The sequence below is a fragment of the Brevundimonas sp. genome (assembly GCF_052436175.1).
Lineage (GTDB): Bacteria > Pseudomonadota > Alphaproteobacteria > Caulobacterales > Caulobacteraceae > Brevundimonas.
Window position 1 is genome coordinate 1 of sequence record NZ_JBQVNM010000002.1, and the last position, 112,529, is coordinate 112,529.

Consider the following 112,529-nt stretch of genomic DNA (forward strand, 5'->3'; position numbering starts at 1 on the left):
GCCCTGCTGGTCGCCAACCAGAAGCGCCAGATCCTTGGTCATGAAGCCGGCCTCGACGGTGTCGACCACGACCTTCTCCAGCGTCTCGGCGAAGCGGGCCAGCTCGGCGTTGTCGTCCAGCTTGGCGCGGTGCTTGAAGCCCTGGGTCCAGGCGAAGATCGAGGCGATCGAGTTGGTCGAGGTGGCCTCGCCCTTCTGGTGCTGGCGATAGTGGCGGGTCACGGTGCCGTGGGCGGCTTCCGTTTCCAGCACCTTGCCGTCCGGGGTCATCAGGACCGAGGTCATCAGGCCCAGCGAGCCGAAGCCCTGGGCGACGACGTCGGATTGCACGTCGCCGTCGTAGTTCTTGCACGCCCAGACGAAGCCGCCCGACCACTTGATGGCCGCGGCCACCATGTCGTCGATCAGGCGGTGCTCATAGGTCAGGCCGGCGGCCTTGAACTTGTCGGCGTATTCGGCGTCGAACACCTCCTGGAAGATGTCCTTGAAGCGGCCGTCATAGTATTTCATGATCGTGTTCTTGGTCGACAGATAGACCGGGTAGTTGCGCTTCAGGCCATAGCCGAACGAGGAGTGGGCGAAGTCGCGGATCGAGTCGTCGAGGTTGTACATGCCCATGGCGACGCCGGCGCCGGGCGACTTGAAGACCTCATGCTCGATGACCTCGCCGTCGTCGCCGACGAACTTGATCGACAGGGTGCCCTTGCCGGGCATGAGGAAGTCGGTGGCCTTGTACTGGTCGCCGAAAGCGTGACGACCGACGACGATCGGCTGGGTCCAGCCGGGCACCCGGCGCGGCACGTTCTGGCAGATGATCGGCTCGCGGAAGACCACGCCGCCCAGGATGTTGCGGATGGTGCCGTTCGGCGACTTCCACATCTTCTTCAGGCCGAACTCGGCGACGCGCGCCTCGTCAGGGGTGATGGTGGCGCATTTGACGCCGACGCCGTGCTTCTGGATGGCGTGGGCGGCGTCGATCGTCACCTGGTCGTCGGTGGCGTCGCGGTGCTCCATGCCCAGGTCGTAGTAGTCCAGCTCGACGTCGACGAACGGGAAGACCAGCTTGTCCTTGATCCACTGCCAGATGATGCGGGTCATTTCGTCGCCGTCGATATCGACGATGGGGTTGGCGACCTTGATCTTGGCCATGGGTTCGGTCCGCTTGTGATTGTCGGGAAGGATGATGGGCCGGGGTATAGCGGCGCCTTGCCCCGACGCAAACCCTGAGGGCGACAAAGCCGCGGCCGGGTCCGGAACTCCTGGCCCCGACGACCGCTGATCGGCTGTGGCCGAACGGAGCAGACGGATGACCGACAAGACCTTCAAGCCCGGAGACAAGGTGAGATGGGCTCACAGTCGGGGCAAGAGCACCGGAAAGGTGGTGCGCAAGGTGACCCATCCCACCGACATCAAGGGCCATCACGTGGCCGCCTCGCCCGACGATCCCGAATACCTGGTCGAAAGCGACAAGACCGGCGCCCGGGCCATCCATCGTCCCGAGGCGCTTCAAAAGGCGGGCCGTTAAGCCTGCCTCGAAAAAGTCATCCTGCGGCGAGCGAACATCCGCACCCTCCGGGGCGTTGATCGGGTCCAGTGTGCGTAACGAGTGCCGACCCAATGAACGATGACGTCGAGGCTGCCCTGATCCAGAGATGGATCATCGCCTTCTGCGAGGTTCCGGCCCTGATCGACGTCGAACTCATGGAGCGCGTCCTGTCCGAGCACGAGACGACGACCAATACGCCCTGACCCCCGGCGCTTGCGAGGCTCCGGCCCCGGGCACAGTATCCACGCCTGACTCACTTATGGATCGCCGGAGGCTCCACAGAATGCCCATCGCCGTACGCCGGACCCTGCGATACGCCCTCATGAGTGGCGTCATGGTGCTGGGCGCCTGTAGCCCTGACGCCGGGAAAGGGAAGCGCGAGGCTGAGCCCGCAAACCGCGCCGGGTCCGCAACCGCCTCAGGCCAGGCCGCCGCCCGACCCGCCGCAATGCCGTCGGAGACGAAGACTTTCCGCGACTGGTTCGCCGTCTGCGACAACGGCAACGACTGCATGGCCTTCGGACCGGCGGCCCAAGAGGGCGCCACGGGTTGGGTGCGTGTGCACATGCCGCCCGGCCCGGAGGCCCGGCCTGACGTCATGACCGGCTTCTGGCCCGGTAGCGGAGAGTTCGGCCAGGCGGCGGTCAAGGTGTCGATCGACGGTCAAACCTTGCCGGTAGAGCGCTGGCGGCCGGGCGACCAGGATGTCGCGCTGTCCGACCCGGCCGCGGCCGTCGCCGCTCTCGTCGTCGGGCGGTCCATGACGCTGGGCGCGGCGGGCGAGACACAGGCGATGAACCTCAACGGCGCCGCCGCAGCCCTGTTGTGGATCGACGAACGTCAGGGTCGGCTCGACACGGTGACTGCCCTCGTTCGCAAGGGCGCGCGCCCCGCCACAGCCGTGCCCCCCGCCCCGCCCCTGCCCCGGGTTTCGGCCGGAGCCGCCGTCACCCAGGCGAATCTTGAGATAGCCCCGTCCATGTCCGCAGGTCTCGCTGCCCGGGCGGATGTCGCCGCCTGTCGGGAGGCTTGGAACCCAGTCTCGTTCGAGGAAGGATTGTCCCGCGCGCGACTGGATGAGCGCACAGAACTCTGGGGGGTGGCGTGCGGCTCGGGAGCCTACAATTTCACCACCCGGTATTTCCTGACAGGCCCGAACGGTTCCGCCCCCCGACCGTTGGTTTTGCGCGGCGCAGCGGGCGAGGCCGATGAGGAACTGGTCAACAGCGAATACGATCCGACGACCCGCACCCTCGGTCAGTTCGCCAGAGGACGAGGCGTCGGCGACTGCGGCGTCGCCTCGACCTGGACCTGGACCGGCCGCGCCTTCGTCCTCAGCGAGGAGAGCGTGATGGGCGAATGCTGGGGCGCCAACGCCGACCGCTGGCCGACCACCTGGCGCACCCGCCGTGAATAGTCGGGTCGATCCCGAAGTCCTGATCGTCGGCGCCGGGCCCGCGGGCCTGACGGCCGCGACCTATCTCGGCCGCTACCTGCGCCACGTCTTGGTCGCCGACGGGGGCGAGACCCGCGCCGACTGGATCCCGCTCAGTCACAATATGCCGGGCTTCCCCGCCGGCATCAGCGGCCCCCATATCGTCAGCCGCCTGCGCGAACAGTCCGAGGAATACGGCGCCGTGATCGAGGCCGGGTGCGTCGAGACCCTGCGCGCCGTGGAAGGCGGCTTCGTCGCCTCGCTGAACGGCCGGGATCTGCAGGTCAGGGCCGTGCTGCTCGCGAGCGGCGTCGTGGACCATCATCCGGACCTGCCCGGGGTCGAGCGCGCCGTCCAGCGCGCCCTCGTCCGCATCTGCCCGATCTGCGACGGCTATGAGGCGCAAGACAAGGCCGTAGCCGTCATCGGCAAGGACGACATGGGCGTGCGCGAGGCCGCCTTCCTGCGCACCTACTCCGACCGCGTCACCCTGATCCACGTCGGACCGCCGGGCGACCTGACCGAGCGCGACGCCCTGACCCGGCTCGGCATCGCCCTGGTCGAGACCCCTATCGACAACGTCGAGCTGGAAGGCGACCGGGTCACGGCCCTCTGCTGGGGTGGAGAAAAGGCGGCGTTCGATCTGGTCTATTCGGCTCTGGGCACGTCGCCGAACGCGTCTCTTGCCGAGCGGCTGAGCGCCCGTACCGGCGAGGACGGGCGACTGATCGTCGATTCCCACCAGCTGACCAGCGTCCCCGGCCTTTACGCCGCCGGGGATGTGGTGCGGGGCCTGAACCAGATCGCCGTCGCCAACGCCGAGGCCGCCGTCGCCGCCACGGCCATCCACAACGCCTTGCGCAGGACCGACGGCCAGACGGCCTGAGGCGGGCGCGGCCTCAGGCCGACCAGTCGTGCGGCGCGCGCAGGCTCCAGGGCGTCACCACCCGGTCGCGCGGCGGCAGGGAGGCGATGATGGCGGCGCGGGCCGCGCGGATGAGCGGCGGCAGAAGGCTCATCCAGCCCCATGCGACGTCCTTATGAATGCGGTGTGCTTCTTCCATGACAGCCTCCTGTGCTGGTCGGTTTCGATGACCGGAGAATGGGCTTGACGAAGACGGGCCGCAAACCAGATGATCGGATCGATACACAAGGCAGGCTTATGTCCGATCCACGAGCGAACGATCCCCTGGCCGGCGTCCCCCTGTCCTCGATCCGGGTATTCGAGGCGGCGGCGCGTCTGAAGAGCTTCACCCGGGCCGCCGCCGAACTGGGCATGACCCAGGCGGCGGTGAGCTGGCAGATCAAGGCGCTGGAGACCAAGCTCAGCCTCAGCCTGTTCCGCCGTCTGCCGCGCGAGGTGGCCCTGACCGAGCCCGGGGAACGGCTGGCGCGCGCCGCCACCGAGGCCATGCTGCTGCTGCGCCGCGCCTTCGCCGACCTGACCGAGGCCGATCAGGGCGTGCTGTCGATCACCACCCTGGCGACCCTGGCCAGTCAGTGGCTGGCGCCGCGGCTCGGCGCCTTTCAGGTGGCCAACGCCGGTCTGGCGGTGCGGGTGGACACCTCCAGCCAGCTGCTCGATCTGGAGCGGGACAATTTCGACGTCGGCATCCGGGCTGGAACCGGCGACTGGCCGGGGTTGGAGGCGGCGCGGCTGATGCCCGGGGTTTTCACCCCCCTGTGCACCCCGGCGCTGGCGGCGTCTCTGGACCTGACCGGGCCGTCGCGCCTGATCGCGGCGCCACGCATCGGCGACGAGAAGGAATGGGCCGTCTGGTTCGCCGCCGCCGGGGTCGCCGAAGTCGGCCATCCCTCGGTTCGCCTGCGCGCCGACTTCCAGGCCCTGGAGGTGGCGGCGGCCCTGGGCGGTCAGGGCGTCGCCCTCGCCTCCCCCATCCTCTATGCGCGCGAGATCGCCGCCGGGATGCTGGTTCAGCCCTTCCCCGACCTGGTCGAGCTCAGCCCCGGCTACTGGATCGCCTGGCCGGCCGACCGCAGGCGCTCACCCAAGATCGCCCGCTTCCGCGACTGGTTGGTAGCGTCCGCAGCAGGAGATCCCGCCATCCGCGCCGCCGAGGCCCGGCTGGCTGAGCAGAGGGCCGGTTAGGCCTTCATCCGCGCCTCGAGCACGGCCAGCGGCAGAGAGCCGCTCTCCAGAACCCTGTCGTGGAAGGCGCGGAGGTCGAAGCCGGGCTTGGCCTCGGCCTCCTTGCGCAAGCGGGCGATGACGGTGTGGCCGACCTTGTAGGAGCAGGCCTGACCCGGCCAGACGGTGTAGCGGTTGATCTCGCTGTTGGAGGCGTCCAGCGGCTTGGCGCCCGAGGCCGCCATGTATTCGACCGCCTGTTCGCGGCTCCAGCGTTCGGAGTGCAGGCCGGTATCGACGACCAGACGCACCGCGCGGAACAGATAGGACATCAGGAAGCCGACCCGCCCCAGAGGATCGCCCGCATAGGCGTCGAGATCATTGGCCGCCACCGCCTCGGCGTAGAGGGCCCAGCCCTCGTTGTAGGCCGAGAAACCGCCAGCCCGGCGCCATTGCGGCAGTTCGCCGGACTCGCGCTGCAGGGCGACCTGCAGGTGATGCCCGGGCGAGGCCTCGTGATAGGTCAGGGTGGGCAGGGCGAAGCGCGGCCAGTTCCCGCTGTCGCGCAGGTTGATGTAGTAGGCGCCGGGCCGCGACCCATCCAGCGGGGGCCCCTGATAGTAGCCGCCCGGCGCGCCCGACTGGATCGACACCGGGACCCGGCGGATCTCGACATGGGATTTCGGCAGGCGGCCGAAGACCTGCGGCAGTTTCGGCTCCAGCGCCGCGACCTGTTCGTTCAGCCAGGCCAGCAGCTCTTCCTTGCCCGCATCGGTATTGGGGAAGAGCTGGGCGGGGTCCTTGTTCAGGGCCTGAACCCGTTCGCCGACCGTGCCCTGGGTATAGCCCTGCCCCTTCAGGATCGTATCGATCTCGGCGCTGATCTCGGCCACCTGTTCACGGCCCAGGGCGTGGATTTCCTTCGCCGTGAGGGTGGTGGTCGTGTTGGATTTCAGCCCGTTGGCGTAGAAGGCCTCGCCCTCCGGCAGGCGCCAGGCGCCGGCGTCATGGACCGCCCGGGGCCGGATCGCCTCCAGGGCCTCGATCTGGCGGGCGAGGGCCGGCTTGACCTTGCCGTCCACGATGGCGGCGGCGCGGGCGTCGTAGCCGGTTAGGTTCAGGGCGGCGGCCTTGCGCGCCAGCGACTTCACCATGGCCAGGTCGGCGGCGTTGGTGTCGCGCAGGGTGCGGATCTGGGGCAGCATCCGGTCGATGATGAAGTCCGGCGGAATGACGCCGAGGCCCGCGTCCTCGCGCACCTTCTCCGTCTCTCCGTCCAGCACCCCCGCGAAGGCCTCCAGTCGGGACAGGAAGGCGTCAGCGCCCGCCGCGTCCTCGACCCGGTGCTGGTTGTCCAGGAAGTCCGGCGTCTCGAAATAGGCGCCCGACAGCTGGGTCACGACATAGGGCGACGGCCGCCCCGGACCTGAGCCATAGGCGAAGCGGGCCGTCTCAGCCGAGGTCTCGCGCCCGAAGGCGGCGACGGCGTAGTTCAGGGCGCCCGCCTCGCTGAGCCCGGTCTGGTCGAAGTCCCGAAGCTCGGCCCAGCGGCTTACCGCCTTGTCGCGGTCCTTGCGGATGGCCTCCGGGCCCGCCTCGCTGAGCTTCGACGACAGGCCCGCCCGGGCGCCGCGATCCAGGCCGAGATTGGTGGCGCGCTCGGGGCTCTCGTCGATATCCGCCTCGAACCAGCCGTCCAGCAGGGCGTTCAGCCGTGCATCGGCCTCGCTCGCCAGGGCGATGCCGGGTGCGAGAGACGGGGCGACCACCGCCGTGGCGGCGGCGGTCATCAACAGGCGGCGGCGGTCGATCATGGCGGTCTCCTCGCGGGCAACCGCCCGCCCCTCACATCAGCCCCGTTACAGTGTCCTGCCGTTGGGGCCGCGTCTTCGGTCGAAAGGTCGCACCCGGACGATCAGGCCTGGGCGCGCTCCCAGTCGGTCATCACGCCGCGCAGCACCTCCAGCGGCACGCCGCCGACGCCCAGAAGGGTGTCGTGGAAGCTTCTGATGTCGAACTTCGACCCCAGCCGCCGCTTCGCCCCATCGCGGATGTCGACGATGGTGGTGTGGCCGACCTTGTAGCTGGCGGCCTGGCCCGGCCAGACGCAGTAGCGTTCGATCTCGGTCGTGACCGAGCTCTCCTGATCGCCGATGGCGTCGACCATGAAGGTGATGGCCTGCTCGCGGCTCCATCGCTTGTGGTGCAGGCCGGAATCGACGACCAGACGGGTCGCACGGAACATCAGCGACTGCAGATAGCCGATCTGGCCCCAGGGATCGCCTTCATAGGCGCCCATCTCGTCCGCCAGTTGCTCGGCATACAGACCCCAGCCTTCGGAATAGGCCGAGAAGCCCATCACCTTCATCAGCATGGGGGTGTTGTCGTTCTCCTGCTGCAAGGCGATCTGGTGGTGATGCCCGGGCGTCGCCTCGTGATAGCTGAGGGTCGGCAGGGTCCATTTCGGCCACTCGGCCGTGTCGCGCAGGTTGATGTAGTAGGCGCCCGGACGCGACCCATCCAGGGCCGGGCTCTGGTAGTAGCCGCCGGGGGCGCCGGCCTCGATGGCCTTGGGCACGCGGCGGACCTCGACGGGCGATTTCGGAAGGCGTCCGAAGTATTCGGGCAGCCGGGCCTCCATGGCCACGATCTGGGCGTTCAGATCCTTGAGCAGACCCTCCTTGGCCTCGTCGGTGTTGGGGTAGATGAAGCGCTGGTCCTTGCCCATGGCGGCGATCCGGGCGCCCACAGTCCCCTGGGTCATGCCCTGGGCCTTGAGGATCGTGTCGGCGCGGGCCGACAGTTCGGCCAGCTGGGCCAGGCCCATCTCGTGGACCTCATCACCGGTCATGTTGGTGGTGGTGAAGTAGCGGATGCCGAAGTTGTAGTAGGCTTCGCCCTCGGGCAGGCGCCAGACGCCGCCGTCGTGAACGGCCGTGGGCTGGACCGCCTTCAGGGCGTCGGCCTGACGGTTCAGGGCGGGCAGGACGACGGTCTCGACGATGCCGGTGGCCTTCGCGCCCCAGTCGCCCTCCAGACCCTTCTCGCCCGTCCGGCGGACGATGGAGCTGACCAGGGTCAGCTGGTCGACGGGCGTGCCGGTGATGGCGCCCATCTGGGTCAGGGTCTTGGCGATGATGAAGTCGGGCGGCACGGCGCCGGCGGCGAAGTCGGCCTTCATCCGCTCGGTTTCCTGATCGAGCGCCGTGCCGAAGGCGGTCAGGCGCGACAGATAGGCGTCGGCGTCGTCCTTCGTCTCGATCGAATGCTGGCTGTCCAGGAAGTCGGGAATGCCCTGATAGGCGCCGCCCAGCTGGCTGACCGTATAGGGCGAGGGGAAGAAGCCGCCGCCGTAGGGGAAGTCGTAGCCGCTCACCACCGTATCGCCGAAGTATTTCAGCGTGTCGTAGTGGACGGCCGAGGCGCCCGTCAGGGCCTTGCGGTCGATGGCCGCCAGCTGGGCCATCGAGGCGCGGAAATCGGCCTTGTCGGCGTCGATCTTGGCCTGGGACCGGTCGTCAAGCTTCGCCTTCATCGCCGCACCCGGTCCCTTGTCCATGCCGAGGCTGGTCAGGGTCTCCGGCGAGGTCATGACCATCTTCTGGAAGATGGCGTCCATCAGGGTCGACAGCTGGCCGGCCGGCCCGGTCGGAGCGGCGGCCGTGGCGGCGCCAGCCTCAGCCGCTGTCTGGGCCAGGACCTGGCCCGAGGCCGACAGAGCCGCGCCGGCGGCGGCGGTGAACAGAAGGCGGCGACGGTCGATCATTTCAGGCTCCCCAAGCGTGCAGGGCGACACTGGATCGCTCGCCCCGCCGCTCCGCAAGTGAATTCGATGTCAGCTTTCGATCACGCGCGCCGGCTCGCCACCCAGTCCGCCACCACGATCTGCAGCGTCTCGATCGGAACACCGCCGACGCCGAGCGCGGCGTCGTGGAAGGCGCGGATGTCGAAACGGTCGCCCAGGGCGGCCTTGGCTCCCTCGCGCAGCCGCACCCATTCGGTGTGGCCGATCTTGTAGCTGCACGCCTGACCCGGCCAGACGCAGTAGCGTTCGACCTCAGAGGCGATGGAGGTCTCCTCGTCGCCGCCGGTCTCGACCATGTAGCGGATGGCCTGTTCGCGGCTCCAGCGCTTGTGATGCAGGCCGGTGTCCGCGACCAGCCGCGAGGCGCGAAACAGCAGGGACTGGAGATAGCCCAGTTCGCCGAACGGATCGGTCGCATAGACCCCCATCTCGTCCGCCAGTTGCTCGGCGTACAGGGCCCAGCCCTCGCCGTGGGCGCTGAAGAAGAGGGCCTTGGAGATCAGGGGCAGGCCGGTGTTCTCGACCGCCAGCGCGCCCTGGAAATGATGGCCCGGGATGGCCTCGTGCCAGGTCAGGGTCGGCAGGGACCATTTCGGCCACTCGGCCGTGTCGCGCAGGTTGATGTAGTAGGCGCCGGGCCGCGAGCCGTCGAGCGACGGGGACACGGCATAGCCGCCGGGGGCGCCCGCCTCGATGGCGACGGGGACGCGGCGAACCTCGACGCCTGATTTGGGCAGACGGCCGAAGTATTCGGGCAGTCGCGCCTGCATGGCGACGATCTGGGCGTTCAGGTCCGTCAGAATCCGCGCCTTGCCCGCCTCGGTGTTCGGATAGAGCTGGCGCGGGTCCTTGCCGAGCGCCGACATCCGGGCGCCGACCGAGCCCTCGGTCATGCCCTGGGCCTTCAGGATGGCGTCCATCCGGGCCAGGATGTCGCGCGACTGGTCCAGCCCCATCTGGTGGATCTCGTCCGGCCCCAACTCCGTCGTCGTCATCAGCCGTAGATCGGCGGCGTAGTAGGCCGCGCCGTCGGGCTTGGCCCAGACGCCCGCGTCGGAGGTTGCGCGGCCCTTCCAACCCTCGAACAGGGCGATCTGGCGGTCGAGCGCCGGATAGATCTCGCGGGAGACGATGGTCTCGGCGCGGGCGGCCCAGTCTCCGGCCAGACCCTTATCGGCGGCGCGGCGCGCGACGCTGGTGGTCAGGCCCGCCTCGGCCGCCGGGACGCCGCGCAGGGCGGCCATCTGGACCAGGGCCTTGGCGACGATGAAGTCGGGCGGGATCACGCCCTTGGCCCCATCGGCCCGGCCGGCCTCGACCTGCTGGTCGATGACCTCGGCGAGGGCCGACAGGCGCGACAGATAGGCCTCGGCGTCGTCGGCCGTTTCGATGGAATGCTGGGTGTCGAGGATGTCGGGAACCGACTGATAGGCGCCGGTCAGCTGGCTGATCGTATAGGGCTGGATCGGATAGGCGCTGGCGTCCACGAAGCCGAAATCGCCGTAGCCGAAGCCCTTGGCCGCATCGAGGGCCTCGGCCTGGAACCGCACCACATCGAAGCTGGCGGCGCTCTGGCCCGTCAGGGTGGAGGCGTCGATGGCTCGTATCTCGGCCAGCCAGCGGTCGTTGCGGGCGATGGCCTCGGCGCGGGCCGACAGGCCGGCGGGCGCCAGCTTCGCCTTCAGTCCGGCGCGGGCGCCGTTGTCGAGGCCGAGGTTGGTGGCCAGCAGGGGGTTGACGTCCACCGCCTCCTCCCCGATCCGCGCCACCAGGGCGTCGGCGGCCGCGCTCGATCCGGTCTGGGCGAAGGCGGGCGCCGCCGTCAGGGCGGCGGCCGTCGCGGCGGCGGTCTGGAGGAAGCGGCGACGATCGATCATGACGGAACCCGGACTGTTGAAGCCGGGGACTTGAGACCCGCCGCCCGCCCTTGGCAATACCCTGATCTAGGCGTCTTCGACCGCGTCGGCCTCGCGGTGCAGCTCCTGCTTGACCCGTTCGGCCAGGGTCTTGATGTCCAGGGGCTTGGGCAGGAAGGAGACCCCGACCTCGTCCTGCAACAGGTCGGAGAAGTCGCTCTCGGCATAGCCCGAGATGAACATGACCGGGGCGTCGCCCAGATACTGACGCGCCTTCTTCAGCAGGGAGGGGCCGTCGAGGCCCGGCATGATGACGTCGGAGATCAGCATGTCGATCTGGCCCGCCCACTCCTCGGCCAGTTCCAGCGCCTGTTCCCCGTCCTCGGCCTCGATGACCTCATAGCCGCGCTGGCGCAGCAGCTTGGCGGCGATGACGCGGACCGAGGCCTCGTCCTCGACGAACAGGATGCGGCCGGCGCCGGACAGGTCGCGCGGGGCAGCCTTGACCTTGGCCACGACGGGGGCGACCTCGACCAGCTCCGCAGCGGTGGCGGCGGGCAGGAAGATGCGGAAGGCGGCGCCAAGATTCCTGGAACCGGCGCCCGGCAGATTCGCGACCGAGATATGGCCCCCCGCCTGCTGGGCGATGCCGTAGACGGTGGCCAGACCCATGCCGGTGCCCTCGTTCACCGCCTTGGTAGTGAAGAAGGGTTCGAAGATCTTGTCGAGCAGTTCGGGCGGCACGCCCGGTCCGGTGTCCGAAACCTCGATCAGGGCGCTGTCGCCCTCGGGAGCCTGGCGCCAGCCCAGCGTGCGGGCCTCGTCGCGCGTCAGGCGGCGGGTCTTGATGGTGACCACCCCGGCCCCCGGTTCGACCACGCCGCGCATGGCGTCGCGGGCGTTGACGGCCAGGTTCATCACCGCCGTCTCCAGCTGGCTCTTGTCGGCCAGGACCACCGGAAGGTCGCGGCCGTAGTCTGTTTCCAGCCGCACATCCTCGCGCAGCAGCCGGCGCAGCAGGACGGTGAACTCGCTGACCAGTTCACCCAGATCCAGCCGCTCGCGCCGGACGGTCGACTTGCGTGAGAAGGCCAGCAGCTTGCGCACCAGGTCGGCGGCGCGGATGGCCGTCTGGCGGATCTCGTTCAGCCCTTCATAGGAGGGATCGCCGACCGGATGCCGTTCCAGCAGGCCCGACAGCTGCATCTGGATGGCGGTCAGCAGGTTGTTGAAGTCGTGGGCGACGCCCCCGGCCAGCTGGCCCACGGCCTGCATCTTCTGGGCCTGGGAGAGCTGGAGCTCCATCGACTTCTGGGTCGAGACGTCGAACAGCCAGACCCGCCGCCGCTCGCCCTCGGGCGCGACGTAGAGGTGCAGCATCCGGTCAGGAAAGGCCCGGGGAACGAGGTCGATCGGGCCGCTGGAGCCCGCCTCCAGCGCCTTTCTGGCCTCGGCCACGCTGGCCGGATCGAACAGATGACCGAAGCCCGCATCGCGCGCGGCGTTGGGCCCGGTCAGGACGGACAGGGCGGGATTGGCCTCTTCGGCATGGCCCGCGAACAGGTCCGCGCCGGCGATCACGGCCGAACCGAACGGGGCGCCGGCCGCCATGGCGCGCCCTTCGCCATTGTCGGCGACGACCCGGCTGGCCACCTGGACGGCCGGAGAGGTCAGGGCCGCCTCGGGCGCCTGACGCACCAGAAAGCGCCCCTCTCCGGCCTGGCCGATCAGCACCTCGACCTCGCGGTCTCCGAGCATGACGATGGCCCGCCCCTCCGCGCCCTTACGCGCCTGGGCGAAGGCCATGTAGAGGGCCTGGGCCGACCGGCCCTTGGGCAGGGTCGCCGTGGCCCCGTTGCGCTGGACCCAGGCGGCGTTGAAGGCCAGCACCTGCCCGCCCGCCCAGACCAGGGCCGCCGGCTCGGCCATGGCCTCCAGCATCTCGAGCGCCACGTCGCCGGCGGGTCGACGCGCATCGACACGGCCGAAGGCGAAGAGGCCGATCAGGGCCACGGCGGCCACGGTCACCAGCAGCATCAACCCCGGCGTGGTCATGGGCCCGGCCCGGAACGCCGGCCAGGCCAGGGCGGCGACGACCACGGCGAAGCCCAGGCACATCAGGATCAACAGGGGATCGAAGGCGCGGCGCAGCGAACTGTGATGGACGGCGGTCATGCGACCTCACGGCGAATCAAGAGGCCGATCATAGTCGCAAAACAGGAATTCGCGTCACAGGCGTCCAGCTTGCCATTTTTTGCCATCGGCCTAGACTGAGCCTCATGGCCACGATGAATATTTCCATTCCGGATGCTTTGAGGGCTTCGGTCGATGAGCAGGTCGAGGCTCGCGGCTATGGCTCGTCCAGCGAATATGTGCGCGACCTGATCCGCCGCGATCTGGACCGCGAGGCCTTGCGGGAGCTCTTGCTGGAGGGGCCGCGTTCCGGGCCGTCCCAGCCCGTGACGCCCGAGTTCCTTGATCGGTTGCGGCGTCGCGCGCGCGGGTTGCTGTCGGAGTGACATCCGGAAGGTTCGAGGTCCGACCGATCGCGGCGCTCGACATGGACGCCGCCGTGGATTTTTATCTGTTCGAGGCGGGCGTACACATCGCGACGAAGTTCGGTGACGCGCTTGCCGACACCCTCCTCGACATTCAGGCCTATCCGGGCTCGGGGTCGCCCCACTATGGCCACGCGCTGGGCCTGGGCGGCTTGCGCATGCGGCGGGTCGGCGGTTTCCCCTATCTCGTTTTCCACACCGACAACGAAGGGCAGATCGACGTCTGGCGCGTGCTGCGTGGCGCTCGCGACATCCCGGCCAGCCTGTCCGGCGATGACCCGGCCGACGGCCTCTAGCTGAACCCGCGCTTCTTCCGCTTCTGCATGACGAAGCCGATGACCTTGGCGGCGGCCTCGAAATGTTCGCGCGGGATGGTCTCGTCGATGTCGACGGCGGCGTAGAGGGCGCGGGCCAGGGGGACGTTCTCGACGATCGGCACGTCGTTCTCGCGCGCCACCTCGCGGATGCGCAGGGCGACCGCGTCCACCCCCTTGGCCAGGCAGATGGGGGCGGCGTCGCCCTGATCCGGCTCGTAGCGGAGGGCCACGGAATAGTGGGTCGGGTTGGTGACGATGACGGTGGCCTTGGGCACATTGGCCATCATCCGCTGGCGACTGCGCTGCATGCGGATCTGGCGCAGCTTGGCCTTGATGTGGGGGTCGCCTTCGGACTGTTTGAAGTCCTCCTTCATCTCCTCCTTGGTCATCCGCATCCGCTTGGCGAAGCGCAGCTTCTGCCAGATGAAGTCGCCGCCGGCGGTGAACCCCATGAAGACCAGGGTGGCGGCCAGCAGGGCCACGGCCAGGTCCCGCGTCAGGGGCAGGATGGCCATGGGGCTCATGGCCGCCAGGTTTTCCATCTCGCGCGCATGGGGCTTGAGCACGAACCAGCAGATCACGCCCACGGCGATGAGCTTGATGAGGGTCTGGGCGAAATGCATCAGGCCGTCGGGGCCGAAGATCCGCTTGAACCCGGCCATGGGGTTCAGCGTCTCCCACTTGGGCTTCAGCTTCTCGGCCGAGAAGACCAGGCCCCCGACCTGTCCGATATTGCCGCCGACCCCGCCGACGATGGTCGCGATCATCACCGCGCCGAGGAAGGGCGCCGCCGCCCACAGGGCTCGGACCCCGATCTCGACCCCGGCTCCGGCCTCCAGCCCGCCCATCATTTCGTGCGGCTGGGCGATGAAGGGCAGCAGCTCCTCGGCCATCCGGCCGCAGAACCAGCCGCCGCCGACCAGCAGCACGGCCGAGGCGCCCATCAGGCTCAGGGTCTGGCCGACGTCCTGGGACTTGGCGACATCGCCCTTGCGGCGGGCCTCCTCGAGTTTCCTCGGGGAGGCCTCTTCGGTTTTGGACTCGGGATCGGCGCCTTCAGCCACCGGCGCCTCCCGCGAACACCCGCGCCAGGGCGCGATAGCGGTCGATGAAGACCGTGCCCAGCACGCCGAGCGACAGGGCGAAGACCGACAGGCCCAGGATGACGCTGAGCGGGGCGGCGGCGAAGAAGACCTGGAAGGACGGCATGACGCGCGCCACCAGTCCCGAGGCCAGGTTGAAGATCAGGGCGAAGACGATCACAGGCGCCGCCAGCTGGACCCCCAAGGTGAAGCTGTCCGCCACAGTCCTGACCGCCATCTGGGCGAAGTCGCCGAGGATCAGGGGCTTCATCGGGGCGATGGCCTCATAGGATCCCACCAGACCGGCCAGGAACAGGTGGTGGGTATTGGTGGCGAAGATCATCACCGTGCCGAACAGCATCAGGAAGGAGGCGATGGTCGTGCCGGGCTGGGCCTGAAGCGGGTTGGCGGTCTGGGCGAAGCTGAGGGTGGTCTGCAGGGAGACGATCTCGCCCGCCGTCGCCAGGGACGCCATGAAGATGCGCAGCATGTAGCCGACCATCAGCCCGGTCACGGCCTCGCGGATCACCCAGCCCGCCATGCCTCCGATCGTCGCCGGCAGGGGCGGCAGGCCAGGCGCGACGACCGGCCACAGCACCAGGGAGATCAGCAGAGCGAGCGACAGGCGGATTCGCGGCGGCACATAGGCCTCGCCGATGCCCGGAAGCGTCAGCAGCATGGCCCCGATGCGGGCGAAGATCAGCCCGCCGGCCCAGACCTGATCGGCGGTGGCGTAGGGCTCCATCCCGGTTCGCTACATGCCCGCGATGCGGGCCGCGATGGTCCTCATGAACCCGCCCAGCAGCGCCCCCATCAGCGGCAGGAACAGCAGCAGGGAGACGAAGATGGCGATGATCTTGGGGGCATAGACCAGGGTCTGTTCCTGGATCTGGGTCAGGGCCTGGAACAGGCCGATGCCGACCCCGACGACCAGACCGACCAGCAGGACCGGCGCGCACAGCTGGACCGTTAACCAGATGGCGTCGCGACCCACATCCAGAACTTCCGCGCCGTTCATCGAAAACCCCACTGAAACACCGGGCAGAAAATGCCGGGAGCGTGGTTAACGGGGGGTTACGGTTTGGGCTGGCGGGCGATCAGAATGGGCGGATAGGTGACGTCGCTAGTGACAGCTACGGGTGGGAAGCGGTCATCCGCCCATCGCCGCAGGGCCGACCTCGCGAATGCGGTCACGAAGTGGGCGCGTTGGGCGTCCGTTAACCGTGGCAGACACTTTGAAAGCTCCGCTTTCGCCAACGAAGCCATCGAAGAGGCCACCTTACGCCTAAACGGCAGCTTGACGCCGCTTGAGATAAAGGGCGGCGCCGCCAGCCAGAACAAGCCCGAAAAGGACTAGAGCCAGGTCGCTCATCGTCGGCACCGTGGCAGGCGGCGTCGCTGGACTTCCGATGCGGACGCCTGAAAGCGGGGCCGTGTTGTTCAAGGTTGGATCGGCGGGATTTTCAAGTCGATCGGATAGAACGGCCCCGTTCAGGTCGATGGTCGAGGCCAGCACCGGGCCGTCCTGGTCCAGATCCGTCGGCCCGACAGTCAGGCGAAAGATGAGCGTGTCGGAGCCGCTTCCCGCAACGTAGGCGGCGTACGTGACGCCACTGTCGAGCGTCAGAACCAACCGGGGAGATCCGCCGGTCTGATCGACGGTGACCGCCTCATCAAACCTGACGGAGAACTCAAGCTGATCGCCCACGGCATAATCGCCGTTCGGCGGCGCGGTGACGGCGACCACCCTTGGCCCCTCGGTGTCGCCGATCACGATGGTCACCGTGGCGTCGGATGAGGACAGGAAACCGTCGGATGCACGATAGGTGAAACTGTCGCTCTCACTGGTTCCCCCATCGTGGGTGTAGGTGAATGTGCCGTCGGAGTTCAATGTCACCACGCCATTTGAAGGTCCCGAGACCAGAACTGCGGTCAGGGCGTCTCCCTCATTGTCAACGTCGTTGGCCAGAACGCTTGACGCCCCGCCGACCAGAGCGGTCTGCGCGCCGCCGGCCACAGCTACCGCCAAAAGATCTCCGGAGGCGACCGGAGCGGTATTCGCCAGCGGCCCGACGGTGAAGTTGTCGAATGAGAAGATCGGCGTGCTGACAGTGTTGAATCGGCCTGTGGCGAATACGCCTCCGAAACTGACGGGACCCGTCACGCCATCCGCCAACAAGGTGCCGTTTATAAAGGAGGCCGGCACGGGCAGCGGACCGAGTATGCCGCTCTCGCCCGACGTTGACGTGTAGACGCCTGAAACGGCGCGGCTCACCGGGTCGATGCGTAGCTCGAGTTTGATGACGGAAGACGACAAAGCCGTCACGTCGGCGAGTTGCAGATCCGAAGCCGTTGAGCTGACACCGCCAACTTCACGCCGGAGCTCAATCTGACCGAGGTCTGCTCCGTTGCGGTTGAGGACCGCCAGTCGGATGTAATCATCTTCTCCCAAGCCAAACCACAGGCCAGCCGCCTCGCCGTTTGCTGTGTCTCGAAGAACCGGTCGCACCACATCGACCCCAATGCTCAAGCTCTCCGAACCAACCCTGAACGGAAGAGCCAGTGCGTTCACTTGAGTGTTGTTGGCCGCGTTCTGGGCCGGGGTTTGAAAAAAGCTGCCTCGCGTAGAGGTCAAGGTCAGCAGTCCGCCCGAGACTGTGATGAGGCTCGGCTCGTAGCCTGGCACGGACGGCAGGCTCGGCGTGGCGGGGTATCTGTTCACGGAAGGCCGCTGAACGATTGTGAACCCGGTATCGGCCAAGCCGCCGGCGCCGCCGCTGAAAGTCAGGGTGCGGGTTGTGGAGACGGTCACCGGCAGCGCGCTACAGGCCCCGATCCCGATACCGCCGCAGACGGGGGTGATGACGATGCTGACGGTCTGGGGATCGGAATCCAGCAGGCCGTCATTGACACGATAGGTGAAGCTGTCGGTCGTGGCCAAGCCACCGTTGTTCACATAGCTAAAGGTGCCGTCAGCGTTGAGGGTCAGGACGCCGTGAGACGGCCCGGAGACCAGACTGGCGCTCAGACTGTCCCCGTCGCTGTCTGTGTCGTTGGCCAACAGGGTGGTTTGACCGCCGACCAATGCCGAGGACGCGCCGCCGCTGAGAACCGATATCTCGTCAGCGACTGCGACAGGCGCTGCGCCGGGTGGTTCGAGCGCAAAATCATCGAACTGAAAAGGCAGAGCGGGCGTGACCGTGTTGAACCGGCTGCTGGTCAGGATGCCGGCGAGACTGAGAGGGCCTGTTGAGCCGTCCGGCAACAGGCCGCCGCTGAAGAAGGAGGATGGAACGCTCAAGGGTCCGAGGACGCCTGCCTCGCCATTCGTGCTGACGTAGCGCCCCCACACTCGGGCGTTCGCGGGATCCAGCAGGAGTTCAAGAGTAACGATCGACCCGCTCAGTCCGGCAAGGTTCGCCGTCGCGACGTTGGTGGCGTTCGTGAAGCTCGCGCCAGCCACTTCGCGTCGAAGCTCGATCGTACCCAGACCCGCGCCGGTGCGGTTGATGACCGCCAGCCGGACATAGTTGTCCTCGTCCAGTCCGAACCAAAGCCCGGCGTGCTCTCCGTTCGCGGTGTCCGAAAATGCGGGGTTGAGCAACCGGACCCGAACGATGCGTGGACTGGTGGCGTCGAATCCCACCGCCAGCGCGTTGACCTGGCTATTGTTCGCGGCGTTCTCGTTCTGGGTCTGGAACAGCGACCCGCGTGTCGTGGTCAGGGTCAGGATACCCCCTGCGACGTTGATGAGTGCAGGTTCGTAACCCGGAACGTCGGGATCCGACGGCACGGCCGGATAGCGATTCTGGGAAGGAGCCAGTACCGCTGTGAAGCCGGTGCCGGAAAGTCCGCCGGCCGGGCCCGAGAAGTCGAGACGGTAGGGAGCGCTGGTGGCCACTTCTACAGACCCGCACGCTGCCGTACTGATCGGCGCACAGGTCTGGGCGCGCGCAGGCGCGGCTAGCACGCCGGACATCGACACCACCCCGAGCAACGATGCGGCGACCACGGCGTGCAGGCGTCCTAGTCTTGCAGAGATTGTGATCAAAGCTCGTTCCCCCGAACGAAAACGCCCATTACACGATCGCCATTTGTTGACAATCTCCGAGCTCGCTCCCGCGCCAGACCCAACGACTGGCCGATAGTTTGCGGCGCTAGGCAGCTCGTCCACTATGGAAGCTGGTCCCGGAACCAGTCGTTCGCGAGTTCGGCGATGGTCGTGAGCCGTCTTCGGCCGTCCGCCGCAAACCGCCCCCCTCCCCCTCACCGCTCGCCGCGTCTATATCCCTGCGCATGACCGACCCTTCGCATCCCGACGCCCCCCATGGAGTCTCCGCCGCCGAGGCCGAGGCCGCTGTTCGCACCCTGATCCAGTGGGCGGGGGACGATCCCGACCGGGAGGGGCTGCTGGACACCCCGGCCCGGGTGGCGCGCAGCTACAAGGAGCTGTTCGCCGGCTACGAGGTCGAACCCCGCCAATATCTGGCAAGGACCTTCGAGGAGGTCGGCGGCTATGACCAGATGGTGGTGCTGAAGGACATCCGTTTCGTCTCCTTCTGCGAGCATCACATGCTGCCGGTCGTGGGCGTGGCCCATGTCGCCTATCTGCCGACCGACCGGGTCGTGGGCATCTCCAAGCTGGCGCGCGTCGTGCGCGGTTTCGCCCGCCGCCTGCAGATCCAGGAGAAGATGACCGCCGAGATCGCCAACGCCATCCACGAGGTCCTGCGTCCCCACGGCGTGGGGGTGGTGATCGAGGCCGAGCATTCCTGCATGACCCTGCGCGGGGTCAATGCGCCGGGCACGACCCTGACCACCTCCAGCCTGCTGGGCCTGTTCAAGGACGACCCCCGGACGCGGGAGGAGTTCCTCAGCCTGACGCGGCGCAAGTGATCCGCGGGTGACGCCCGGCCCGGAGAGCGGCGCCGACCCCGGATGGGATCCGGTGGTGCTCGACCGTCTGGCCGAGGCCGGCGACGGCGAGGCGGCGCATCGCGCGGCGCTTCTGGCCGGGATCGGTCTGGGGCGTCCGCACGATTTCCCGGAAGCGATGCGGCGGCTGGGGCAGGCGGCTGATCTGGGCCACGATCTGGCGACGGATAGTCTGAGCCTTCTGAACGCCCAGCCCGGCGGTCTGGCGTCCTGGCTGGGGCCGCCTCTGCCGCGCCTGGTCAGCGAGCGGCCCCATGTTCTGCTCTGCGACGGCTTCGTCTCGCCCGCCGTCTGCGACTGGCTGATGGACCGAGCCCGGCCGCATCTGGCGCCGGCGCGCGTCTATGATCTCGACACCGGCGAGGGGCGGATCGAGGAGATCCGGTCCAACACCGCCCACGCCTTCGACCTGAGCCAGACCGACATGGTGCTGGTGTTGTTGCGCGAACGGATCGCGCGGCTGGCGGGCCTGCCGGTCGCCGGGTTCGAGGCCAGCCAGGTGCTGCGCTACACCCCCGGCCAGCAGTTCGACTGGCACGTCGACTTCCTCGACCCCGCCACCCCAGGCCACCGCGACGACCTGGCCCGGCGCGGCCAGAGGATCGCCACCTGTCTGGTCTGGCTGGACGACGACCACGACGGCGGCGAGACGGCGTTCTCGGCGCCGGACCTGAAGCTGCGCGGGCGAAAGGGGGATGCGATCCTTTGGGCCAACGTCACCCCCGACGGCCGCGCCGATCCCCTGAGCCGCCATGCGGGCCTGCCGCCGACGCGGGGCGAGAAGTGGGTCCTGTCGCAATGGATGCGGCCCTTCGCGCCGAGGCGAAGCGACCCCACCTGAGGTTCCGGCCCGCTCTTTGCGGCGCAGGGTTCCGAAGGAGCCTTGCGATGGCCTGGACCGCGATTTCGACCCGAAATGAGACACCGCCCATCTCCCGCGGCGGATGGCTGGACGCCCTGCGTTTCATCGTGGCCTCGCTGATCATCCTGCACCACTTCCAGGCCGCGGGCCCCGTGCCCCTGGCCGAGCTGATCAATCCGGTGTTCGAGCGCGGCGGTTTCCTGCTGACCAACTTCTTCCTGATCGACAGCGGCTATGTGCTGATGCGGGTCTATGGCCGCTCAGTCGGCGACGGGCGCCTGGGCGCCGGCGAATTCTTCGCCAAGCGGTTCCTGCGCGTCTATCCGGCTCATTTGATGATGGGGCTGGGTCTGGTGGCCTTCGTCCTCGGGGCCGGCGCCCTGGGCTTCGCGCCGCGCAATCCGGAGTGGTTCGCCTGGGACCAGCTGCCGGCGCAACTGACCCTGACCCAGGCCTTCGGCGTTCATGGCGGTCTGGGCTGGAACGCGCCCAGCTGGTCGGTGTCCGGCCTGGTGGGCTGCTATCTGGCCTTCCCGTGGATCCTGCGCGGGCTGAAGAAGATCGGTCCCTGGACGGCCCTGATCGCCGTCGTCGGCCTCTATTTCCTCGCCAACGCCCTGACCTGGGCACTGCTGGACTTCCCGGTCTATCAGATGCCGATGAAGTACGGCTTCATCCGCGCCCTGCCCCTGTTCCTCCTCGGCATGGGTCTGGCCGCCTTCACCGAGCGGGTCTGGATCCATCCGAAGCTGGCCGGATGGGTCGGCGTCGGCGCCGCCCTGGCCCTGGCCTTCGTCCAGTATTTCGACAAGCACGCCCTGGTCTCCCTGACCTTCATCAGCCTCATCATTCTAGCGGCGGGCGCGATCCCGGTCGTGAAGCCGTCCAAGTTGGTCGAGCGGCTGTCGGTCATGTCGTTCTCGATGTTCATCACCAATGAGCCGGTGCGCATCGTCTGGTTCGGGGTGGTCAATGTGCTGATCGCCCGCTTCGCCCTGCCGGTCGGGGTGCAATGGGGTCTGTGGGCGCTGGGCGTGATCGCGGCCTTCGCCTTCGCCTGGCTGTTCCACACGGTCATCGACCAGCCGATGCAGGAGCGGATCAAGGGCTGGCTCAAGTCGCGCCGTCGCCGCTCGGCTCCGGCCGAGCGTGGTGCAGTCGTATCGATAGAAGGCTAGTCCGCGCTGTTCAGGTGCAGGATGTTGCCGTCCGGATCCTTGAACCAGGCCATGCGGAAGTCGCCGGACCGGTGGATCCCGTCGGCGAAGTTTGTGTCGGGCAGATCGTAGTGTTCGAACACGACGCCCTTGCCGGTCAGGTCCGCGACGATGGCCTCCAGCTCGTCGCCGACGCCCCAGACCACGGCGTTGGCCCGGTTGGTCCCGGCCTCGTCGGACGGATAGACGACCAGGCTGGTGTCTCCGGTGCGGAACACCAGCACCCCCATGCCGTCGTCCTGAACCGTCAGGCCGAGGGTCTGTTCGTAGAAGGTCCGGGCGCGGTCCAGGTCGCTGACGGCGACGATGGCGGACGAGGCTTTGTCGGCGAGCATGGCGATCTCCCTGTTCGAGGCAGGAAACGCGCGCTCGGACCGACGGTTCGCCTCAGATCGGCATCCGCATGATTTCCTGATAGGCCGAGATCACCTGATCGCGCACGGCGATGACGGTTTCCAGCTGGGCCTCGGCGCTGGAGACGGCGGTGACCACGTCGATCAGACTGCCCTGACCGCGCACGTTCTGGGCCATCTGGGTCTCCGCCGCCTTGGTCGCCTGGGTCATGTCGCCCATGACGTTCTGGAGCAGTTCGCCGAAGCCGGGCGCCGCAGTCGGGGCAGATGCGCCGGTCGGCATGCCGCCGCCCTGGACCGCCGCATAGGCCTTGGCCGCCATCAAGGGGTTCATGACCTAGCTCCGGCTCAGCGCTTCAGGATGTCGAGGGTGCGCATTTCCATCGAACGCGCCGTCTCGATGACGTTCAGATTGGCTTCGTAGGCGCGCTGTGCCTCGCGCATGTCCATGGCCTCGACCAGGGTGTCGACATTGGGCCGCAGGACATAGCCGTTGGCGTCGGCCGCCGGATGCGACGGATCATAGTCGCGCTTGAAGTCGCTCTGGTCAGGCCGCACCTCGGCGAGCACCACCCCGGTCGCGCCGTCGACGTTGCGCGCCTCGAAGACCGGGATCTGGCGGCGATAGGGCGCCCCGCCGGGCGTCTCGGCCGTCGACTGGGCATTGGCGATGTTCTCGGCGATGATCCGCATGCGCGACTGCTGGGCCCTCAGGGCGCCGGCGGCCACGGACATGGCGGTGTTTCGGGGCGGAACGGGGTCGGTCATGGCTCAGCCTCCTTCAGACGCCGGGCTTCTTGGCGGCCATGCGCAGCATGGTCATCGACTTCTGATACAGGCTGATCGCGGCGTCATAGGCCATGCGGCTCTCGGCCATCTTGAGCATCTGCTCCTCGACCACCACCGAGTTGCCGTCGAGGGTGGTCTCGGAATCCGGCGCGTTCTGGCTCGAGAACCGAGCGACGTTCGCATTGGCCGGGGCGATGTGCATGGCGTTGGTGCGCGTCACCTGCAGCCCGCCCCCGGCCCGAAGGGCGGCGGCGAAATCGGTCGGGGTCTTCAGGTCGCGGGCCGCGTAGCCGGGCGTGTCGGCGTTGGCCACGTTCTGGGCCACCACGCGCTGGCGGTCGTCCAACCAGGCCAGGCGGCCCTTGATCTGGTTCAGCAGCGGCAGGTCCGTATAGCCCACGGCGCAACTCCGGCGGATGACCTGGCGGTCGATAGGCAGAAAATGCCGCCTGCATGGTTAATGAGGTCTTATCTCAACGCGGCGTTAACCACGTTCATCCGACTGTGCGGGCAGTTCACGGGGCGGCCGACGCATGAATTTCCTCGATCTCGCACGCGCGATCTTCGGCCTGGCCTTCGTTCTGGGCCTGATCGGTCTGGTCGCTTGGGCGGCGCGTCGCTACGCGCCCCAGCTCATGGCGCGGCTGAACGCCGAGCGCGGCGAACGTCGCCTTAAGGTGGTGGAGACCCTGGTGCTGGACCCCGCCCGCCGTCTGGTCCTGGTCCGGGTCGACGACGAGGAGCGGCTGATCCTGCTGGGCGAGGGGCGTGAACTGATCGAGCCGCGCCAGCCCGGAGCCGGCAAGTGAAACGTCTGATCTCTCTCCCTCCCCTTCATGGGGAGGGACGGCCGAAGCGTAGCGCAGGCCAGGGTGGGGAAGACAGGAAGCGGGGCAAGGCCTCGGACATCCCCACCCGGATCGCTTCGCGATCGTCCCTCCCCATGAAGGGGAGGGAGACATCGTGGTTCGGCATGCCGACGCGCGATGAGTTGAAGCGCGCGGCCCTCCTGTCGCTGATCACCACCCTGGTCTGTCTGGTCTGGCCCCTGTCGGCCCTGGCCCAGGAGGCGGTTCAGGCCGCCCAGGGGTCCGGCGCGGCCATCAATGTCGATCTCGGCACCGGCGCGGGCCTGACCCAGAGGGTGGTGCAGCTCGTCGGGCTGATGACGGTCCTGTCCCTGGCGCCGTCCATCGTCATCATGACCACCAGCTTCGTGCGGATCGTGGTGGTGCTGTCCCTTCTGCGGACCGCCCTGGGCATGCAGCAGTCGCCGCCGAACGCCGTCCTGATCGCCCTGTCGATGTTCCTGTCGGCCATCGTCATGGCCCCGACCTGGCAGGACGCCTATGATTCGGGCATCCGTCCGCTGATGGATCAGCAGATGGAACTGCCTCAGGCGTTCGATCAGGCGTCCGAACCTGTGAAAACTTTCATGCTGGCCCAGGTGGACTCAGGGGACCTGGCCCTGTTCACCCGACTGTCCAGAATCGAGGTCCCCGCGGACCGTCAGGACCTGCCTCTGCGCGTGGTCACCCCGGCCTTCATGATCAGCGAGTTGAAGACGGCCTTTACGATCGGATTTCTCCTTTTCGTTCCGTTTCTTGTGATCGATCTGGTGGTCGCCTCGGTGCTCATGTCCATGGGTATGATGATGCTGCCGCCGGTGGTGGTTTCCCTGCCGTTCAAGCTGATCTTCTTCGTGCTGGTGGACGGCTGGAGACTGGTCGCCGGAAGCCTGGTTCAGGGCTTCCAGACCCCGCCCGGAACGGGCTGAAACCCCGCCCTGTGGGGCTTTCCGGCGATCCAGCGCTTGCATTGCCCCCCGAAAAGCTGGTTGATCCTCCGGTCTTCGCCCGGAATCGGGCGAGTTTTTGGAAACGACCCATATGACCACTCAAGCTGAACTGATCGCCGCCGTCGCCAAGGACGCGGGCGTCTCGCAGGCCGACGCCGGCCGCGTTCTGGAAGCCATCGTCAAGAACATCCACGCGTCGCTGATCGGCGGCGGTGACGTTCGTATCTCGAACCTGGGCGTCTTCGACACCGCCGCCCGCGCCGAGCGCGAGGGCCGCAACCCGGCCACGGGCGCGACGATCAAGATCGCCGCCTCCAAGGCCGTGCGCTTCCGCGTGTCCAAGCCCCTCAAGGACGCGGTCAACAAGTAAGCGTTTCTCACGCCTCACCGGCGTGATGCGCGGGCGGAAACGGTTCAGCCGTTTCCGCCCGTTTGCGTTTCAGGAGAGGTTCAGCCCGCGCCCGTCTGTTTGCGGAAGTCGGCCTTCATGGTCTGGACCCAGCCGGCGAAGGTGTCCACGCGGGCGGTGAGGCTCGCCAGATCCTGGCCGCCGATCCCCTCGCCGCTTGCCGTGTCGAGCGCCACCCGCATCGCGGCGGCCGAGCGGGCCTTGTCGATGAAGGGCCGGTAGTTGCGCGAGAGACGGCCCAGGGCCGCCGCGTCCTGGCCGAGCGAATAGCCGACGCCCGCGCGGATGACGCGGTTCTCCTCGTCCGCCGACAGGGGGGTGGCGGTGTCCTTGTAGCGTTCACCCATCCGCTGTTCGTAGAGGCGGGCGGCGGCGGGCCAGTTCTGCTGCTTCCAGAAGATTTCGGCGCGCACGTCCTGGGCCTCGGGGCTGACGTCCTTGTCCAGCGTCTCCAGGGCGTGATCGTAGCGGCCCAGCTCCATCAGGGCCCGCGCCTCCAGAGCCCGACGCTCGCTGTTCATGGCGGTGGGCAAGAGGGTGGTGCGCGAGGACCAGAGGGCCTGGAGCGCCTTTTCGGGCTGGCGGTCCATCAGATAGACGGTGGCCAGATCGGTCGAGACCTGGGCCTTGGCCACGCCTTCGAGACGGCTCTCGGCCTGGTGCTTGAGCAGTTCAGCCGCCTGATCCAGCAGATCGACGTCGATCAGGCGCCGCGCCAGTCGCCGCACCATCTCGTCGCCGTCGGCGCCGACCGGGGTCATTTCGCGGAAGTCGAAGAACAGGGCCAGGGCCTGAACCGGCTGCAGGCCGTCGGCGGCGCCCTGCAGGAACAGGGCGCGGAAGGCGTCGGACAGGTCGGTCTGGATCTCGGCGGCGCCCGGCAGATTGCCCATCCGCTTGCCCGCGCGGCGCAGGGCCTCAAGCGCCTCGCGATAGCGGCCCTGGGACAGGTAGAGGTCGCCCAGGGTCCGGATGACGGCCAGTTCGGTCGCGTCGCCGCGCCAGCGCCATTTGAGCTGTTCCAGCTCGGCGGCGGCGGCGTCGGGCTTGAGCTGGCCCTTGGCGAGCTGGAGCTTGACCGCGCCGAGCTTGGCGGGCGTGGCGATGCCGTCAAGCGGCGCGCGGGCGACGGCCTGATAGACGGCCAGGGCGCGGTCGCTCTGGCCCTGAAGCTCGAACAGCTTGGCCTGGACCAGGCGGGCGGTCAGCTGGTCCTCGGCCGGGGCGTTCTGGCTGAAGCTGTAGGCCAGAAGGGCTTCGGCGGCGCTGAGGTCGCCCATCTCGACCGCCGCCAGGGCGTGGGCGGCGCCGAAGCGGGCGCGCCAGACCTGGGGGAACTGGTCGATGGCGGCGGCGCCGGCGGCGAAAGCCTTGCGCGCGGTCTCCCAGTCGCCGCGCTGGCTGGCCAGATAGCCCTGCCAGATCTTCATCGAGGGATCGCCGGCCAGGGCGCCGGCGGAGAAGTCGGCCTCGGCCTCTGCGTTACGGCCGATGGCGGCGCGGGCGGCGCCGCGCAGGCCGCGCAGCTCGGGCTCGCCCTGAAGGCTGGGCGTCTTCATGACCATGGCGTTCAGCACGCCGATGGCCTCGAACTCCAGGCCCGAGGCCACCAGGAAGCGGGCATAGGCCATGCGCGCCTCGATCGGGGTGCGGGGGTCGTCGCTGGCGGTGATGGTTTCTTCGGTCGCGGCCGTCTGGAGGGCGCGATGGCGGGCCGCGAAGCCGTCGTGGCCGACATCGGCCCACTGGGCCAGGATCAGGGCGGGATAGGCGGCCTTGCGCGGCGCGGAATGATCATCCTGGGCCGCTTCGAGCGTGGCGGAGGGGGCCGACAGGGTCAGGCCGCGCGGGCGGCTGATGATGACGCGATCGCCCTCGGTGCGGATCGTCAGGTCGTCGGCCGCCGTCTCGACCGCCATGCCCTGGGCGGTGGGCAGGAGGGTGGCGTCGATGGTGCGGCGTTCGGAGCCGTAACCCTTGCCCGGGGCCAGGGCCGTCACGGCGGCGAAGCGGTCGCCCGCCATGGGATCGGTCAGCCAGATGGCCCGCGTCGCCCCGGCCATCTGGCCGACGAGGGACGCCTGGGCCGTGTCGTCGCGATCGACGATGACTTCGGTGGACGACGGAACGGGCTGGCCGCCTATGGTGACGGTCCATTCAGCGCCGTGGCCCTCGGCCGAGACGGCCAGGCGCTCACGCGCGGTGACGCGCACCACCGTATAGTCCGGTCCCACGGCCCAGCGGGCGTCGCCGGCCGGTCCGAGGGCGGCGCGGCTCTTGGGCAGGGAGAGACGGGCGGCGGAATCGAAAATGATCCAGACGGCCTCGCCGCGACGGAAGACGGCGGCGCCGACCGGCGCGCCCCACTGGAAGCTCAGCACCGCCTTGTCGGCGTCTGCGGCGACCGTGACCGGCACCACCCCGCCCGCCGGCACGGCCGAACGGGCCGGGGCGTCCGGGGTCTTGCCCGGGGCATAGAGGTTCACCCAGACCGCGCCGTCGGCCATCCCGCTGCGGGCGTCGGCATCGGGCTTGAGCGTCACGACCAGTTCGGTGCCGCCGGCGACCGCGCGGGTCTCGACCTTGTCCACGCCGGGCGGAGGGTCGTTTTTCAGGCGGCTCACGTCGGGGGCGGCGGTGGTGCCGATGCGGACGATGACCGCCTGGCCTTCACGGCGGACGCGGGCGCGGGCCCCGACGACGCCGCCGAATTCGATACGGGTGAAGCCGTCGTTGGCCCCGATATTGACGCTGAGAGGCTCGCTGGAGCGGGCCGCCTCCTGGGCCAGGGCCGGAACGGCCTCGACCAGGGGCGCGAGCGCCGCCACCCCCATGGCGCCCAGCGCCACAGTGGTCCTCGCGAGTGATTTTCTCGAGGATGCGCCTGCCATCGACATCCACACTGGACCGCGCGTCGTTTCAACGTCGTTAATGGCCGCGCGCCGACCCTGCCTGCACTGGAGCCGCGATGATCACCGCCCTGACCGCCCTGCCGCTGATGCTGCTGCTGCAGGCCCAGCCCGCGCCCTCGGCCCAAACTGCGGCGCCCGCGCCGGCGGCCCTGTCAGGGGCCTGGAGCGTCGATCTCAGCGTCGATCCGGCCCAGCCCTATCGCAAGCCCATGAACCTGGTTCTGGCGGCGGACGGCACGGTGACCGGCGACTTCTACGACAGCGAGATCCTGGCCGGACGGTGGAAGGCGCAGCACGGCCGGCTGTGCGTCGCCTTCCGCACCACGGACGGGGCCGGTCCCTACCACACCGCCGCCTGTCTGGATGGAAACAAGGTCGAGGGACAGACCTGGGCGGAACACCGCAACTTCGTCTTCATCTGGACGGCGGATCGCCCAGCGGGCTGAGGCCAAGGCTGCGACCTGACACCTCTTGCATTTGGGGCTCATGAGGCGGACACCGACGCCACAGGAGCCCCCATGACCGAGCCGACCGTCTATCCGCCGCTCAGCACCCTTTCCACCGGCATTCGCTGCCGCTGCCCGCGTTGCGGCGAGGGTCCGTTGCTGAAGGGCTATCTGACCATCCGCGAAAGCTGCCCGGCGTGCGGCCTGGACTACGGTTTCGCCGAGCCGGCCGACGGCCCGGCTTTCTTCGTCATGTCGGGCGTGGGGGTGGTCGGGATGATCGCCTTCATGGCCTTCGAGTTCACCGTCCACCCGCCGGTCTGGGTGCATCTGCTGATCACCTTCCCCCTGATCGCCGCCCTGTGCATGGGCGTGCTCCGGCCGTTCAAGGGCTGGCTGGTGGCCGAGCAATACGTCCACAAGGCCGCCCCGCCCGAATGGGCCAGCATCGGCAAGCACGGCGAAGGGTCGAAGTGGCGGTAGAGAGTGATTAGTGGGTAGTGAGCAGTGATTGGTTTTTTCTGAGCCGCCGCTGGCCACCTAATCTCTACCCACTAATCACTACCCACTAATCACCCCCACCGATCATGGAAAAAGGCCGGGGTTTCCCCCGGCCTTTTCAAATCCGATCTGTCCCGAAGGCTCAGGCGGCGGCTTGCTCGGCCAGCTTGGCCTTGACCTGACGCTTGATCTTCTGGGCGGCGGCCGACAGCTGCTCGTCGCCAGCCTTGACGATATAGGCGTCCAGGCCACCCTTGTAGTCGAGGGTGCGCAGGGCGGCGTTGGAGATGCGCAGGGTGTAGGTCTGACCCAGGGCTTCCGAAGCCAGCTTGACCTTCTTCAGCGACGGCAGGAAGCGGCGCTTGGTCTTGATGTTCGAGTGGCTGACGTGGTGGCCGACGATCGGGCCGATACCCGTCAGTTCGCAACGACGCGACATGTGACTATCCTCGAGGCGGTCCACGGCGTAGCGGACGCATGAAATGGAGACGCGCGGGACGTGATCCCGCGCGAGAGGGGGCCGTATAGTCGAGAGTCCCCTCCGGCGTCAAGGCGGGATCGCCCGTGCCGTCACGGTTTGGAGACGCCATGCCGCCCGTTCAGCCGTCGTTCAAATCCCGCCACATACTGAAGCCATAACCGGACTGACCGGACTGTAGAGACACAAGATGACCCGCCTTCCCCGCTTCGCCCTCATCGCCGCGCCCGCCGCCCTCGGCCTGGTCATGCTCGCCGCACCGGCTGGAGCCCGCCAGACGGCCTCGGCTCAGCCCGTCCTGCCCGGCTACTGGGAATACACCACCAGCGTTCTGGGCAACCGGGACACCGAGCAGCGCTGCGTGCGCCCCAGCGAAATCAACCGCTTCTTCGGCGGCCTGTCGACGCGCCGCTGGACCTGCACCTACCCCACGCGTCAGGTCGGGGGCGGCAACGCCCGGTTCGAGGGCGTTTGCCAGGACAAGAAGGGCCGCCGCGTCAATGTGCGGCTGAACGGGACCTATCAGCAGGAAAGCTTCCGCTTCAGCGGCGGGGCCCAGCTGGCGCGCGGCACCCCCTATATTCCGGCCACCATCACGGCGCGGCGGCTGAACGCCGTCTGCCCGGCCAACGCCGAATATTTCTGAGGCTCTGTCCGCTGCCCCGCCCAATTGAGGCGGCCAGGGCCAGAGGTTCAGGGCGTGAACTGGATGGTGCGGGCGAACTGGACATCGTGCGCGGCGGGGGCGACGGCCCGACGCTGCATCAGGGCGACGGCGGTTTCGCCGAATCCGAGACCCGGATGGGTCTCGCCCAGGACGCGGCAGTCCTCGACCCGGCCGCTGGCGCGGGCGGTGCACTCGACCGTGACGGCGACGCTGGACAACAGGGGGCCGGACGCGGCCTCGCGCTGCGCCTCGACCACCGGCTTGGGCGCAAGCCGGACGGGCTTGGCCTTGGGCAGGTCGGCGACGAGAAGGGTGGCGAGCACGACGGCGAACATCTGAAAAATCCCTGATCTGTTTTTCAAATGTCCCGGCAGGGCTTCCGTTCCGGGCGCCCGGCGCCGGCCAGAAAAAAGGCCCGGGAGCGATCCCGGGCCTTCTTTGTGATCAGTCTGAACCTCGAAAGGATCAGGCGGCCTCGGCCTCGGCGTCTTCCTCGACGGCGGCGGGGGCGGCGGCCTTCTTGGCGCTGAGCGACTTGGCCAGCAGCTCCAGGGCGGCGTCCTTGTCGATGCGGTTGGAGGCGGCGACTTCGCGGGCCATCCGGTCCAGAGCCGATTCATAGAGCTGGCGCTCCGAATAGGACTGCTCGGGCTGGGTGTCGGCGCGATAGAGGTCGCGGACCACCTCGGCGATCGAGATCAGGTCGCCGGAGTTGATCTTGGCCTCGTATTCCTGGGCGCGACGCGACCACATGGTGCGCTTGATGCGGGCGCGGCCCTTGAGGGTCGTCAGGGCCTTGGTGACGACGTCGTCAGCCGCGAGCGAACGCAGACCCGCCGTCTTGGCCTTCTTGGTCGGGACGCGCAGGGTCATCTTTTCGTGGTCGAAGGTCACGACATAGACCTCCAGCGACATGCCCGCGACTTCCTGGGTCTCGACGGCGGCCACCTTGCCGACGCCGTGCGCCGGATAGACGACAGCGTCGCCAACCTTGAATTCCAGACCGGTCTTGTTCGTCATGTCATTCCTTTCCCGGACGCAGCGACCGGGGGAAGCGAAGGCGCAGTCAGCGACAACAGGTTTTCATCCGCCGGAACGCTGAGCGCGCCGTCGGAGATTCAATCCTGGACGTCAAATGCGGAAACGGATCACCCAACCTCTGGCCGATCCCGCCTGCTATGGGCGGGATTCTGTCGCAAACACGGGCGGCGCACGGAATGTGCGGACCGCCCGATCCAATGTGGAGAACATAACACAAAAACGCGGAAATTCAAAACGTCCCGCGCGGGAGCCGCCGCAACCGGCGCACGAAGTCGATTGTGGCCGGATTACGGCGACGCTTGGGGCGCGCCTGACGCCTTTGGATTTCAGGAGCCCTTGCCAGGCTTGGGGCTGAAGTATTTCTCGAACTTGCCCGTCTCGCGCTCATAGTCCTCGCGGTCGGCGGGGGGCGTGCCCTTGACGGTGATGTTGGGCCAGACCTTGGCGTATTCGGCGTTGACCTGCAGCCACTTGCCGTCGGGCTCGTCCTCGGTGTCGGGCACGATGGCGTCCACGGGGCATTCCGGCTCGCAGACGCCGCAGTCGATGCATTCGTCGGGCGCGATGACCAGGAAGTTCTCGCCCTCGTAGAAGCAGTCGACGGGGCAGACCTCGACGCAGTCCATGAACTTACATTTCACGCAGGCGTCGGTGACGATGTAGGTCATGGCGGGGCGGAACGCTGGCGGTTGGGAGAGGTCGGGTTGCGCACATGACCCCGGGGCGGCGCGGTGTCAACCGAACGCTTCTGAATGCGTTGGACAGAAGAACTGGCGGCCGGCACGTCGCGCCCCCATTTGCACCTGAGACAATTGCAGTTATCTGTCCCTACCCCTTTCATGGAGTCTTCCCTGATGCTGTCGCGCAAAACCCTCGTCCGTTCGTCCGTCGCGGGCGCCCTGGCCCTGTCGCTGATCGGAGGCGGCGTCGTGGCCCAGGCCGCCCTGACCAAGGTCCCGTCCGAGGTGACCGCCGGCGCCTATGACCTCGATTCCAGCCACGGGAAGATCACCTGGTCGGTCAACCACCTGGGCTTCTCGACCTATTACGGCCAGTTCGTGAACGTGAAGGCCGAGCTGAAGCTGGACACGGCCAACCCGGCCAACAGCAGCCTGACGGCCACCATTCCCCTGACGGACGTCAATCCGGCCGACGACCGGCTGAAGGCCCACCTCCAGACGGCCGACTTCTTCGACACCGCCAACCACCCGACGGCGACCTTCGTGTCCCGCTCGGTGACCGTGGACAGCGACGACGCCAACGAGGCGACCGTGGTCGGCGACCTGACCCTGCGCGGCGTCACCAAGCCCGTCACCATCGAGGTCGAATTCAATCAGGCCGGCCCGTCCATGGGCGGGGTCTACAAGGCCGGGTTCGACGGCGAGGCGACCATCAAGCGGTCGGAGTTCGGCATCAACTACGCCTTGCCCGCCGTGTCGGACGAGGTGAAGCTGCACATCGAGGGCGAGTTCGTTCTCAGGAAGTAATCTCGGAATAGAGGGCGCGGGCCTCCTCCGGGGGTCCGCGCCGTTCGCCCAAGGCCTCGACCCGCACCGAGGTCGCCCGGCCGTGGATGACGAAGGTCAGGGCGTCGCCCGGGTGGACGCTGCGGCTGGGCTTGTCGAGGCGGGCCTCGCGGCCCTGATGGGTCAGGCGCACCGCGCCGCGTTCGACCAGATCGGCGGCCAGACCGCGCGTCTTCACGAACCGCGCCCGCCAGAGCCAGACGTCGATGCGACAGGCCTCAGTCACGTGCCGTCGTCGCGGAAGCCGCCTTCTTGCGACGGGGGCGTTTGCGCCGGGCGGGCGATGGGGGCGGCGCTGCGGTGAGTTCCGCCAGACGGGCGAAGGGCGAATCCTTGATCGGCCGCGCCGCCTGTCCCTCGCGATCGGGCATCTGGGCGCGCACGGACTTCAGGGCGCCGAAGACGGCCCTGGCCTGATCCGCCGTCCAGCCGAGTTCCGCCAAGGCCGCATCGGACAGCTGTCCCTTGCCCGCCCGGCGTTTCTCGGCTGCGACCTCCAGAGCCTCCACCGGAACCGTCCAGCGACCGGCGGCGCGCAGGCCGAAGGCCGACAGGGCGCGCGCGGAGGGTGCCGGGATCGGCTGGATCGCCAACCCCTCCCCCGTCGCCCGGAAGGGCTCCCGGGAGACGAAGGCCTGGGCCATAGTCCGCGCGCGCGGCTTCAGGCCGCCGGGCAGCCAGACGGAATGGACGCCGACCCGGATGGCGAACGCCTTCAGCGTGCGCCGCTCGACCTGGCTGAGGGCGGCGAGGTCGCGCTCGACTTCGCGCCGGTCGATGACCCCGCCGGCCTCCAGCAACCGGAAGGCGATGCCGCGCGGCAGTCCCTTGAGCCCGCCGTTCTCGATGGCCTGTTTCAGCCGTTTCAGGTCGCGCAGGGCCCGGCCCGCCTCGGCGGCCAGCCAGGCCTCCAGCCGCCGCTGGGCGCGGTCGCGCGCCGGTTGCGGCCCGAGGTCGCCGATCAGGCGCACGCGCGGGCTGAAGGGCTGGTCGTTGATGATCCGCCCGGCGATGGCGCCGCGCCAAAGCACCTCGCCCTCGGGCGTCACGGCGAAGGCCGCGTCCTCGTCGGCCGCCAAACGGCCGAGCCTCCGGGCGATCTCCGGCCCCACGGCGCGCAGGGCGGCGGTCTTCAGGGTTCGGTCCGCGAGAGCCGATCCCCCCGCCTCGACGGTGAACCGAACCCCGTCCAGCCGGCCGACCATCTCGCCGTCCACGCTGACGGCGCCGTCCGGGGCGACCTCGGCCTCGGTCCGCTCGTGGTCGTTCAGGGACCGCATCAGGGCCGTGGTCTTGCGATCGACGAAACGGGCGGTCAGCCGTTCGTGCAGGACGTCGCTGAGCCGGTCTTCCAGAGCGCGGGTCTGTTCGCGCCAGGCCTTGGCGCCCTCCACCCAGTCGGGCCGGTTGGCGATGTAGGACAGGGTCCGCACGCCCGACAGCCGCGCCGAGAGCTGGTCGATCTGGCCGTCGTCGCGATCCAGTTCGGCGAAACGGGGCGCCATCCAGTCGTCGGTCAGCCGACCCTTCTTGCCGGTCAGGGCGTGGAAGATGTCGCGCGACAGACGGACATGCTCGTCCAGGGTGGTCTTCTGGAAGTCCGGCAGCTGGCAGCAGTCCCACAGCCGCATGATGGTCCCGCGCGATCGGCCGACGCGCTTGATCTCTTCATCCTGCATGGCCCGGCGCAAAAGGGTCTCGTCCAGGGCCTGGGTCGTCAGCCGCAGGCCATGCACATTCGGCGTCTGGGTCAGGGACCGCAGCAGGTCCGGCAGGGTGTCGAAGTCCAGCCGGGCGTTGCGCCATTCCGCCCCCTCGACCGGATCGAACCGGTGCTCGACCACCTGTTCGACCAGGTCGGGATCGAGGTCGTCGGCCTCGCCCGTGACCCCGAACGTGCCGTCGCGGATGTGGCGTCCGGCGCGACCGGCGATCTGGCCGATCTCGTGAGCGTGGAGCCAGCGGGTGCGACGGCCGTCGAACTTGCGGACGCCTGCGAAGGCGACGTGGTCGACCTCCATGTTCAGCCCCATGCCGATGGCGTCGGTGGCGACCAGAAAATCGACCTCGCCCGACTGGAACAGGGCGACTTGGGCGTTGCGGGTGCGCGGACTGAGCGAGCCCATGACCACCGCCGCCCCACCCCTCTGGCGGCGGATCAGTTCGGCGATGGCATAGACCTGCTCGGTCGAGAAGGCGACGATGGCCGAACGGCGCGGCAGGCGGGTCAGCTTCTTGGACCCCGCATAAGACAGGTGCGACAGCCGCTCGCGGGTGACGATCTCCAGATCGGGGATCAGCCCCCGCAACAGGGGCGCCATCGTGGCGGCGCCCAGGAACATGGTCTCGAACCGGCCGCGCGCATGCAGCATCCGGCTGGTGAAAACGTGGCCGCGCTCGGGGTCGGCGACCAACTGGATTTCGTCCACCGCCAGAAACTCGACCTCCCGCTCCAGCGGCATGGCCTCGACCGTGCACACCCCGTAGTGGGGCCGCTCGGGGATGATCTTCTCCTCGCCCGTGATCAAGGCGACGGCGCCGCGACCGCGCTGTCTGACGATCCGCTCATAGATCTCCCGCGCCAGCAGACGCAGCGGCAGGCCGATCATGCCCGAGGCGTGGCCCAGCATCCGCTCGACCGCCAGGTGGGTCTTGCCGGTGTTGGTGGGCCCTAAAACCGCGACGACGCGGGATGGAGCCTGACCTGTCGGGCGGTCGCTCATGATGGATGAAAGGTGGGGCCGGATTCGCCGGGCGGCAAGCGGAACGGGAGCCGACTCGCCGTCAGCGCATGACGGCGATCAGCTCAGGACGGGCGCGCACCGGTATTGCTCCCCCGCCTCGCAAGCCGCCACATCCGCCAGCCAGCGATCGATGAAGGCGTCGTCCGCCTCGGGCGACGACGACCGGGCGACCGAGGCGGAGGCGCGACCGTCGTGAGCGCCGGAGGCGTCCGCCGGCCCATTGGCCAGACCGGTCCAGAACAGGATGACCATGATCCCCATACCCAGTCGCGCCATCTGTCCCTCCCTCGCCGCTTTTCGGCCTCAAAGGGGATAAGGCGGAACGGGCCGACAGGTTCCCGACTTCAGGGGTTAACCGTGATCATCAAACCGGGAGAACAGGCGCGAAACGAATCAGGACCGAATCATCGACTCGCGCCGATTCGGGATTTGTTCCCCACAAGATATTGTATCTTAACGCCGATTAACCACAAACCCGTTCCGCCATCGGGTCCCCCGTACACGCGGTCCCATGGGTGAAATCGCCTGTTGTCGGCTTCACGGCTTTACGCAAGCGCCCCTATCCCGCTACAGCCTGCCGCAACGGTCCCGTAGCTCAGCCGGATAGAGCAAGGCTTTCCTAAAGCAGAGGTCGGGGGTTCGAGTCCCTCCGGGATCGCCATTAATTCAATGGCTTACGGAAACAAAATTTTGCGTTCGGCGAGCTGGGGGCACACCGGGGGCACAGAAAGCGCGTGCTCGCGCCCATTTTGCCCCCAAAATCGCAGGAAAATCGTCTGCGCTGAGGCTCGCTTCGCAAATTTTTGCAGAACTTGGGTTTGCAGGGCGTCGCACCTCGTTCCACCCGATTTCATCAGCCCTCTGCGAGCCCTTGCGTCGGTCGAGCCTACGCTCTCTTGTCGACGGCCGCACGCCGGAGGTCTCGCCCGCCTACGACCTCCTGTCGACGACCGTCTATATCCCGGACAACGGGATGGCGCTGAAGTTCGCGCGAACCAATCGGATGGACGAGTTCAGCCTTGATGAAATGGTTTATCTGGCGGCCCGGGCCGGCCTGCCGGAAGCCCTGGCGCGGGATGAGGCCATCCAGGCCGTCGCTCGCTTCCATGAGGTCTGGAGCGCTGAACGCCGACATCTGCCGATCGCGGACGACCTCGCCGCCGAGATCGATCGGCTCCTTCACGTGGTGCCCATAGCGCGAGCGCGATAGGCCAAGCAGGTAGAGGACCCAAGCTCTTGCACCGGCCGTACAGCGGTGGCGTTGGGCAGACAGCCTTCGCCCTGCTCTGGCGGGCGACTTCGGCATGTTGGGGCCGACGAGTGCAGGCGTATGGCGCGGAAAAAGGCGGGATGGACGACCGCACCGATCTCGGGCGGTCGTCCGGCGCTTGTCCTGCCCTGAGCGAGAGGCTCGGGGAGACAGTCAGGTCAGAAGAAGCCCAGCCTGTCCGGGCTGTAGCTGACCAGCAGGTTCTTGGTCTGCTGGTAGTGGTCCAGCATCATGCGATGGTTCTCGCGGCCGATGCCGGACTTCTTGTATCCGCCGAAGGCCGCGTGGGCCGGGTAGTGGTGATAGCAGTTGGTCCAGACGCGGCCGGCCTCGATGCCGCGACCGGCGCGGTAGGCGGTGTTCATGTCGCGCGACCAGACTCCGGCGCCGAGGCCGTATTCGGTGTCGTTGGCGATGGCGATGGCCTCCTCCAGCGTCTTGAAGGTCGTGACCGACAGCACCGGGCCGAAGATCTCTTCCTGGAAGACCCGCATGTCGTTCGTGCCCTTGAAGATCGTCGGCTTGACGTAATAGCCGCCGGCCAGATCGCCGGAGAGCTCAGGCTGGTCGCCGCCGGTCAGGACCTCGGCGCCTTCGGCGCGGCCGATGTCGAGATAGCCGAGGATCTTTTTCAACTGGGCCGCGGAGGCCTGGGCCCCGACCATCGTGGCGGGATCGAGGGGATCCCCGGCCACGATGGCTTCAACCCGCGCGATCGCCTTCTCCATGAAGGCCTCATAGATGTCCTCGTGGATCAGGGCGCGCGAGGGACAGGTGCAGACCTCGCCCTGGTTGAGAGCGAACATGGCGAAGCCTTCGAGCGCCTTGTCGAGGAAGGCGTCGTCGTGATCCATGACGTCCTTGAAGAAGATGTTCGGCGACTTGCCGCCGAGCTCCAGCGTCACCGGGATGATGTTCTGGGTCGCGTACTCCATGATCTTCTGGCCCACGGCGGTGGAGCCGGTGAAGGCGATCTTGGCGATGCGCGGGTTGGTGGCGAGGGGCTCGCCGACGGCCTTGCCCGTCCCGGAGACGACGTTGAGGACGCCGGCGGGGATCAGGTCCTGGATCAGTTCGATGACCAGCAGGATGGAGGCCGGCGTCTGTTCGGCGGGCTTGAGGACCACGCAGTTCCCAGCGGCCAGTGCGGGGGCCAGCTTCCAGGCGGCCATCAGGATGGGGAAGTTCCAAGGGATGATCTGGCCCACCACGCCGAGAGGCTCGTGGAAGTGATAGGCGACCGTGTCGTTGTCGAGTTGGGAGATGCCGCCTTCCTGGGCCCGGATGCAGCCGGCGAAATAGCGGAAGTGGTCGATGGCCAGGGGGATGTCGGCGGCCAGGGTCTCGCGGACCGGCTTGCCGTTCTCCCAGGTCTCGGCCTCGGCGATGGCCTGGAGATTCGCCTCCATGCGGTCGGCGATGCGGTTCAACAGGATGGCCCGCTCGGTGACGGACGTCTTGCCCCAGGCGTCTTTGGCGGCGTGAGCGGCGTCCAGCGCCAGCTCCACGTCGGCGGCGTCGGACTGGGCGACCTCGCACAGGACCCGGCCGTTGACCGGCGAGGTGTTCTCGAAATAGCGGCCGGCGACGGGGGCGACCCATCGCCCGCCGATGAAGTTGTCATAGCGGGGCTTGAACTTCGGCGTCACGGCGCGGACGAATTCGGGCTTGGTCATGATCGGTCTCCGTTGTTTCCAGGCGCGCCGGTTGGGGGCGTCGTCGTTGGAGACACAAGGCGACGGACAGGTCGCTGCGGCTAGGGGCGCGCGCCATGGTGCGACGCACACCTGTCGCAGGCATGAGACAGGTTCGTCGGGTTCAGTGCGACGCGGTCAGGCCCAGGCGGTTGAGCTTGCGGTGTAGGGTGGCGCGACTGACGCCCAGACCGCGGGCTGCGGCGGACACATTGCCGCCCGAGCGGGCCAGGGCCCGGCGGATCACGCCGCGTTCGGCCTCGACCATCTCGGCCTCGGCGGTGTCCCGGCAGGGCGCCAGAACGTCGATGGCCGGGAGTTGGGCGGCGATGCGGGCGTCATCGATCTGCAGGGCGAGACGCGCCGCGCGCGTGGCCCCGACGACGAGGTCATGACGGTCCACGGCCAGCAGCGCCGAGGCGCCGCGTTCAGGCTCTCCCACCAGGACGATGCGCGCCTCCGGGAAGGCCTGCCGAAAGGCCTTGGATTCGATCGCGCGGGCGGCGTCGGCGACCGCGGCGGCGATCAGGGCGACGAAGCCGTCGGTGAGGTCCGCGCGGGCTGAAGAGACGTCCAGCGCCCCGGCCAGCCGCCCCCTGTGATCGTGGATCGGCGCGGTCGAACAGGACAGGCCGATGTTACGCGTGTGGAAATGCTGATCCCGATGAATGGTCAGGGCCCGCCCCTCGGCCAGGCAGGTGCCGATGCCGTTGGTGCCCTCGACCGCCTCGGACCAGACCGCGCCCTCCCAGAGGCCCCAGCGATGAAAGGTCTCGTCATCCGCCTCGGCGCCGCGACGGTCGACCGGGACGCCTTGGGCATTGGTCAGGAGCACGCAGCACCCGGTGTCCCCGACGGCGAAAAACAGACGGTCCAGAGCCCCTTGGGCGGCGCGGGTCAGCGGCTCCATGGCCTGCTGGGCTTCACGCAGCTGGGTTTCCGTCAGGGTCTCCGCCGGGCCCCGCTCGGCGGGATCCAGGCCATGCAGGGCCATCGACCGTCGCCAGGAGGCCTGCAAGGCCGAGCGGGCGGCGGCGCCGTCCTCCAGCGCGCGTCTCACCCTGTCGGGATGATCCGTCTGCGGTCCTTCACCCATGTCTGGTCCCTCAGGCGCGTTGGCTCCCATAGGACGCGCCTTCGGGCGCGGGCGCAACCCGATGGCCGACCGGCGACGCCGGGCCGCAGGGAGGGACGATCCGGCGCGGCCTGGGGCGGGCTGCCGGCTTGGTCATCGCCTGCGCCTCACACACGCCAGAAGTGCCGTACGTCGAGCGCGGCTAGGCGGACGCGTTGGCTTGTCAGCGCCAGGCTCGCCCCTCGCACCCCGGGAGCCCCAAGGTCCGCACGCCGCTCGAAACAAGTGCAGTCTCCTGAGAAGGCCTCTGCGGCCAAGCCCCAATCAGACCGACGACGTGGATGCGCACGGTCGTGCGGCCCAAGGAGGCCACGACCCTCGCCCGCCGCCTACTCCCGCAGTTGCGCCGCGCACCAGGCCAGGGCCTTGGTCATTCGCCATTCGACGGTCTTCTCGGAGACACCGAGATGCTGGGCGATCTGGGCGTTGGTCAGTCCTCCGAAGCGGTTGAGGACGAAGACGTCGCGCAACTTCAGCGGCATGGCGAGGATGATCTCCTTGAGGACGATCGTTTCGACCTGTGCGGCCGAAGCGGCACGGGCCTGGATGGCGAACAGCGAGACCTCATAGTCGGCGCGCGCCCGGTCGCGCTTGTAGCCGTCGATGAAGAGGTTGCGCGCCACCTGCAGCAGGAAGGCCTTGGGCGACTGGATCTCGGCCGGCTGGGCCTGACGCACCACGCGCAGATAGGTCTCCTGCAACAGATCGTCGGCGACCTCCCTGCCGAACTTGCGGCGCAGGGATCGGAGCAGCCAGGGGCTGTGGGCGCGGAACAGCGCCTCGGCGTCGCTCCCGTCCGGGAGCGCCAGCGACCGCTTCGACCTGTCGGCGCCAGACGCCACCTGATCCGCCTTCCTCTGCGGGGCCGACCCGGCGGGATCGCCTGGTCTGGACGTCGGATCGAGGCGCATGGGCGGACAGCCGGGCGCGACGGGACGGACGCGCGACGCGTCTCGTCTGGCCGGATTGTCCGCTTCGTCTCAACCGAGGTTCTCACGCCCCGACGTCGCTGAGCGACGTTTCGCCAGCATGAATCAGCCGCGCCGACCTGGCAAGGGCGACGCCCCCAGAAGGGCAGTTTGGCCGCTCGTCCGGCTCGGGACGGAGTGCGCCGGGCGTTGAGAACAGGGTTGAACCATGCGCCCCCGCCTTTAGCCGAAGCCTGGACATACGCGGGGGCCGCCCGGGCGGTCGAACGCTAGAGCATTCGGCGCGGGGCGCAAATCGCTGCGACCGGTAGGCCCTGCGCGGCGATCCCAATTTCAGAGTCCCAAGGCGAAGAGACAGGGAGGATCGGCCAGACCGAAGGGCTGGACTCTGACGCGTCAGGGCGTCGCCGGCTTCCGTCGATGCAACAGGCTTTGAGAGGCGATCAGGGTGAAGCAAGAGCGAGTAGCCCGGTTCCCCATTCCTTTAACGTCGGACCATCCGCCGGTAGCGGCGCGGTGTTGGGATCGAACTGTCTGGCCTGAGTCGAAGAATTCGACTCCTGGCGGACTCAGCCAGCCGCAGCGTGCGCCAACGTGGCGTCCTTTCGGCTGATGTTATGGCGAGCGTGTTTGAGCTTAGGGTCCGAAGGTCAGGATCGCGGCTACCGAAGGCAGGACCCAAGCGAACGACGCGCCGCGAAAGGTTGCGGCCGGGAAACCACGCGACTTTATCCCGCCGCACGCAAGGCGTGGAAGTACGGATAGACCCAGCGATCGCAGGCCTCGCGCACCTCAGGGGTCGCGTCGGCCCGTTTCGCCGCCGCATCGGGGATAAATACGCCACCCCGCTTGGCGTCGATCCGGGTTCGCTCTTCGGTCGCATCAAGGCGCGCCGTATCGAGGGCGAAGATCGTGGCCGCCTTGGTCACAAAGGCGTCCGGCAGCTCGGCGTAGTCGATCGCCACACCCCCGGGGCCGGCCGCCAGTCGCGCCCCACGTTCGAACAAAGCCCCCAGGACACGGGCGCCGTACTCCACGGCCGGCAAGGGAGCCGCCGCGTCCGGGCCGATCAGATCGGCGCGCAGATAGCCGGGTATCATGTGAAGACCACGCTGCCGCAACTGGCTGACCAGGACTTCCACTGGATCGCGATAGAGCATGATCCAGGGCGTCTCGGGGAAGGCCTCAAGGATCAGGTCGGCATAGAGCAGGTGCCAGGCGTCCAGCTTGATGAAAACCTTGGATTGGGTCTCTGTCCGGGGTCTCCCCATCGCGCCGGCCACGGCCCGGATCGCCCGGATCTGACACCCCCGTTCCAGCCTTGGCGTCTGGTCGTTGCATCGTATCAGCCTGTCGAGCAGCGGCGGCTCCGAGAGGACGAGCGTGTCGGGGTGGCCTCCTAGCAGACGGGTCAACCAGGTCGAGCCGCAGCGGGAGACATGAAAAATCAGGCCGGACGGGACCACGCCCGGCGCGGCCTCGTCCCCGTCGATCAGCGCGTCGAGGGATGTGCGCGGTCGAAATGCGGCATTGGCCGGACGTCGCATCCATTTCTCGAGTGTGTCGGCGACAAAGGCCTCCTCGAACCGGGCGTCCCCGACATGGATCCACTCGATGTCGGCCTGGTCGCCGTCACGCCACGTCAGGATCGACGGGAACCAGCGGGCCGGGGCTTCGGTCAGGGCCTGCATGCGTCGCGCCAGGTTTGACGGCCGTCCAATACCGCCCTCTCGACCTCTTCAGCCCAGAACGGGAGGCCTTCGGCGACGCCGAGACGGAGCGCTTCCTCGGTGAAGAGCTGCCGATCCGAGGTTGCGACCAGACGAGCGTGCAGCGCTGGATCGGCGACGGCCCTCTGACGAAACAGGCTGAAATTGGCTTTGGACTGCTCGGCCGTGACCTCCGAGACGAGCCGGATGACATGCGCCTCTTCGATGTCCGGAGTTTCAAAGGGCACATGGTCGCGGAGCCAGTCGTCGATGACCACATCGATCACCAGATGCACGCGACTGGTCTCGCCGCCGTTGTGGACGCGATGGGGCTTGCTCAGATCGAGATACCACAGCTCCCCCGGCGCCATGACGACCGGACGATTGGCGACATGAAAGGACACGGCGTCATTGGTCAGGATCGGCAGATGCAGCCGCGCCTCCCCGCGGTCGAAGCCCAGGTCATGATCGCGGTGTTCGTGGATATGGGCGCCGGGCGCGAGACGCAGCAGCCGCACCGCCTTCAGCGGGCAATGCAACTGACCCAGCGCCGCTCGAATTCCCGGACAGGCGTCGGCGGCCGCCGTGAAGGTCCAGTCCCCCTCCCCCACGCCGGTGAAGAGCGTATCCGGCCGGCTGTCGACGCGGCCATGAAGGACCACGCCGCTCCACTCGCCGCTGTAGTAGCCGGTGTTGAAATGGGGCATCCAGCCGCCGTCCCCTAGGCGCCGCAAGTCGTCGATCAGCGGCGCGACGTCGAAGGTCAGCGGGAGGCGAAATCGGTCGATCACCGGGAAGGGCTAGACGATCTCGGCGGCGGTCATCAGAACGCGGGCGATCCGGCCGGACACCGCATCGTCGAACTTGCCGAGCTGGAGACGGCCGCGGACGGAAACCTTCCTCCCGATGGTCATCCGCCGGACATCCTTGGGCAGGATACGAACGGGCAGGTCGCCGCTCTCTCCCAGCAGGGTGAAATAGTGCCGGGCTGCGCCGTCTCCCGGCACCAGTCGCCCGGTCAGGACGACCGTCTTGCCTTGATGCGCGACGAGGCTCGCCTCATCCCGAGCCCAGACCCGGGTCGCGCCGGACACGGCGCCGCCCAGGGTCGCCAGACCCACCCCGGCCGTAATCAGTCCACGCCGGCTCATCTGACGGGGCATGGATTTTCGAGAAGGGCTCATCTCGGTCTCTCGCGACATTCGGTTCATTGGGCCACCCGCCGCCGATTGAGGACCAGGGCGCCGGCGCCCGCCAGCAGCGCCGCCAACATCATCATCGCCCACTCGGTGAGCGTCGGAACGATAACGATCTGCTCTGCCACGGTGATGCTGTAGGTCTGGGTCGCCGAGTAGGGACCGCTCGGGCTCGAATCCGTGGCCATGACCGTGAAGTTGTAGGTCCCGATCTGGGTCGGCGTGCCCGAGATCACGCCTGACGGGCTAAGCGTCAGGCCCGGCGGCAAGACAGAGCCATTGGCGAGGGCGTAGGTATAGGGCGCCAGCCCGCCCGACGCCGGAACGATCAACTGGCTGTAGACGGCGTTCACCGATCCACCGGCCAGCGTCGTGGGCGGCAGAACAATGGTCGGAGCCGCGATGCTCACTGTGTAGGCCTGTGAGCCGAAGTAGGGCCCGCCCACCGCCGGGTCCGTGGCCGTGACGGTGAAGCTGTAGGACCCCGGCGTGGTGGGCGTACCGCTGAGCGTGCCGTTCGTCGCCAGGGTCAGGCCGGGCGGCAGGGTCCCGGTCGCCCCATAGGTATAGGGGCCGACACCACCGGATGCGGCCACCATCGTGCTGTAGCTCACATAAGCCGTCCCGTTGGGCAGGCTCGCGGTCAGAGTGATGGTGGGCGCCGCCACCGAGCCGGAGTAGGCGCGGCTGCCGGCATAGGGGGCGCCTTGGCCGGTCGAGGAATCGGTCGCCGTGATCGTGACGTTGTAGCTCCCGCCGCTGGTGGGGGCGCCCGAGATTTCTCCGGTTTCGAACAGTTCCAAGCCGGTGGGCAGGGCGCCGCCGGTGACCGAGTAACGATATCCGGAGGTGCCGCCGGACGCCGCCACCGTGGCGCTGTAGGGCGCGCCGACCTGCATGGGCGCCAGGGTCGTCGGGTTGATCGTGATCGTCGGCGCGGCGACGGACAAGGTATAGGCGGTCGAAGTCGAATAGGGGCCTGTCCCGGTCGAGGAATCTTGCACCGTCACGGTGAAGGCGAAGCTGCCGCCCGCCGTCGGCGTGCCGCTGAGCACGCCGGTCGGCGACAGGGTGACCCCGGCGGGCAGATCGCCCGGCGTCGTGCTGTAAGCGTAGGGCGACGTGCCGCCGTTCGCCGTTACGGACTGCGAGTAGGCCGCTCCCACCGTGGCGCCCGGCAGACTGCCTGGCGACAGGCTGAGCGTCGGCGCGGCGACATTCAGGGTATAGACCTGCGAGCCCGTCGCGGGCCCGGTCCCGGTGGTCGAATCGGTCGCCGTCACAGAGAAGGTGAAGCTGCCGCCCGCCGTCGGCGTGCCGCTGAGCACACCGCCGGACGACAGGGTCACCCCCGCCGGCAAGGGATCGCTGGTGGCGAAGATATAGCCTGGCGTGCCGCCGTTGGCCGTCAGGGTCTGGCTGTAGGGGGCCGCGACCGTGGCGCCCGGCAGGCTGCCCGGCGACAGGCTTAGGGTCGGAAGCGCGACGGTCAGCGAATAGGCCTGCGTCGCCGTATAGGGGCCCGTCCCCGTCGAGGCGTCGGCCGCCGTCACCGTGAAGGCGAACGTGCCCGAAGCCGTTGGCGTGCCGCTGAGGACACCGGCGCTCGACAGGGTCAGGCCGGTCGGCAGGGGGTCGCTGGTGGTGAAGGCATAGGGCGCGGTGCCGCCGGAGGCCGTCAGTGTCTGCGAATAGGCGGCGCCGATCGCCGGCGTCGGCAGGGTCGTCGTCTGGATGGCGACGGTCGGGGGGGCGATGCTGAGCGTATAGGCCTGATCGTCGGTGCGGCTGTTGGCGTCGCTGACGCGGATCGTCACGGGGAAGTCGCCGCCCGCGGTGGGCGTGCCGGACAGGACGCCCGCGGTCGACAGGCTGAGGCCCGCAGGCAGGTCGCCCAGATGGACCGTGAAGGTCAGGGGCGCCGAGCCGCCGGTCGTTGCGATGGTCTGGCTGTAGGCCGCCGCGACGGCGCCGCCCGGCAGGGTCGTGGTGGTGATCTCCGGCGGCACCGGCAGGGTGACCGCAATGGTCGTGGTCCGGGTCGTCAGACAGGTCAGGTTCACCGAATCCACCAGCGGGCAGGTGAACAGGGAAATCGTGTCGGACACCGTCGCGCCGGCCTTGAGCGAGACCAGGGTGATGGTGAAGACGTCGGTGCTGAGGTTTCCGCTGAAACTGTAGACGGCCTGGGTGGTCTCGAAGGTTTCGGCGGAGGCGGCGCCGAAATCGTCAACCCCGAGACCATAATAGCTATAGGCGTCGCCGGTGCTGGTCTCGAACAATCCGCCCCAGGTGTTCTCGGGCGGAATCTGGACGTCGCAGGACTGAGCGTTCAGGGTCTGGCTGGTCGAAACCGCCGTGAAGGTCACCGAGCCGGCGGCGCAGGTCTGGGCTTGGGCCGCCGAGGGCGCGGCGATGAGACCGCCCAGAAGGGCGAAGCCCAGAACGAAGACGGCCAGGCCGGACGGCGCGAGACTCCACGCGGCCCTCAGCACCGCATCACCAAACGCGCGACCGCCCATCTGAATTCCCCCACGCCATGGCGGCTCCCTCCGCCACAGCCGGAGCCGCCCAAAATCGGCGGCTCCTCCCCATGAAAATCTGATAAACGAAAACGCCAAAGACGCCAGCCCACATTCGGCGAACAGGGGTGGACGATTCTGCCGTGGACGAGGCTCTGCTCCACAATACCAGTTTACACGCTCTCTTTCCGGGGCGATGGATAGGCGGGGGGATGCGGTTCTTCGCATCATCGTGGGGAATTTTAGAGAGCGATGAGCGAACGCTACCTCAGCAACATCTTCATCTTCGCCGGAAACTTCGCACCGCGCGGCTTCGCGTTCTGCAACGGCCAGATCATGAGTATCCCCCAGAACACCGCCCTGTTTTCACTGCTCGGCACGACATATGGCGGGAACGGGCAGCAGACCTATGCCCTGCCGAACCTGCAGAGCCGGACACCGGTGGGGTTCGGGCCCTCATGGAATGCGCCTCACCCCTCCAATGAGATGGTCCTGGGCGAAACGGGCGGTGTCGAATCGGTCGCCCTGACCATCCAGCAGATCGGCGCCCATACACACCAGATGCCCGCCACGACGTCTGTGGGCGCCGGACGATCGCCGGCAGGCGGCCTGCCGGCCCGCGCTGATCGCAATGTCTCGATCTATGCGCCCGCGAACAATCTGGCGACCCTCGCAACGACGACGCAAGTCGCCGGCAACGGCCTGCCGCATTCCAATATTCAGCCCTGTCTGGCGATCAACTTCGTGATCGCTATCGAGGGTCTCTTCCCGTCACGGAACTGAGCCGCCGCCATGGAACCCTATATCGGCGAAATCCGCCTGTTCGGCTTCAACTTCGCGCCGCCAGGCTGGGCGTTCTGCTCGGGCCAGATCTTGCCGATCAACACGAACGAGGCGTTGTTCGCCATTCTCGGCACGACCTACGGCGGCAATGGCGTGACCAACTTCGCCCTGCCTGATCTGAGGGGGCGTTTGGCCGTCCATCCCGGTCAGGGTCCCGGTCTCAGTTACTACCAACTGGGTGAAATCGTGGGCACGGAAAGCGTCACCCTGATCACAACGGAAATGCCGACCCATTCCCACGCCCTCCTCGCCAGCCAGAACGCGGCCACGACGACCAGCCCGGGCTCCGGGGTGGTCCACGCCGCCGTCAGCGGAGACACTCTCTATCGCACCACCGGCTCTTCGGTTGCGATGAGCGGAGCGACCGGCGTGGCCGGAAGCAGCCAGGCGCATGAAAATCGCATGCCGGGGCTCTGCCTGAACTATTGCATCGCCCTTGAAGGCATCTTCCCCCCGCGGAACTGAACCCAAATGAGTGAACCCTTTATCGGTGAAATCCAGCTCTACGGTTTGAACTTCAATCCGCGGGGGTGGGCCTTTTGCAGGGGCGACTCCCTGTCCATCTCCCAGAACAGCGCCTTGTTCAGCCTGCTTGGAATAGCCTATGGCGGGAACGGAACGACGACGTTCCTGCTTCCCAACCTCGCGGGACGGGTGCCGGTCGGCCAGGGCCAGTCGCCTGGAGCCGGCAACTACGTCATAGGCCAGACGTTCGGGGCGGCGTCCGTCACCCTCACCAGCGGCGAGATACCCGCTCACGTCCATCTGAACCCCTCAATCGCCACCGGGCCCGGCGCCGACCGGAGCGCCGGCCCGTCCAACGGCGCGCGGTTGGCGGCGCCCGTCCAGACCCGCGCCTTCCGACCCGCCTCGAACACGACATTGAGCCCCGCCGCCCTGACGTCCGTGGGCGGCGGGGGGGCTCATGAAAACCAGCAGCCTTACCTTGCGCTCAACTATTGCATCGCGCTCGAAGGCATCTACCCGTCCCGCAACTGACGGCCCGCCCAACCTACCGCCCGGTCGAGGCCGCGGACACGCCGTTTCTGCGAACCGCCTACGCCCACTCGCGCCGCGACGAGATGGCGCTGAGCGGCTGGGCGGACGACCAGATCGAGACCTTTCTGGACAGTCAGTTCGCCTTCCAGGCGGCGCACTACGCCATGCAGTTCGGCGACGGGGATCACAGTCTGATTCTGCTCAACGGCCAGCCTGTCGGCCGGGTCTGGCTCCATGACACCAGCGAACGTCGGCTTCTCGTGGATATCGCCCTGCTGACGGAGTTTCAGGGGCAAGGCGTCGGAACCGCCGTGATCCGCAAGGCCCAGGTCGGCGCCCGGCGGCTGGCCCTGCCCATGATCCTGCACGTCCTGCCGTTCAACACCGGCGCCCGACGCCTCTACGAACGGCTGGGTTTCTCCGCCGCCGTCTCGCCCGACGCGGACCGCGTCCGGATGGTCTGGACGCCACCGGTCAGTTGAACACGGCCTCATACAGTATGCCCGAGACGTCGCGACCGATGGGCACGATGAAGATGTCCAGCGTCCCCATCGCCTCATTGTTCATGCGGTAGATCCGCTGGGGCAGAGCCACCGGGGAACTGGATCGGAATGTCAGGGCGAAGGGATCGCGCAACTGGCCGGGGAACCGCTGGGCAGTCCCATGCCGGATGTCCGCGAGGACCAGAGGCATGGTGGTCTCGCCCAGCGACAGGTCGAAGGTCTCATGGAGCCGCGCGCCGAAATGATGGGCCTGCAGGATATTCAAGACCTGGCTCCGAACGCACGTCGCGGTTCCCCGGCGACCGCGTTTGCGTTTTAGCCCGGGTCGCGGCCGACTGAACAGGGCGAAGATGTTCGATGCCTGCATGTGAACGCTGTCGGTCCAGGCGTCGAGATCGGCTTGCGACTGGCGCCCTCGCTTCTGACGTCATGCCGTCGACTGCAGCGCCTCTCGTAACCCGCCCGGCATGCTGCAACCACGCACAATCGCCGTGCCGACTGATCTCGACGTTCAGCGTGTCGCTCGCCGCCTTAAGGGCGACGGACTGGAGACAGGCCTGATAAGGTGGCGCGCTGATCCGAGCCCACCGATGGCTGTCATATGTGAGAAGGGCGATTGGTCGACGGTCGGAAGCATCGCACAAATTGCCCACGACAGATCAGGTGTAGCCTGGGCGCGCCCGTCTCAGGATTCGCAGGTCACACGACGACAGGTGTCGAGGTGGCTGATCGGTCCAGGCTTCCACCCTTCAGAGCGGTGCCCGTCGATTTCGACGCGAAAGGCTTACAGAGGCGATCAGGGCCAAGGCGAGAGCGAAGAACAACATCGCAGACTCCGTCAGCGTCGGAACAGTCGCTGGGGGGGGAACTGAGTTGGGATCGAACCGGCTGGCTTCAATCGACGGGTTCGGCCCTTGCCCGACCCAGGTCGCTGTCAGGATCTCAGATGGCGAGGTGGTTAGGCGCGGTCCGCTGACGGGCCGACCGGCGTCGACAACCATGAGAGGCGGCGACCAATCTGAGGCGACGTAGCGCGAGGAGAAGAGGCGACCTTGCAGCCCCCCTGAAGTCCAGAGGACGGTGGCCTGGCCCGATGGCGTCACCGCCAGGTCCGCCTGGCTCGCGGCGGCAACATCCGAGATTGCTGCAGAGGTCCAGACGCCGTTGGCGAGCCGGGCACCGAACAGCTGGCTCGCCAGATCTATCCAGATCGCCGTCCCTTCACCGACCGGCCCGAACTCCAGGCTAAGGCTGGATCCACGGCCCGATCCGATCTGGACCGGCGTGGACCATCCGGCGCCGTTGAACGTGGATGACTGAATGGATCCGGCCGACCAGATCGCCGTCACGGTTCCGTCCGGCGCCGCTGCGACGGCGGCGGAGCCGAAATCTACGTTAGGGGTTGAGACATCGATGGCCGATGACCAGGATCCGTTGACGAAACGCGCCGCTCGCAGCCGACCCGTCAACGTCGGAAAAGCGCCGGTGTAGGTGAACCATATGGCCGTCACCGCTCCGGCGGCGTCTACGGCCAGTTGCGGCAATGTATTTTGGGTGCTGATGCCGGACACCGTAACCGGCTGGCTCCAGGACCCGTTTTCGAAGCGAGAGGCTTGAATGGCGTCAAGGCCCTGAAGCCAGACCGCCGTGACCACGCCGGACGCATCCGCCACCAGATCGATCTGCTGCGCGGTCTGTCCCGGCGCGGTCAGCTGGACAGTCGAGGTCCAGGCGCCACCGGAAAACCTTGCGGCCTCGAGGTAGCCGTTGCCAGGCGTCCATGCCGCTGTGACTGTTCCGGCGCCGTCGACGACGATGGCGATATCCGAGGCGCCGAACTGATTGTGCAGAACCGTCGGCGGGTTCCACCCGGCTCCGGAATAACGTGACGCCTTGACGGCGAGCTGGTCGATCCACAGCGCTGTGACGACGCCGTCCGGCGCCCCGGCGGTCTCCACACGATATCCCGCTCCGAGGGATGGGGTTGACTGCCAAACCTGCGCCAGGGCCGTTCCTGCATGGGTCAGGCACATGGCCAGCACGCCCGCGGCCATGATCCTCCGCACTTTATTGACCGTTCGCATGCTGCCCCCCTGACGCCATCTCTGCTTCAACCTTTGAAGCGTCTGGGGTCGGGGTCTCGCATCCCCCAAATGGTGGATGGCGGCCTCGAGGACAGGCAGCGTTTTTTCAGTCTCGGAAGTCGCGCACGCGCGGGAGCCGCGCGAGAAGGGTCGCCAGTTCGGTCTGTCGCCGACTTCCGGTCTTGGCCAGGACGGCGTTCATCTGGCTGCGGACCGTCGAGGGCTGGACGGCTCGCATGTCCGCGATTTCCGGGAGGCTCCAGCCCTCGGCCAGGCGCACGGCCAGATCGGCTTCCGCAGGGCTCAATCCGAAGAGCCGGCGTAGATTTTGAGCCAGACCCGGGTCGGCCTGTTCCGGGTCCTCGATGATCACAAGGGCCTGACCAGGCAGGGCGCCGGGGCCGCGATGGGGCGTGACGACCAGACGATAGGCGGGCCTACCGGAGGGGCGCACGACGAGGAGAGCGTCACCCCCCTTGCCCGTGGCCGCGGACGCGAGCGCCCGGCTCAGCCGATCGGCCAGCGCGTGGCTGATCCGGATCGTGCCGCTGCTCGACTCAAGCCCGTCCCGAGACGCCAGAAGGCCTTCCGCCGCCAGGTTTGCGAAGCCGACACGGCCCTGGGCGTTGACCAGAAGGATGGCCGACGACTGACCGTGCAGCACGGCCCGGATGTCCCGCTCTGCGGCATCCGCCTTGCGCAGGCGCGCCCGGGTCTCCGCCAGGCGGCGGAGGTGGGGCAAGGCGGTCTCCAGGGTCGCCCGGTCCTCGGGCGCGTATCCCGGAGCGCTCAAGGCCCGATGCAACCCAAGGCCCACAAAGCCGTCCCGGGTCTCGATCACCGCACCGAGACTGACCCCAGTGTCGTCGCCGAAGAGCCGGAAGAACTCATTGTAGAAGGCGCCCCGGCGAAAGTCGTCTCGGCTGATATAGTCGTCGGCGTCCGCAACCCTGTTGAGCAGGCCATGGTCCTTGACGATCGGGATCCAGGGATCCAGGGCGATGACGTCGTTCGCGACATAAAAGGCGTTCATCGGCGCGCTGAAATAATGGGTCGCCACATGCACAGGAGCGCCACCCACGATGGTCTGCAAGGTCGCCGAGCGGGCGCCGACAGCCTCGGCCAGGTGTCGCGGCAGGGCGTCCAGGGCCTCGTCGTCGAGCAAGGCCTCGTAGATGTGTTCGACGATGCCCATCACGCTAACCTCTCGGCACAGTAGGGGCGATGTGTCGTCGCCCCGCCCTAGGGCGCATCCCCCAAACGGAGGAAGACACAGTCACGCCCCACGGACAACTAGGTCAAAGCGACAGGTCCGAGCGATGGGCGGGAACGCTGTCGCAACGGCTTTGGGGGTCGAATGTTGAACCGTGTTGGGCTCGTCATCGCGATGGCCGTCTTCTGCCTGCTCGTCGCCCCGCGCCCGGCCTTGGCCCAGCGTCAGACGATGATCATGGACCCCGTCCCTCTCGGCGCTCCGGTGTCCGTCGCCGACAGTCGCGAATACACGCGCATCCTCAACCTTCAGGCCGGCGACAAGGTGCGCCTGGAGGTTCAGTCCCCCGACCCGGGCGAGCTCATCGTCTTCATCTATGGCATGACGCCGAGGGGCTTTTGGGGATCTCATGAGGAGGTGGTCGGAACACGGATGCGGCGAAGCGGCGTGTTCGAGAATGTGGTCCGCCATGGCGGGCAATATTTCATCTGGATCATGGACGGGGGTGTGTTCGGCAACAGGGCCATCGATTTCACCTACACCGTTACCGTTTTGGAGGGCCCATCGGCCAAGCTGACCCGGCAAGTCGTCGCTTCAGCCCCGTCCTCTCTGGCCGAAGCAAACCCGGCGTCGGCTGCGCGTACAATCGCGATTGCAGATGCGGCCGACAGCGCAGGCGCTCCATCCTTCAATGTTCAGGAACGTTTCGCCACGACGGCCGCCGGCGTCTACTACCCATACGGAGTGCGGCCCGGATCGCGGGTGACGCTTGCAGCAAGGGGCTGCGAAGCCCAGTACGAACTGAAGATCGCGCAGGAAGGCTTCTTCGGCCCCCGGGTGCGCGCCCAATCTTCGGGGGCGTCGCCACAGTTGACCTTCAACGCCGAGAACGGCGCGCCCTATCACCTGGAACACCGAACCCTTAACGCCAGACCCGCCGACTATTTTCTCTTGGCGAGCTGGAACGCCGAAGAGCGACCGTCCGCCGACCAGATGGCGGAACTGATTCCGAACTGCGAACCCCTGTCCGACACCGACTTACGACGGGTGTTCGGGCCCTTGGTCGATCGTGTCGGACGCACATTCGTCGATGGGTCGTACACACGGTCCCAGACCTATCGCTGGCATCGCAACGGCGTGCTTGAACGTGTCGAAGCCCCCTTGGGCAGCACGGCCGGAACGACCCACACCTACTATGTCGTGGCGCGTCGCACCGGGAGACTGAATGTGGTGGACCAGGCCGGGTTTCGCCATTTCGGTGCAGCGGACGCCGCCACGCTCTATGACACCCCCTTCTCCGCCGAGCGGTATGCCGCCATCCAGGCGAGCCGCGCGGCGGAACGCGCGCGTAATCGCAATGAGACCCTGGGATTCATCGGCGGCGTGCTGGGCGGCGTCGGAGTCGCCCTGGCGTCAGAGGGCACGGCGACCCAGGATCAGATCAGCACCGCGATCGCCCTTGGATCCAATGTCCTGGGCCCGGGATCCGGCATCGCCAACGCGGCGAGCCGGGACTACGAAGCGGTTCTGGCCCGGCAGGCGCAGGAGCGACAGCAGCTCGTCGAATTGGTGGCGCGCCTCAACGACCCGAACGACCCTGTCACCCGAGATTTCAAGGCGGCGGATGACCGACGGCGCGAAGCCTATCGCGCCACCACTGCCCGACTGCGTGCAGAGCAGGACCAGGCCGACCGGGACGCCGCCGCCGAAGCCCAGGCGTATGAAGCGCGCCGCGACGCGGAGTTCGCCACGGCGGCGGACCAGCGGCGGAATGCGGAGGCGGCCGCCGAAACAAGCGCACGTCAACAGCGACAGGCCGAAGCTGACCGACACGCCGCCCAGGCCCGGGCGACTCAGGAACAGGCCGAACGGGCGCGGCAGGAAACGATCCGCCGGCAGTCAGAACAACAGGCTGCCGACGACCGCGCCGCTCGCGAACGCGAGGCCGAGCAGCGCGCCGCTGCCGAGCGTCGGGATCGGGAAGCCGCCGAAGCCGAGCGCCGTCGGCCAGTAGCCTGGCCAGAGGCCGTCGCCTTCTGTCAGCTGCGACCGAACAGCCGCACCGAGTTCCGATGCGACGGCCCCTTGCAGGCCACCTACGGGACGCCCGGTACGCCCAGTTATACCGTCGCGGTCCGTCAGGCCTGTGGGTCCGACACGGTGCGAGAGCTGGGGACGACCAATGGATATACGGCCTGGGGCTGCGGCTTCGGCATACGGGTCAACGCTCAGAACCGCTTCGGAGCCTTCACAGATGCGGCGGCGAGGCTCGGGATTGGCTATGTCCCGGGTCGTATCATCTTCCGTTGCCCCCCCAGCACCAACACCTGTCGTACGCGATAGAGGCGCCATGACCGCCCCGGCACCCCGGGTCCGGCACGCCGCAGGGTCGGTCTGAGGATTGGACGCCGGGCCCAGCCGCGCAAGGCGTTGATCGTGTCGAGCACGCCGTCGCCACGTCGCGGGTTGTCCGTTTGTACCAGATCGCTCGTCGGGTCAGCGCGTCGCACAGACCCTCTGGTGCTGAAGCAGCTGGGCATGGGTCAGGTCGGACATCGTCTCGGCGCCGACTAGGAGCGCATCGTCGATGACCTCGTCCCCGGTCTTTGTCGGAGAGCTGGCGGCGACCGCCTTGGCCTGGAAGGCCGTCATCGAGTCGACGAGCATGGCCAGCATGTCCTCGCCGACCCTCTGCCGGTCGTCGGCGATCAGCATCATGGCGTTGGCCAGACATCCCACAGCCAGCGCGTAGTCGGACGACACGGATTGCGCAGGGGCGGACGCGCCGGCCGAACCGTTCGCCGCCTCCAGGCTGAGCGTGAACCGTCCCCGCCCGGCTTCGGTCAGGCTGTTCGCAGCGAGCGAATACCCCTGTCGGCCCGTCGCCGTGAAGGTCAGCTGCGAATCCGTGCCGCCCGCGCCGTCGTCGTCCGACATCAGGGCCGCACCCTGGCAGCGGTCTCCGGAATAGACGGCCAGATAGGTATCGAAGGCCGAACTGCGCAGGGTGGCCCGAACCTCGCCACCGGCGGACAGCGCCAGGGGATAGCACTGGAAGGCGCTGCCGTCGGGCAACCTGGGCGACTGGTCGGTCAGGGCGCCGGTGACGGATCCGCCGAGCGAGAGGCCGGCCTGGCCGGCGCGCGACGGCGCGCGCGGGACGGCCTGCGGGGCGGTCTGCGGGGCACGCGTCGGTTCCACGGGGCCCGTCACCGTCAGCCTGTAGGGCCCGCTCTCTCGCGGCTGCAGGGTGTTCGCACGAATGTGCCATACGGACCCGTCCCCCGGGATCGTCACCCGCGAGTCCGTCCCGCCGGCGCCGTCATCGTCGGTCAGGCTGTCATCCTCATTGCAGCCGGCGCCGGGCCCCGCGCCCAGATAGGCGTCGAACGCCGAGGAGCGCAGGTCCACGGTATAGGACCGGCCCCGCACGGTCTGAAGGGTGTAGCAGGCGTAGGGGCTCCCGTCGGACAGACGGGGCGAACTCTTGCCGAAGACGCCGTCCACCGGTTGGCCGACCGTCAGGGCCGACTGGGCGGCGGCGGGCGCGCCGAAGGCGAGACCGCCGGCGAGCGCGATGAACAGACTGCGAAGCATGGGAGAAATGGTCCTTTTCCAGTCTTGGTAGGCGGGTTCGCCCCTGGCCGCTAGGTCGCCGGGTGGGACAGTGCCTGTGTGTCAGGTTCGGTCAGGTAAGGGATCGTCGCCGAGACTGTGAGAAACGCGACCAGGACCTGAGGCCGCCATGCCCCGTGGGCTCCGAATTACGGAAGGTCGAGCGCGTGGTGGCGCGCACTGGTTGGTCGGACATCCGACGCGCTCGCCTTGCACCCCGCGGGCCGCAGGTCCGCCATCGCGCCGCGAGACGCCAGCGGGGTCTCTGAGAGGAGCCGAACGTCTCATGACGACCCAAAAAGTCGATCAGGCCGACGACGCAGACGCTCCGGGCCGTGCGGCCGACAGACCGGCGCGGCGTACAGGTCGGTCCGACAAGATCAAGGGTGACGCCTGTCTGCCGGCCGAGGACGACAACCGCCAGAACGGGATCGGCGAGGCGGCGCAGCACTCTGATGCAGCGTTGAATTCAGGCGGCGAGGACGAGCCTTCTCGCCGTGGCCTCGCCGCTCAGGCTGTGAACCCCAAACCCGAACGAACGCATGGACTTCCGTGGAAACGTGAGGATAGGCACCCTCCAATGAACGATGTGCCCAGCGCTATGCTATCCGCTCGTCATCAAGCGCCGCCCGATAGGCGCGGCCAATGGGCAGGCGGACGCCGTCCTTGAGTTCCACGGTCGGTCCCGATCTGCCTGATCGGTGGACGGCCGAAATCCAGGCCGGGTTGACCGCGTGGCTTCGGTGAATGCGCACCAGATGCGCTGACGCCAACTGCGTGAGCGTGGAGAGGTTGGCCGTGGACAGGACTTCCCGACCATCCGTCAGGGTGACGAGGCTGTAATCGTCGGCTGCGCGGACGTGCAGTAAGTCTTCCGCTCGGATAAGACGGCGGGACGTCCCGTCGGGAATGGACAAGGTCTCGTTCCGCCCGGGTGGAGGCTCGGGTGAGGGCCGAACGGCCGCAGCGCGGCTACGAAGCACAGCATAAGCCGCCAGTCCGCCGAACAGGGTCAGGAACAGCAGATAGTAGCTTATGTCGAGGAAGTCGGGGCTCCACGACAGGGCCAGGGCGAGGACGCAGACAGCCTGGGCTGTCTGTGCGTACCTGACGGTGGACAGGGCGCCGAGTGTGACGGCGATCAGCGCCGCCGCGCAGCCGGCGCGGTAAGACCACAGGGCTTTAGCGTCCCACCAGGGCGGGCCGAGCAGGGCGATCAGCAGGGCGAAGACCAGCGCTGCGGTCAGCCCCCAGCGCAGCCGGCGCTCCGGGACGAAGACCTGCGCCAGACGCCCGAGGGCCAAGGCGGCGACCGCCGCCATACCGGCGACGGCGGCGAGCCGGGCCAGCTGCCACGGATAGCTGTAGGTCAGGGCCAGCTTGGACGCTTCGGCCACGGCCTGGGCCAGCACCGCGCCGGTCAGAAGGGTCAAGGTCGCCGAGCCAGGCGGACGGCGGGCAAGCCAGAGGCCTGCGGCGCCGAGGAAGGCCAGCGCCAGCAGGCCGGTGAGCAGCAGAGTGGGCAGGTAATGGCGCAGCGTGCCGTGCAGCGGGTCGCTGTACGGACCGATCGACAGGTCATGGATCGGCCGCCGCACGGGCGCCCAGAGGTGGTGGGCCGACAGCCGGACCTCGACACGGTTCGGGCCGGGGCGGACCCGGTCCTGCGGAATGACGACGAGGGCGCTGAACCGACCGGGCGTCTCCTGGGCGCGGTCCGCGCCGACTTGCCCGTTGGTCCCGATCAGGGCGCCGTTCCAGCGGATCTCGGCGCTGGCGGTAGCGGCGATATGCAGGGCCAGGGGGGCGGCATGATCGTCGGGGCCGGCGACGAAGGTTGTGGTCAGGGTGTTGATCGGGGCGTCCAGCGCCAGGTTTGAAACGTCGACGGGGCGGCAGAGGTCCGGCGCCGGGCACAGGCTCCACACCTGGGTCGGCGTTCGGGCGGGCGCTGGCGACAGCATGGCGGCGATCTGAGGACCGCACAAAGCGACAAGGCCCGCCACGGCGAGGACGAGGACGATCAGGCGGCTGCGTTCACCGACGCCCATGGTCGTTCACCGAAACCCGGTTGGCGCGATCGCGGGTCCAGCCGAGATCGATAGTTGTCGGGAGCGAAGGGGCGACCACATGGCCGTTCCGTGCCGTTGCAGACCGACTTAGGCAAGTGAGGATTAGTCCATGATCGAGGCATCGCTTCCCGCGCTGAACCGCCGGAGGTTTCTGTGGGGCGCCGGCGCGGGCGCCGTAACTGCGGCGGCGCTACTGCCGGGTGCGGCGCGAGCCGATGGGCATGCGGAAACCGTCGGCGCCGTGATGGACGGCATGGTCCGGGACCACAACTTCCAGGGCGTCGTGGCCTTGGGGCGAGGGGGGCGGATCAGGACAGCGCGCGCCGTCGGAATGGCGCAAATCGCGCAGGGGATTCCCATGCGCACGGACACGCCCCTGGGCATCGCCTCCATCTCCAAACGGCTGACGGCGGTGGCGGTGATGCGTCTGGTCGAGCAGGGCGCTCTGTCGCTTGACGCCCGGATCACGACCTGGCTGCCGGACTACAGGGCCGATGTCGGGGCGCGGCTGACCCTGCGTCGGTTGCTATCGAACAGCAGCGGGGCGCCCAATCCGTTCCGCGCGGCGGTGGCGGCCGAACCGGCCCTGCTGCAGCCGCCCTGGATCGATACGGGGGAGGCGGTCCGCCGCTTCGCCACCGGCGACCTGGTGTTCGAGCCGGGGGCGCGCTTCGACTATGTGCTGTCGAACTGGATCCTCGTGCTGGCGATCATCGAAACCGTGACCGGCCAGCCTTATCGGGAGGCGATGCGGGCGCTGGTGCTCGATCCGCTGCGGATGAGGCATACGACGCCCGTCGCACCTTCGGAGGCGATGTCTTATCGGACTGTGTCGCCGCCGGTGGAGTGGATCAACCCGCGCCCGCCCTTCCTGGCCGCCGCCGGGGGCTATTACAGCACCGCTGCCGACCTGCTGCGGTTCGCACACGGTGTCTATGACACCGACTTCCTGTCCCCGACCTCGCGGACCGCGCTGACGACCGTCGAAGTCGCTTCGGACAGCTATGCGCTGGGCGGGCGGATGCGGACCGTGGCCATCGGCGGGGCTGAGGTCCGGGCCGCCTGGGAGACGGGCAACACCAACGGCTACCGCTCGGTACTGGGCCATCGCCTGGACGGGCGCGGCGCGGTGGTCATCCTGAACAACAACGCCATCTCGCAGCGAACGATGGACGCGTTCGCCGAGGCCCTTTTGCGGGCGGATGCCGGTGTGGCGTGACCAAAATTTCACTGGCCGCGCTCAAAGGCGAAGCTATCGTCGAGGTCCTTCAATCAGGGGAAAAGTGATGCGTAGTGGAGTTGCCGCGGTCATCCTTGCGACTGTTCTATTCCCTGGGGCGCAGGCGTCGGCTGAGGACCCCAACCTGCGCGAGACCGTCCAAAGCGTCATGCGCGAAACCGGCGCGCGCGGCATCGCGGTGGCTGTGGTCACGGACGGAGAGGTGGTTGACGTTCAGGCTCAAGGCGATCGCAACGCGGCCGGGGACCCGCTGACTCCCGACACCGTCATGTACGCCGCCAGCCTGACCAAGGCGGCTTTCGGCTATATGGTCATGCAGCTCGTCGACGAGGGGGTGATCGACCTCGACCGGTCGATCGCCGACTACCTGCCGCGCCCGCTGACCGACTACGGCAGCGACGAGATCGAGGATCGTTACGCCCGTTACAGCGACCTGGCCGGAGACGAGCGTTGGCGGATGCTCACGCCGCGCATCCTGCTGACGCATCGCTCGGGCTTCGCCAACTTCGGCTTCCTGGAGCCGGACGGAAAACTGAAGTTCCATTTCGATCCTGGCGCCCGGTACGGCTATTCCGGCGAGGGGATTATCCTGATGCAGTTCGTGCTGGAGCAGGGCCTGGGACTGGACGTGGGGGCCGAGATGCAGCGCCGTGTCTTCGACCGCTTCGGCATGACCCGCACCTCAATGATGTGGCGGCCGGACTTCGCCGAGAACTTGGCCGACGGCTGGACCCTGGAGGGCGAGGTCGTGCCGCATGACGAACGCTCGAAAACGCGTGCGGCCGGGTCCATGGACACCACGATTGCAGACATGGCCCGTCTGGCGGCGGGCGTCGCGCGGGGCGACGGCCTCAGCCCCGCCGCCCGGGCCGAGCGTGTGAGAGCCCAGGCGCCGATCACCACGCGGTCGCAGTTCCCCACGCTCCAGCCGGAGCTGCCTGCCGGCGAACAACGACCCGGCCTGGCCTCCGGGATCGGCGTGATCCGCTTCGACGGGCCGCAAGGCCCCGGCGTCTACAAGGGCGGTCACGACGACTTCGTCGGCAACACCTGGGTCTGCGTCGAGCGCGGTCGTCGCTGCGTCGTTATCCTTGCCGACGATGTCCGAGCCGAGCCGGGTTTCCCCCGGATAATCCGCTCTGTGCTGGGGGAGACAGGCGTCCCGTGGAGCTGGGAATACGGGGCGATGCGGATGCTGCCGTAAGAGTCCGCTTTCTGGCGACCGGCCAGGGTCCGCTGCTGGCGCATTTCAGCCGTGACCCGGTCTACGTGACGTTCAAAAACAGTCGGCGGATCCACACAAGGCGGTGCACCCACATTCACCAGTAGCGTAATGATCTCAAGAGTGCGTCGTGGATTTTACGGCGACGCACGTAGCGATATACCCGCTCGGATCTGTACGAAGTCTCGCGGGCGATTGATCGTCCTGCGCTACTGCGGTCGGGCGCCGATGGTCTCGGCCTGGGATCGGGTCATGGTGGTCGTCCCGACATAGTTGCCGGCGCGGTCGTAGCGGCGCACGTCCACCATGCCGACGCCGGACCCCATAGCCGCGGCCACCGCGCTTTGGCGAGCCGCCGCATCGGCGGCGGTTTGTCGAATCTCCGCCTGCCGCGCCGCCTCCTGCTGCGCCTGGTTGCGTCGGCTTGATTGGCAGGTCGGATGATCGAGACGGCACAGAATGTCGGCCGCCCCCCCGCCGTAAATGGGCTGAACGCCAGCCAGGCGCACGACGTAGTCGTCGCCTAGCTGGACGGCGAGGACCTCCAGCGTGCTGCGCTGCTGGCTGGTCAGATCGGCGCGGCCCCAAAGATCATTCCACATGCGCTCGGCGCGTGCACGGGCGTCGGCCGCCCAGGCCAGGCGCGTCAGCCGCACGCGTTCCGCCTCGGCCGCGACCGTATCGAGGGTCGCCTGCTGGGTCGCGGCCACCTCGGGGTGGACCGCGGCATAGGCCGCCATCCAGCCGTCGGCCCCATGCCCGATCTGCATGTTTGGGGCGGCGCGACGACGGGCCGTCAGTTCGTCGAAGCGCGCGCGCAGACCCGCGACGCCGGGATAGGCCGGCTCGAACACCAGGTCCAGGCGCGGCGCCCGTCTTGTGATATTGCGCCCGTAGTCCAGGAAGGCGGTGCGCTCCCGGGCATTCCGAAGCCGGACGAAGACCCCGCAACGCTGGACACTCTCGCCGGTGCAGGAGGCGAGCTGCGCCGCGGCGATCGGATCCGCGCCGTGGCGACGCCAGTATTCGCCGGCCCATCGCGCCGCCAGGCGGCTGGACGCCAGGCCGTCGAAGGATTCCAGGGGCGCGAACCAGACGTGGCGATTAATCGTGTTCCGTTCCGGTCCCTTGAAGGCGCGCAGGACGGCATGCATCGCCTCCTTGTCGCCGCTCTCGGCCAGGGCCATCAAGGGCTCGATCCGGTCCCAGGTCAGATAGGGGTCGGTCAGGGCGCCGTTCAGCAGAGCCTGCACCTGGCCGCGTTCTTCGGTCGACAAGGTGCGGGGGCGAATGCGCGGGGCGTAGAGATCGACCACCTCCTCGGAGCTTCTCTGCGCCCGCAGGCGACTCGCCTCGCGCTGGGCGGGCGTCATCCAGTCCGAGCGCAGGCCCAGGGTCACCGTCGGCGCCGCGACCGGTGTGACAGAGCCCGCGTAGAGGTAACAGAGCCCGGTCGTGTTCCCCACGCTCATCTGCCAGGTATAGGCGTCACAGCGACGGTCGGCCTCGCACCGCGCCTGGCAGTCCGAGACGGGCCGGGACGTGGGCAGCGGGATCGACTGATAATTCTGCTGGGCGACCCCATGACCGGGACGCATCTCGAAGGTGCGGCCCTGCAGCGCCAGGGCGGAGCCGCCGATCAGGACGCTGGCGACAAGGCCCGGGACGAGGCGACGCAGAGCCGACATGACACAAACTCCAGGGAATGCGGCGAGCCTAGACTTCGGTGTCGCAAATGCTCAAGCGCCCCTCGCCACGCCGTCAGATCATGTCAGGCGCAGTTTTGATCTTCCTCGGAGGCGAGGCTCAGGGCAGACGCTTGAGGCTTGTCTGAGTGTCGCGCATTCGGCGTTTGGGAATGACTACTTTTGGCGCACTTCGTTCTCAACAGGAGTATGGTGGCGTGGGGGTGTCATCCTTGGAGAGATGGCGGTGACCCAGCTAGACCTCTTTCGCTCATCACAGGGCCTTGGAACGTCAGTCGGATGGGGCGGCTGAGGGTCACAACGGGTGGGAAGCGGACTTCAAGTTTGATAACTTCCTGGCGCAGTGGAGACAGGCGATGAAACGACTTTCGATAAATCCCAGGCTCTTAGCGATCGTTGTGTTGAGCGCGCTAGCGACATCAGTTTTGCTGGGTGACGCGGCCCACGGGTTCCTGGATGGCTTGGTGATCGGGTTCACGGACGCTCGCTAGGTCTTCTACGGGCCGAAAGCGATCTTCAAATCCGCCACCACCCGAAGGTCTGCTTCCTGGTAGTGGTCGAATGTCCGCAAGTGGCGCGCTTCGGACCTAAAAGTAAATCAGTCAGCGACTGGCTCGGAAGTTTGAGCGCCAACTGTGCAAAGGAAAAATGGTGACCGTCCTTATTCAGGCTGTTTCACCAGATTTCAGCGCGCAACCAAATCTTTAATGCAGGTTCTGCCCCATAGCTGCCCCACGAGCCGTCGTGGAGCGCTCAAAACGACGGCGCCCCATCGACAGCCATTGAAAAATCTGAGAAAAGTGGCGCACCCGACACGATTCGAACGTGTGACCTTTGCCTTCGGAGGCATGTGCATTTCTCGCGTCTAGATGGGATACCGTCACGTATCTTCTTCGGGGAAGGTCTCCGTCATTGGCGCTAATGAGCCCCCTACTCCGCCCTGATTCCTGGCGCGAGATCGCTGGCCGCACTTTGCGTCGATGCCGCTACATAGGCCGCCAGGCATTTGTCCAGCTCCGTCATCAGGGTTTGCGCCTCCTCGTCCGACACCGCCCCGATGCGGATGAGGTGGGCGAAGTTGATCGCCGGATTCAGCGCGCCCGGAGGCCAACGGTCCGCCTGGCGGATCGCGTCGGCCATGGCGCACAACATGACAAGCGCTCGGCCCAGAAGCGGCATGTCGACGGCGCCGCAGGCCGTGAGGGCCGCGTCGGCGTGTTCGACGAGCGTATCCAGTTCGGCCGGGGTTGGGCGCGTCGCCGGGTCGCGCAGGGCGAATTCGGCCAGGGGCTGCAAACGTCGGTCGATCTCTCCCAGGCAGTCGTCCCTCAGTCCTCCCAGGTTCGCCGCAGCGGCCGCCAGGGCCTCCCCCGGCCTGAGCCCACGACCGCAACGGACCATCCACTCCAGGCGGGACTCGACCTTGCGGAAGGTCACGGCGGTCACAGGGCCATCCTCTGAGGTTTCAGCATGTTGTCGATCTCATCCTGGGACATGTTGGGCGCCACGGCTTCGCCGATGCTGGCGGACAGGTCGTCCTTGCGACGCCCCGCCATTCCGTCGGGCAGACCCTGGTTATGGAAGCGCCGGTCCGGGCCGGAATAGGCCGCGGTCTCGACGAAGATGCGCCCGGCCCGCCCGATCCACAGCAGCCGCTGCAGAATGATCGAGGGCGAAAGCGGCTTGGCGACGACGAAGCTCGCGCCGCAATCACGCGCCTCCTCCACCTGGGACCGGGGCGTGTGGCTGGCGAGGATGATGACCGGAGCGAACCGGTTGGGCTCCAGGCGCGAGGTCCTGAGCCAGCGGATCTCGGCGAACCCGTTCCCGGAGAGCCCAGCGTCCAGGAGGACGAGGTCGAAGGCCTTTTCCGTCAGGGCGGCCCTGAACTCCTCGGCGGACTGGACCCTGGCGATGTGCTGAACGCCGAGCCCCATGAGAATCTGGCTGATGATCTCCTGGCCTTGGAGGTTCTCGTCGGCACAGATCACGCGGGCGTCCCGAAGATCAAACCTGGGACCCGTGGGCGGCGGCTCGGACGTCACCACAGGTCCACATCCCCCCCGCCGCCACGCTGTCCCCCGGCCCGACCCGCGAGCCGATCCGACAGGCCGGCGAGGTTCATGCGATGCAGGGAAGCCGCGAGCGCCTCGGGGCAGAGATCGGACCGGACCTGCGGCTCCGAAAGCCCCCGACAGAGCTCGGCGAGCTGACGCAGGTGCTGGCTGAGACCGTCGATGGTCTGGACCGCCTCGATCTCCGCCGCTGACAGGGACCGGTCGCCCAGCAGATTGCCGATGACGACCTCCAGGCGCTCGGACGCGCTCGCCCAGTCCGAGAGTTCGTCGCCCAGGGCTCCAAAGAGGCCCTGCAGGGAGGGAGATGAGCTCATCAGAAGAGCTCCAGATCGCCAGAGACGGGAGAGAGGGACACAGGCTTGCGGTCGTCCACGCCAAAGGCCGCGGCGTCGATCAGGTGCTGGCGGGCCCGACCGTTGGAAGGCCAGAATTGCACGCGTCGCGCCTGAACCCCGCCCAGGGACGCGCTTTCCAGATGGATGCCCTCGTCCTGAAGGAAGCGGCGTACGAAGGCGCCGTTCTTGGCGCCCACATCCGCCAGACCAGGTGTCATCCGGGCGCCGCCGAACACCTTGGCATGGAGGCTGTCGCGTCGCGCGCCTCGCGAGAGAAGGGCGTTGATCAGCACCTCCATGGCCTGGACGCCGTACCGCTTGTCCGCGATCGAGCCTTCCGGCGCCGAGGGCAGAAGAAAATGGTTCATTCCGCCCAGACCCGCGCCGGGATCCCAGATGCAGGCGGACACGCAACTGCCCAGCACCGTGGTCAGACAGGCCGTCGGGCTGCCGCTGACGGCATAGCCGCCCTGCACCACATGGGTGCGATGGGCCTCCTGGGCGGCGGTCACGTCAGCGCGCCGTAAACGTCTTCGATCTTCTGGCGAAGACTGGCGACGGTGAAGGGTTTGACCAGGAAGTTGTTGGCGCCGAACTGGGCGGCGCGCCGAACCAGATCGCCGTCGGCGCGTCCCGTCAGCATGATGAAGCCGATCGACTTCAGCTGCGGTGCCGACCGAATGGCCCGCAACAGCCCCAAGCCGTCGAGCTTGGGCATGTTGAAGTCCGAAATGATCAGATGGGTTTGAAGGGACAGGGCCTGCCGCAGACCATCCTCCCCATCGACCGCCTCCCGGATATCGACGACGCCGATATCCTTGAGCCCCACACGCACGAGCGAACGGATGGTCTGCTGATCGTCCACGACCAGGACCTTGAGCGAAGCGGCGGCGGGCATCAGGCGTCCCCTCCGACAAGGTGCGGACCCACCCCGAGAACCGCGGCCGCCATGCGATTGAGACCGACGACCTGGGCCGCCGCGCCGATCTCGGCAGCCGCCCGCGGCATGCCGAACACCACCGAGCTCTGCTCGTCCTGGGCGAAGGTTCTGGCTCCGGCCTGCCGCATCGCCAGAAGGCCCTCGGCCCCATCTCGCCCCATCCCGGTCAGAAGGGCGCCGAGACTCCCAGGCCCCGCGACCTCGGCCACAGAACGGAACAGCACATCGACCGAAGGCCTGTGTCCGCTGACCGGAGGACCGCACCGAAGGGTGCAGACCAGGCGTCCATTGCCGCGCGCGATCTCGAGATGGCGGTCGCCGCCGGGCGCCAGATAGACGCGGCCCCTCTCGACGGGATCGCCGTCGCACGCTTCCGACACCGTTGGGGCGCACAGCCGGTTCAGTCGAGCCGCGAAGCTCGTGGTGAAGTTGGCCGGCATGTGCTGGGTGATCAGGGTGGCGGGGCAATCCGCCGGAAAGTCGGAGAGGACCCGGATCAGGGCCTCGACCCCTCCGGTCGAGGCGCCGAGGGCGATGATTTTGCCCGCAGCCGTCAGGCCGGTCCGCAGGAGGGGACGAGCAGGTTCTCGAATCTCACGATCGGCGACCTTGGCGAAGGCGGCCTCATGAACGATGTCCGCCAGGCGATCCAGGCCCTCATCGGCCCGTGTCGGCTTGCCTACGCAGTCCACGGCGCCCAGTTCGAGCGCCGCGAGGCTCGCCTCGGCCCCCGCCTGGGTCAGGCTGGAGACCATCACGACCGGCAGGGGGTTCAGGCGCATCAGGCGGTCCAGGAACTCCAGGCCGTTCATATTGGGCATCTCGACATCCAGGGTCAGGACATCGGGCCGTCGCTCGCGGATCAGCGAACGGGCGACCAGCGGATCCCCCGCCTCCCCCACCACCTCGAGGTCTGCGCGTCGGGACAGGGTGTTGCGGATCAAGGCCCGCATGGTGGGAGAGTCGTCGATAATCAGAACACGCACGGTCATGCATCGGCTCGTCGATAGATGGTGAGGCCGTCGGAGCGGAGGACGGGCGTCTCGGCCCGCTCGGAGTGGCCGATGTAGAGGCGCCCCTCGGGCGCCAGGCGCTGGGCGAACCGCCCCCAGAGGCGTTGCTGAGTCGGTTCGTCGAAATAGATCGCCACGTTGCGGCAGAAGATGGCGTCGAAGCCCCCCTTCATCGGCCAGTCGGCGTGGAGGTTGAGCTCGCCGAAGCTCACCAGCTCCCGCACGGCGGGATGCATTCGGACCTGACCAGCCTCTTCCACGACCCACCGCCCGGCGAGATCGGATGGAACGGGCGCCACGTCGTCTCGCGTGTAGATTCCCTGCCGGGCGCGCTGGACCACCATCGGATCGATGTCGGTGGCGAGAATGCGGATATCGAGGCGGGCCGCGTCGGGCAGTTCGGCGAGGACGCACATCGCCATCGAGTAGGGTTCATGACCCAAGGAGCAGCCCGCGGACCAGAGCCGCACCCGCCCCCCGACCGCCGCCGCCTGCACGAGGCCGGATCGCAACTGTGTCCGCAGGGCCTCGAAATGATGTGGCTCACGAAAAAACCGAGTGACGTTGGTCGTCAGGGCGCTGAGCAGCACGCCGCGCTCGGCCTCCCCATCCGGTCCCTCAAGACGCTTGCAGTAGTCGGAGAAGCGCGAGAGGCCGAGGGTGCGCAGCCGCTTGCCCAGTCGTGAATAGACCAGAGGGGCCTTGGCGTCCGACAAGCGTATCCCGGAAGTGTCGTAGAGCAGCCGGGCGATGACGCGGAAATCCCGCATCTCGAAGGCGAACTCGCGGCCGGCGGTCTCGGCCGGCAAGGCTTGCGCGTCCATCATGCCGCCTCGCTCAGTTGCAGTTCCGGCAAGACGTCATCGAGGGCCACCAGGCTCAGCATCCGGCCGTCGAGCGGAATGACACCCTTCACCGCGGCGCGCACCTGGCTGAAGGCGACGTCGGGGGTCGGTTGGATGGCGTCGTCAGCCACCGTCAGGATGTCGGACACACCCTCTACCAAAAGGCCCACGGTCCGCAGTCCGACGCGCGCGACGATAATGACATGACGGGCCGAGGGCGTCGCCGCACCGAGACCCAGCCGCCGGCTGAGGTCGATGATCGGCAGGACCGTGCCCCGCAGATTGATCACGCCCTGGACATAGTCAGGAGCCCGCGGAAGAGGCGTGGCCGCCGTCCAGCCCCGGATTTCCCGCACGGCCTGGATATCGACGCAGAACTCCTGTTCGCCGATCCGGAAGGCGATCAGTTCGCGGCTGTTTGTCAGGTCGGACGTGGTCATGATCAACTCGCCAGGGCTAGGAGGGGGGAGGACGGCGAGGGCTGGCGCCTGGCGTTCAGCAGCCCGTCGACGTCGAGGATCAGGGCGACGCGGCCGTCGCCGAGGATGGTGGCGGCGCCGATCCCGGGAACCTGCCGATAGTTCTGCTCGAGGCTCTTGATCACCACTTGGCGTTGGCCTTGGATGGCGTCGACCCGCAGGCCCGTCAGGCCGCCGCCTTCCGTCTCTACGAGGAGGGTCACGCCCTCATCTGCAGCCTCCGCCGCCTCGCTCCAGCCGAAGGCCTGGGCCAGATCGATCATGGGCACGTGTCGCCCACGGACGGCCAAGACCACGGCCTCGGGGCCGAGAGCGCGTAGATCCGAAGGATGGGGACGCAGGGTCTCGACGATGACATTGATCGGGACGACCAGGGTGTGGCCGCCGACCCCGACGACCATGCCGTCCAGGACGGCCAGGGTCAGGGGCAGGCTCAGGGTGAAGGTCGAGCCCTCGCCCGGCCGCGACATGATGCCGATCCGCCCCCCGAGGGCCTGAATCGAGCGCTTGACCACGTCCATCCCGACGCCTCGCCCGGAGATGTCCGACACCGCCGGCGCCGTCGAAAAGCCCGGGGCGAAAATGAGGTTGTCGATATCTTCGTCGGCGAGACCAGCGTCCTCGGCCAGGATCCCGCGCGCCACGGCTAGGCTGCGGACCCGAGGCCGATCGATGCCGCGGCCGTCGTCCGAAACCTCGATGACGATCCGGCCCGAGCGGTGCTGCGCCGAAAGCCTGACCACGCCTTCCGCCGCCTTCCCGGCCGCCAGCCGGTCCTCAGGGCGCTCGAGCCCATGATCGATGGCGTTGCGGATCATATGGGTGATGGGATCGGCGAGCCGCTCGATGACCGTCTTGTCGACCTCCGTGCTCTCGCCGTCCGTGACGAGCCGCACCTGTTTGCCGGTCGCCGCGGCCACTTCGCGCACGAGGCGCGGCATCCGCTGGAAGACCGACTTCACGGGCTGGGCGCGGATGGCCATCACACTGTCCTGGATTTCGCGGGTGAGCTGTTCCAGGTCTTCCAGTCCCAGGGCGACCTGGCTGGAGCGGGCCAGCCCGTCTTCGAACACCCGCTGGGCCAGCATCGCCTGATTGATGACCAGTTCTCCCACCAGATCGATCAGCCGATCGACGCGTTCCAGATCGACCCGGATGGTGGTCTGGACCAGGGCTTCCGACCCCGGCGCGCGGGCGGCAGGAGAGTCTTCGCCTGAACTGCTTCCGGCAGGCTCGGCTTCGACCCGCGGCGCCACGGCGTGTTGAGGAACGGCAGAGACATCCTCCTCATCCAGTCCGTCATCCGCCTCCCGAGCCAGCTTCAACAGGTCCGCCAGAAGCGCGTCCTCCGGGCCGGGCTCGAACACGGGCGGGGATGACCCGGGCTCTTCGATCGCCAGTGCGCAGTCGTCGGCCACGAACTCAAAAACGTCGGCGATCGCTGTCCGGTCCGCGCCGTCCAGCAGCGTCACTCGCCAGATCAATCCGGGCGCCGCCAGATCGAAGCTCTCCAGCCCCGCCTCGTCGCCCTCGATCTCCACGATCACCCTGCCCAGCCGTTCGAGCTCCCGCACGAGGACCAAGGCGTCGTTCGCAGACTGATAGAGACGGGCCGTGGGGCTGAACTCGACACGGATCTCGTTGGGCGGGGTGGGGGCGTCGATCGTTACGGTCAGGGGGGAAAACCCCGGCATCTCCACACCGTCGACGCAGGCCTCGACCGACGGTTCATCGGGCATCTCGCCGATCGCCGCCTGCAGGTTTTGTCTGACGGCCTCAAGCCGGCTCGGGTCGGCGACCGAGACCCCCTTGGCCTCGGCGACGAGGTCGGCGAGCAGATCGGCTGCTCTCAGCAGTTCGCCGATCAGGTCCCCATCCGGCTCAAGGCGGCCATTGCGCACCTCGTCCAGAACCGTCTCGAACACATGGGCGAACCGCACCAGAGACTCCAGCCCGAAGGCTCCGGCGCCGCCTTTCACCGAGTGGACGGCTCGGAAGACGGCGTTGACAGTCTCGCTTGAGCCCTCGCCGTCCTGAAGAGCCAGAAGTCCTGATTCCAGTTCGGCCAGGAGGTCGTCGCACTCTTGGAAGAAAGTCGTGCGGATGGCGTCCATCGTATCCATTGGAAGGGCTCAGGCCGCGACCCGTCGCACGGCGTCGACGAGCTTCACCGGATCGAAGGGTTTGACGATCCATCCCGTGGCCCCGGCTTCGCGCGCCCGGGTCTTCTTGTCCTGGTCGCTCTCGGTGGTGAGCACCAGGATGGGTACAGAGGCGTGCCGGGCGGAGCGACGAACGCGCTCGATGAACCCGAAGCCGTCCAGGTTCGGCATGTTGATGTCGGTGATGATGACGTCGGGCTCGGCCCCTTCCAGAACCTCCAGCCCGTGGGCGCCATCGACCGCCTGGATGACGGTGAAGCTCGCATCGCTGAGCGCCAGGCGCAGCATGTCGCGCATGGTGCGACTGTCATCGACCGTGAGAATGGTTCGGCTCACAGCATGCCTCCGGCAAGCGCGGCCTGACGCTGAACGGTCGTGAAGGCGGCCAGGACGCAAGTGGACGGGTCCAGGACACGAAGCCGATGGCCCTCCTCTCGCCATGTGTTGAAGGCGCGCAGGAGTAGCTCCAGCCCCAGTCCATTGATCCGATCGACGTCCTGGGCCAGCAGGTCGAGGTCGTCGCCCCGGCGTGACATCAGATCATCGCGCAGCACGGACAAGGCCGCGCCCTCAAGCCTTGACGGCAGGACAAGCTGGGTCGCCATCAGAACTCCTCCCACTGGGGTTCGGTTGTGGACTGCAAGGCCAAGGCGCCGGACGAGCGGGGCTGCGTGTGGCGGCGGGCGAATTCTGCGATTCGGCTGTGGCTCTCGCGCAGGCTCGCGTTCTCGGCCGGCCTGGCCGGAGGGCGCTCCGGCCTTTGAGAGTTTGAGACGTCCGCGTCCGTGCGGAACCGCCCGACAAGCCGCGACAGCTGTTCCGCCTCCTGGGTGAGACTGTGGCTGGCGGCCGTGGATTGCTCGACCATCGCCGCGTTCTGCTGCGTCGCCTGATCCATCTGGTTGACCGCTGTGTTGATCTCCCCGAGGGCGGTCGATTGTTCACGCGTGGAGGCGGTGATCTCGGTCATCAGACCGGTGATCTCTTGAACCCGGCCCACAATCGCCGTCAGGGCTTCGCCGGTCTGGCCCACCAGCGTCACGCCGGACTTCACCTGTCCCGTCGAGGAGGAGATCAAGCTCTTGATCTCCTTGGCCGCCTCGGCCGACCGCTGGGCCAAGGCGCGGACCTCGGACGCCACCACAGCGAAGCCGCGGCCGGCGTCTCCGGCGCGGGCAGCCTCGACACCGGCGTTCAGCGCCAGCAGGTTCGTCTGGAAGGCGATCTCGTCGATGACCCCGATGATCTGGCTGATCTGATCGGCGGACCGCTCGATCTCGCCCATCGCCTGGACGGCCCGTTCGACGACTTGGCCGCTGGTCTCGGCCTCGGCGCGGGCCGCCTCGACCACGACGCCTGCGCGAGACGCCCCCTCGGCCGTGCGTCTGACCGTGGCGGTGATCTCGTCCAGGGCCGCCGCCGTCTGCTCCAGGGTCGCGGCCTGCTGCTCGGTCCGGCGTGATAGGTCGTCGGCCGCCTGACTGATCTCCCCGGCTCCGGAGCGCATGCCCACGGTGTTGGAGGCGATCTCCGACATCACCGATCCGAGACGCTCAAGGGCGTGATTGAAGTCGGTCTTGAGCTTCCCGTAGTCGCCTGCGAAAGGCTCCGAAATCCGTACCGTCAGGTCGCCTTCGGCCAGCCGGGCCAGGGCCGCGGCCGTAGCCTGGACGACCATCTTCTGCTCGGCCTCCGCCGCCTCCCGGCGGGCGTCTGCTTCGCGGCGGGCCGTTTCCGCCGCCTCGAGATAGATCGAGATGACAAAGTCCATATCGAGCAGGGCCGCCTTGACCACCGCGCTGATCGTCGCCCCCAGGGCTTCGCCATCATCTCGGCGCCCGAAGCGCGAACGCGACTTGTCGTGATCACGGACGATCGCCCGGACCAGACCATCCATGACCAGGGCGTATCCCCCGATATACCAGCGCGGCTCCAGGCCGATCCGGGCATGGGTGGTCCCGATCCGCTGGACGCTTTCGACATAGCCGGAATCAAAGCGACCGGAGGCGATGCTGGACCAATGGCGGGCCTGAGCGCTCTTGGCTCCGCCGATCTGACCTTCGCCGCTGAAGAAGCGGGAGACGTCCGGGAAGCGCCGAACCTGATCATAGAAGGCGTCGAGCGAGGCGGGCAACGCCGCCTCGATAACCGGCTGCGACGCGGCGAGAATCGACTTTGCGGAATTGTCGAGGCCGATGAAGGCCAGGCGGTCCTGAAGCGCGGTGGTGTCGGACATGGAGGTCTCGAAGGTTGATGCTCGAGACACCTTGGGGCCAGTTTCATAAAGCGTTGTTTAGGCTCGTTAATCAGGAAAAATATTTGCGCGGTGAATCGTTTTCATGCGGAACGAATAATTCACTTCCAGTTATGGGAGACCGGCGTAATGTGGACACCGGTGTCAGGGGGGCGCCGCATATTGAGGATTGGCTGTCGATGACCGCCGTGCTGACGAATCTGCCTGAGCCGTCGTGGAGCGGCCCGCGTTTGCTGAAGCTGCTGAGCGATGCCGATCTGGCCGTCCGGCACGGACGGGGCGGACTGGAGGACAATCGAATCCGCGCTTTGCGCGCGATCGCCGAGGGCGGCCGGCGAGGCCTGTCTCAATCGGCCCTCATTCGGACGCTCGGCTTGTCAGGTCCCGCCGTCTCCAAACTCGTGGACAACCTTGAGGTCCGCAAGCTGATCGAGCGCGATTTTCACACGCAAGATCGCCGGCAACGCCAACTCAGGCTTTCGGCCGAAGGCCTCCGGCAGCTCAATACCTGCGGCGACGCGCTGGACCGATGCGCCACCTCCGTGTTCGGCGATCTCTCAGCTGAGGATCTTGCCTATTTGGAAAAGCTGCTGCGCCAGCTGGTTGATCGAACCCCTCCGCGACATTGCGCCGGGGTCTGCGAGAACTGCGCCCTGGGCGGCTGCTGAGGCGACCTGTCCGGCCCCGTCAGGCCGCCGCGCTCGAAGCGCCGTCCCCATAGGCCCAGACGACGCTCAGGAGCTGTTCTGCGGTGAAGGGCTTGGCCAGGACGAGATCGGCGCCCGCCTGAAGTGCGTCCAGTCGGTGCTGACCGGAGGCATTGGCCGTGAGCATGATGATCGGCGTGGGTTTCGCGCCGTCGGCTTTCTCCTTGTCCCTGAGGCGGCGCGTGGCGCACAGGCCGTCCATGACCGGCATCTGCATGTCCATGAAGATCAGGTCGAAACCGCCCTCTGACGCCGAGGCCACCCCTTCCTGTCCATTGTTCGCGATCTCGACCTGGATGTCGAAGGGTTGAAGCAAGGCCAGCACCACCTGCTGATTGACGAGATTATCCTCCACCAGCAGCACCCGCAGGGATCTGTCGCTCGGAGCGCCGGATGTGTCCGAGGACGGCGTCGATGCGCCCGTCTTTTCAGGCGCTCGATGCATGGGCAGGGACAGAACGAACACGGCGCCGGAGCCTGGCCTGGCCCGGCAATCGAGACGCCCGCCCATCAGCTCCGCCAGCTCGCGGCTGATCGCCAGGCCCAGGCCCGTGCCGCCACAGACACGGGTATGGGAATCGTCGGCCTGGACAAAGGGCTTGAACAGGGTTTCGGCTACCTTGCGGTCAAAACCCGGACCCGTGTCCTGCACCCGCACCTTCAGCCAGGGGTCCGACGTCGGACCCCTGACCACGATCTGTACCTTGACCCCTCCATGGGTCGTGAACTTCACCGCGTTGGAGATCAGGTTGGTCACGATCTGCCGCACCCGCACGGCGTCGCCCAGGATCTCGCCGGGAAGCGTCGGATCGATCGAGATCGACAGACGCAACGCCCTTTCCTCGGCGACGCCACGTATGAGATTGACGGCCGCTGAGATTTCGCGCGCCGGATTGTAGCGGTCAGTGACCAAGGACATTTCTCCGACCTGCATTTTCGACAGGTCGAGAACATCGTCGAGGATCCGCCGAAGCGACTCGCCTGAGCTGAGGATCAGCTCAAGGCGGCTGCGGGTGTCGGCCTCGACACCCGACCTGAGAAGCGCCGATGTCAGGCCCAGTATGCCGTTGAGCGGGGTGCGAACCTCATGACTCATGTTGGCCAGGAACCGGTCGCGAACCTCTGCGGCGCGCTTGGCCGCCTCGTGCGCCACGGCCAGTTCCTGTACCGCGAGGACATGGTCCGTCACCTCCCATCGGATGGCGATATAGCCGGCCGGACGGCCACGGGGACCGAGAAAGGGAACAATGGTGGTATCGACCCAGTACAGGGTCCTGTTCTTGCGCCGGTTGCAGATTGTGCCGCGCCAGATCCGACCGCTGCCGATCGTACGATACAGATCGACGAAGAAACTACGGTCATGAATGCCGGAATTGACCAGGCTGTGCGTCTGCCCGATCAATTCCTCGCGGCTGTAACCGCTGACATCGACGAACCGCTTGTTGCAGTCTCTAATAATGCCCGCCGCGTCCGTGACGACGACGATGGTCGAGGCGTCGAGCGCTCTCCGGAGCAAAGGAGCGCTCAACCCCTGAAGCGGGGAAGACACCGGCGGCTCCACGGCAGAAACCAAGACCTGTTCCATACCTGTCGCGCCCCTTTGGTCCGCGGTGGCCATTCTGAATTGCCCAGTATGGAGACGTCGCCTTATCGCCCGCTTTCCGTTGCTTCGGGGGGCTAATGATTTCCCAATCTGGTAAATGTCGTATGCCTCCTCGGCCTAGGCCGGAAGGTCGCCGACGACATCGCTGCACTGTTGAGCCGTGTCGAAATTGAGCCGGACCTCGCCCAGTCAGGCGTTCTGGGGTATTGGGGGCGCGACGATGGACCCGGCTTGGGACTCGCCGACGATCGACATCAGCAGCCGGGCCCAGCGGTCCAGAGCATCGCGTTTCTCCGAGACATACTCGTTCACGTCGTAGTGCACCGACGAGACGGCGGCCCCTCCCCCCGTGGCCGCATGCGCCAGGATCAGCGACCGGATGAAGGGACTGATTTTGAGCCGCTCGCTCGTCATCGCGGACGACATCGTACGGCGCAGGTCGTGCACCGTGGCGTTGGGGATGTTCAGGGCGCGCGTCACCCGCGCCATGGCGTGCGTCAGGCTGCTGGGCTGCATCGGACGTTCGATCTCCCAGGTCGTTCGGAAGACGTATTTCGACTGACTGTTTCGCCCCTCGTTGGTGACGGCCATCGCCTTCTGGATCAGAGCGATGGCCACATCCGGCAGCGGCACAAGATGAGGCCGGTTGGCCTTCATGCGCTCCGCCGGAATGGTCCAGGTCCGCGCGGTGAAGTCGAGTTCGCTCACTTCCATCCCGATGATCTCGCCGCGACGCTGTCCGAGAACGGCGGCGAGCTTCAGGGCCAGGGCCACGATCTCGGTGAGGTTGATGCGCTTGCCCTGGCTGTCGAGGATGCACCCATAGTTTGAGAGCGCCGACCAGAGCAGCCTGAGTTCGGCGTCCGTCCAGGCGCGCGAACGCGCGTTGACGGTCGCGGGATGGCTGACGCCCGTCGTCGGATTGACGGTCACCAGGTCCTCGGCAATGGCGAAGTTGTAGACCTGACGGATGACGGCGTGCGTCTTGTTGGCCTGGGCGCCGATGTTGCGTGCAGTCATGGCTCGCAAAAGAGACCTGATCTCAGCCTTGGTGATGGCGGCGTAAGGCTTCTTGCCGAAGACGGGACGGATGTTCCGCCGCAGGACACCTTCCTCGCTGTCGAGCGTGACCTTCCGCTTGCGCTTGCCCTTCGGCATCCATTCGCCGGACGCGCAGCACCGTTGATAGAGGTCGGCGAGATCGTTGAAGGTCCGCACCGGATTACTGGCGGCGGCGCGAGCCGTCTTGCGGTCTGTCGCCGGATCCCCGCCCTTGGCGACCTCCCTCGCAAGATCGGCCGCCTGGTCGCGCGCATCTTTCAACGAGATCGCGGGCATTTTGCCGATGGTGAAGCGAGGCTGTCGGCCGTCCTCCGCTCGGTAGCGATAGATCCAGGTCTTGCTCCCCTGGTCGGTGACGCGCAGACATAGGCCCGGCACACGGGTGTCCCAGAGTTCGAGTCGCTTGCCCTTGTCGGCTCGCGCTCCTGAGACGCGACGATCGGTCAACATCTCCTTCGTCATGACAGCCGCTCCGATCGGAAAAAAAGGGACTGGTTTTGGGGGCACGTCGGGGGCACACGAACGCGCTCTGGGGGCACAGCGGGGGCACAAAACGACGAAACTTGTAGCACAACACTGCAACAGCCTGAACTCCAAAAAGCCCGCTATTACTGGGTTTTAGGCACATGTAGACACAAGCTGAAATCTGCTGCAAAACGGTTCTAGAGGCCTTCCTAAAGCAGAGGTCGGGGGTTCAAGTCCCTCCGGGATCGCCATTATTTCAATGGCTTGCAGACACAGAGATTTGCGTTCGGCGAGCCGGCAGTTCACGGGCGGCCCAGAAGGCCTTTTCTGCGGCCGATTCAGCTCCCAAAACCCCACGAAATAGACCTGACCAGAAGCTCGTTCCGCAGGTTTTGCGCACACGGGTTTTCAGGCGGTCGCCCGTGTTTCGCCCGGGTTCATCTGCCCCATGCGGATCTCTGGAGGGTTGACCCCAAGGCCTAGCGGGTCGGGAAGACTGCTGGAGCCGGGGCTGACAGACATCGAGACGCCCAGACGACGAGACAGGTCTGGTCGCGCCGACGGTGTTCGTAATCGAATGGATGCCCAGCCGGCCAGCTGAAAGACCTGCGAAACACGCTGATGCACGCGCCTCTTGGAGAAGGTCCGGCTTTCAGCGTGGATGACGAGGACTGACTATGGCCGCCCCCCCTCAATGCCTCCTGCCGCACGACCGGCGCTCTGGGTCGAACAGGGCGAGGTCGATGGCCTGGGCCATGCGGCGATGCCCCTCGTCGTTGGGGTGAAGCCTATCGTCCGTGTGGGCCCCGGCCACGAGCCTGGACGGCTGGTTCGGATCGCGCAGGGCGGCGTCGAAGTCGATCACGCCATCGAACACCCCGGAGGTGCGGATGAAGGCGTTGATGGCCTGGCGGGAGGCCTCGGAGCGTGCGTCGAACCGCTCGGATCCGCCGAAGGGGGTGAGAGAGCCCCCGAAGACCTTGATGCCGTGCAGATGCAGGCGGGCGACGACCTGGCGATAGGCGGCGATGACCTCTTCGGGGTCGCGGCCGGGGTTCATGGGATTGCCGTCATGCCGGATGTCGTTGATCCCCTCAATCCAGACCACATGGGTCACACCCGGGAGGCTCAGCAAATCCCGATCCAGCCGCGCGCGGACATTGGGACTGCGGCCGTCGCGAACGACCTGGTTGCCGCTGATCCCGGCGTTGACCACCACAAAGCCGCCGGGACAGAGGGCCTCGAGCCGATCGGCCAGGAGGGACGGCCAGTCCGCGTCGGCGCCGCGGGTCGTGGTCGCGCCCTCGGTGATTGAATCGCCCAGGGCGACCACCACGGCGGGCGCCGCGTCACGCTCGGCGTAGACGGCCGACAGGAAACCCTGGCGATAATCCAGCGGCGCCGTGTCGCCGACCGGAGCAGAGCCCGGCCCCAGCCGCATCGGCGTGCGCCGCACGACGCCCGCGGCCTCGTCCGGCACATGCAGGGTGACCGTCAGGCGGCTGAAGGCCGGCGCGGAGATCGCCAGGGAATCGCTCACGAGGCTGACGCCGGGAGGCAGCACCACCTCGGCGTCCCCGGAGAAGGTGACCGGAGCGGCGGCTCCGCCCGCAGGCGTCACGGTCATCGCCCTCAGTCTCAGCGGCGCGACGCCCAGTTCATTGGTCACCCGAAACCGCAGCGCGCGCGCCGACCCGCCCAGACGGATGTCCTGGCGGATGGTCTGGTCCCTATGGACGAGGGGCACGCCGTCGGCGAGGTCGAACCGGGCGGGGGCGGCCGAAGCGGTCCAGACGGGCGCCCAGACGGTCGGGGTCGATTGGGCCAGCGCCGGAGCGCCGACCCAGGTCGACAGCGCCATCGCCGCAAGCGCCAGCCAGCGGCCAGGGGTCATGAGAACAGCAGCCCGCCGTTGATGTCGAGGTTGACCCCTGTGAGGAACGAGGCCTCCTGCGAGACCAGGAAGGCGACGGCGTCGGCGACCTCCTCGGGACGGCCTTCACGGCGCAGGGGGGTGGAGCCCGCGACCGCCTTGCGGACCTCGTCCTTGGAAAAGGTGTCGTGGAAGCTCGTGCTGATCATGCCCGGGCACAGGGCGTTGACACGGATGCCCTGGGGGCCCAGCTCCTTGGCCATCGAGCGGGTGAAGGTGATCAGGGCGCCCTTGGCCGTGGCGTAGACGGCGGCGCCGGGTCCACCCCCGTCCCGTCCCGCCTGGGATGAGAAGTTCACGATGGCGGAACCCGTCGTCATGTGCGGAACGGTCGCCCGGGTCATCAAAAAGGCGGATCGCAGATTCAGGTTCATCACCTGGTCGAAGAAGGCTTCGTCGATCTCGGCAAGGGGGCGGCGCTGGACCATCCCGCCCGCCAGATTGACCAGGATGTCGATCCGGTCGCCGAAGCCCGCCCGGGTCGCCTCGACCAGCCCCGTGGCGCCCGCGCCGGTGGATACGTCGGCCCTATGCACCAGGGCCTGGCCGCCGGCCGCGAGGACCCGTCCCAGGGTCTCGTCCGCGCTGGCGGCGTCATTGGCGAAGTTGATCACGACCCGCGCGCCCTCGGCGGCCAGTTTCAGCGAGACTTCGCGGCCGATGTCACGACCGCCGCCCGTGACGATTGCGACCTTGTCTTTCAAGCGCATTAGAGAACCTTCCGGGTATCTGAGGAGGAGCGAGGCTCGACCGGCGCGATGCGACCGGTGACGAACCACAGGGAGAGGAGAGACAGGGGCACCAGGGCGGCCACGAGCACGAAGATCGGGCCGTAGGAGATCTTGGTCATCGCCGGGACCAGCCAGGTCGTGATCAGGGTTCCGGCCACGGCCGCCATGCCGCCGATGCCGGCCAGGGAGCCCACGGAGCGGCCGTCGAACAGGTCGCCGGGGATGGTCTGGATGTTGCCGATCGCGATCTGGAAGCCGAACAGGATGCCGGCGATGACCAGGACGGCGATCGTGGGATCGGTGAGGTGGGGCGCGATCAGCAGGCAGGGCATCATGATGAGGCCGCCGAGGGTGATGGAGATCTTTCGCGCCCGGTCGACCGAGCGCCCCGAACCGATCAGCCGACCGGACAGCCAGCCGCCGAACAGGCTTCCGACCATGGCCCCGACATAGGGCACCCAGGCGAAGATGCCGATCTGCTTGATGTCGAAGCCGAAAGTCTCGGCCAGATAGATCGGCAGCCAAGAGACGAACAGCCACCAGATCGGATCCAGGAAGAAGCGGGTCAGAATGACGCCCCAGCTCTGGCGATGGGTCAGCATCTGGCGGGTCGTCGGGACATAGCCGGGGGCGATGGTCGGTTCGGCGGGCTGATCCGACGCAGGGCGATCCAGCGCCTTTTCGGCTGCGGCGATCATGGCGGTCTGCTGCGGACTGGCGCGGTAGAGCACGAACCAGGGCAACAGCCACAGGAAGCCGAGCGCGCCGACCAGAAGGAAGGTCCCCTTCCAGCCCATGGTCAGGAACATCAGGGCGATCAGCGGCGCGGACACGATGGCCCCGATCGAGGCGCCGGCGTTGAAGATGCCCTGGGCGAAGGCGCGCTCCTCGGGCGGAAACCACTCCGCATTGGCCTTGACGGCCCCCGGCCAAGCGCCCGCCTCGCTGAGGCCCAGCAGGGCGCGAAAGACGCTGAAGCTCAGGATCGAGCTCGCCAGGGCGTGCAGGGCGATGGAGATCGACCAGGCGCCGATCGACACCGCAAACCCCATCCGCACCCCGATCTTGTCGAACAGCTTGCCGAAGGTGAACTGTCCGATGGCGTAGAAGACCATGAAGAGGGTCACCAGCAGGGCGTAGTCCTCCTTGGTCGCCCCGATCTCGGGGGCGATCTCGGGCCACATCACCGCCAGCGCATTGCGGTCGATGTAGTTGATGACCGTGGCGACGGCGATCAGGCCGATGATGACCCAGCGCAGCTTGGACTTCATGACTGGCTCTCCCGGTCGAACCGCGCCCAGGCGCCGGTCCATTCATAGGTCTGTCCGCGGTGGCGGACGGCGTGGCGGCCGGTGCTCCGGGCGTCGTCGGCCACAGCCAGGACGAGGGTCCGGCCGGAGGCGAGGGTGAGGATCACGACCTCGGCGTCCTCGCCGCGCGCCTGCTCGATCGACACGATCCGCCCGGTTGCGCCGGTGACCGTCTCGGCCGTGCCGTCATAGGCCCCGTGGGGCTCCAGAACCGCCGCGAAACTGGCGGATGACTGGCCATCCATGCGCCGGATCAGGGCCTGCTCGCGGCGCAGGTTGAAGCGCGGATCATTGGCCCCGCTCTCGACCAGCATCGCCGTCGTCGGGGCCGAGGCCGAGAACCGGTAGGTGTAGAATCGTCCGCCGAGCAGCCAGGTGAGACTGCGCGCCTCGTCGCCCGGCGCGGATCGGGCATCGACCCAGAGGTGCTGATAGCCGTTGGCGGCGCCCAGGACCGGGCGGGTGGTCACCGACGCTTCAGCCTCGAACCCCTGGGTGATGATGTGGCCGTTGAAGTGCAGCGGCAGGTCGAACCGGGCGGGCGCGGCGCTGCGTACGCGCAGCAGGTCGACCGCGACGGGGTAGGTCAGCTCGGGATGTTCCAGCAGAGCCTGGGTGCGGGTGACGACGACGCCGTCGTGGCCGCCCTCCAGCCGGGCCGAGGCGATCTGGGCGTCGTCGGCGACCTCGAACAGCAGGGGCGTGGTCGGATGTGTCTCGCCCGTGGGCCAGTCGCCGCCGAACTGGCTGGTCTCGTTCACCACGAGCGCATTGTGGGCCACCGTCGTCATGGCCCAGCTGTCGTTTTCGTCCAGATAGCCGCCGCCGTTCTTGGCTTCGATGTTCAGAAACCGCGCCGCGCCGTAGTCCGTCACCACCGCCGACCCGTTGTCGTAGAACAGCCAGTTCAGCCGGTCGAAATGGCCGTGACCCTGGCCCTGCTGGGTGTTCTTCATCACCAGGGCCTGACCGGTCTCGCCGCCCTGTCGCAGGATGACGAGGTTGCCGAGGTCGCCGTTCGGCCCGTCCCGCAACTGCATCGAGCGGAACTCGAAAGGCCGGGCCAGGCCGTCCGCCACACCGCGGGCGACCCCCAGACCGTCGGGGGACAGGAGGGTTCGGCCCTGCTGCCGGGCGATCGACAGCAGACGGGGATCCTGGGTCTGGCCGTAGGCGACGGCGACCCCTGTGACGATCTCCTCCGAGGTCAGCCCCTTGTCCGGCATGGCGTCGTTGATGGGGAACAGCAGCCCCGCGTAGGAGGTCTGGATCACTCCGTCGACGGCCTTCAGCAGCACCCCGTCACGGCGAGCGAAGATGCCGCGTTCCGGCTCGTTCTGCTGGATCGCGCGGGCGAAGATGATGAAGGGGGCCAGGGCGTAGCGTTGATAATAGGGGCCCTCGGCATAGTAGCCGTCGGGCGAGAAGAGTTCATCGATCTGGCGCAGGAAGCCGGCGCGGCCATCGTGGGCGGTCCCGTTCAGGGCCCGATCGACCAGGTCGGGGTCGCGCAGCACATAACCGGTCATGCCCACCCCGGCGGTGGCCCAGGTGGCGTGGTTGTGGATGCGGTCGAAATAGGGGGCGTTCTCCTCGGACAGGAAGCGAGCCATGCGCCGGAACACGTCGTCGTCGATCCGCCGGCGATCGGCCGCGCTCAGGGTGTCGCGGATCGCGTCATAGCCCTGGGCCGAATAGACCAGCCAGACCGAGTCGTTCAGCGCCTGCCAGAACAGCCGGCCCTTGACCGGGGAGTTGCCTGCCGGGTGATCCGACAGCGTCGGATACAGGTCCGCATAGGCCAGCAGAATGTCGCGGACGAAGTCGGCATAGGCCCGGTCGCCCGTCATCCGGTACAGGGCCCCCGCCCCGGCGATGGCCTTGTAGTTGGCCTTGTGCTGTTCGTGGGTGATCCCGCCGCCCAGATCGCGCGGTCGGGGGACATTGATCCCGGCCGCCATCGCCGCCCGGACCTCGCGCTCCACCCGCGCCCGCTCGGCGCTGAACATCGGATAGCGATCGCCGGCCTCGGCCATCGCGCGCCAATCGTCGGGCGAGACCAGCACGGGCGAGGCGGCCTCGTGCGTCGCCGTGCGGGAAGGCTGGACGCTCTGGGCCTGCACCCCCGCGGGCGAGGCCGCCGACAGGGTCGCCAGGACAGCGACGAGCACCTTGGGGTTCATGGCGCGGCCTCCAGCGGCGTGACATTGGTGATCAGGTCGGGCGTGCCTTCCAGCCGATTGTCCGCCCAGACGAGAACGGGATCGCCGACGCGGCGGAAGAAGCGGGGCGCGCCGCTGTCGAGAAAACGGTTGTCGCGGATGTCGGTGCGCTGGACGCCGTAAAGCTTGACCGCGCCGGCGTCATCGCCCCGCCCGGTGCGCTCGAAGGTCGAACCGGTCAGGGTCAGGCGCGGGCCGAAGGTGCTCTCGTCCGTGCCCCCCCGGTAGAGGTCGATGACGGGTCCGGCGACGTCGCGGAAGCGGCTGTCGATCACCTCAACCACCTCCGCATTGTATGTGCCCAGATCCGCCGTCTCGGTGTGGGCCGCGACGACCGAACCCGAGACCCTGTCGACGGCGACCCGCTCCAGGCGGATGCGGTCGGCCAGTGTTCCCGGACCGGCGGCGAAGACATTGAAGCTGCGGTTGACGGTCAGGTCGCGGAACGTCGCATCCTCAAGGATCAGTTGATAGCCGGCCGCCCCCTGCCCCGCCCGGATCACGGCCGCGCCCGCGACGTCGGGGGCCAGATCGCCTGCGACCGTCACGTGCGAGAGCCTGAGCGATCCTCCCCGTTCGATGTCGAACAGGTTGGGACGCGAGAACTGGATCTCCACACCGCCCTCGGCAGGCCCCGACACAGTCACCGCACGGTCCAGAGACAGGGTCTGGTTGACGACATAGAGCCCTGGCCGCAGCGCCAGGCGATCGCCCGGTTGAGCCTCGGCCATCGCCCGGACGAGGGTATCCTCTCCCGGCTCCACGACCCGCACGGCGCCGCTGTCCAGAGCGGGCGTCGGCCGGGATTTGGGATACCAGCTGACGCCGGTCGCCTCGCGCGACACGAACGGGGCCGCGCGCCGCGCGCCGACGCCGCTCAAGCCGACAGGAAGGCGCAGCCTACCGGCCGTCTCCAATGCGATGTCACGGGCCTCGAACCCCGGCAGCGCCGAGGTCGCCCGGGGCGACTGCAGGTTCTGGGCGAAGGCGACGCCGGACATGTCGCCCTGCACCCGGATGGGGTCATGGCCGTCCGTATTGATGATGAGGTTGTCGGCGAAACGACTGTTGATCGGCGGGGCCGACCGCTCGTCGCTCAAGCCGGCGCCGAACGCGACCTCGCGCACGTCGACGAGGGTGTTATGCTCGATCACCGCGCCATCGACCTGGACATACCGGTTCAGGGGCGAGTTCGGCACGCCGTACATGAGGGTCAGGGCGCTGACGAAGCTCGACCCGGCCAGGTCCTGCATGTGATTGTTGCGGACAATGTTGCGACGGTTGATCACCCGGATGCCGCCGGTGTTGGCGACGCCATTGCCGATGAAGACGTTGTTCTCCACCAGGTTGCCGTCGCCGTGGCGCAGCACCATCGCCCCCTGGGCCTCGAAGAAGACGTTGCCCCGATAGACGTTGCCGCCCGACTTGTTCGAAACGATCTCGACCTCGCCGTCGGTGTGCTCGAACCAGTTGTCGCTGACGGTCGTCAGGGAGTCCGAATCCGACGCATGGCTGGTTCCGACGCGGATCGTCTCCCCGCCGTTCGATCCCAGCACCGGCCGGCGACCGAAGAAGTTGTGGTCGATCAGATGGCGGTTCACCAGGCCCTGCTCAGGGTCCCGGACCACCACCAGGGTCGCCCCGGCGTTGGTCTTGCCGATCAGCTGGTTGTGGTCGAAGCGGTTGTCGTGGCCGTAGATCGCCACCCAATTGTCCGAAACGGCCCGATCGGGCTTGGAAAAGCCGTCGATCACCACGCTGGAGATCCGGCTGTAGTTCGCCCGTTCGGTCAGCGACCGGCGGAACGACAGCACCTCGCCCGTCGGCGACCAGCCGTCGCGGAACACCAGGTTTGACACCACCAGGTGCTCCCCCGCCATCTTCAGGTAGGAGCGGCCGGTGATCGTCACCCCGCCCGGCGTCTGGGCCGTCAGGGTGATAGGTCGATCCGCGCCGCCGCGACCGACGAAGTCGATCTCGAAGTCGCGCCATTCGCCGTCCGCCAGCGTCAGGGTGTCGCCGGGGGTCAGGCGACCGAGCGCCGCCTGGAACTCCGCCTGGGTCCGCACCAGGGCGGATTCCGCCCGAACCGCCGAGCCGACGGCGATCAGGGCGACCACGATCGTCAGCGCGGTGATCGGCGGCCGTGCGGCCCGCCTCACGGCCTGGCTCCCATAGCCGCCCTCGTGCGGGATGAAGACGGAGCGATCATCAGAACCGGAGGCTCAGGCCCGCGGTCACCCGACGGTCGGTCAGGCCGTTGTAGCAAAGCAGGGCGTCGTCATTGATGCAGTATTCATTGGCGTCCTCGCGCGTCAGGTTGATCGCCTCGATGCCGATGCTGGCCCAGGGGGTGATGTCGTAGTTGACGCTGGCGTTCAGCTGACCCCGGTCGTCGCTGACACGCGGCACGTCAAAGGCCGAGGTGAAGGCTTCCGTGTTGAGGAAGTCCGAGCGCCATGTGTAGCGCATCCGCGCGCTCAGCCCGTCCCGCTCGAAGTAGAGGGTGGCGTTGTAGGAATACTTCGACAGGTTCTCCAGCTCGATCAGATCCTGAGGCAGGGGGTTGAAGCCGAGATCCCGCGTCGTGTTTCGGGTCAGGCCGATGGTGCGGTAGTTCTGCACATTGCCGCCCGTCTCCTGGTAGGTGAAGTTGCCGATGAAGCCGAAGCCGGAGGCCCAGCCCAGCCGGTCTTCCCATTGGGACAGGTCATACTGCAACGCCAGTTCGACGCCGGTCTGGGTCGTCTCGCCCTCCACGTTGAAGGTCGAGGTCAGGGGCACGCAGATCCCCACCTGCCCGCGCGCCGGGTTGTTCTGGTTGATGATGGCGATCGGGTTGTAGATGCCGCCGCCCGGGCAGGCCTGGTCCCGGCTGCGGTTCACCACGCCGCCCACGGCGTTGTCCGGCGGGCTTTCCGTCACGCTGGCGAACAGGTTGTCGCGCACCTTGTGGAAGACCCCGATGCTCACCAGGCTCGAGGGCGCGAAATAGTATTCGGCCGAGAGGTCGAACGACAGCACCGCTTCGGGCTGAAGATCGGGATTGCCGCGCACCACCGCCGTGTTCTCGCTCGTCGCGAAGGTCACCGACGAGGACAGGTTGTTGAAGTCGGGCCGGCGGATGTCGCGCGCGATCCCGCCTCGGATGATCACATCCTCGGCCGGCTCGACCACGAGGTTGAAGCGCGGCAGCCAGAATTCATAGGAGGCCTCGTTCTCGGCCCGCGTGGTGACGCCGCCCGTCGCGATCGTGTTGCCGACCGAGTTCAGATCCGTGGTCACATAGCGGACGCCGAGGTTTCCCCGCACCGGCACGCCGAGGGCGTCGGTGTCGAAATTGGCCTGCAGATAGGCCGCCGAGGTGTTTTCGGTGATCTCGAAGAAGGCGCTGGCCTGTGATGTCGGCACGCCGATCTGGGCGATGTTCGACCCATTGGCGGCGTTGCTCGCCGCGATCGCCGCATTGAGCGCCGCAAGGGTGCCGGCCGGGTCGCGGAACGCCCGTGCGCCGTCGATGATGAGGAAGTTCGGGAAATACAGGCGCCGGTCGTCGGCGGCGTTGAAGTTGTCAGGCCCCGCAATCAGGAGGTTGGCGAACCGGTCCCCGCTCGGGCGGAAGAAGGACGTGCTGATGTTGGTGAAGCCCGTCGTGCCGGTGACGTTGTCGTTCAGAACGCTGGTCTCGTTCCAGCGCAGGCCCGCGTCGATCGAACTGATGAACGGCAAGAGGTCATAGGTGTCATAGGAGGCATCGACCCGGAAAGCCTTCTCCTCGTTTTCCCTCAGACTGCGGGACTGGGCCACCTGCTGCAGCCGATAGTTGGCCGGATCGAGCAGCATCGCCGCCGTCGGGGTCGTGGGCAGGCCCTGAGCGATGCCGAATTGCAGGGTGTCTCCCCTCAGGTCGAACTCGATCGGCACGCCATTGGCCAGGGTCACCCCGGCGGTCGGCCGGGGGGCGTTGGGGTTCACGAACTCCAGGGTCGTGTTGAAGCTCGGCAACACGGAATCCGACGTCGAGATCGAGGCCTCGCCCCGAAGCGACAGCCGCTCGCCCTTCCATTCGCTACCGAAGGCGAAGACCCGGCTTTCGGTGACGCGCGAGCCCGTGTCGCTGGTCGTGCGCAGATAGGGTGCCAGGTTGCCGTTCAGCCGGGGCTGGATGATGCCCGCGACCGTCGCCTGCACCGAGCCGAGGTCGATGTCGCCGTTGGGGCCGTTGGCCGTGCCCAGGTTGACGGTTTCGAAGGCCGTGTTGTCGGTGTTGTCGACGACGCCATTGTCCGAGACCGTCGAGATCTGGACCGTCGAACTCTGCTCGGCCCGTTCCTGGTCGTTCAGGACGGCGTCGAAATAGAAGCGCAGCTTGTCGTTGGGCTTCCACTCCGCGGATCCCGCGAAGTTCTTCGTCTCGTATTCGAAGTTGTCATAGTCCTGGTTGAAGAACTGGATGCGCAGGAAAGGGAAGGCCTCCGCGCTGGCCCGGCCCGAGGTCGGGGTCACCACGGCGTCGCGGTCGACACGCGGGCGGAAGGCGGCCACGTCCTGTTCGGCGTAGCTGAAGCTGCCGACCAGGCCGATCTGGCCGATCCCGGTCTCCCACCGTTTGCCGACGGTGCCCGAATATCGCGGCGTCAAAGTATCGGACAGGTCGCTGTATTCGGACTGGGCGCGGAAGGCGAAGAGCGGCTCTGACAGGGTCAGCGGCCGGATGGTCTTGAGATTGATGGTGCCGCCGACCGAGCCTTCGATCGTCGCGGCCTCGGACACCTTGGTCACCTCGACGGAACTGATCATTGAGGCCGCCAGGTCGTCGAAACTGATGCCCGACCGCCCCGATCCTGAGCCGACCGTGGACACGCCGTTGATTTCGACCCGGTTGGCGTCCGTGCCCCGGATCTGCACGCCGCGGCCGACGCCGGCCTCACGCGTGATCTGGATGCCGGTGACGTTCTCCAGCACCTCGGCCAGGTTCTGGTCGGGCAGCTTGCCGATGTCCTCGGCCTCGATGACCTCGACCAGATTGTCGGCGTTGCGCTTCTGGGAGAGCGCGCTCTGCAGGGAGGCGCGAATGCCGGTGACGACGATCTCTTCGACCTGGTCGACCTCTCCCTCAGTCGGCTCCTGCGTCGGCGCCGTCTGGGCCAGGGCGGGCCCGGCGATAAGGATCGCCGTGCTGGCCATGAGGACCGTCATTCGGGCCTTGTGAGAATTCGCCCGCGAACTCGCGAGTCCCAACCGCGTCATCATCGCCTCCCATGGCATTTTTATCGTTGGCAGGAAGCTGGATTGGCCTGGAGATCATGTCAACCTATTTCGCGGCAATAGGCAGACCTTTTACCGGACCAATTGGTCAACCAGTTTAGGCGGTCGCGCTACAGCATTGTGCCGAGGGTGGACCTTGAAACTGTCGTGAGTCCGTTGTTTGCGGGCGGCTAGAGCTGTCCCTCTTACTCGCAAGCCCCCGACATGATGGCCAGACATTGGTTGACATAGAGGTCCGCCAATATCAGGCTGCGAGGTCTGCCAAGACGCCGCCTTTCGTCGCCGCCAATACGCGCCACGACCGTCGTCGCCCTTGGCGGGCCGTGCGGTGGCACCGAGCTGCGACGCGCCAGACCACAAGGACAGACCACCCAGATGGCTGAACCCCGCCTTTATCAGACGGTTGCGAACCAGATCCGGGCGATGATCGAGTCTGGCGAGTATCCGGTCGGATCACGCTTGCCGGGCGAGCGCGATCTTGCCGAGCGGCTGGGCGTCAGTCGGGTCACCATCCGGGAGGCCGAGATCGCGCTCGAGGCCCAGGGCTGGATCAGCATCCGCACCGGGTCAGGCGTCTACGTGCAGCAAGGACAGGCCTTGTCCGCCCTGCCCCAGGTCACCGCTTTCGATCTCACGGCGGCTCGGGCGATCATCGAGGCGGAGGCCGCCGCCCTGGCGGCGGCGCACATCACCGAGGACGATCTGCTGGCCCTCGAAGAACTCATCCTGGCTATGTCCGCCGAAGGAATATCTGCGGAAAGCGCCGCCCTGGCGGACCAGGAGTTTCACCTCGCCATCGCACGGATCGGCGGCAATCCTGTCCTAGAACACTGCGTGTCCCTGATCTGGCGGATCCGCAACGAGCTGCCTCAGGTCCGCCAGGTCTATGGCCGGGTTTGCCACAACGACAGCCAGGCCCGCACCCACGAGCATGCGGAAATCCTGGCCGCCCTTCGTCAACGCGACCCCCAGGCCTCGCGCAACGCGATGCGGCAGCATTTCCATCGCCTGTTCGAAGCCATGCTCGAAGCGACGGAGTCCGCCGCCATGGAGGAGGTCCGTCAACGCACCGAACAGGATCGGATGCGATTCCTGGCGACCACGAGAACCTAGAACCCATGCCGGCTTTCTCGAAAGCCAAGTCATTCCCCCGCCTCGACCGACGCCAAATCTCGCGCACCGATAAAAGGTGTGAAGGCTACTTCCGAAGCTGGGCGGGCGCACCAGGCCAAAGCCTTCGTCATCCGCCTTTCGACAGTCTTGGGACTCCCATTCAGACTGCCCGATTTGCGCCCCTCGCCCAGCGCGCAGAGGGGATTCCCGCCGACGAACCGCTACGTCGACACGGCCGTCGAAACCCGCTTCCCGACAGCTCCTGCTAATGTCTCGGAGTCCCTTGTGGACACCCGCGATTTCCTTCGCCGTAGTGACCAAGCTCATGGGGCCGGTATTGGGTCGGCCCAAATTCATCAACCGCCCCAATGGTTTATCGCGACGGACAGAGCAGTTTCGGCTACCTCTACTGCGATACGGACCGTTGTGCATTCGACGTCGGGGGTTCGAGTCTCTCCGGGATCGCGACTAAGCCGCACTTGCTCCGACGGCGCTTGGGCCTCAAGAAAGGATTCGTGCAGTCGGGGGCGGCTTACCTTGAAGTTTCTCAAAAATCCGGCGGTCCAGTATCTGCTGATGTTCGGGCTGGTGACGCTCGGCCTGTTCAGCGTTCTGGCGACGCCGTGGGCGACGAAGATGTTCGTCCAGCCCTTCACTCAGGGGTTGGTGCATGTCTGCGTGATCCTGCTGGCGCCGTTCGACGGGCGGGTGGAGGCGGTGGGCGACATCCTGCGCTTCACGGACGGGCGGGGGGCCGTGCGGGTGTTGGCGGGCTGCAATGCGGTGGAGGTCTGCGCCCTGCTGGTCGCGGCCATCATCACCTTCCCGGCGAAGTTCAAATACTGCCTGATCGGCGCCGTGGCCGGCGTGGTCGCCCTGCAGGCCGTCAACCTGCTGCGGATCATCAGCCTGTTGTACCTGTCGCGCGGGTCGGCCGAGGTGTTCGAGTTCTTCCACATCTATGTGTGGGACGCGATGATCGGTCTGGAGGGCCTGCTGGTCTTCCTGTTCTGGGCGCGCTGGCAGGGGCGTAGAGCGGATGCGGACAGGGCCAGGGCCGAGGAGGCCGCAGCATGACGGGCTTGCTGGATCGAATAAAGGCATCGACGCCTGAGGAAAGCGAGCGGCGCCGGTTCGGTCTTTGGGCCCTGGTCGCCCTGGTCGTGCTCTTGCCCCTGTGGTGGATCTGGGGCGCGGGCGCGATGGCGGCGATCCTGCGTCCTCTGGCGGCCGTGGTCGCGGGTCTGTTCGGACTGCCGGGCCAGATTTCGGTCAATGCGCAGGGCGGCTGGATCATCGCGACCGGACTGACCCAGGTCGGCGGCGGCGACTTCGCCCTGACCGTCTCAGGCGGAGAACTACGGCGCTTTCTGCTGTCGTTTCCCTTCTTCGCCGCCCTAATGATCGCGCCGCCGCGTTCGGCCAGGCTGTGGCTTTCGGCCTTGATCGGTGTGCTGGCGTTATCGGTCCTGTTCGTCGTCTCGGTCGCTGTCTTTACCTGGGGATCGTTGGCGCCGATGTTGAACCCGGCCTTGGCGGCGTCGAGCGCCGGCGCGACGCTGGTGACCTCCGAGCCGTTGAACCCGCTTCTGGCGCAGGTGGCGGTGATCGGTCGGTATGTGACCTTCACCATCGCCCCCCTGTTCGCCGCCCTGGTGCTGTGGGGATGCCTCAATCCCCAGGGAAGACAGGCGCTGCTGGGTGATTTTTCCGGTTCGGACGCCGACGCATCGCGCTAGACAGACGCTGGGTGTTTCGGAGGCGTCGTTGATCCGCGCTGCAGTTTTGAGCCTGTTGTTGATCGCGTCGGCGCAAGCGACGTCTGCGCAGACCGTCGCCTGTCCCCCCGCCAGCAGCGCCTTCACCCTGACCACGGGGACGGAGCGCGCGCCGGAACAGGTGCAGGTCCGGTTCGACCGGGCCGATCTGTCGATCCGGGTCCTGCCCGACCAGAAGCGGATCGAGGGGGCCGCGACGCTCGACTTCACCGCCACCGCGACCCTGCACTGGCTGCCGCTGGAATTGGACGGCGTCTTCACCATCCGGTCTATCGTCGTGGACGGGGTCGAACTGTCGGCCGACGACGACTGGCGTCAGGAGGACGGCCGTCTCTGGATCGATCTCGGCCGCGAACTGCAGGCCGGCCAGTCGACGCGCCTCCGGATCGTCTATGACGGGGCGCCGCATCAGGCGAAGAACGCCCCGTGGGACGGCGGCTTCGTCTGGTCCACGACGCCGGACGGCAAGCCCTGGATCGCCACGGCGGTTCAGGGCGCGGGCTGCGACCTGTTCTGGCCCTGCATCGACCATCCGCAGGGCGAGCCGGGGCGCGTCGACCTGCATATCACCGTCCCCTCGGACCTGTCGGCGCCGTCCAATGGCCGTTTCCTTGGCAAGACAGACAACGGCGACGGGACCACGACCTGGAACTGGACCGCGCGCGACGCCAACACCTATGCGATCGCCCTGAACATCGGCCCCTACGTGGAACTGTCGGGCGACTATCGCAGCCGGTTCGGCAATGTGGTGCCGATGCGGTTCTGGCATCTGCCGACCGCGCCGGCTGGACGGCCCGAGGCCCTGTTCGCCGAGTTTCCGAAGATGCTGGACTTCTACGAGGCGACCGTCGGTCCCTTCCCGTTCGGCGACGAGAAGATGGGGGTGGTGGAGACGCCGCACCTGGGCATGGAGCACCAGACCATCAACGCCTACGGCAATGGCTACAAGCTGGACGGCAAGGGCTATGACTGGCTGCTGCAGCACGAACTGGCCCACGAGTGGTTCGGCAACCAGATGACCAACGCCACCTGGGACGACATGTGGCTGCATGAGGGGCTGGGCAGCTACATGCAGCCCCTCTACGCCCGCTGGTTGAACGGCGACCGCTACATGGAGGCGGAGCTGGCGGAGATGCGGAAGTCGCTGTCGAACCGGTTTCCGCTGGTCTCGGGGCGGGCGCAGGATTCCGGGACGGTCTATTCGGATGCGACCGGGCCGGGGCTGGATCTCTACTACAAGGGCGCCCTGGTCGCCCATTCCCTGAGGCTGCTGATCGGGGACGAGGCCTTCTTCCGCAGCCTGACCCGGCTCGTCTACGATCGGGCCGATCCGAGGCCGGGCAATTTCCGGCCGGTCTACCGCACGACGCCCGACTTCATCCGCATCGTCAATGAAGAGGCCGGGCGTGATCTGGGCTGGTTCTTCGCCGCCTATGTCTATCAGGCCGCCCTGCCCCGGCTGGTTCTGACGCGCGAGGGCGACCGGGCGACGGTGGCCTGGGCCGACACGGCCGGCACCTTCCCCATGCCGGTCGAGGTCGAGGTGGACGGACGGTTGCGGGTGCTGGATATGGCGTCGGGATCAACGCGCTTCCCGGCGCGGGCGGGGGCTCACATCCTGCTGGACCCGCACAACAAGCTGCTGCGCCAGCTCGACTTCATCGACGCCTACAAGGCACGCGAGCGCGGCGGCGGATGAGTCCTCTCAGGCCAGGGTCACGGTCACCGACTGGCTGACCAGTTCGCAGGTCCCCTGGGTGGTCAGAAAGGCGATGTCGGCGGCGTCGCGACCGCTGGCGATGCGCACCAGACCCTCGATGGGCGCCAGGCCCGTGGGGTCGATCAGCCACCAGCCGCCGTCCAGGTAGACCTCGAACACGGCGTGGAAGTCCGGCGGCTGAAGCTCGTGGGCGTAGGCGCTGACCGCGCGGGCCGGAATGCCGGACGCCCGGCACAGGGTGATGCCCAGATGGGTGAAGTCGCGGCACACCCCGGCCCGGTCGATGAAGGTCCGGGCGGCCGTGGTCTCGGTGTCCGAGACGCCGTGTTCATAGTCGACGTTGTCGCGGATCCACTCGAGGATGGCCAGGACCCGCGCCCCGCCCGAGGTGTCGCCGAAGCTGCGCTGGACGAAGCGGCCGAACTGGTCGGACGGACAGTAGCGGCTGGGGCGGGTGTAGATCAGCACCTCGGCCGGCAGGTCGTTCCAGTCGTGCTGGCTGACGCCCGGCGGCAGACCCAGAAGCTTGCCGTTGTCCACGGTGGCTTCGTAGGTCAGGGCCACCTCCCCCTCCAGATGGCATCGCAGGGTGCGGGCGCCGAAATCGGGATCGACATCCTCGTGGAAGTCGAACGTCGGGTCGCTGGTCAGGGTTTCGTCGATCAGGGTCTGGCCCGGCCAGTCGGCGACCTTGATCAGATAGATGGCGTCCGTGGGGGGGTCGAAGCGATAGACCAGTTCGGAGCGGACACGCAGTTTCATCGACCGCCCATGCAGGGTTGGAGAGCTTCCGTCAACGGCTCGCCGCAGTCCCGGTTCCGATTACGGCCGGCGAGATTTGACAGGCCGACCAGGGTTCTCCGATAGTCGGGCTCCAGAGCCCCATCGGAGCGCCGCCATGCTGACCGTCCTTCTCGCCACCGCCCTGCTTCAGGCCCACACCCTGCCGGGCACGACCGCTCCGCCCGCTGCGGAAGACGGCGTCCGGATGAGCGCCGGCGCCAACCTGCGCACGCCCCTGACGGCCGAGGAAGAGGCGCAGCCCGAGCGGGTTTGTCGCATGGAGCCGGTCACGGGGTCGCGGTTCCCGGTTCGCGTCTGTCGCTCGCCCCGCAGCACAGCCGCCAACCAGGCCGAGAGCCGCGACATGCTGCGGCGAATGCAGGGTCTGCCTGAGCTGCCCAACAGCCTGTCCGGCCCCAAGACCCCGCCGGCCTACTGAGACTTCACGGTCCGATGTAGCGCTGGCGACGTGCCGGCTGGGGTGTGAGAAGCGAGGCGGCGACCCCCTGCCTTCAGGTCGCCGTAAGCGCCTGCGTCAGCCCATGTCGATGGCGTGGCGCCAGTTGTGGGGATCGGCCTCGGTTCCCCTCTGCAGGCCGGTCAGCTGGGCGCGCAGGCGCCGGGTCACCGGGCCGTCCTGGCCGTCGCCGATCTGCTGCGTCCCGCCGGTGAAGCGGATTTCGCCGATGGCGGCGACGACGGCGGCGGTGCCGCAGGCGAAGACCTCCTTCAGGCGACCCGAGGCGGCGTCGGCCTTCCATTCGTCGAAGCTGTAGGGCGCCTCCTCGATGGCGATGCCCGCATCACGCGCCAGGGTCAGGATCGAGGCGCGGGTGATGCCGGGCAGGATGGTGCCCAGCGGCGGGGTGCGCATGGAGCCGTCGTCGAAGACGAAGAAGACGTTCATCCCGCCCAGCTCCTCGACCCAGCGATGCTCGGCGGCGTCGAGGAAGACGACCTGGTCACAGCCGTTCTTCACGGCCTGGGCCTGGGCCACCAGGCTGGCGGCGTAGTTGCCGCCGCACTTGGCCGCGCCCGTGCCGCCGGGGGCCGCGCGGGTATAGTCGTCGGAGACCCAGACCTTCACCGGCTTGGCGCCGCCCTTGAAATAGGCGCCGGCGGGCGAGGCGATGACGCAGAACAGGTATTCGTTGGACGGACGCACCCCGAGGAAGGCCTCGGTCGAGATCATGAAGGGACGCAGATAGAGGCTGCCTTCACCCTCGGGAATCCAGTCGCGGTCGGTGCGGACCAGGGCCTCGATGGCCTCGATGAACAGGTCTTCCGGGATCGTCGGCATGGCCAGACGCTCGGCCGATTCATTGAAACGACGGGCGTTCTCCAGTGGACGGAACAGGGTCACGCCGTTCCCGGCCTTGTAGGCCTTCATGCCCTCGAAGATTTCCTGGGCGTAGTGCAGGACGCTGGCGGCCGGGTCGATCTGGAAGGGCTTGCGGGCCTCGATCTTCGCGTCGTGCCAGCCGTCGGCCGTGGTCCAGCGGATGGTCGCCATATGGTCGGTGAACACGCGGCCGAAGCCGGGGTCGAGCATCAGTTGCGCGCGCTTGTCGGCGGGGGTCGGGTCGGTGTGCGGCAGAATGTTCACGGCGGGACTTCCTTCGGACGCGGCGTCGGTTCCGGCGCTTCTAACGCGCGACGGCAGTCGAGGCGACCTTCAGAGGCGTTTTTTCTGTCGAAGCCCGGTGTTCGACGACGGTTTTACCGCCAGAGCGCCGAAAACGCGCTCGAACCGACCCGCTTTCGGATCAACCGAAGGTGCGTCTGAGGCGCAGGGCCACATAGGGGCCGAAGGTCTGACGCCGGGCGTCGACGACGGCGACGGGCGAGACGTCGCGGGGGCCGTCGTGGATCACCCGATCGAAGCGATAGCCCCGGCCGGTGATGTTCTCGACCTGCAACTTGAGCACCAGGTTGGGCCGCGCCTTCCATTCGGCGAAGGCCGACCACCAAGGATCGGTTTCCTCTTCGGAGATCTGGTCGAACCGGTATTCGCGGTAGGGCGAGCCGAAGAAGGCCGAGACGCCCCATTTCATCCGGCGCGCCGGCAGATCCTGGCTGAACTCGACCTCGCCCTCGAACGGAGCGTAGCCGGACATGCGGCGGCGTTCGCCCGTGGTGGGATCGGTCACCTCCGTGTGAGCCGCCTCCACGAAGGTCTTGAGCAGGCCGCCCTCGACGCCGAGCCGTCCCAGAGGCAGGGTCAACCGCGCCTGGGCCGCCCGCCGCTCGGCGTCGCCGATATTGCCCGGCGCGTCGAACACGCCCGACGGCGAGACCACCGGCACGCGGTCGATGGCGTCCTCGATAGCCTCGTTGATCAAGGTCAGGGCCAGGGCTCCCTCGCCCCAGAAGCGACGCTCATAGACCGCCTCGACCACCCATTTGGCGGCGGGCCTGAGATCGGCGTTGCCGGCCGAGACCTGGCCGGTGTCCAGACTGGCGGAGGTGATGAAGTCGCTGAAGTCGAGCTGGCCGACCTCGCGTTCGATGCGCAGGCGCCATTCGCTGCCTTCGTCCGGGGTCCAGACGGTGGTGAGGCGCGGCTTGGCGTAGGTCAGGGCGCGGACCGTCTCGGTCTCGCCGCTCTGGCTCAGTTCGGAGGTCTCGACCCGCAGGCCCGCCTCGACCGACCAGCGCGGGGCCGGACGCCAGGTGGCGGACAAGGCGACCTCGGCCCGCCGCTCCTCGACCCGCACGTCCGAGGACGGCAGTTCGATCTCGACGCCGTCCTCCTCGGCGACGGCCTTTCCCTCGCGCCAGTTGAAGGCGCCCTCCAACCCGCCTTCCAGCGTCAGCCGTGGCGAGAGGATGCGGGTCAGGCTGACGCGGCCGATGCTCTCGCCGGTCGTCTCCTCGCTGTCGAACCGTTCGCGGCCATCGGCGTCTGCGGACGAAGAGGTCAGGGTCTCGTCGCCCCAGCGTTGCAGGCCGACGATCTGGAGACGCCCAGACGACAGAGGCCGTTCCCAGCTCGCGCCCAGTTCGGCCTCGACCTCCTCCTCGTTCTCCATGACCCGCGACAGATCGGGCGAGGGGTGGGTGCGGCGGTCGTCGAGGGACCAGTCCCAGGTTTCGGTCGAGACCAGACCGTTGGCCGACAGGGTTCCGCCCGACAGAGGCTGGGTCCAGGCGGCCGAGACCCGTCCGCCCTCCCCGCCGCCGGTCTGGTCGGCCTGACTGGCCCGGATGAGAGCCCCCAAGAGGTCGCGCCGCTCGCGCGGGCCGTCGCCGGCGTCTTCGTCGACGTAGCGGTAGAGTTCGCCCGAGGCCTCGATGCGGCGGTCGCCCGGCAGGCTGCGGCTGAGCTCCAGCCCGAGGTCGCCGGCCCAGCGGCCGTCATCATGCCGCTCGGTTCCGGCGCTGAGCGCGCCTTCCAGAGTTCCGCCCTGCCGCCGGACGATGTTGGCCACGACGGGTTGGCCCTGCATGTCGATGCCGGGCGCGCCGCCCCGGATGACCTCGATCCGCAGGACCTGGGACGCCGGTATGCGCCGGATCAGGCTCTCCAGGTCCTCGGACTTGCTGGCGGGACGGCGACCGTCGATCAGGACGTTGCCCTGGGCGCCCGACAGGCCGCGCACGTCGCCGCCCGCATCGAAGACGAAGCCCGGCAGGCGGGCGATCATGTCCAGGGCCGTCGTGGGCTGGGCGGCCATGAAGAAATCGGCCGGATAGTCCAGTCGCCCTCCGGTCTGGACCAGAGCGACGGCCGGCAGGGCGATCGGCGCCGCCAGTCCGGCGACCATGGCCCAAACCCCTGCCCTCCCGATCCTCATCCCCGCCTCCGATTGTGGCGACGCTCTCTCGACAAACGAAGACGATTTGGCAATGGCGAAGGTTGGCCCGCCCCTGCGGCCTATTGTGCGGCGCCGCCGCGCGGCGGGGCGGTCTTCACATACTGGTCCAGCCAGCGCGTCATCTCCCAGAGGGTGTGGCCGACGGATTCGCGGGCGCGATAGCCGTGGGCCTCGAGCGGCAGGACGACGTAGCGGACGGTCGCCCCATTGCCCTTGAGCGCCGCATAGAAACGCTCCGACTGGACCGGGAAGGTGCCGGAGTTGTCGTCGTCCTGGCCGTGGATCAGGAGGATGGGCTCGTTGACCTTGTCGGCGAAGGCGAAGGGCGACATGGCGTTGTAGGTCTCCGGCGCCTCCCAGTAGGTGCGCTGTTCGGACTGGAAGCCGAACGGCGTCAGGGTGCGGTTGTAGGCGCCCGACCGCGCGATCCCGGTGCGGAACAGGTCGGTGTGGGCCAGAAGGTTGGCGGTCATGAAGGCGCCGTAGGAGTGGCCGCCCACGGCGATGCGGTCGCGGTCGGCGACACCGAGATCGACCACCGCCATGACCGCCGCCTCGGCGTTGGCCTTGAGCTGTTCGATGTAGGTGTCGTTGGGCTCGGCCCCGTCCTTGCCGATGATGGGCATGGTCGGGTTGTCGAGCATGGCATAGCCCTGGGTCAGCAGGAAGAGGTGGCTGATGCCGCCGGGCCGCACGAAGCGGTTGTCGGTGTCCACCACCTGGCCGGCGACGGCGGCGTCGGTGAACTCGGCCGGAGAGGCCCACAGCACCAGAGGCAAGGGTCCGTCGCGGTCCTTGTCGTAGCCCTCCGGCAGATAGAGGGTGCCGGACAGCTGGACCCCGTCGGCGCGGCTGTAGGTGATCTGTCGGCGCGAGACATTGGCCAGTTGCGGGGCCGGATCGGAGAAGGCCGTCAGGGGCGTCACGGCGCCGGACGCCCGATCACGGATCTGGATGTTCGGCGGCAGGACCTTGGTCTCGCGACGGGTGACCAGGCGACGGCCCTCGTCATCGAGGGTGGCGACAAGGGTTTCATATTCGCCGGGCGCGGAGGTCCAGAGACGTTCGCTCTGGCCGGTCTGCAGGTCCATGGCGGCGAGGAAGGGATAGGAGCCCTGACGCGTCGCGCCCGCGCCCTGGGTCAGGATGCGGCGACCGCCGTCGATGAACTGCATCAGGGAGCGGCCCCGGCCGTTCGGCTCCAGCAGGGGCGAACCCGGATCGTTGTAGCGGTCCTGATAGTTGCGCTCGAGCAGGACGCGGCCCGTTCCCGGCTTCGACGGGTCGATCAGATAACGGGTCTCGTGCCGGGTGTTGAACCAGCGGCTGGTCAGGATGGCGGTGTCCGCATCACCCCAGTCCACGCCGGCGAAGCGTTCCTTGAGGTCGATCAGGGTCGCGGGCGTCCCGGTGAAGGGGGCGGTCAGGCTGAAGACGCGATCGCGCACCTCGGCCTCGCGGCGGATGTCGCCGCCGTCCTGGGCCTCGACCCAGACCAGGGTCGCATCGGCGTCGTCGCGCCACTGGACCGAGCGTGGCCCGGTCGCCACAGCGTCGAAGGCCGAGGGAATGTCGTCGCGCAGAGGCAGGTCGGCGACGCTGTGAACCATGCGGCCGGTCAGATCGGTGACGAACACCTCGGTCGGGAAGAGGGCTGCGGGGACGTTGTAGCTGTAGGGGCGCTTGACCCGCGTCTGCAGGAGATAGCGCCCGTCCGGCGAGGCCGAGGCGCCCAGGACCACGCCCGGGGCGCCGATCATCCGCGCCGCGCCGCTCAGGGGCACGACCGCCAGCTGGGAGGTGAAGTAGTGGTCGAACAGGGCCTCGTCGCCCGCGTCGGACAGCAGGTCCTGATAGGTGCGGGTCGGGGCGGTGCGGCCGCGGCTTTCCTCGACGATCGGTCCGGTGGGCGCGTGGTCCGTGTTCGGAGCGGCGCCGCGATCGGCGGGCGTCAGGCGGACGATCAGGCCCGAACTGTCCGGCAGCCAGGAATCGCCCGCGCCGGTGGCGGCGTTGACCCGCGCCTCGGTCAGCTTGCGCGCGCGAGCGGTGGCGACGTCGACGACCCAGAGCTCCAGCCCCGTGGGACGATCCAGGGCCAGGGCGATGCTGCGCCCGTCCGGCGACCAGGACGGCGACAGGAACCGGGCGTCGGCGGGCAGGGCGACCTGACGCACCGGGCCGCCCTCGACCGGCTGAAGGCTGATGCCGGTCAGCCAGGAGGCGCGACTATTGGCCGGGCCGTTGTTGCGCGGATTGATGCGGTAGCCGCCGAGGCGCAGCATGGGCTCGGCCAGTTCGGCGATGGGCGGCAGGTTGGTCCGCTCAAAGAGGGCCAGGGTCTTGCGGTCCGGGCTGACGCTGGGCAGGGGCGTCGGGGCGGCGTCGAGGATGGCGGGGATGGGGGCCGGAGGCTGCTGATAGACCGGCGCGGCGGCGGTCGTCTGAGCCGGGGCTTGGGCCCAGGCCGAGGGGACGAAGACCTGCGGCCCGGCCAGACCGACGGCCAGAGCCAGGGCGACCAGAGCCGGCGCGGGGCGGCGGTGAGAACGAATACGCATGTCGAAAAGCCCCGAAATCCCCACCGCAGAACGCGCGGCCGGGGAAGCTAGGGGGCGACGAGGACCGGGGTCAAGCCGGGATCGGGCCGCGGTCAGGCCTCCAGACGGAAGGTCTCTGGCAGGGTGCGTTCGAAAGTTTTCGACACGCCTGCCGCCTTGGCCGCGCGGGCGAAGGCGATCTTGACCAGGGCCTTCGGATGGGGCGCGGTCTGGATGCGGGGACGGGCGCCGGACTTTCTCAGCATGCCGTTGGCGTAGAGGACGTTGGCGCGCATCAGGGCCGCCGGGGTCATGAATTCGATGCTCAGCGACACGTTCAGCATGGGCCCGTTGACGATCCGGTGCGGGGCGTTCTGGGCCCAGGTGACCATCTTTCCGGGCGTCAGGTCATAGACCTCGGCCACGGCGTCCATCGAGGGTTCGAAGGCCATCTGTTCGGCCGTCTCGCGCAGGACGATCCGCTCCAGCTGTTCGGCCCCGACGCAGGGTTCGGCCACCGGATAGACCCAGACCCGCTTCTGGCCGCGTAGCTGCCACAGGGACACCAGGGGCACGTCGAGGTGATAGAAGACCTGGGCGTTCGCCGAGGAAATCAGCATGCCGAGATCGCGCTTGAAGGTGCGAAGGCCCGCCTTGTCGCGCTTCTCGGCGAAGATCTCTTCTTCCAGGGCGGCGTATTCGGGCAGGTAGTCGTTGGCGTGGCGCAGGTTGAGCCAGATCCTCCCCTCCTGCGCCGCCCGCAACAGTTGCTCGCCCGACAGATCGCCGGGAGATCCCCGCCGCCAGCTGCCCCAGTCGACCGGGTCCTCACCCATGGTGAAGACGCCCAGTTTCTCGCGCGGATAGCGGTCCAGCAGGGAGATCAGGCCTGCGTCATCGAACATCGGCCGTTCGTGCAGGCTGTGTTGGAAGGCCAGGTTGGCGCGCGTCATCCGCGCGGCCTTTTCGGCGGTCCAGTCGGTGATGATGGTCATGGCGCGTAGCTCGATGAATCGGGTCCGTAGAAGGCGATCTTCATCGGACCGCCCCAGAAGGTCTTGCCCAGTCCCCGCGCGGCGCGGTCCAGGCTGTCGGCGGCGCCGGGCGCCCCGATGATGTATTTGACGACACCCGGGACGCCGTGGATCACGGTCTGGACGACGCCGACCCCCATCCAGCCGATGACGCCCGGCCAGTTCGGCGGGGTCTGGGCGGCGCAGTGGGAACTGGGGCCCTGGCCGTAGGCGAAGGCGCGGGCGAGCGCATAGCGCAGGTTCAGCCGTGACGGGACGGGGTCCTCGTGCACCCAGGCCTCGGCCGCCCAGGCGAAGCGGGCGCCCGCCGCCTGCATCCGGCCGAATAACAGGTCGTCCTCACCGCCGATGAGGTTGCGGATGGGGTCGAAAGGCTGGGCGGGATCGGGGAAAGCGGCGCGGCGGATCAGGCTGTTTCCGCAGCCGTAGTAGTTCGGGATCGGCCCCGATACATCCGGACCAAGTCGGGAGAAGAACCGCTCCAGATAGACGCGATGGCGGCCGACGCTCTCGGGCGCCCGGCCGCGGACAGGGCCGAAGACGACGTCGGCATCGGTCGCGGCCTGGACGTTCATCAATGCGGACAGCCAGTGGGGCGGCGCCTCCTCGTCGTCGTCGAGGAAGGCGATCAGGGGGGCGCGGGCGGCGGCGATCCCGCTGTTGCGGGCATGAGCCACGCCGGGGCGGGCTTCGTGGATGTAAGTCACCAGGACGGCGGTGGCGGCCGACAAGGCCATGACGCCGTCGCGGGCGGTGGGCGAGACGTCGTTGTCCACCACCACGACCTCGAAGCCGCCCTCGACCCCCGTCTGGGCCAGAGCCGAGCCCAGGGCCGTCGCCAGCGGGCCGGGGCGACCGCGCGTGGGGATGACGATGGAGACCGCCGGCGACATCTCAGTCCCCGGCGATCAGGGAGCGGCGGCGCGTGGCGGCGACCGCCTCCATCAGGCCCTGCATTCGCCCCCGGATCGACGGGTCGATGGTGGCGATATGATCCAGCCGGCGGCGCACCTTGTCGATCGCGCCGGACCGGCGAAGGGCGCCCACGCGCCAGGCCTCGTCGCCCGCCCGGCTGAAGGCGCCCGCCCCGCCCGGCGCCGATTGAAGCCCGCCGGACACCGTCTTCACGGTCGAGACATAGGGGCGCTTGTAGTGGTCGTGGCCGAGGCCGAGATCATAGATCCGCAAGCCCAGGTCGGGCATGGCGCGGATGACCTGATCCAGGAAGGCGTTTCCGGGCGAATAGGCCGCCAGGTCCGGGTCCATGGAGGCGATCCAGGGGTGATAGACCTCGCCCTGGCGGATGCCGAAATGGCCGCCGACCAGCCGGTCGCCCGCGTGAAGGGTCAGCATCAGGCCGGTCATCGCCCCGGTGCGGGTCTCGAACAGATCGTGCATCAGGGCGCCGACCCAGGCCGGGCGCAGGACGTCCTGCGTGCCGGTGCGGACGAACTGTTCGCTCTTCCAGCGCAGGAGGGTGTCGAGGACCGAAGCGTCCTCGCCCGACCGGATCGACAGGGGTCCGATCTCGGCGAGGCGGTGCTGCAGCCGGCGATAGTTCTTGAACTTCTTGGGACTGGCGGCGCGGCAGGCCTCCAGATAGGCGTCAGCCGGGCCGTTCAGCTCGATCGAGAAGGCCTCGTGGCGCTGATCGGTCGCGGCGAACAGGCCGTGCGGGTCGATCATGCCGCTGTGGCGAAAGGCCTTGAGCCCCGACAGGGCCAGGACGCTGTCGCCGGACGCGAAGGCGTCCGCCTCGGCCACCACCGCATGATAGTCCGAGAAGGGCGCCCCAATGGGACGGCCGAACCCGCCCGGCCGACGATGGTGGGGGAAGAAACCCACCGCCCGGCCGTTCCGGCGAAAGACGGCGATGCGCGCGTCTTCCCGCACCCGCCCTACGGCCATGGCGAAATCCGGTCCCAGAAGGGGGCTGGCGAAGACGGGCTGATCCGCCTGGATCGCCCGCCAGGCGTCGGCGTCCGCCCGGCCGAGCGCGGCGGCGGGCGTCAGATCGACGACGAGGGGCGAGGCGGCGGCTGCCATATTGAAACACTCGAGTAGGACGGACCTGCGACCTGCAAAAAGACGGCCAGAGGTGCGACGACTTGGCGCAGGTTAGCGGCAGCTCCTCTACCGGAGGTTACGCAGCGGGCCAACCGTCGGATGGCGATGACGGACGAAAGCGCTGTCGCCCATGCGACTTGCCGCTATAGATCGATGCCGCTAGAAGGGCCCCAATCAATATTCATCATTAGATGAAATCCGAGGGAAGCGAATGGGAAAGATAGTCGCCGACGCCGCCGCCGCTCTGGAGGGCGTGGTCTTTGACGGCATGACCGTGATGTCGGGCGGCTTCGGCCTGTGCGGCATCCCTGAAAACCTGATCGCCGGGCTGAAGGCCTCGGGCGTCAAGGGTCTGACGGTCATCTCCAACAACGCAGGCGTGGACGGCTTCGGCCTGGGCCAGCTTCTGGAGACGCGCCAGATCGCCAAGATGATTTCGTCCTACGTCGGGGAGAACAAGGAATTCGAGCGCCAGTATCTGGCCGGCGAGCTGGAGCTGGAGTTCAACCCCCAGGGCACCCTGGCCGAGCGTATCCGCGCGGGCGGGGCGGGCATCCCCGCCTTCTTCACCGCCACCGGCGTCGGCACCCTGGTCGCCGACGGCAAGGAGGTGCGTGAGTTCGACGGCCGGAAATACGTCATGGAAACCGGCCTCGTCGCCGACCTGGCCATCGTCAAGGCGTGGAAGGCCGACGAGCGCGGCAATCTGGTCTTCCGCAAGACGGCCCGCAACTTCAACCCGATGATGGCGACCGCCGGCAAGGTCACCCTGGTCGAGGTCGAGGAGATTGTCCCGACGGGCTCACTGGACCCCGACCACATCCACACCCCCGGGGTCTACGTGGATCGCCTGTTCATCGGCCAGTTCGAGAAACGCATCGAACAGCGCACCATCCGTCAGAGGGAGGCCGTCTGATGCCCCGCACCCGCGAACAACTGGCTGAACGCGCCGCGCAGGAGCTGCAGGACGGCTTCTATGTGAACCTGGGCATCGGCATTCCGACCTTGGTCGCCAACTATATTCCCGAGGGCATGGAAGTCACGCTTCAGTCCGAGAATGGGATGCTGGGCATGGGTCCCTTCCCCTTCGACGAGGACGTGGACGCCGATCTGATCAACGCCGGCAAGCAGACGATCACCGAGATCCCCGAGAGCAGCTATTTTAGCTCGGCCGACAGTTTCGCCATGATCCGGGGCGGACACATCAATCTGTCGATCCTGGGCGCCATGGAGGTGGCCGAGAACGGCGACATCGCCAACTGGATGATCCCCGGCAAGCTGGTGAAGGGGATGGGCGGGGCCATGGACCTGGTCGCCGGCGTCAAGCGCGTGGTCGTGGTGATGGAGCACGCCAACAAGCACGGCCAGTCCAAGGTGCTGAAGGCCTGCACCCTGCCCCTGACCGGCACGGGCGTGGTCAGCCGCATCATCACCGATCTGGCCGTTTTCGACGTCAAGCCGGGCGGCGCCGGTCTGGAGCTGATCGAACTGGCCGAGGGCGTTACGCTGGACGAGGTCGCGGGCAAGACCGAGGCGGCCTATTCGATCGCCCCGGCGCTGCAAGCCTGATCCAGCCGAACCCGCTCGGGCCGCAGATTCAACCGGCCGGAGTCGCCGTCTCGGTCCAGTCCACGACCTGGTTGTTCAGGTCGCGCACGGCGATGTCGAAGGCCTCGACGATGGACGAGATCCGGTTGGCGCCGGCCGGCTGGACGATGTTGAACACCCGGTCCTCGACCACCGCCCGGGCCGGCAGGGTGGTGACCCGGCCCCGCGCGGTGATGACCACCTCGGGGATGGCGCCCGGAGCCGCGTAGCGGGCCTCAAACGCCGTCACCTCCAGGCTGAGCACCCGGTCGGCCCGGCCGACGTCGCGGCCGCCGAGCAGGCGGATCCGCTCGGGCTGGGCCGAGAAGGCCGCCCGCAGACTGTCGTCCAGCAGGACGTCCGCCGAGGAGATCCAGCGGGCGCCCTTGATGTAGGACACTTCGGTTCCCGTCACGCCGAGAAGGCGGTCGCCGCGCGACGCCTCCGGCAGTTCGACTCGCCGCAGGGCCACGGCTATGGGCGTGCGGGCGGGCGACGGAGCGACCGCAGCCGCCGGGGTCGTCCCGCCTCCGAAGCGGTAAGTCTGGACCGGATCCGGGGTGCTGAGCAGGGCGCAGCCGCCCAGGGCCATCACGGCGCCCGCCGCGACGACGGGGATCAGGAAACGACGGATCACGGCTGGACCTCCAGTTCACGGGTCGGCGGGCGGCTGATGAAGTCACGCGGGCTGGAGCGGACCTCGTCGATCAGGCCCTGCAGCGAGCGGGTCGCCTCATTCAGTTCCTGGATGGTCTGGTTCAGCTGCGGCAGGCCGGTCGAAGCGAAGTCGCCGAGCGGCCGTTCCAGACCCGAGACCGAGCGGTTGATCGAGGCGATGGCCTGCTGGGCGTCGCCCGTGGCCTTGTTGATGTTGTCGATGGCCTGACGGCCGTCGGTGTTGACCAGACGACGGGCGTCAGCGCCCAGGGCCTCGTATTCCTTCACCGCAGCATTGGCGTTGGTCAGGGCCTCTTCAAGCTGTTTCAGCATGCCCTTGCGCGCTTCAAACTCGGTCGAAACGGACTCGATGTTTTTCAGGCTGGTCGAGAAGGAGCGGATGTTGTCGTCCGACATGACCCGGTTGATGCGGTTCAGGGCATCCACTGTCTGGGCCAGAACCGTTCCCGAGCCGCTGAGCAGTTCGGCGATGGGCGAAGGCTGGCTCTGGATCACGGGCACGGCGCTGTCTGGGTACTGGGATTTCAGCAGAGCGCTGTTGGGGTCGCCCGCCGTGATCTGGATGTAGTTCAGACCGGTGATGCCCTGGGGCTCCAGCTGGGCGCGCGAGGTGACGCGCACCGGCGTCGTGCCGTTCAGACGAACCCGGGCGATGACCTGATCGCCCTTCTGGGGGTCCAGGTTCAGGTCGGTGACCTCGCCCACGCGAATGCCGTTGAAGTGGACCTCGCCTCCCTCGGACAGACCGCGCACGGGGCCGTAGAAGACGATGTCGTAGACGTCGTAGTCCTTGTTGAACTGCAGGCGGGCCAGCCAGATCGTGAACACGGCCAGCGCCAGCATGAGGGCGACGGTGGCGATGCCGACGGCGGCGTAGTGGGCGTCTCTTTCCATATCCCGCCCTCCTCAGGCGGCCTTGGTGGCGGCGCGACCGCGCGGCCCCAGGAAGTATTCGCGTATCCAGGGATGGTCGGAACGCTCGAGGTCCTGAACGGTGGCCTTCTCGACGACGTGTTTGTCGGCCAGCACCGCCACCTTGTCGCAGATGGCGTAAAGGCTATCGAGATCGTGGGTGATCATGAAGACGGTCAGGCCCAGATCGTCGGACAGGTCGCGGATCAGCTGGTCGAAGGCCGCCGCCCCGATGGGGTCGAGACCCGCCGTCGGCTCGTCGAGGAAGATCAGCTCGGGATCGAGCGCCAGGGCGCGAGCCAGGCCGACCCGCTTGCGCATCCCGCCCGACAGTTCGGCCGGCTTTTGGTGATGGCTTTCGGGCTTGAGACCGACCATGGCGATCTTCATCTCGGCCAGTTCGCGGATGGTGTCGCGCGACAGGTGGGTGTGCTCGACCAGGGGCGAGGCGACGTTTTCCAGCACCGTCAGGGACGAGAACAGGGCGCCCTGCTGGAACAGGACGCCGGTGCGGCGCTCGATGTCGGCCGCCTGTTCCGAGGTCAGGTCAGAGGTGTCGTGACCAAAAATGCGGACGGAACCGCCCTCGGGCTGCTTCAGGCCGATGATGGTGTTGAGCAGGACGGTCTTGCCGGTGCCGGAGCCGCCGACGACGCCCAGAACCTCGCCGCGCATGACGTCGAGGTCGAGATCCTGATGGATGACCTGGTCGCCGAACTGGCTGAGCAGACCGCGCACCTCGATCAGGGCCTCGGTCGGCGCCGGAGCGGGCTTCGGCGTGACGGGGGCGCCGCGCTTTGTCTTGATGGGCTGGACGGCCTTCACAGGTTCAGCTCCAGGAAGATCAGCGCGAAGACGGCGTCCAGCAGAATGATGGCGAAGATGGCCTGGACCACGGCGGCCGTGACCCGGCGTCCGAGGCTTTCGACATCGCCCGCCACGGACATGCCCTGACGGCAGCCGATGGCGGCGATGACAACGGCGAAGACCGGCGCCTTGACCATCCCGACCATCAGATGGGTGCCCATCATCGGGTCCTCGCTGATCCGCTGGATGAAGAAGGAGGGGCCGTAGGAGAGCTGGCTCCAGGTGACCAGCATGCCGCCGAGGAAGCCGGCCAGCATGCCGATGAAGGTCAACAGCGGCAGCATGATGATCATGGCGGCCAGACGCGGAATGACCAGGGCCTGGAAGGGGTTGACCCCCATGACCTGCATGGCGTCGACCTCCTGGTTCATTCGCATCGAGCCGATCTCGGCGGCGAAGGAGGAGGCGGAGCGGCCGGCGAGCAGGATGGCGGTGATGAGGACGGCGAGCTCGCGCAGGGTCGCCACCGCGACCAGTTGCACCGTGAAGACGCCCGCGCCGAACTGGGTCAGGAGGTTGGCCCCGAGGAAGGCGATGACGGCGCCGATGAAGAAGTTGGTCACGGCCACGATCGGCATGGCGTCCAGCCCCGCCCGCTCCCCCTGGCTGAACCAGGCGGGCCAGCGGATCGACCCCGGCCGCCGCAGGGCCCCGCCGGTCGCCGTCGTCAGCCGTCCGAGGAAGGCCATCGACAGCAGCATCTCGTGGCCGATGTCGAAAACGCCGCGCCCGATCTTGGCGAAGGTTCGCGTCAGGGCGTCGGGGCGCCGCGGCGGCGGGGCGCTCTGGCGCTCCAGCGTCTCGACCATGGCGTAGATCCGGCCGGCCTCGGGACGGGACGCCCAGGCGTCTTTCGGCAGGGCCTCGGTCGTCGCCTGAACCAGAGTGAGGGCGCCGGCGGTGTCGAACCGGCCGAGTTCGCTGACGTCCAAGGCCGTGACCCGACCCTCGCCCAGACGCGCCTGCAGATCGCGCGCGCCGGAGCCGAGACCCGTCGTCGTCCAGTCGCCGGTCAGGCGCAGAACGGAGCCGCCCTCCCGGTCGTCAATCTGGAAATCCGCTGCGGTCATGCATCCCCAATAGCCGAGATCGGCCCGATCGCCCACGGCTCAGCGCATTACGCGACAGGGCGTGGCACGGATCAACGCGGACGAACGGTCAAGGTTCGACAGAAGGTTGTGATTCTGTCGAAATCATAGCCTTGGCGGCCTTCAGGTCGGCCACGAAGGCGTCGCGCTCGCGCTCGCGCGCCTTGGCGTCCGGCAAACGCAGCAGATAGGCGGGGTGGACGGTGATCAGGGCGCGCGACCCGTCCTCGAGCGCGATCGGACGCCCCCTCTCCTGCGTCACGGCGACCTTTCGCGACAGGACGGCGTGCGCCGCGGTCGCACCAAGAGCGAGCACCACCGCCGGCCGGATGCGGGCCCGTTCGGCGTCCAGCCACCAGCGGCAGGCCTGGACCTCTCCGGCGTTCGGCGTCTTGTGCAGGCGGCGCTTGCCCCTCGCCTCGTGCTTGAAGTGGCGCACGGCGTTGGTGACGAAGACGTCGGAGCGATCGATCCCGGCCTCCATGAGGGCGGCGTCCAGAACCTGGCCCGCCGGGCCGACGAAGGGGCGGCCGGCCAGGTCTTCCTGATCGCCCGGCTGTTCGCCGACGATCATCAGCCGGGCCCGCTCGGGCCCCTCGCCGCAGACGCCGTGGGTCGCGTCGCGCCACAGGGGACAGCGGCGGCAGCCCTCGACCTGGTCGCGGAGGGCCTCGGCGGTCGCGGGCGGAGGCGCGGCGTCGGATGTGGGGGCGCGGGCCAGGGGGGCGTGGGCGCGGGCCATGCGCGGATTGGCCGGGGTGCCGACCGTCTCCGCCATCGTCCGGGCGCGGGTCTCGGCCGCCGCGATCATCTCGGGGATCAGGGCCGCCTCGGGCAGGTTGGCCCAGTAGCGTTTGGGCATTTCCGACTGCATCATCCCGACCTTGAGCCGGGCCGGGTTGAAGATGGAGGCGTAGTAGGTCTTCCAGAAGTCCTCGACCTCGTCGTGGGCGGGCGCCTGGTCCCGCGTCGCCGCCGGGCCGAAGCGGAGCGTCTCCCTGTCCCAGAAGGCGGCGCCGTCGGGCGTCAGGATCGACCACCGCATGGTGGTGAAGCGGGCGACGAAGAAGGGCGCGGTGCGTTCCAGCACCCGATGGGCGGGTTCGAACCAGGCGATCCAGTGGTCGGTTTCGGCGTCATCGACGCGACGGAAGCGGACGAAGGCCTTCATCTTGTGAGCGGCGCGGCTGACCGTCTTGGCCCGGCCGAGGGCGTCGGCCACCTCGGCGTCGGAGACGATCCGCATCAGGTCGGGCTCGGCCTGAAGTCGCCACAGCAGTCGGTAGAGGAGGTCGAACCGGTCCTCGGAGCGATGCAGGATCACCGCCTTGGCCAGATCCACGAAGGCGCGGGACACGGCGAAGGGGGCGGCCGGAGCGGGCGGCGACGGCGCAGTCTCCATATCGAACAGTCCGCCCTGGCCTGCCGCGCCCGCCACGCGGAAGACGGCGTCGCCGGGAGGGACGCCGGCCTGGCGAAAATCCCGGGCGGCGGCGCGCCAGCCGTCGAAGTCGATCTCTGACGCCAGGGTCGCGACGGCCATCAGAAGAGCGTCATCTGAACCGGCTCCGGCTCGCGCCCCAGCCGCGCCTTCAGATCGGCCGCGTCGGTCAGGCCGCCGGGCGACCAGTCCAGGGCGGTGATGAACGGGCGGACCTTGTCGATCCCCCGACACAGACGGGCGACGTCCTCGAGCCTGAGGGTGCGATAGCGGCGGACCTGAAGGATGCGATTGACCGATTTCACCCCGAGCCCCGGGGTTCGCAGCAGCCTCTCCCGATCAGCCCGATTGACGTCCACCGGGAACTGGTCGCGATGGGCCAGAGCCCAAGCCAGCTTGGGATCGACGGCCAGGTCCAGCATGCCGTCCGGCGTCACACCCGCGATCTCGGGGGCGGAGAAGCCGTAGAAGCGCATCAGCCAGTCGGCCTGATAGAGGCGATGCTCGCGCATCAGGGGCGGCTTGATGAGGGGCAGGGTCGAACTGGAATCCGGGATAGGACTGAAGGCGGAATAGTAGACGCGCTTCAGGCCGTAGCCGCCATAGAGGGAGGCGCTGCGGTCGAGGATTTCGCTGTCCGGCGCCCCGTCGGCGCCGACGATCAGCTGGGTGCTCTGACCGGCGGGAGCGAATTTCGGCGGCCTGGCGCGATCCTTCTTTTGCGGCCGGGCCGCCTCGACCTTGAGCCGGACCTGACCCATGGCCTTGCGAATGACCGCCGAGCTCTTCTGGGGCGCCAGTCGCGACAGGGCCTCGTCGCGCGGCAGTTCGATATTGGCGGACAGACGATCGGCATAGAGGCCGGCCTGTTCGACCAGACGCGGGTCGGCTTCGGGGATCAGCTTCAGATGGATATAGCCGCGAAAGTCGTGCTCTTCGCGCAGGCTGCGGGCCACCCGCACCATGGCCTCCATCGTGTAGTCGGACGAGCGGATGATGCCCGACGACAGGAACAGGCCCTCGATATAGTTGCGGCGATAGAAGTTCAGGGTCAGGTCGACGACCTCCTGCACCGAGAACCGCGCCCGCTCCACGTTCGAGGAGGCCCGGTTGATGCAGTAGGCGCAGTCGTAGATGCAGAAGTTGGTCAGCAGGATCTTCAGCAGGGAGACGCAGCGGCCGTCCGGCGTATAGGCGTGGCAGATGCCCATGCCCTCTGTCGAGCCGACGCCCTTGCCGCCCAAGGAGTTGCGCTTGGTCGTTCCGGACGAGGCGCAGGAGGCGTCGTACTTGGCGGCGTCGGCAAGGACAGCCAGTTTTCGACGAAGATCGAGTTGAGTCATGTTCCCGTTATGTTCACTTGAACAAGCAGGGTCCAGCGTAGCCGCAGAGATTTATTTGGTCGTCAGCGCAGGAAGTTGAGCAGGGAGACCTCGCTGAGACGGCTGATGACCTGGGCCGAGGCCTGGATCGCCACCTCCGACAGATTGAGATCGACTGCCGCCTGGGCCAGGTCGGCGTCGGTCCGCTTGGACACCAGGCCGTCCAGCATGGTGACCTGAGCGGTGTTGGAGGCCGTCGTGGCCTCCACCTGCTTGGCCAGGGCGCCGTTGTTGGCCGTGACATTGACCACGGCCAGCTTGGCCGCATCGAGCCGCGAAAGCTGGGTGGTCAGGAAGGTTTTCTGCGCCTCCGTCAGCTTGCCGCTCAGCGGGCCGGTGGCGGGATCGTCGCTATAGGCCTGAATGTCGCGGAAGATCTGGAAGACGTCCGAGCCGACGTCGCTGGCCAGAACCCCGGTCTTGATCGGGCCCGATTCCGACACGCGCGCGGTCGGCGCCAGATCGTCGTTGGTGAAGGTCGAGGCCACATCGGGCGCGGCGGTCAGCTGGGCCAGGGTCTGCACATTGACCGGCGCCGTGTCGGTCCGCGATCCCGCGAAGAGATAGTCGCCCTGATGCTTCGAATTCAGCGCGCCCTGAACCGCCTGAAACTGGTTGCCGATATCCTGAAGCACGGTGACCGCATTCTCGCTGGCCAGGGCGTTGGCGATGGCGGAACGGGCGTCGCCGACGGCCTCGTCGATGCGGGTCAGGGCCAGGTCCTGGGCGTCGAATCGGGCCGCCAGGGCCTCCCCGGCGTCGACGAACCCCTGGACGCGCGCCTGGGCGGCCTTGAGCGCCGTCAGGCTTTCGGACCCCCGCCCGAAGCCGCCGAGGTCGGTGGCGTTCTTCTGGGTCGCGATCCGGGTCTGGGCGTCGGCCTGGCGGGTCTGGGCCGCCATCAGGTTCAGCAGGGCCGACTGGTAGCTGTTGGCGGTGGAGATGCGGCTCATCAGATCATTCCGAGAAGGGTGTCGTACATGTCCCTGGCCGCCTGGATCAGGCGGGCCGAGGCGTTGAACGCCTGTTGGTAGGTGGTCATGTTGACCAGTTCCTCGTCCAGATTGACGCCCTCGACCGAAGACTGTCGGGCCTCGGCCTCGGTCTGGATGGCCTCGGCGCTTTCGGCGCGGGTCTTGGCGGCGGCGGCGCGGGCGCCGATGTCGCCGGACAGATCGGAGGCGTAGCGGGCGATGGACATCAGCCCCCCGGCCGAACCGCCGCCGGCCTGGAAGACGGCGTTGTTCTGGCCGGCGTCGGCCAGGGTCAGGGCGCCGCGCCCGTCGCCGACGCCCAGCGCCGCCGCGCCCGTCGCCGCCGTCAGATCCAGCTTGGCCAGGGACAGGAGCTTGGGATTGGCCACGATGTCCTTGCGGATCGAGAAACCGTCGGCGCGCGAGGCCCGTACACCCGCCCCGATGCCGAACAGTTCGGTCGCTGAGACCCCGGACGGGATCTGGACCGTATTGTCCTGGGCCACGGAGACGGTGGCGCCGGACTGTCCGGCGGCGGTGAAGGTCATCGCCCCGGTCGCGCTGTCCAGGGCGAAGGAGCCGTAACGACCCACGCCGGTGACGGGGCTGTTGAGGGCGGTCAGCAGCTCGGCCACCGTGCCCGCCCCGGCCGGAACGGCGACGGTGACGTCGCGCAGCCGCTCTCCATCCGCTGCGGCGACGCGCAGGGTCAGGGTTTCTCCGGCGGTGAAGCCATGCTGCGAGGCGGCGGTCAGGCCGATGTCGTAGTTGGAGGTGCGGTCGGTCACGACCAGGTCGTTGAGGCCGAAGTAGTGAGAGAAGCCGCGACCGGCCTTTGTGCTGGGCGTCGTCGCGGCCTCGGCGATCGAGAGGCCGTTGGTCGTGCCGGTGGCGATCGTCAGCTTGCCGTCGGCGAAGGAGGCCGTGGCGGCGCCGCCGAGCTGGGCGTTCAGCGTGGCCAGGAAGGTGGTCGGGTCGGCGGCCGCCCCGTTGATCGTCATGGTCGAGCCGGAGAAGACGATCTCGGCCCGGGCGACGATGGCGTTCGTGGTCGGGTCGACCACGGCGACGGTCGTGGTTCCGGTGAAGCCCGCCAGGGCGGTCTCCAGCGACTGGCCGACGTTTCGGCCGGACAGGATGGAGGGCGGCGGCACGGCGGTGCTGGTATTGTGCGCGCGGTTCAGCTCGTCCGCCATCTTCGTCATCAGCTCGCCGAGACGCTCGGCGGCGGCGGGCGCCTCGACATCGCGCAGTTCCAGCAGGCCCTTGATCTCGCCGGACTTGAGGCCGTCGGTCAGAGACTGGCTCTGGCCGCCGGGCTCAGTGACCCAGATATCATCGAAGGTGCTTTCGGCGTTCACCGCCCCCGCACCGCGATAGCTGAGCGTCGCCGCCCCCGCGCCGGCGAGCAGGACGCCCGATCCGGTGCGGATCGAGACCCCGCCGTTGGCCCGGGGGGTGACGCCGATGTCCATCAGATCGCCGAGTTGGCGGACGAGAGCCGCCTGGTTGGTCTCCGCGCCGGTGGAATCGCCGGTCGTGGCGCGAGAGCGGGTGATCTCGACGTTCAGGGCCTCGATCTGCTGGATCAGGTCGTTGGCCGACTTGACCGCGGTGGAGATTCTGGAATCGGCGTCGGCCCGAACGCTCTGGATCTGGGTGGCGATGCGCGAGGCCTCGTCGAAGACGGCGCTGGCCTTATAGATCGCCTCCTGGCGCAGGGGCGAGGAGGTGGCGGCGCTGGACAGGGCCGAGAAGGCCGAGAAGGCGTCATCGATGCGCGAGAAGACCCCGTTGTCACCGCCGGGATCGCCGAACAGGCTCTGGATCTGGTCGTAGAGTTCGTATTTCACGCCCTGGCGGCTGGCCTCGGCGCCGGCCTTGAGGCCCGCCGACTGGAGGAAGCGGTCCGTGGCCAGGCTGATGCGGGCGACATCGACCCCGGCGCCCGCGCCCTGGGTCGAGAGGCTGACCTGCTCGGCGACCTTGCGGATGTATCCGGGCGTGTTGACGTTGGCGACG

The 112,529-nt window shown here is 67.7% G+C and carries 103 protein-coding genes and 1 tRNA gene (1 of these 104 running past the window's edge); 34 read left to right on the top strand and 70 right to left on the bottom strand.

Annotation, left to right across the window (positions count from 1 at the left end; translation table 11 throughout):
- Nucleotides 1-1,149, bottom strand: a 1,149-nt coding sequence (locus ACT6QK_RS00675; RefSeq protein WP_444595897.1) for an NADP-dependent isocitrate dehydrogenase, incomplete at its 3' end; no start/stop codon positions are given.
- Between the two features lie 157 nt (nt 1,150-1,306).
- Here ACT6QK_RS00675 and ACT6QK_RS00680 point away from each other — a divergent pair.
- The 4 genes from ACT6QK_RS00680 to ACT6QK_RS00695 all read left to right on the top strand — a co-directional run bounded on the left by ACT6QK_RS00680 (nt 1,307) and on the right by ACT6QK_RS00695 (nt 3,867).
- Complete coding sequence (locus ACT6QK_RS00680) at nt 1,307-1,525, top strand: DUF2945 domain-containing protein (RefSeq protein ID WP_444595898.1); 219 nt, start codon at nt 1,307-1,309, stop codon at nt 1,523-1,525.
- A 92-nt stretch (nt 1,526-1,617) separates the two neighbouring features.
- On the top strand, nt 1,618-1,749 hold the full coding sequence (locus ACT6QK_RS00685; protein WP_444595899.1) for a hypothetical protein: 132 nt from the start codon (nt 1,618-1,620) through the stop codon (nt 1,747-1,749).
- Between the two features lie 245 nt (nt 1,750-1,994).
- Nucleotides 1,995-2,963 (top strand): DUF1176 domain-containing protein, encoded by a 969-nt coding sequence (locus tag ACT6QK_RS00690; protein ID WP_444595900.1) that lies wholly within the window; start codon nt 1,995-1,997, stop codon nt 2,961-2,963.
- Nucleotides 2,956-3,867, top strand: a complete 912-nt coding sequence (locus ACT6QK_RS00695) for an NAD(P)/FAD-dependent oxidoreductase (RefSeq protein ID WP_444595901.1) — start codon at nt 2,956-2,958, stop codon at nt 3,865-3,867. Before ACT6QK_RS00690 ends, ACT6QK_RS00695 begins: the two co-directional genes overlap by 8 nt.
- A gap of 13 nt (nt 3,868-3,880) precedes the next feature.
- Here ACT6QK_RS00695 and ACT6QK_RS00700 read toward each other — a convergent pair whose 3' ends face one another.
- On the bottom strand, nt 3,881-4,045 hold the full coding sequence (locus ACT6QK_RS00700; RefSeq protein ID WP_444595902.1) for a hypothetical protein: 165 nt from the start codon (nt 4,043-4,045) through the stop codon (nt 3,881-3,883).
- Nucleotides 4,046-4,143: 98 nt separating this feature from the next.
- Here ACT6QK_RS00700 and ACT6QK_RS00705 point away from each other — a divergent pair, with 98 nt between their 5' ends.
- Nucleotides 4,144-5,091: a LysR substrate-binding domain-containing protein gene (locus tag ACT6QK_RS00705; protein WP_444595903.1), complete on the top strand. Its 948-nt coding sequence runs from the start codon at nt 4,144-4,146 to the stop codon at nt 5,089-5,091.
- Here ACT6QK_RS00705 and ACT6QK_RS00710 read toward each other — a convergent pair.
- From ACT6QK_RS00710 to cckA, 4 genes are all read right to left on the bottom strand, one after another.
- Nucleotides 5,088-6,884 carry a DUF885 domain-containing protein gene (locus tag ACT6QK_RS00710; RefSeq protein WP_444595904.1) on the bottom strand — a complete coding sequence of 599 codons (1,797 nt, stop codon included), beginning with the start codon at nt 6,882-6,884 and terminating at the stop codon, nt 5,088-5,090. The two genes, ACT6QK_RS00705 and ACT6QK_RS00710, sit on opposite strands and share 4 nt — an antisense overlap.
- A 101-nt stretch (nt 6,885-6,985) precedes the next feature.
- On the bottom strand, nt 6,986-8,836 hold the full coding sequence (locus ACT6QK_RS00715; RefSeq protein ID WP_444595905.1) for a DUF885 domain-containing protein: 1,851 nt from the start codon (nt 8,834-8,836) through the stop codon (nt 6,986-6,988).
- Between the two features lie 80 nt (nt 8,837-8,916).
- Complete coding sequence (locus ACT6QK_RS00720; protein ID WP_444595906.1) at nt 8,917-10,752, bottom strand: DUF885 domain-containing protein; 1,836 nt, start codon at nt 10,750-10,752, stop codon at nt 8,917-8,919.
- A 66-nt stretch (nt 10,753-10,818) separates the two neighbouring features.
- Nucleotides 10,819-12,906 (bottom strand): cell cycle histidine kinase CckA, encoded by a 2,088-nt coding sequence (gene cckA / locus ACT6QK_RS00725; RefSeq protein WP_444595907.1) that lies wholly within the window; start codon nt 12,904-12,906, stop codon nt 10,819-10,821.
- Between the two features lie 104 nt (nt 12,907-13,010).
- Between cckA and ACT6QK_RS00730 the strand changes: the two genes are divergently transcribed.
- Nucleotides 13,011-13,250, top strand: coding sequence for a ribbon-helix-helix domain-containing protein (locus ACT6QK_RS00730; protein ID WP_444595908.1), 240 nt, complete (start codon nt 13,011-13,013; stop codon nt 13,248-13,250).
- Nucleotides 13,247-13,585: a type II toxin-antitoxin system RelE/ParE family toxin gene (locus tag ACT6QK_RS00735; RefSeq protein WP_444595909.1), complete on the top strand. Its 339-nt coding sequence runs from the start codon at nt 13,247-13,249 to the stop codon at nt 13,583-13,585. Before ACT6QK_RS00730 ends, ACT6QK_RS00735 begins: the two co-directional genes overlap by 4 nt.
- Here the strand turns inward: ACT6QK_RS00735 and flhB are convergent.
- The 4 genes from flhB to ACT6QK_RS00755 form a co-directional block, all read right to left on the bottom strand.
- Nucleotides 13,582-14,670: a flagellar biosynthesis protein FlhB gene (gene flhB, locus ACT6QK_RS00740; protein ID WP_444595910.1), complete on the bottom strand. Its 1,089-nt coding sequence runs from the start codon at nt 14,668-14,670 to the stop codon at nt 13,582-13,584. The two genes, ACT6QK_RS00735 and flhB, sit on opposite strands and share 4 nt — an antisense overlap.
- Complete coding sequence (gene fliR / locus ACT6QK_RS00745) at nt 14,663-15,433, bottom strand: flagellar biosynthetic protein FliR (RefSeq protein WP_444595911.1); 771 nt, start codon at nt 15,431-15,433, stop codon at nt 14,663-14,665. Before fliR ends, flhB begins: the two co-directional genes overlap by 8 nt.
- 9 nt (nt 15,434-15,442) lie before the next feature.
- Entirely contained in the window at nt 15,443-15,706 is a 264-nt protein-coding gene (gene fliQ, locus ACT6QK_RS00750; protein WP_444595912.1) for a flagellar biosynthesis protein FliQ, read from the bottom strand.
- Between the two features lie 267 nt (nt 15,707-15,973).
- The gene (locus ACT6QK_RS00755; RefSeq protein WP_444595913.1) at nt 15,974-18,589 is read right to left on the bottom strand and encodes a cadherin-like domain-containing protein; all 2,616 of its coding nucleotides are present in this window, start codon (nt 18,587-18,589) and stop codon (nt 15,974-15,976) included.
- Nucleotides 18,590-18,984: 395 nt separating this feature from the next.
- Here ACT6QK_RS00755 and folE point away from each other — a divergent pair, with 395 nt between their 5' ends.
- Genes folE through ACT6QK_RS00770 form a run of 3 tightly spaced genes read left to right on the top strand, consistent with a single transcriptional unit; the run spans nt 18,985 to nt 21,663 of the window.
- On the top strand, nt 18,985-19,584 hold the full coding sequence (gene folE, locus ACT6QK_RS00760; RefSeq protein WP_444595914.1) for a GTP cyclohydrolase I FolE: 600 nt from the start codon (nt 18,985-18,987) through the stop codon (nt 19,582-19,584).
- A gap of 7 nt (nt 19,585-19,591) precedes the next feature.
- The gene (locus tag ACT6QK_RS00765) at nt 19,592-20,464 is read left to right on the top strand and encodes a 2OG-Fe(II) oxygenase (protein WP_444595915.1); all 873 of its coding nucleotides are present in this window, start codon (nt 19,592-19,594) and stop codon (nt 20,462-20,464) included.
- Between the two features lie 47 nt (nt 20,465-20,511).
- On the top strand, nt 20,512-21,663 hold the full coding sequence (locus ACT6QK_RS00770; protein ID WP_444595916.1) for an acyltransferase family protein: 1,152 nt from the start codon (nt 20,512-20,514) through the stop codon (nt 21,661-21,663).
- Here the strand turns inward: ACT6QK_RS00770 and ACT6QK_RS00775 are convergent.
- Genes ACT6QK_RS00775 through flgB form a run of 4 tightly spaced genes read right to left on the bottom strand, consistent with a single transcriptional unit; the run spans nt 21,660 to nt 23,244 of the window.
- The gene (locus ACT6QK_RS00775) at nt 21,660-22,037 is read right to left on the bottom strand and encodes a VOC family protein (RefSeq protein ID WP_444595917.1); all 378 of its coding nucleotides are present in this window, start codon (nt 22,035-22,037) and stop codon (nt 21,660-21,662) included. The genes ACT6QK_RS00770 and ACT6QK_RS00775 overlap by 4 nt on opposite strands.
- A 52-nt stretch (nt 22,038-22,089) precedes the next feature.
- Nucleotides 22,090-22,389, bottom strand: a complete 300-nt coding sequence (locus tag ACT6QK_RS00780; RefSeq protein ID WP_444595918.1) for a flagellar hook-basal body complex protein FliE — start codon at nt 22,387-22,389, stop codon at nt 22,090-22,092.
- A 14-nt stretch (nt 22,390-22,403) separates the two neighbouring features.
- The gene (gene flgC, locus ACT6QK_RS00785; protein ID WP_444595999.1) at nt 22,404-22,790 is read right to left on the bottom strand and encodes a flagellar basal body rod protein FlgC; all 387 of its coding nucleotides are present in this window, start codon (nt 22,788-22,790) and stop codon (nt 22,404-22,406) included.
- A 46-nt stretch (nt 22,791-22,836) separates the two neighbouring features.
- The gene (gene flgB / locus ACT6QK_RS00790) at nt 22,837-23,244 is read right to left on the bottom strand and encodes a flagellar basal body rod protein FlgB (RefSeq protein WP_444595919.1); all 408 of its coding nucleotides are present in this window, start codon (nt 23,242-23,244) and stop codon (nt 22,837-22,839) included.
- A gap of 133 nt (nt 23,245-23,377) precedes the next feature.
- On the opposite strand from flgB, the gene ACT6QK_RS00795 reads away from it, so the two are divergent.
- From ACT6QK_RS00795 to ACT6QK_RS00805, 3 genes are all read left to right on the top strand, one after another.
- Nucleotides 23,378-23,653: a FliO/MopB family protein gene (locus ACT6QK_RS00795; RefSeq protein WP_444595920.1), complete on the top strand. Its 276-nt coding sequence runs from the start codon at nt 23,378-23,380 to the stop codon at nt 23,651-23,653.
- 164 nt (nt 23,654-23,817) lie between these two features.
- Nucleotides 23,818-24,621 (top strand): flagellar type III secretion system pore protein FliP, encoded by an 804-nt coding sequence (fliP, locus tag ACT6QK_RS00800; RefSeq protein ID WP_444595921.1) that lies wholly within the window; start codon nt 23,818-23,820, stop codon nt 24,619-24,621.
- A 112-nt stretch (nt 24,622-24,733) separates the two neighbouring features.
- Entirely contained in the window at nt 24,734-25,012 is a 279-nt protein-coding gene (locus tag ACT6QK_RS00805; RefSeq protein ID WP_444595922.1) for an HU family DNA-binding protein, read from the top strand.
- 80 nt (nt 25,013-25,092) lie between these two features.
- Here the strand turns inward: ACT6QK_RS00805 and ACT6QK_RS00810 are convergent, their stop codons facing one another.
- Entirely contained in the window at nt 25,093-27,900 is a 2,808-nt protein-coding gene (locus tag ACT6QK_RS00810) for a tetratricopeptide repeat protein (protein WP_444595923.1), read from the bottom strand.
- Between the two features lie 119 nt (nt 27,901-28,019).
- On the opposite strand from ACT6QK_RS00810, the gene ACT6QK_RS00815 reads away from it, so the two are divergent.
- Nucleotides 28,020-28,409, top strand: a complete 390-nt coding sequence (locus ACT6QK_RS00815) for a hypothetical protein (protein ID WP_444595924.1) — start codon at nt 28,020-28,022, stop codon at nt 28,407-28,409.
- Nucleotides 28,410-28,481: 72 nt separating this feature from the next.
- On the top strand, nt 28,482-28,892 hold the full coding sequence (locus ACT6QK_RS00820; RefSeq protein ID WP_444595925.1) for a DUF983 domain-containing protein: 411 nt from the start codon (nt 28,482-28,484) through the stop codon (nt 28,890-28,892).
- A gap of 160 nt (nt 28,893-29,052) precedes the next feature.
- Here the strand turns inward: ACT6QK_RS00820 and rpmB are convergent, their stop codons facing one another.
- Nucleotides 29,053-29,349: a 50S ribosomal protein L28 gene (gene rpmB / locus ACT6QK_RS00825; RefSeq protein ID WP_444595926.1), complete on the bottom strand. Its 297-nt coding sequence runs from the start codon at nt 29,347-29,349 to the stop codon at nt 29,053-29,055.
- 229 nt (nt 29,350-29,578) lie between these two features.
- Between rpmB and ACT6QK_RS00830 the strand changes: the two genes are divergently transcribed.
- The gene (locus tag ACT6QK_RS00830) at nt 29,579-30,034 is read left to right on the top strand and encodes a DUF3617 domain-containing protein (protein ID WP_444595927.1); all 456 of its coding nucleotides are present in this window, start codon (nt 29,579-29,581) and stop codon (nt 30,032-30,034) included.
- A gap of 47 nt (nt 30,035-30,081) precedes the next feature.
- Here ACT6QK_RS00830 and ACT6QK_RS00835 read toward each other — a convergent pair whose 3' ends face one another.
- The 3 genes from ACT6QK_RS00835 to fdxA all read right to left on the bottom strand — a co-directional run bounded on the left by ACT6QK_RS00835 (nt 30,082) and on the right by fdxA (nt 31,764).
- Entirely contained in the window at nt 30,082-30,390 is a 309-nt protein-coding gene (locus tag ACT6QK_RS00835) for a TonB family protein (protein ID WP_444595928.1), read from the bottom strand.
- 130 nt (nt 30,391-30,520) lie between these two features.
- Nucleotides 30,521-31,075 (bottom strand): CarD family transcriptional regulator, encoded by a 555-nt coding sequence (locus ACT6QK_RS00840; RefSeq protein WP_444595929.1) that lies wholly within the window; start codon nt 31,073-31,075, stop codon nt 30,521-30,523.
- Between the two features lie 347 nt (nt 31,076-31,422).
- Nucleotides 31,423-31,764: a ferredoxin FdxA gene (fdxA, locus tag ACT6QK_RS00845; protein WP_444595930.1), complete on the bottom strand. Its 342-nt coding sequence runs from the start codon at nt 31,762-31,764 to the stop codon at nt 31,423-31,425.
- Between the two features lie 186 nt (nt 31,765-31,950).
- Between fdxA and ACT6QK_RS00850 the strand changes: the two genes are divergently transcribed.
- Complete coding sequence (locus ACT6QK_RS00850) at nt 31,951-32,583, top strand: YceI family protein (RefSeq protein WP_444595931.1); 633 nt, start codon at nt 31,951-31,953, stop codon at nt 32,581-32,583.
- Here ACT6QK_RS00850 and ACT6QK_RS00855 read toward each other — a convergent pair.
- The 3 genes from ACT6QK_RS00855 to ACT6QK_RS00865 all read right to left on the bottom strand — a co-directional run bounded on the left by ACT6QK_RS00855 (nt 32,573) and on the right by ACT6QK_RS00865 (nt 35,642).
- Nucleotides 32,573-32,848, bottom strand: a complete 276-nt coding sequence (locus ACT6QK_RS00855; protein ID WP_444595932.1) for an RNA-binding S4 domain-containing protein — start codon at nt 32,846-32,848, stop codon at nt 32,573-32,575. The two genes, ACT6QK_RS00850 and ACT6QK_RS00855, sit on opposite strands and share 11 nt — an antisense overlap.
- The gene (locus ACT6QK_RS00860) at nt 32,841-35,345 is read right to left on the bottom strand and encodes a helicase-related protein (RefSeq protein WP_444595933.1); all 2,505 of its coding nucleotides are present in this window, start codon (nt 35,343-35,345) and stop codon (nt 32,841-32,843) included. The genes ACT6QK_RS00855 and ACT6QK_RS00860 overlap by 8 nt, the downstream gene beginning before the upstream one ends.
- A gap of 78 nt (nt 35,346-35,423) precedes the next feature.
- Nucleotides 35,424-35,642: a hypothetical protein gene (locus ACT6QK_RS00865; RefSeq protein WP_444595934.1), complete on the bottom strand. Its 219-nt coding sequence runs from the start codon at nt 35,640-35,642 to the stop codon at nt 35,424-35,426.
- A gap of 308 nt (nt 35,643-35,950) precedes the next feature.
- On the opposite strand from ACT6QK_RS00865, the gene ACT6QK_RS00870 reads away from it, so the two are divergent.
- Together ACT6QK_RS00870 and ACT6QK_RS00875 are read left to right on the top strand one after the other, a co-directional pair.
- Nucleotides 35,951-36,027, top strand: a tRNA-Arg gene (locus ACT6QK_RS00870).
- Nucleotides 36,028-36,339: 312 nt separating this feature from the next.
- The gene (locus ACT6QK_RS00875; protein WP_444595935.1) at nt 36,340-36,576 is read left to right on the top strand and encodes a hypothetical protein; all 237 of its coding nucleotides are present in this window, start codon (nt 36,340-36,342) and stop codon (nt 36,574-36,576) included.
- A 218-nt stretch (nt 36,577-36,794) separates the two neighbouring features.
- Here the strand turns inward: ACT6QK_RS00875 and exaC are convergent, their stop codons facing one another.
- From exaC to ACT6QK_RS00910, 7 genes are all read right to left on the bottom strand, one after another.
- Nucleotides 36,795-38,312 carry an acetaldehyde dehydrogenase ExaC gene (gene exaC / locus ACT6QK_RS00880; protein WP_444595936.1) on the bottom strand — a complete coding sequence of 506 codons (1,518 nt, stop codon included), beginning with the start codon at nt 38,310-38,312 and terminating at the stop codon, nt 36,795-36,797.
- Between the two features lie 142 nt (nt 38,313-38,454).
- Nucleotides 38,455-39,426, bottom strand: a complete 972-nt coding sequence (locus ACT6QK_RS00885) for a GAF domain-containing protein (RefSeq protein WP_444595937.1) — start codon at nt 39,424-39,426, stop codon at nt 38,455-38,457.
- A 368-nt stretch (nt 39,427-39,794) separates the two neighbouring features.
- Nucleotides 39,795-40,376: an RNA polymerase sigma factor gene (locus ACT6QK_RS00890; protein WP_444595938.1), complete on the bottom strand. Its 582-nt coding sequence runs from the start codon at nt 40,374-40,376 to the stop codon at nt 39,795-39,797.
- Nucleotides 40,377-41,122: 746 nt separating this feature from the next.
- Nucleotides 41,123-42,085, bottom strand: a complete 963-nt coding sequence (locus tag ACT6QK_RS00895; protein WP_444595939.1) for a sulfotransferase — start codon at nt 42,083-42,085, stop codon at nt 41,123-41,125.
- A complete protein-coding gene (locus ACT6QK_RS00900; RefSeq protein ID WP_444595940.1) occupies nt 42,073-42,894 on the bottom strand; it encodes an aspartyl/asparaginyl beta-hydroxylase domain-containing protein in 822 nt (273 codons plus the stop codon). Before ACT6QK_RS00900 ends, ACT6QK_RS00895 begins: the two co-directional genes overlap by 13 nt.
- A gap of 9 nt (nt 42,895-42,903) precedes the next feature.
- Entirely contained in the window at nt 42,904-43,287 is a 384-nt protein-coding gene (locus ACT6QK_RS00905) for a hypothetical protein (protein ID WP_444595941.1), read from the bottom strand.
- A gap of 23 nt (nt 43,288-43,310) precedes the next feature.
- Nucleotides 43,311-45,821: a beta strand repeat-containing protein gene (locus ACT6QK_RS00910; RefSeq protein WP_444595942.1), complete on the bottom strand. Its 2,511-nt coding sequence runs from the start codon at nt 45,819-45,821 to the stop codon at nt 43,311-43,313.
- A gap of 252 nt (nt 45,822-46,073) precedes the next feature.
- On the opposite strand from ACT6QK_RS00910, the gene ACT6QK_RS00915 reads away from it, so the two are divergent.
- Genes ACT6QK_RS00915 through ACT6QK_RS00930 form a run of 4 tightly spaced genes read left to right on the top strand, consistent with a single transcriptional unit; the run spans nt 46,074 to nt 48,145 of the window.
- Nucleotides 46,074-46,604: a phage tail protein gene (locus ACT6QK_RS00915; RefSeq protein WP_444595943.1), complete on the top strand. Its 531-nt coding sequence runs from the start codon at nt 46,074-46,076 to the stop codon at nt 46,602-46,604.
- 9 nt (nt 46,605-46,613) lie between these two features.
- Nucleotides 46,614-47,129 (top strand): phage tail protein, encoded by a 516-nt coding sequence (locus tag ACT6QK_RS00920; RefSeq protein WP_444595944.1) that lies wholly within the window; start codon nt 46,614-46,616, stop codon nt 47,127-47,129.
- A 6-nt stretch (nt 47,130-47,135) separates the two neighbouring features.
- On the top strand, nt 47,136-47,663 hold the full coding sequence (locus ACT6QK_RS00925; protein ID WP_444595945.1) for a phage tail protein: 528 nt from the start codon (nt 47,136-47,138) through the stop codon (nt 47,661-47,663).
- Entirely contained in the window at nt 47,624-48,145 is a 522-nt protein-coding gene (locus tag ACT6QK_RS00930; RefSeq protein ID WP_444595946.1) for a GNAT family N-acetyltransferase, read from the top strand. Before ACT6QK_RS00925 ends, ACT6QK_RS00930 begins: the two co-directional genes overlap by 40 nt.
- On the opposite strand, the gene ACT6QK_RS00935 is transcribed toward ACT6QK_RS00930, so the two are convergent.
- The 3 genes from ACT6QK_RS00935 to ACT6QK_RS00945 form a co-directional block, all read right to left on the bottom strand.
- Entirely contained in the window at nt 48,138-48,431 is a 294-nt protein-coding gene (locus tag ACT6QK_RS00935) for a DUF6916 family protein (RefSeq protein WP_444595947.1), read from the bottom strand. The two genes, ACT6QK_RS00930 and ACT6QK_RS00935, sit on opposite strands and share 8 nt — an antisense overlap.
- A gap of 484 nt (nt 48,432-48,915) precedes the next feature.
- Complete coding sequence (locus ACT6QK_RS00940) at nt 48,916-50,250, bottom strand: hypothetical protein (protein ID WP_444595948.1); 1,335 nt, start codon at nt 50,248-50,250, stop codon at nt 48,916-48,918.
- A 106-nt stretch (nt 50,251-50,356) separates the two neighbouring features.
- Nucleotides 50,357-51,445 (bottom strand): helix-turn-helix transcriptional regulator, encoded by a 1,089-nt coding sequence (locus tag ACT6QK_RS00945; protein ID WP_444595949.1) that lies wholly within the window; start codon nt 51,443-51,445, stop codon nt 50,357-50,359.
- A 162-nt stretch (nt 51,446-51,607) separates the two neighbouring features.
- On the opposite strand from ACT6QK_RS00945, the gene ACT6QK_RS00950 reads away from it, so the two are divergent.
- The gene (locus ACT6QK_RS00950) at nt 51,608-53,806 is read left to right on the top strand and encodes a hypothetical protein (protein ID WP_444595950.1); all 2,199 of its coding nucleotides are present in this window, start codon (nt 51,608-51,610) and stop codon (nt 53,804-53,806) included.
- 153 nt (nt 53,807-53,959) lie between these two features.
- On the opposite strand, the gene ACT6QK_RS00955 is transcribed toward ACT6QK_RS00950, so the two are convergent.
- Nucleotides 53,960-55,060: a hypothetical protein gene (locus ACT6QK_RS00955; RefSeq protein ID WP_444595951.1), complete on the bottom strand. Its 1,101-nt coding sequence runs from the start codon at nt 55,058-55,060 to the stop codon at nt 53,960-53,962.
- Between the two features lie 617 nt (nt 55,061-55,677).
- Entirely contained in the window at nt 55,678-57,129 is a 1,452-nt protein-coding gene (locus ACT6QK_RS00960; RefSeq protein ID WP_444595952.1) for a LytR/AlgR family response regulator transcription factor, read from the bottom strand.
- Nucleotides 57,130-57,259: 130 nt separating this feature from the next.
- Here ACT6QK_RS00960 and ACT6QK_RS00965 point away from each other — a divergent pair, with 130 nt between their 5' ends.
- Entirely contained in the window at nt 57,260-58,369 is a 1,110-nt protein-coding gene (locus ACT6QK_RS00965; RefSeq protein WP_444595953.1) for a serine hydrolase domain-containing protein, read from the top strand.
- 67 nt (nt 58,370-58,436) lie between these two features.
- Complete coding sequence (locus tag ACT6QK_RS00970) at nt 58,437-59,594, top strand: serine hydrolase domain-containing protein (protein ID WP_444595954.1); 1,158 nt, start codon at nt 58,437-58,439, stop codon at nt 59,592-59,594.
- A gap of 227 nt (nt 59,595-59,821) precedes the next feature.
- Here the strand turns inward: ACT6QK_RS00970 and ACT6QK_RS00975 are convergent, their stop codons facing one another.
- The 13 genes from ACT6QK_RS00975 to ACT6QK_RS01035 form a co-directional block, all read right to left on the bottom strand.
- A complete protein-coding gene (locus tag ACT6QK_RS00975) occupies nt 59,822-61,300 on the bottom strand; it encodes a PAN domain-containing protein (protein ID WP_444595955.1) in 1,479 nt (492 codons plus the stop codon).
- A 948-nt stretch (nt 61,301-62,248) separates the two neighbouring features.
- The gene (locus tag ACT6QK_RS00980; RefSeq protein WP_444595956.1) at nt 62,249-62,764 is read right to left on the bottom strand and encodes a hypothetical protein; all 516 of its coding nucleotides are present in this window, start codon (nt 62,762-62,764) and stop codon (nt 62,249-62,251) included.
- The gene (locus tag ACT6QK_RS00985) at nt 62,761-63,309 is read right to left on the bottom strand and encodes a response regulator (protein WP_444595957.1); all 549 of its coding nucleotides are present in this window, start codon (nt 63,307-63,309) and stop codon (nt 62,761-62,763) included. Before ACT6QK_RS00985 ends, ACT6QK_RS00980 begins: the two co-directional genes overlap by 4 nt.
- Nucleotides 63,310-63,359: 50 nt before the next feature.
- Entirely contained in the window at nt 63,360-63,710 is a 351-nt protein-coding gene (locus ACT6QK_RS00990; protein ID WP_444595958.1) for a hypothetical protein, read from the bottom strand.
- Nucleotides 63,710-64,243, bottom strand: a complete 534-nt coding sequence (locus ACT6QK_RS00995) for a chemotaxis protein CheD (protein WP_444595959.1) — start codon at nt 64,241-64,243, stop codon at nt 63,710-63,712. Before ACT6QK_RS00995 ends, ACT6QK_RS00990 begins: the two co-directional genes overlap by 1 nt.
- The gene (locus ACT6QK_RS01000; RefSeq protein WP_444595960.1) at nt 64,240-64,629 is read right to left on the bottom strand and encodes a response regulator; all 390 of its coding nucleotides are present in this window, start codon (nt 64,627-64,629) and stop codon (nt 64,240-64,242) included. Before ACT6QK_RS01000 ends, ACT6QK_RS00995 begins: the two co-directional genes overlap by 4 nt.
- Entirely contained in the window at nt 64,629-65,663 is a 1,035-nt protein-coding gene (locus ACT6QK_RS01005) for a protein-glutamate methylesterase/protein-glutamine glutaminase (RefSeq protein ID WP_444595961.1), read from the bottom strand. The genes ACT6QK_RS01000 and ACT6QK_RS01005 overlap by 1 nt, the downstream gene beginning before the upstream one ends.
- A complete protein-coding gene (locus ACT6QK_RS01010) occupies nt 65,660-66,511 on the bottom strand; it encodes a CheR family methyltransferase (RefSeq protein WP_444595962.1) in 852 nt (283 codons plus the stop codon). Before ACT6QK_RS01010 ends, ACT6QK_RS01005 begins: the two co-directional genes overlap by 4 nt.
- Nucleotides 66,508-66,969 carry a chemotaxis protein CheW gene (locus ACT6QK_RS01015; protein WP_444595963.1) on the bottom strand — a complete coding sequence of 154 codons (462 nt, stop codon included), beginning with the start codon at nt 66,967-66,969 and terminating at the stop codon, nt 66,508-66,510. The genes ACT6QK_RS01010 and ACT6QK_RS01015 overlap by 4 nt, the downstream gene beginning before the upstream one ends.
- Nucleotides 66,970-66,971: 2 nt before the next feature.
- On the bottom strand, nt 66,972-69,131 hold the full coding sequence (locus ACT6QK_RS01020) for a chemotaxis protein CheA (protein ID WP_444595964.1): 2,160 nt from the start codon (nt 69,129-69,131) through the stop codon (nt 66,972-66,974).
- Nucleotides 69,132-69,140: 9 nt separating this feature from the next.
- A complete protein-coding gene (locus ACT6QK_RS01025; RefSeq protein WP_444595965.1) occupies nt 69,141-69,506 on the bottom strand; it encodes a response regulator in 366 nt (121 codons plus the stop codon).
- A complete protein-coding gene (locus ACT6QK_RS01030; protein WP_444595966.1) occupies nt 69,503-69,775 on the bottom strand; it encodes a hypothetical protein in 273 nt (90 codons plus the stop codon). Before ACT6QK_RS01030 ends, ACT6QK_RS01025 begins: the two co-directional genes overlap by 4 nt.
- Entirely contained in the window at nt 69,775-71,406 is a 1,632-nt protein-coding gene (locus ACT6QK_RS01035; RefSeq protein WP_444595967.1) for a methyl-accepting chemotaxis protein, read from the bottom strand. The genes ACT6QK_RS01030 and ACT6QK_RS01035 overlap by 1 nt, the downstream gene beginning before the upstream one ends.
- A gap of 197 nt (nt 71,407-71,603) precedes the next feature.
- On the opposite strand from ACT6QK_RS01035, the gene ACT6QK_RS01040 reads away from it, so the two are divergent.
- Entirely contained in the window at nt 71,604-72,092 is a 489-nt protein-coding gene (locus tag ACT6QK_RS01040; RefSeq protein WP_444595968.1) for a MarR family winged helix-turn-helix transcriptional regulator, read from the top strand.
- A gap of 19 nt (nt 72,093-72,111) precedes the next feature.
- Here ACT6QK_RS01040 and ACT6QK_RS01045 read toward each other — a convergent pair whose 3' ends face one another.
- The 8 genes from ACT6QK_RS01045 to ACT6QK_RS01080 form a co-directional block, all read right to left on the bottom strand.
- A complete protein-coding gene (locus tag ACT6QK_RS01045; protein WP_444595969.1) occupies nt 72,112-73,749 on the bottom strand; it encodes an ATP-binding protein in 1,638 nt (545 codons plus the stop codon).
- Between the two features lie 174 nt (nt 73,750-73,923).
- Nucleotides 73,924-75,393, bottom strand: a complete 1,470-nt coding sequence (locus tag ACT6QK_RS01050; RefSeq protein ID WP_444595970.1) for a tyrosine-type recombinase/integrase — start codon at nt 75,391-75,393, stop codon at nt 73,924-73,926.
- 559 nt (nt 75,394-75,952) lie between these two features.
- Nucleotides 75,953-77,155 carry an SGNH/GDSL hydrolase family protein gene (locus tag ACT6QK_RS01055; protein WP_444595971.1) on the bottom strand — a complete coding sequence of 401 codons (1,203 nt, stop codon included), beginning with the start codon at nt 77,153-77,155 and terminating at the stop codon, nt 75,953-75,955.
- A complete protein-coding gene (locus tag ACT6QK_RS01060; RefSeq protein ID WP_444595972.1) occupies nt 77,152-77,904 on the bottom strand; it encodes an SDR family NAD(P)-dependent oxidoreductase in 753 nt (250 codons plus the stop codon). Before ACT6QK_RS01060 ends, ACT6QK_RS01055 begins: the two co-directional genes overlap by 4 nt.
- Nucleotides 77,904-79,196 (bottom strand): MFS transporter, encoded by a 1,293-nt coding sequence (locus ACT6QK_RS01065; protein WP_444595973.1) that lies wholly within the window; start codon nt 79,194-79,196, stop codon nt 77,904-77,906. The genes ACT6QK_RS01060 and ACT6QK_RS01065 overlap by 1 nt, the downstream gene beginning before the upstream one ends.
- Nucleotides 79,193-81,418: a heparinase II/III domain-containing protein gene (locus ACT6QK_RS01070; RefSeq protein ID WP_444595974.1), complete on the bottom strand. Its 2,226-nt coding sequence runs from the start codon at nt 81,416-81,418 to the stop codon at nt 79,193-79,195. Before ACT6QK_RS01070 ends, ACT6QK_RS01065 begins: the two co-directional genes overlap by 4 nt.
- Nucleotides 81,415-83,619, bottom strand: a complete 2,205-nt coding sequence (locus ACT6QK_RS01075) for a polysaccharide lyase 6 family protein (protein WP_444595975.1) — start codon at nt 83,617-83,619, stop codon at nt 81,415-81,417. The genes ACT6QK_RS01070 and ACT6QK_RS01075 overlap by 4 nt, the downstream gene beginning before the upstream one ends.
- A gap of 49 nt (nt 83,620-83,668) precedes the next feature.
- Nucleotides 83,669-86,656 carry a TonB-dependent receptor gene (locus tag ACT6QK_RS01080; protein ID WP_444595976.1) on the bottom strand — a complete coding sequence of 996 codons (2,988 nt, stop codon included), beginning with the start codon at nt 86,654-86,656 and terminating at the stop codon, nt 83,669-83,671.
- A gap of 444 nt (nt 86,657-87,100) precedes the next feature.
- Here ACT6QK_RS01080 and ACT6QK_RS01085 point away from each other — a divergent pair, with 444 nt between their 5' ends.
- The 4 genes from ACT6QK_RS01085 (at nt 87,101) to ACT6QK_RS01100 (ending at nt 91,315) form a co-directional block, all read left to right on the top strand.
- Complete coding sequence (locus ACT6QK_RS01085) at nt 87,101-87,838, top strand: FadR/GntR family transcriptional regulator (protein ID WP_444595977.1); 738 nt, start codon at nt 87,101-87,103, stop codon at nt 87,836-87,838.
- A 537-nt stretch (nt 87,839-88,375) separates the two neighbouring features.
- Nucleotides 88,376-88,915: an exosortase H gene (xrtH, locus tag ACT6QK_RS01090; protein ID WP_444595978.1), complete on the top strand. Its 540-nt coding sequence runs from the start codon at nt 88,376-88,378 to the stop codon at nt 88,913-88,915.
- Nucleotides 88,912-89,577: an exosortase H-associated membrane protein gene (locus ACT6QK_RS01095; RefSeq protein ID WP_444595979.1), complete on the top strand. Its 666-nt coding sequence runs from the start codon at nt 88,912-88,914 to the stop codon at nt 89,575-89,577. The genes xrtH and ACT6QK_RS01095 overlap by 4 nt, the downstream gene beginning before the upstream one ends.
- Nucleotides 89,578-89,605: 28 nt before the next feature.
- Nucleotides 89,606-91,315, top strand: coding sequence for a M1 family metallopeptidase (locus tag ACT6QK_RS01100; protein WP_444595980.1), 1,710 nt, complete (start codon nt 89,606-89,608; stop codon nt 91,313-91,315).
- Between the two features lie 6 nt (nt 91,316-91,321).
- Here the strand turns inward: ACT6QK_RS01100 and ACT6QK_RS01105 are convergent, their stop codons facing one another.
- Nucleotides 91,322-92,098, bottom strand: a complete 777-nt coding sequence (locus tag ACT6QK_RS01105; RefSeq protein WP_444595981.1) for a transglutaminase-like domain-containing protein — start codon at nt 92,096-92,098, stop codon at nt 91,322-91,324.
- A gap of 136 nt (nt 92,099-92,234) precedes the next feature.
- On the opposite strand from ACT6QK_RS01105, the gene ACT6QK_RS01110 reads away from it, so the two are divergent.
- Nucleotides 92,235-92,558 (top strand): hypothetical protein, encoded by a 324-nt coding sequence (locus ACT6QK_RS01110; protein WP_444595982.1) that lies wholly within the window; start codon nt 92,235-92,237, stop codon nt 92,556-92,558.
- A 96-nt stretch (nt 92,559-92,654) separates the two neighbouring features.
- On the opposite strand, the gene ACT6QK_RS01115 is transcribed toward ACT6QK_RS01110, so the two are convergent.
- From ACT6QK_RS01115 to ACT6QK_RS01140, 6 genes are all read right to left on the bottom strand, one after another.
- Nucleotides 92,655-93,725, bottom strand: a complete 1,071-nt coding sequence (locus ACT6QK_RS01115; RefSeq protein WP_444595983.1) for a branched-chain amino acid aminotransferase — start codon at nt 93,723-93,725, stop codon at nt 92,655-92,657.
- Nucleotides 93,726-93,885: 160 nt separating this feature from the next.
- Nucleotides 93,886-95,886 (bottom strand): TonB-dependent receptor plug domain-containing protein, encoded by a 2,001-nt coding sequence (locus ACT6QK_RS01120; RefSeq protein ID WP_444595984.1) that lies wholly within the window; start codon nt 95,884-95,886, stop codon nt 93,886-93,888.
- 110 nt (nt 95,887-95,996) lie between these two features.
- Nucleotides 95,997-98,498, bottom strand: a complete 2,502-nt coding sequence (locus ACT6QK_RS01125) for a S9 family peptidase (protein WP_444595985.1) — start codon at nt 98,496-98,498, stop codon at nt 95,997-95,999.
- Nucleotides 98,499-98,590: 92 nt separating this feature from the next.
- Entirely contained in the window at nt 98,591-99,472 is an 882-nt protein-coding gene (locus ACT6QK_RS01130; RefSeq protein ID WP_444595986.1) for a hypothetical protein, read from the bottom strand.
- Nucleotides 99,469-100,404, bottom strand: a complete 936-nt coding sequence (locus ACT6QK_RS01135; RefSeq protein WP_444595987.1) for a glycosyltransferase family 2 protein — start codon at nt 100,402-100,404, stop codon at nt 99,469-99,471. The genes ACT6QK_RS01130 and ACT6QK_RS01135 overlap by 4 nt, the downstream gene beginning before the upstream one ends.
- 1 nt (nt 100,405) lies before the next feature.
- Nucleotides 100,406-101,557 carry a GNAT family N-acetyltransferase gene (locus ACT6QK_RS01140; protein WP_444595988.1) on the bottom strand — a complete coding sequence of 384 codons (1,152 nt, stop codon included), beginning with the start codon at nt 101,555-101,557 and terminating at the stop codon, nt 100,406-100,408.
- Between the two features lie 232 nt (nt 101,558-101,789).
- On the opposite strand from ACT6QK_RS01140, the gene ACT6QK_RS01145 reads away from it, so the two are divergent.
- Both ACT6QK_RS01145 and ACT6QK_RS01150 read left to right on the top strand, forming a co-directional pair.
- Nucleotides 101,790-102,494 (top strand): CoA transferase subunit A, encoded by a 705-nt coding sequence (locus tag ACT6QK_RS01145; RefSeq protein WP_444595989.1) that lies wholly within the window; start codon nt 101,790-101,792, stop codon nt 102,492-102,494.
- On the top strand, nt 102,494-103,147 hold the full coding sequence (locus ACT6QK_RS01150) for a 3-oxoacid CoA-transferase subunit B (RefSeq protein WP_444595990.1): 654 nt from the start codon (nt 102,494-102,496) through the stop codon (nt 103,145-103,147). The genes ACT6QK_RS01145 and ACT6QK_RS01150 overlap by 1 nt, the downstream gene beginning before the upstream one ends.
- 28 nt (nt 103,148-103,175) lie before the next feature.
- On the opposite strand, the gene ACT6QK_RS01155 is transcribed toward ACT6QK_RS01150, so the two are convergent.
- The 8 genes from ACT6QK_RS01155 to flgK all read right to left on the bottom strand — a co-directional run.
- Nucleotides 103,176-103,802, bottom strand: a complete 627-nt coding sequence (locus tag ACT6QK_RS01155) for an ABC-type transport auxiliary lipoprotein family protein (protein ID WP_444595991.1) — start codon at nt 103,800-103,802, stop codon at nt 103,176-103,178.
- Entirely contained in the window at nt 103,799-104,737 is a 939-nt protein-coding gene (locus ACT6QK_RS01160; RefSeq protein WP_444595992.1) for an MlaD family protein, read from the bottom strand. Before ACT6QK_RS01160 ends, ACT6QK_RS01155 begins: the two co-directional genes overlap by 4 nt.
- 12 nt (nt 104,738-104,749) lie before the next feature.
- On the bottom strand, nt 104,750-105,502 hold the full coding sequence (locus tag ACT6QK_RS01165) for an ABC transporter ATP-binding protein (protein WP_444596000.1): 753 nt from the start codon (nt 105,500-105,502) through the stop codon (nt 104,750-104,752).
- A 74-nt stretch (nt 105,503-105,576) separates the two neighbouring features.
- Nucleotides 105,577-106,692, bottom strand: a complete 1,116-nt coding sequence (locus ACT6QK_RS01170) for an MlaE family lipid ABC transporter permease subunit (protein ID WP_444595993.1) — start codon at nt 106,690-106,692, stop codon at nt 105,577-105,579.
- An 88-nt stretch (nt 106,693-106,780) separates the two neighbouring features.
- Entirely contained in the window at nt 106,781-108,253 is a 1,473-nt protein-coding gene (locus ACT6QK_RS01175; protein ID WP_444595994.1) for a UdgX family uracil-DNA binding protein, read from the bottom strand.
- On the bottom strand, nt 108,253-109,494 hold the full coding sequence (locus ACT6QK_RS01180; protein ID WP_444595995.1) for a putative DNA modification/repair radical SAM protein: 1,242 nt from the start codon (nt 109,492-109,494) through the stop codon (nt 108,253-108,255). The genes ACT6QK_RS01175 and ACT6QK_RS01180 overlap by 1 nt, the downstream gene beginning before the upstream one ends.
- 62 nt (nt 109,495-109,556) lie before the next feature.
- Entirely contained in the window at nt 109,557-110,486 is a 930-nt protein-coding gene (locus ACT6QK_RS01185) for a flagellin (protein ID WP_444595996.1), read from the bottom strand.
- On the bottom strand, nt 110,486-112,529 hold the 3' portion of the coding sequence (flgK, locus tag ACT6QK_RS01190) for a flagellar hook-associated protein FlgK (protein ID WP_444595997.1). The gene runs 80 nt beyond the window's last position; 2,044 of the gene's 2,124 nt are visible here — the last part of the coding sequence; its start codon lies beyond the right edge, outside the window; the stop codon is at nt 110,486-110,488. The genes ACT6QK_RS01185 and flgK overlap by 1 nt, the downstream gene beginning before the upstream one ends.

What these genes read in the sequence shown, in the direction of transcription:
- ACT6QK_RS00680 (WP_444595898.1), top strand. Translation starts at nt 1,307, where the DNA reads ATGACCGACAAGACCTTCAAGCCCGGAGACAAGGTGAGATGGGCTCAC.
- ACT6QK_RS00685 (WP_444595899.1), top strand. Translation starts at nt 1,618, where the DNA reads ATGAACGATGACGTCGAGGCTGCCCTGATCCAGAGATGGATCATCGCC.
- ACT6QK_RS00690 (WP_444595900.1), top strand. Translation starts at nt 1,995, where the DNA reads ATGCCGTCGGAGACGAAGACTTTCCGCGACTGGTTCGCCGTCTGCGAC.
- ACT6QK_RS00700 (WP_444595902.1), bottom strand. Translation starts at nt 4,045, where the DNA reads ATGGAAGAAGCACACCGCATTCATAAGGACGTCGCATGGGGCTGGATG.
- ACT6QK_RS00705 (WP_444595903.1), top strand. Translation starts at nt 4,144, where the DNA reads ATGTCCGATCCACGAGCGAACGATCCCCTGGCCGGCGTCCCCCTGTCC.
- ACT6QK_RS00710 (WP_444595904.1), bottom strand. Translation starts at nt 6,884, where the DNA reads ATGATCGACCGCCGCCGCCTGTTGATGACCGCCGCCGCCACGGCGGTG.
- ACT6QK_RS00715 (WP_444595905.1), bottom strand. Translation starts at nt 8,836, where the DNA reads ATGATCGACCGTCGCCGCCTTCTGTTCACCGCCGCCGCCGGCGCGGCT.
- ACT6QK_RS00720 (WP_444595906.1), bottom strand. Translation starts at nt 10,752, where the DNA reads ATGATCGATCGTCGCCGCTTCCTCCAGACCGCCGCCGCGACGGCCGCC.
- cckA (WP_444595907.1), bottom strand. Translation starts at nt 12,906, where the DNA reads ATGACCGCCGTCCATCACAGTTCGCTGCGCCGCGCCTTCGATCCCCTG.
- ACT6QK_RS00730 (WP_444595908.1), top strand. Translation starts at nt 13,011, where the DNA reads ATGGCCACGATGAATATTTCCATTCCGGATGCTTTGAGGGCTTCGGTC.
- fliR (WP_444595911.1), bottom strand. Translation starts at nt 15,433, where the DNA reads ATGGAGCCCTACGCCACCGCCGATCAGGTCTGGGCCGGCGGGCTGATC.
- fliQ (WP_444595912.1), bottom strand. Translation starts at nt 15,706, where the DNA reads ATGAACGGCGCGGAAGTTCTGGATGTGGGTCGCGACGCCATCTGGTTA.
- folE (WP_444595914.1), top strand. Translation starts at nt 18,985, where the DNA reads ATGACCGACCCTTCGCATCCCGACGCCCCCCATGGAGTCTCCGCCGCC.
- ACT6QK_RS00770 (WP_444595916.1), top strand. Translation starts at nt 20,512, where the DNA reads ATGGCCTGGACCGCGATTTCGACCCGAAATGAGACACCGCCCATCTCC.
- ACT6QK_RS00775 (WP_444595917.1), bottom strand. Translation starts at nt 22,037, where the DNA reads ATGCTCGCCGACAAAGCCTCGTCCGCCATCGTCGCCGTCAGCGACCTG.
- ACT6QK_RS00780 (WP_444595918.1), bottom strand. Translation starts at nt 22,389, where the DNA reads ATGAACCCCTTGATGGCGGCCAAGGCCTATGCGGCGGTCCAGGGCGGC.
- flgC (WP_444595999.1), bottom strand. Translation starts at nt 22,790, where the DNA reads ATGTCCGTGGCCGCCGGCGCCCTGAGGGCCCAGCAGTCGCGCATGCGG.
- ACT6QK_RS00795 (WP_444595920.1), top strand. Translation starts at nt 23,378, where the DNA reads ATGAATTTCCTCGATCTCGCACGCGCGATCTTCGGCCTGGCCTTCGTT.
- fliP (WP_444595921.1), top strand. Translation starts at nt 23,818, where the DNA reads ATGCCGACGCGCGATGAGTTGAAGCGCGCGGCCCTCCTGTCGCTGATC.
- ACT6QK_RS00805 (WP_444595922.1), top strand. Translation starts at nt 24,734, where the DNA reads ATGACCACTCAAGCTGAACTGATCGCCGCCGTCGCCAAGGACGCGGGC.
- ACT6QK_RS00815 (WP_444595924.1), top strand. Translation starts at nt 28,020, where the DNA reads ATGATCACCGCCCTGACCGCCCTGCCGCTGATGCTGCTGCTGCAGGCC.
- ACT6QK_RS00820 (WP_444595925.1), top strand. Translation starts at nt 28,482, where the DNA reads ATGACCGAGCCGACCGTCTATCCGCCGCTCAGCACCCTTTCCACCGGC.
- rpmB (WP_444595926.1), bottom strand. Translation starts at nt 29,349, where the DNA reads ATGTCGCGTCGTTGCGAACTGACGGGTATCGGCCCGATCGTCGGCCAC.
- ACT6QK_RS00830 (WP_444595927.1), top strand. Translation starts at nt 29,579, where the DNA reads ATGACCCGCCTTCCCCGCTTCGCCCTCATCGCCGCGCCCGCCGCCCTC.
- ACT6QK_RS00835 (WP_444595928.1), bottom strand. Translation starts at nt 30,390, where the DNA reads ATGTTCGCCGTCGTGCTCGCCACCCTTCTCGTCGCCGACCTGCCCAAG.
- ACT6QK_RS00840 (WP_444595929.1), bottom strand. Translation starts at nt 31,075, where the DNA reads ATGACGAACAAGACCGGTCTGGAATTCAAGGTTGGCGACGCTGTCGTC.
- fdxA (WP_444595930.1), bottom strand. Translation starts at nt 31,764, where the DNA reads ATGACCTACATCGTCACCGACGCCTGCGTGAAATGTAAGTTCATGGAC.
- ACT6QK_RS00850 (WP_444595931.1), top strand. Translation starts at nt 31,951, where the DNA reads ATGCTGTCGCGCAAAACCCTCGTCCGTTCGTCCGTCGCGGGCGCCCTG.
- ACT6QK_RS00860 (WP_444595933.1), bottom strand. Translation starts at nt 35,345, where the DNA reads ATGAGCGACCGCCCGACAGGTCAGGCTCCATCCCGCGTCGTCGCGGTT.
- ACT6QK_RS00865 (WP_444595934.1), bottom strand. Translation starts at nt 35,642, where the DNA reads ATGGCGCGACTGGGTATGGGGATCATGGTCATCCTGTTCTGGACCGGT.
- ACT6QK_RS00875 (WP_444595935.1), top strand. Translation starts at nt 36,340, where the DNA reads ATGGCGCTGAAGTTCGCGCGAACCAATCGGATGGACGAGTTCAGCCTT.
- exaC (WP_444595936.1), bottom strand. Translation starts at nt 38,312, where the DNA reads ATGACCAAGCCCGAATTCGTCCGCGCCGTGACGCCGAAGTTCAAGCCC.
- ACT6QK_RS00885 (WP_444595937.1), bottom strand. Translation starts at nt 39,426, where the DNA reads ATGGGTGAAGGACCGCAGACGGATCATCCCGACAGGGTGAGACGCGCG.
- ACT6QK_RS00890 (WP_444595938.1), bottom strand. Translation starts at nt 40,376, where the DNA reads ATGCGCCTCGATCCGACGTCCAGACCAGGCGATCCCGCCGGGTCGGCC.
- ACT6QK_RS00895 (WP_444595939.1), bottom strand. Translation starts at nt 42,085, where the DNA reads ATGCAGGCCCTGACCGAAGCCCCGGCCCGCTGGTTCCCGTCGATCCTG.
- ACT6QK_RS00905 (WP_444595941.1), bottom strand. Translation starts at nt 43,287, where the DNA reads ATGAGCCCTTCTCGAAAATCCATGCCCCGTCAGATGAGCCGGCGTGGA.
- ACT6QK_RS00910 (WP_444595942.1), bottom strand. Translation starts at nt 45,821, where the DNA reads ATGGGCGGTCGCGCGTTTGGTGATGCGGTGCTGAGGGCCGCGTGGAGT.
- ACT6QK_RS00915 (WP_444595943.1), top strand. Translation starts at nt 46,074, where the DNA reads ATGAGCGAACGCTACCTCAGCAACATCTTCATCTTCGCCGGAAACTTC.
- ACT6QK_RS00920 (WP_444595944.1), top strand. Translation starts at nt 46,614, where the DNA reads ATGGAACCCTATATCGGCGAAATCCGCCTGTTCGGCTTCAACTTCGCG.
- ACT6QK_RS00925 (WP_444595945.1), top strand. Translation starts at nt 47,136, where the DNA reads ATGAGTGAACCCTTTATCGGTGAAATCCAGCTCTACGGTTTGAACTTC.
- ACT6QK_RS00940 (WP_444595948.1), bottom strand. Translation starts at nt 50,250, where the DNA reads ATGCGAACGGTCAATAAAGTGCGGAGGATCATGGCCGCGGGCGTGCTG.
- ACT6QK_RS00945 (WP_444595949.1), bottom strand. Translation starts at nt 51,445, where the DNA reads ATGGGCATCGTCGAACACATCTACGAGGCCTTGCTCGACGACGAGGCC.
- ACT6QK_RS00950 (WP_444595950.1), top strand. Translation starts at nt 51,608, where the DNA reads ATGTTGAACCGTGTTGGGCTCGTCATCGCGATGGCCGTCTTCTGCCTG.
- ACT6QK_RS00955 (WP_444595951.1), bottom strand. Translation starts at nt 55,060, where the DNA reads ATGCTTCGCAGTCTGTTCATCGCGCTCGCCGGCGGTCTCGCCTTCGGC.
- ACT6QK_RS00960 (WP_444595952.1), bottom strand. Translation starts at nt 57,129, where the DNA reads ATGGGCGTCGGTGAACGCAGCCGCCTGATCGTCCTCGTCCTCGCCGTG.
- ACT6QK_RS00965 (WP_444595953.1), top strand. Translation starts at nt 57,260, where the DNA reads ATGATCGAGGCATCGCTTCCCGCGCTGAACCGCCGGAGGTTTCTGTGG.
- ACT6QK_RS00970 (WP_444595954.1), top strand. Translation starts at nt 58,437, where the DNA reads ATGCGTAGTGGAGTTGCCGCGGTCATCCTTGCGACTGTTCTATTCCCT.
- ACT6QK_RS00975 (WP_444595955.1), bottom strand. Translation starts at nt 61,300, where the DNA reads ATGTCGGCTCTGCGTCGCCTCGTCCCGGGCCTTGTCGCCAGCGTCCTG.
- ACT6QK_RS00990 (WP_444595958.1), bottom strand. Translation starts at nt 63,710, where the DNA reads ATGAGCTCATCTCCCTCCCTGCAGGGCCTCTTTGGAGCCCTGGGCGAC.
- ACT6QK_RS01000 (WP_444595960.1), bottom strand. Translation starts at nt 64,629, where the DNA reads ATGCCCGCCGCCGCTTCGCTCAAGGTCCTGGTCGTGGACGATCAGCAG.
- ACT6QK_RS01005 (WP_444595961.1), bottom strand. Translation starts at nt 65,663, where the DNA reads ATGACCGTGCGTGTTCTGATTATCGACGACTCTCCCACCATGCGGGCC.
- ACT6QK_RS01010 (WP_444595962.1), bottom strand. Translation starts at nt 66,511, where the DNA reads ATGATGGACGCGCAAGCCTTGCCGGCCGAGACCGCCGGCCGCGAGTTC.
- ACT6QK_RS01015 (WP_444595963.1), bottom strand. Translation starts at nt 66,969, where the DNA reads ATGACCACGTCCGACCTGACAAACAGCCGCGAACTGATCGCCTTCCGG.
- ACT6QK_RS01020 (WP_444595964.1), bottom strand. Translation starts at nt 69,131, where the DNA reads ATGGATACGATGGACGCCATCCGCACGACTTTCTTCCAAGAGTGCGAC.
- ACT6QK_RS01030 (WP_444595966.1), bottom strand. Translation starts at nt 69,775, where the DNA reads ATGGCGACCCAGCTTGTCCTGCCGTCAAGGCTTGAGGGCGCGGCCTTG.
- ACT6QK_RS01035 (WP_444595967.1), bottom strand. Translation starts at nt 71,406, where the DNA reads ATGTCCGACACCACCGCGCTTCAGGACCGCCTGGCCTTCATCGGCCTC.
- ACT6QK_RS01040 (WP_444595968.1), top strand. Translation starts at nt 71,604, where the DNA reads ATGACCGCCGTGCTGACGAATCTGCCTGAGCCGTCGTGGAGCGGCCCG.
- ACT6QK_RS01045 (WP_444595969.1), bottom strand. Translation starts at nt 73,749, where the DNA reads ATGGCCACCGCGGACCAAAGGGGCGCGACAGGTATGGAACAGGTCTTG.
- ACT6QK_RS01055 (WP_444595971.1), bottom strand. Translation starts at nt 77,155, where the DNA reads ATGACCCCTGGCCGCTGGCTGGCGCTTGCGGCGATGGCGCTGTCGACC.
- ACT6QK_RS01060 (WP_444595972.1), bottom strand. Translation starts at nt 77,904, where the DNA reads ATGCGCTTGAAAGACAAGGTCGCAATCGTCACGGGCGGCGGTCGTGAC.
- ACT6QK_RS01065 (WP_444595973.1), bottom strand. Translation starts at nt 79,196, where the DNA reads ATGAAGTCCAAGCTGCGCTGGGTCATCATCGGCCTGATCGCCGTCGCC.
- ACT6QK_RS01070 (WP_444595974.1), bottom strand. Translation starts at nt 81,418, where the DNA reads ATGAACCCCAAGGTGCTCGTCGCTGTCCTGGCGACCCTGTCGGCGGCC.
- ACT6QK_RS01080 (WP_444595976.1), bottom strand. Translation starts at nt 86,656, where the DNA reads ATGACGGTCCTCATGGCCAGCACGGCGATCCTTATCGCCGGGCCCGCC.
- ACT6QK_RS01085 (WP_444595977.1), top strand. Translation starts at nt 87,101, where the DNA reads ATGGCTGAACCCCGCCTTTATCAGACGGTTGCGAACCAGATCCGGGCG.
- ACT6QK_RS01095 (WP_444595979.1), top strand. Translation starts at nt 88,912, where the DNA reads ATGACGGGCTTGCTGGATCGAATAAAGGCATCGACGCCTGAGGAAAGC.
- ACT6QK_RS01105 (WP_444595981.1), bottom strand. Translation starts at nt 92,098, where the DNA reads ATGAAACTGCGTGTCCGCTCCGAACTGGTCTATCGCTTCGACCCCCCC.
- ACT6QK_RS01110 (WP_444595982.1), top strand. Translation starts at nt 92,235, where the DNA reads ATGCTGACCGTCCTTCTCGCCACCGCCCTGCTTCAGGCCCACACCCTG.
- ACT6QK_RS01120 (WP_444595984.1), bottom strand. Translation starts at nt 95,886, where the DNA reads ATGGTCGCCGGACTGGCGGCGCCGATCGCCCTGCCGGCCGTCGCTCTG.
- ACT6QK_RS01125 (WP_444595985.1), bottom strand. Translation starts at nt 98,498, where the DNA reads ATGCGTATTCGTTCTCACCGCCGCCCCGCGCCGGCTCTGGTCGCCCTG.
- ACT6QK_RS01130 (WP_444595986.1), bottom strand. Translation starts at nt 99,472, where the DNA reads ATGACCATCATCACCGACTGGACCGCCGAAAAGGCCGCGCGGATGACG.
- ACT6QK_RS01135 (WP_444595987.1), bottom strand. Translation starts at nt 100,404, where the DNA reads ATGTCGCCGGCGGTCTCCATCGTCATCCCCACGCGCGGTCGCCCCGGC.
- ACT6QK_RS01140 (WP_444595988.1), bottom strand. Translation starts at nt 101,557, where the DNA reads ATGGCAGCCGCCGCCTCGCCCCTCGTCGTCGATCTGACGCCCGCCGCC.
- ACT6QK_RS01145 (WP_444595989.1), top strand. Translation starts at nt 101,790, where the DNA reads ATGGGAAAGATAGTCGCCGACGCCGCCGCCGCTCTGGAGGGCGTGGTC.
- ACT6QK_RS01150 (WP_444595990.1), top strand. Translation starts at nt 102,494, where the DNA reads ATGCCCCGCACCCGCGAACAACTGGCTGAACGCGCCGCGCAGGAGCTG.
- ACT6QK_RS01160 (WP_444595992.1), bottom strand. Translation starts at nt 104,737, where the DNA reads ATGGAAAGAGACGCCCACTACGCCGCCGTCGGCATCGCCACCGTCGCC.
- ACT6QK_RS01170 (WP_444595993.1), bottom strand. Translation starts at nt 106,692, where the DNA reads ATGACCGCAGCGGATTTCCAGATTGACGACCGGGAGGGCGGCTCCGTT.
- ACT6QK_RS01175 (WP_444595994.1), bottom strand. Translation starts at nt 108,253, where the DNA reads ATGGCCGTCGCGACCCTGGCGTCAGAGATCGACTTCGACGGCTGGCGC.
- ACT6QK_RS01180 (WP_444595995.1), bottom strand. Translation starts at nt 109,494, where the DNA reads ATGACTCAACTCGATCTTCGTCGAAAACTGGCTGTCCTTGCCGACGCC.
- ACT6QK_RS01185 (WP_444595996.1), bottom strand. Translation starts at nt 110,486, where the DNA reads ATGAGCCGCATCTCCACCGCCAACAGCTACCAGTCGGCCCTGCTGAAC.